The organism is Leptothoe sp. ISB3NOV94-8A (assembly GCF_043421595.1).
GTDB classification, from domain to species: Bacteria; Cyanobacteriota; Cyanobacteriia; order Phormidesmidales; family Phormidesmidaceae; genus Leptothoe; species Leptothoe turfae.
The window spans coordinates 5766783-5882125 of the sequence record NZ_JAXSQW010000001.1 but is presented as its reverse complement, the minus strand read 5'-3'; the positions used below and the strand labels follow the sequence as shown (position 1 = coordinate 5882125).

110 protein-coding genes, 1 tRNA gene, 2 pseudogenes and 1 CRISPR repeat array (1 of these 114 only partly in view) are annotated in these 115343 nt (G+C 46.6%); of the genes and pseudogenes, 54 read left to right on the top strand and 59 right to left on the bottom strand.

Annotated elements, in window-relative coordinates; all coding sequences use genetic code 11:
• Window positions 1-416 carry the 3' portion of a VOC family protein gene (locus SPB21_RS25235; protein ID WP_499867978.1) on the top strand. It extends 46 nt beyond the left edge of the window, so 416 of the gene's 462 nt are visible here — the last part of the coding sequence; the start codon falls outside the window, past its left edge; it ends in the stop codon at window positions 414-416.
• Here the strand turns inward: SPB21_RS25235 and SPB21_RS25230 are convergent.
• Complete coding sequence (locus SPB21_RS25230; RefSeq protein ID WP_499867977.1) at window positions 368-1738, bottom strand: MATE family efflux transporter; 1371 nt, start codon at window positions 1736-1738, stop codon at window positions 368-370. The genes SPB21_RS25235 and SPB21_RS25230 overlap by 49 nt on opposite strands.
• Window positions 1739-1849: 111 nt before the next feature.
• On the opposite strand from SPB21_RS25230, the gene SPB21_RS25225 reads away from it, so the two are divergent.
• A complete protein-coding gene (locus tag SPB21_RS25225; RefSeq protein ID WP_499867976.1) occupies window positions 1850-3382 on the top strand; it encodes a tetratricopeptide repeat protein in 1533 nt (510 codons plus the stop codon).
• Window positions 3383-3497: 115 nt separating this feature from the next.
• Entirely contained in the window at window positions 3498-3998 is a 501-nt protein-coding gene (locus SPB21_RS25220) for a DUF3122 domain-containing protein (protein WP_499057116.1), read from the top strand.
• Window positions 3999-4029: 31 nt separating this feature from the next.
• Here SPB21_RS25220 and lipA read toward each other — a convergent pair whose 3' ends face one another.
• Window positions 4030-4941, bottom strand: coding sequence for a lipoyl synthase (lipA, locus tag SPB21_RS25215; protein WP_499867975.1), 912 nt, complete (start codon window positions 4939-4941; stop codon window positions 4030-4032).
• Between the two features lie 295 nt (window positions 4942-5236).
• Here lipA and SPB21_RS25210 point away from each other — a divergent pair, with 295 nt between their 5' ends.
• Window positions 5237-5743, top strand: a complete 507-nt coding sequence (locus tag SPB21_RS25210; RefSeq protein ID WP_499868746.1) for a response regulator — start codon at window positions 5237-5239, stop codon at window positions 5741-5743.
• 36 nt (window positions 5744-5779) lie between these two features.
• On the opposite strand, the gene recR is transcribed toward SPB21_RS25210, so the two are convergent.
• The 4 genes from recR to SPB21_RS25190 all read right to left on the bottom strand — a co-directional run bounded on the left by recR (window position 5780) and on the right by SPB21_RS25190 (window position 8678).
• Window positions 5780-6451, bottom strand: a complete 672-nt coding sequence (recR, locus tag SPB21_RS25205) for a recombination mediator RecR (protein ID WP_499867974.1) — start codon at window positions 6449-6451, stop codon at window positions 5780-5782.
• A 27-nt stretch (window positions 6452-6478) separates the two neighbouring features.
• Window positions 6479-6709, bottom strand: a complete 231-nt coding sequence (locus tag SPB21_RS25200; RefSeq protein ID WP_006517207.1) for a hypothetical protein — start codon at window positions 6707-6709, stop codon at window positions 6479-6481.
• 46 nt (window positions 6710-6755) lie between these two features.
• The gene (locus SPB21_RS25195; protein ID WP_499057120.1) at window positions 6756-7829 is read right to left on the bottom strand and encodes a RuBisCO accumulation factor 1; all 1074 of its coding nucleotides are present in this window, start codon (window positions 7827-7829) and stop codon (window positions 6756-6758) included.
• Between the two features lie 519 nt (window positions 7830-8348).
• Entirely contained in the window at window positions 8349-8678 is a 330-nt protein-coding gene (locus SPB21_RS25190; protein ID WP_499867973.1) for an NfeD family protein, read from the bottom strand.
• 469 nt (window positions 8679-9147) lie between these two features.
• Here SPB21_RS25190 and SPB21_RS25185 point away from each other — a divergent pair, with 469 nt between their 5' ends.
• Window positions 9148-11472 (top strand): NACHT domain-containing protein, encoded by a 2325-nt coding sequence (locus SPB21_RS25185; protein ID WP_499867972.1) that lies wholly within the window; start codon window positions 9148-9150, stop codon window positions 11470-11472.
• A gap of 741 nt (window positions 11473-12213) precedes the next feature.
• Here SPB21_RS25185 and SPB21_RS25180 read toward each other — a convergent pair.
• Window positions 12214-12393: a hypothetical protein gene (locus SPB21_RS25180; RefSeq protein ID WP_163661259.1), complete on the bottom strand. Its 180-nt coding sequence runs from the start codon at window positions 12391-12393 to the stop codon at window positions 12214-12216.
• 656 nt (window positions 12394-13049) lie between these two features.
• On the opposite strand from SPB21_RS25180, the gene SPB21_RS25175 reads away from it, so the two are divergent.
• A tRNA-Ala gene (locus SPB21_RS25175) sits at window positions 13050-13122 on the top strand.
• A gap of 47 nt (window positions 13123-13169) precedes the next feature.
• Here the strand turns inward: SPB21_RS25175 and SPB21_RS25170 are convergent.
• From SPB21_RS25170 to SPB21_RS25160, 3 genes and pseudogenes are all read right to left on the bottom strand, one after another.
• The gene (locus SPB21_RS25170) at window positions 13170-14324 is read right to left on the bottom strand and encodes a tetratricopeptide repeat protein (protein ID WP_499867971.1); all 1155 of its coding nucleotides are present in this window, start codon (window positions 14322-14324) and stop codon (window positions 13170-13172) included.
• Between the two features lie 2118 nt (window positions 14325-16442).
• Window positions 16443-18128 (bottom strand): annotated as a pseudogene (recJ, locus tag SPB21_RS25165) (single-stranded-DNA-specific exonuclease RecJ); the annotation flags it as partial.
• Window positions 18129-18645: 517 nt separating this feature from the next.
• Window positions 18646-20088: a hypothetical protein gene (locus tag SPB21_RS25160; protein ID WP_499867970.1), complete on the bottom strand. Its 1443-nt coding sequence runs from the start codon at window positions 20086-20088 to the stop codon at window positions 18646-18648.
• Between the two features lie 249 nt (window positions 20089-20337).
• Between SPB21_RS25160 and SPB21_RS25155 the strand changes: the two genes are divergently transcribed.
• Complete coding sequence (locus SPB21_RS25155) at window positions 20338-21234, top strand: alpha/beta fold hydrolase (RefSeq protein ID WP_163702540.1); 897 nt, start codon at window positions 20338-20340, stop codon at window positions 21232-21234.
• 22 nt (window positions 21235-21256) lie between these two features.
• Here the strand turns inward: SPB21_RS25155 and SPB21_RS25150 are convergent, their stop codons facing one another.
• Window positions 21257-21403, bottom strand: a complete 147-nt coding sequence (locus SPB21_RS25150; protein WP_499867969.1) for a pentapeptide repeat-containing protein — start codon at window positions 21401-21403, stop codon at window positions 21257-21259.
• A 253-nt stretch (window positions 21404-21656) separates the two neighbouring features.
• Between SPB21_RS25150 and SPB21_RS25145 the strand changes: the two genes are divergently transcribed.
• Complete coding sequence (locus SPB21_RS25145; RefSeq protein ID WP_499867968.1) at window positions 21657-22169, top strand: hypothetical protein; 513 nt, start codon at window positions 21657-21659, stop codon at window positions 22167-22169.
• Window positions 22170-22416: 247 nt separating this feature from the next.
• On the opposite strand, the gene SPB21_RS25140 is transcribed toward SPB21_RS25145, so the two are convergent.
• The gene (locus SPB21_RS25140; RefSeq protein ID WP_499867967.1) at window positions 22417-23019 is read right to left on the bottom strand and encodes a fasciclin domain-containing protein; all 603 of its coding nucleotides are present in this window, start codon (window positions 23017-23019) and stop codon (window positions 22417-22419) included.
• A gap of 240 nt (window positions 23020-23259) precedes the next feature.
• Here SPB21_RS25140 and SPB21_RS25135 point away from each other — a divergent pair, with 240 nt between their 5' ends.
• Window positions 23260-23415: a hypothetical protein gene (locus SPB21_RS25135; protein WP_163661273.1), complete on the top strand. Its 156-nt coding sequence runs from the start codon at window positions 23260-23262 to the stop codon at window positions 23413-23415.
• 256 nt (window positions 23416-23671) lie between these two features.
• Here the strand turns inward: SPB21_RS25135 and SPB21_RS25130 are convergent, their stop codons facing one another.
• A complete protein-coding gene (locus SPB21_RS25130) occupies window positions 23672-23833 on the bottom strand; it encodes a hypothetical protein (RefSeq protein WP_499057135.1) in 162 nt (53 codons plus the stop codon).
• 179 nt (window positions 23834-24012) lie between these two features.
• Here SPB21_RS25130 and SPB21_RS25125 point away from each other — a divergent pair, with 179 nt between their 5' ends.
• A complete protein-coding gene (locus SPB21_RS25125; protein ID WP_499057137.1) occupies window positions 24013-24267 on the top strand; it encodes a hypothetical protein in 255 nt (84 codons plus the stop codon).
• 254 nt (window positions 24268-24521) lie between these two features.
• Here the strand turns inward: SPB21_RS25125 and SPB21_RS25120 are convergent, their stop codons facing one another.
• The 7 genes from SPB21_RS25120 to SPB21_RS25090 all read right to left on the bottom strand — a co-directional run bounded on the left by SPB21_RS25120 (window position 24522) and on the right by SPB21_RS25090 (window position 30874).
• Window positions 24522-24875: a hypothetical protein gene (locus SPB21_RS25120; RefSeq protein ID WP_499867966.1), complete on the bottom strand. Its 354-nt coding sequence runs from the start codon at window positions 24873-24875 to the stop codon at window positions 24522-24524.
• A 146-nt stretch (window positions 24876-25021) separates the two neighbouring features.
• Entirely contained in the window at window positions 25022-25339 is a 318-nt protein-coding gene (locus tag SPB21_RS25115; RefSeq protein ID WP_163661279.1) for a hypothetical protein, read from the bottom strand.
• A gap of 199 nt (window positions 25340-25538) precedes the next feature.
• Window positions 25539-25700: a hypothetical protein gene (locus tag SPB21_RS25110; protein ID WP_163661281.1), complete on the bottom strand. Its 162-nt coding sequence runs from the start codon at window positions 25698-25700 to the stop codon at window positions 25539-25541.
• Between the two features lie 156 nt (window positions 25701-25856).
• Window positions 25857-27965 (bottom strand): PatA/PatG family cyanobactin maturation protease, encoded by a 2109-nt coding sequence (locus tag SPB21_RS25105; protein ID WP_499867965.1) that lies wholly within the window; start codon window positions 27963-27965, stop codon window positions 25857-25859.
• A 274-nt stretch (window positions 27966-28239) separates the two neighbouring features.
• Window positions 28240-29232: a hypothetical protein gene (locus SPB21_RS25100; RefSeq protein ID WP_499867964.1), complete on the bottom strand. Its 993-nt coding sequence runs from the start codon at window positions 29230-29232 to the stop codon at window positions 28240-28242.
• A gap of 54 nt (window positions 29233-29286) precedes the next feature.
• Complete coding sequence (locus SPB21_RS25095) at window positions 29287-29973, bottom strand: hypothetical protein (protein WP_499867963.1); 687 nt, start codon at window positions 29971-29973, stop codon at window positions 29287-29289.
• A 214-nt stretch (window positions 29974-30187) separates the two neighbouring features.
• Window positions 30188-30874 carry a M35 family metallo-endopeptidase gene (locus SPB21_RS25090; protein WP_499057145.1) on the bottom strand — a complete coding sequence of 229 codons (687 nt, stop codon included), beginning with the start codon at window positions 30872-30874 and terminating at the stop codon, window positions 30188-30190.
• 425 nt (window positions 30875-31299) lie between these two features.
• Here SPB21_RS25090 and SPB21_RS25085 point away from each other — a divergent pair, with 425 nt between their 5' ends.
• Window positions 31300-32115, top strand: coding sequence for a lysozyme (locus SPB21_RS25085; protein ID WP_499867962.1), 816 nt, complete (start codon window positions 31300-31302; stop codon window positions 32113-32115).
• Between the two features lie 94 nt (window positions 32116-32209).
• On the opposite strand, the gene SPB21_RS25080 is transcribed toward SPB21_RS25085, so the two are convergent.
• From SPB21_RS25080 to SPB21_RS25065, 4 genes are all read right to left on the bottom strand, one after another.
• A complete protein-coding gene (locus SPB21_RS25080) occupies window positions 32210-33487 on the bottom strand; it encodes a ligand-gated ion channel (protein WP_499867961.1) in 1278 nt (425 codons plus the stop codon).
• A 296-nt stretch (window positions 33488-33783) separates the two neighbouring features.
• A complete protein-coding gene (locus tag SPB21_RS25075; RefSeq protein WP_163661292.1) occupies window positions 33784-34569 on the bottom strand; it encodes a hypothetical protein in 786 nt (261 codons plus the stop codon).
• A gap of 77 nt (window positions 34570-34646) precedes the next feature.
• Entirely contained in the window at window positions 34647-35072 is a 426-nt protein-coding gene (locus SPB21_RS25070; protein WP_163661294.1) for a tetratricopeptide repeat protein, read from the bottom strand.
• Window positions 35069-35824, bottom strand: a complete 756-nt coding sequence (locus tag SPB21_RS25065; RefSeq protein ID WP_163702548.1) for an RNA polymerase sigma factor — start codon at window positions 35822-35824, stop codon at window positions 35069-35071. The genes SPB21_RS25070 and SPB21_RS25065 overlap by 4 nt, the downstream gene beginning before the upstream one ends.
• Window positions 35825-36064: 240 nt before the next feature.
• On the opposite strand from SPB21_RS25065, the gene SPB21_RS25060 reads away from it, so the two are divergent.
• The gene (locus SPB21_RS25060) at window positions 36065-36625 is read left to right on the top strand and encodes a C39 family peptidase (RefSeq protein ID WP_163661299.1); all 561 of its coding nucleotides are present in this window, start codon (window positions 36065-36067) and stop codon (window positions 36623-36625) included.
• Window positions 36626-37383: 758 nt separating this feature from the next.
• Window positions 37384-37632, top strand: coding sequence for a hypothetical protein (locus SPB21_RS25055; RefSeq protein WP_499867960.1), 249 nt, complete (start codon window positions 37384-37386; stop codon window positions 37630-37632).
• 239 nt (window positions 37633-37871) lie between these two features.
• Here SPB21_RS25055 and SPB21_RS25050 read toward each other — a convergent pair whose 3' ends face one another.
• Window positions 37872-38414 carry a CAP domain-containing protein gene (locus tag SPB21_RS25050; RefSeq protein WP_499057154.1) on the bottom strand — a complete coding sequence of 181 codons (543 nt, stop codon included), beginning with the start codon at window positions 38412-38414 and terminating at the stop codon, window positions 37872-37874.
• 496 nt (window positions 38415-38910) lie between these two features.
• Between SPB21_RS25050 and SPB21_RS25045 the strand changes: the two genes are divergently transcribed.
• Window positions 38911-41019 (top strand): NACHT domain-containing protein, encoded by a 2109-nt coding sequence (locus SPB21_RS25045; RefSeq protein ID WP_499867959.1) that lies wholly within the window; start codon window positions 38911-38913, stop codon window positions 41017-41019.
• Between the two features lie 7 nt (window positions 41020-41026).
• Here the strand turns inward: SPB21_RS25045 and SPB21_RS25040 are convergent, their stop codons facing one another.
• From SPB21_RS25040 to psb34, 4 genes are all read right to left on the bottom strand, one after another.
• The gene (locus tag SPB21_RS25040) at window positions 41027-41371 is read right to left on the bottom strand and encodes a hypothetical protein (protein ID WP_499867958.1); all 345 of its coding nucleotides are present in this window, start codon (window positions 41369-41371) and stop codon (window positions 41027-41029) included.
• Between the two features lie 30 nt (window positions 41372-41401).
• Complete coding sequence (locus SPB21_RS25035) at window positions 41402-41830, bottom strand: hypothetical protein (protein WP_163702551.1); 429 nt, start codon at window positions 41828-41830, stop codon at window positions 41402-41404.
• A gap of 331 nt (window positions 41831-42161) precedes the next feature.
• Complete coding sequence (locus tag SPB21_RS25030; RefSeq protein WP_163661309.1) at window positions 42162-42392, bottom strand: photosystem II protein, Psb35-related; 231 nt, start codon at window positions 42390-42392, stop codon at window positions 42162-42164.
• 53 nt (window positions 42393-42445) lie between these two features.
• On the bottom strand, window positions 42446-42616 hold the full coding sequence (gene psb34, locus SPB21_RS25025; protein WP_163661311.1) for a photosystem II assembly protein Psb34: 171 nt from the start codon (window positions 42614-42616) through the stop codon (window positions 42446-42448).
• A 1026-nt stretch (window positions 42617-43642) separates the two neighbouring features.
• Between psb34 and SPB21_RS25020 the strand changes: the two genes are divergently transcribed.
• Both SPB21_RS25020 and SPB21_RS25015 read left to right on the top strand, forming a co-directional pair.
• On the top strand, window positions 43643-44155 hold the full coding sequence (locus tag SPB21_RS25020; protein WP_499867957.1) for a hypothetical protein: 513 nt from the start codon (window positions 43643-43645) through the stop codon (window positions 44153-44155).
• Window positions 44156-44505: 350 nt separating this feature from the next.
• Window positions 44506-44796, top strand: a complete 291-nt coding sequence (locus SPB21_RS25015; protein WP_163661315.1) for a Calvin cycle protein CP12 — start codon at window positions 44506-44508, stop codon at window positions 44794-44796.
• 45 nt (window positions 44797-44841) lie between these two features.
• Here the strand turns inward: SPB21_RS25015 and SPB21_RS25010 are convergent, their stop codons facing one another.
• The gene (locus tag SPB21_RS25010; protein WP_163661317.1) at window positions 44842-45075 is read right to left on the bottom strand and encodes a hypothetical protein; all 234 of its coding nucleotides are present in this window, start codon (window positions 45073-45075) and stop codon (window positions 44842-44844) included.
• Window positions 45076-45732: 657 nt separating this feature from the next.
• Here SPB21_RS25010 and SPB21_RS25005 point away from each other — a divergent pair.
• From SPB21_RS25005 to SPB21_RS24985, 5 genes and pseudogenes are all read left to right on the top strand, one after another.
• Entirely contained in the window at window positions 45733-45888 is a 156-nt protein-coding gene (locus SPB21_RS25005; protein WP_499867956.1) for a hypothetical protein, read from the top strand.
• 28 nt (window positions 45889-45916) lie between these two features.
• Window positions 45917-46066 (top strand): annotated as a pseudogene (locus tag SPB21_RS25000) (ISL3 family transposase); the annotation flags it as partial.
• Window positions 46067-46410: 344 nt separating this feature from the next.
• Complete coding sequence (locus SPB21_RS24995) at window positions 46411-47370, top strand: trypsin-like serine peptidase (RefSeq protein ID WP_163702555.1); 960 nt, start codon at window positions 46411-46413, stop codon at window positions 47368-47370.
• A gap of 123 nt (window positions 47371-47493) precedes the next feature.
• Window positions 47494-47913: a hypothetical protein gene (locus SPB21_RS24990; protein WP_499867955.1), complete on the top strand. Its 420-nt coding sequence runs from the start codon at window positions 47494-47496 to the stop codon at window positions 47911-47913.
• Window positions 47914-48404: 491 nt separating this feature from the next.
• Window positions 48405-48617, top strand: coding sequence for a hypothetical protein (locus SPB21_RS24985; protein ID WP_499867954.1), 213 nt, complete (start codon window positions 48405-48407; stop codon window positions 48615-48617).
• Window positions 48618-48644: 27 nt separating this feature from the next.
• Here the strand turns inward: SPB21_RS24985 and SPB21_RS24980 are convergent, their stop codons facing one another.
• Both SPB21_RS24980 and SPB21_RS24975 read right to left on the bottom strand, forming a co-directional pair.
• Window positions 48645-49292 (bottom strand): response regulator, encoded by a 648-nt coding sequence (locus SPB21_RS24980; RefSeq protein WP_163702558.1) that lies wholly within the window; start codon window positions 49290-49292, stop codon window positions 48645-48647.
• Window positions 49289-50566: a sensor histidine kinase gene (locus SPB21_RS24975; protein ID WP_499867953.1), complete on the bottom strand. Its 1278-nt coding sequence runs from the start codon at window positions 50564-50566 to the stop codon at window positions 49289-49291. Before SPB21_RS24975 ends, SPB21_RS24980 begins: the two co-directional genes overlap by 4 nt.
• A gap of 235 nt (window positions 50567-50801) precedes the next feature.
• Between SPB21_RS24975 and SPB21_RS24970 the strand changes: the two genes are divergently transcribed.
• Genes SPB21_RS24970 through SPB21_RS24960 form a run of 3 tightly spaced genes read left to right on the top strand, consistent with a single transcriptional unit; the run spans window position 50802 to window position 54051 of the window.
• Complete coding sequence (locus SPB21_RS24970; RefSeq protein ID WP_163661329.1) at window positions 50802-52127, top strand: efflux RND transporter periplasmic adaptor subunit; 1326 nt, start codon at window positions 50802-50804, stop codon at window positions 52125-52127.
• A 2-nt stretch (window positions 52128-52129) separates the two neighbouring features.
• Entirely contained in the window at window positions 52130-53329 is a 1200-nt protein-coding gene (locus SPB21_RS24965) for an ABC transporter permease (RefSeq protein ID WP_163661331.1), read from the top strand.
• An 8-nt stretch (window positions 53330-53337) separates the two neighbouring features.
• Window positions 53338-54051: an ABC transporter ATP-binding protein gene (locus tag SPB21_RS24960; protein ID WP_499867952.1), complete on the top strand. Its 714-nt coding sequence runs from the start codon at window positions 53338-53340 to the stop codon at window positions 54049-54051.
• 99 nt (window positions 54052-54150) lie between these two features.
• Here SPB21_RS24960 and SPB21_RS24955 read toward each other — a convergent pair whose 3' ends face one another.
• Window positions 54151-54363 (bottom strand): hypothetical protein, encoded by a 213-nt coding sequence (locus SPB21_RS24955; RefSeq protein WP_163661335.1) that lies wholly within the window; start codon window positions 54361-54363, stop codon window positions 54151-54153.
• Between the two features lie 232 nt (window positions 54364-54595).
• Window positions 54596-55258, bottom strand: coding sequence for a helix-turn-helix transcriptional regulator (locus SPB21_RS24950; RefSeq protein WP_499867951.1), 663 nt, complete (start codon window positions 55256-55258; stop codon window positions 54596-54598).
• Between the two features lie 313 nt (window positions 55259-55571).
• On the opposite strand from SPB21_RS24950, the gene SPB21_RS24945 reads away from it, so the two are divergent.
• Entirely contained in the window at window positions 55572-56621 is a 1050-nt protein-coding gene (locus SPB21_RS24945) for a hypothetical protein (protein ID WP_163703134.1), read from the top strand.
• 102 nt (window positions 56622-56723) lie between these two features.
• Window positions 56724-56948 carry a hypothetical protein gene (locus tag SPB21_RS24940; protein ID WP_163661341.1) on the top strand — a complete coding sequence of 75 codons (225 nt, stop codon included), beginning with the start codon at window positions 56724-56726 and terminating at the stop codon, window positions 56946-56948.
• A gap of 159 nt (window positions 56949-57107) precedes the next feature.
• Here the strand turns inward: SPB21_RS24940 and acs are convergent, their stop codons facing one another.
• A complete protein-coding gene (gene acs / locus SPB21_RS24935; RefSeq protein ID WP_499867950.1) occupies window positions 57108-59093 on the bottom strand; it encodes an acetate--CoA ligase in 1986 nt (661 codons plus the stop codon).
• A gap of 695 nt (window positions 59094-59788) precedes the next feature.
• Between acs and SPB21_RS24930 the strand changes: the two genes are divergently transcribed.
• The 3 genes from SPB21_RS24930 (at window position 59789) to SPB21_RS24920 (ending at window position 61506) form a co-directional block, all read left to right on the top strand.
• Window positions 59789-60448, top strand: a complete 660-nt coding sequence (locus SPB21_RS24930) for an alternative oxidase (protein WP_163703136.1) — start codon at window positions 59789-59791, stop codon at window positions 60446-60448.
• Between the two features lie 9 nt (window positions 60449-60457).
• Window positions 60458-60823 carry an Alr5209 family pentapeptide repeat protein gene (locus SPB21_RS24925; RefSeq protein ID WP_490795796.1) on the top strand — a complete coding sequence of 122 codons (366 nt, stop codon included), beginning with the start codon at window positions 60458-60460 and terminating at the stop codon, window positions 60821-60823.
• 521 nt (window positions 60824-61344) lie between these two features.
• Window positions 61345-61506 carry a hypothetical protein gene (locus SPB21_RS24920; protein WP_499867949.1) on the top strand — a complete coding sequence of 54 codons (162 nt, stop codon included), beginning with the start codon at window positions 61345-61347 and terminating at the stop codon, window positions 61504-61506.
• A 257-nt stretch (window positions 61507-61763) separates the two neighbouring features.
• Here SPB21_RS24920 and pgr5 read toward each other — a convergent pair whose 3' ends face one another.
• Complete coding sequence (pgr5, locus tag SPB21_RS24915) at window positions 61764-61961, bottom strand: cyclic electron transport protein PGR5 (protein ID WP_163661349.1); 198 nt, start codon at window positions 61959-61961, stop codon at window positions 61764-61766.
• Between the two features lie 785 nt (window positions 61962-62746).
• Here pgr5 and SPB21_RS24910 point away from each other — a divergent pair.
• On the top strand, window positions 62747-62896 hold the full coding sequence (locus tag SPB21_RS24910) for a hypothetical protein (RefSeq protein WP_163661351.1): 150 nt from the start codon (window positions 62747-62749) through the stop codon (window positions 62894-62896).
• A gap of 39 nt (window positions 62897-62935) precedes the next feature.
• Here the strand turns inward: SPB21_RS24910 and SPB21_RS24905 are convergent, their stop codons facing one another.
• From SPB21_RS24905 to SPB21_RS24875, 7 genes are all read right to left on the bottom strand, one after another.
• Window positions 62936-64516: a TolC family protein gene (locus SPB21_RS24905; protein ID WP_499867948.1), complete on the bottom strand. Its 1581-nt coding sequence runs from the start codon at window positions 64514-64516 to the stop codon at window positions 62936-62938.
• Window positions 64516-65700, bottom strand: a complete 1185-nt coding sequence (locus tag SPB21_RS24900; RefSeq protein WP_499057183.1) for an ABC transporter permease — start codon at window positions 65698-65700, stop codon at window positions 64516-64518. Before SPB21_RS24900 ends, SPB21_RS24905 begins: the two co-directional genes overlap by 1 nt.
• 5 nt (window positions 65701-65705) lie before the next feature.
• On the bottom strand, window positions 65706-67013 hold the full coding sequence (locus tag SPB21_RS24895; RefSeq protein ID WP_499867947.1) for an efflux RND transporter periplasmic adaptor subunit: 1308 nt from the start codon (window positions 67011-67013) through the stop codon (window positions 65706-65708).
• Window positions 67014-67300: 287 nt separating this feature from the next.
• Window positions 67301-68059: a flavodoxin family protein gene (locus SPB21_RS24890; protein ID WP_163661359.1), complete on the bottom strand. Its 759-nt coding sequence runs from the start codon at window positions 68057-68059 to the stop codon at window positions 67301-67303.
• Between the two features lie 54 nt (window positions 68060-68113).
• Window positions 68114-70066 (bottom strand): thiamine pyrophosphate-binding protein, encoded by a 1953-nt coding sequence (locus tag SPB21_RS24885; RefSeq protein ID WP_499867946.1) that lies wholly within the window; start codon window positions 70064-70066, stop codon window positions 68114-68116.
• Between the two features lie 58 nt (window positions 70067-70124).
• On the bottom strand, window positions 70125-70856 hold the full coding sequence (locus tag SPB21_RS24880) for a hypothetical protein (protein WP_499867945.1): 732 nt from the start codon (window positions 70854-70856) through the stop codon (window positions 70125-70127).
• Window positions 70857-71009: 153 nt separating this feature from the next.
• Window positions 71010-71126, bottom strand: coding sequence for an NAD(P)H-hydrate epimerase (locus SPB21_RS24875; protein WP_499868744.1), 117 nt, complete (start codon window positions 71124-71126; stop codon window positions 71010-71012).
• Between the two features lie 541 nt (window positions 71127-71667).
• Here SPB21_RS24875 and SPB21_RS24870 point away from each other — a divergent pair.
• Entirely contained in the window at window positions 71668-72228 is a 561-nt protein-coding gene (locus tag SPB21_RS24870; RefSeq protein WP_499867944.1) for a hypothetical protein, read from the top strand.
• A gap of 214 nt (window positions 72229-72442) precedes the next feature.
• Window positions 72443-73039: a hypothetical protein gene (locus tag SPB21_RS24865; protein ID WP_163661367.1), complete on the top strand. Its 597-nt coding sequence runs from the start codon at window positions 72443-72445 to the stop codon at window positions 73037-73039.
• Between the two features lie 39 nt (window positions 73040-73078).
• Here SPB21_RS24865 and yccX read toward each other — a convergent pair whose 3' ends face one another.
• The 3 genes from yccX to SPB21_RS24850 all read right to left on the bottom strand — a co-directional run bounded on the left by yccX (window position 73079) and on the right by SPB21_RS24850 (window position 76262).
• Window positions 73079-73351: an acylphosphatase gene (gene yccX / locus SPB21_RS24860; RefSeq protein ID WP_499867943.1), complete on the bottom strand. Its 273-nt coding sequence runs from the start codon at window positions 73349-73351 to the stop codon at window positions 73079-73081.
• A 119-nt stretch (window positions 73352-73470) separates the two neighbouring features.
• Window positions 73471-74496 carry a tRNA dihydrouridine(20/20a) synthase DusA gene (dusA, locus tag SPB21_RS24855; protein ID WP_499057198.1) on the bottom strand — a complete coding sequence of 342 codons (1026 nt, stop codon included), beginning with the start codon at window positions 74494-74496 and terminating at the stop codon, window positions 73471-73473.
• The gene (locus SPB21_RS24850; RefSeq protein ID WP_499867942.1) at window positions 74496-76262 is read right to left on the bottom strand and encodes an Rqc2 family fibronectin-binding protein; all 1767 of its coding nucleotides are present in this window, start codon (window positions 76260-76262) and stop codon (window positions 74496-74498) included. Before SPB21_RS24850 ends, dusA begins: the two co-directional genes overlap by 1 nt.
• A gap of 283 nt (window positions 76263-76545) precedes the next feature.
• On the opposite strand from SPB21_RS24850, the gene remA reads away from it, so the two are divergent.
• Window positions 76546-76803, top strand: coding sequence for an extracellular matrix/biofilm regulator RemA (gene remA / locus SPB21_RS24845; RefSeq protein ID WP_006517162.1), 258 nt, complete (start codon window positions 76546-76548; stop codon window positions 76801-76803).
• Between the two features lie 111 nt (window positions 76804-76914).
• Window positions 76915-77346, top strand: a complete 432-nt coding sequence (locus tag SPB21_RS24840) for a SufE family protein (RefSeq protein WP_163701286.1) — start codon at window positions 76915-76917, stop codon at window positions 77344-77346.
• Window positions 77347-77384: 38 nt separating this feature from the next.
• Here SPB21_RS24840 and SPB21_RS24835 read toward each other — a convergent pair whose 3' ends face one another.
• Window positions 77385-77897 carry a MarR family winged helix-turn-helix transcriptional regulator gene (locus tag SPB21_RS24835; protein WP_499867941.1) on the bottom strand — a complete coding sequence of 171 codons (513 nt, stop codon included), beginning with the start codon at window positions 77895-77897 and terminating at the stop codon, window positions 77385-77387.
• 162 nt (window positions 77898-78059) lie between these two features.
• On the opposite strand from SPB21_RS24835, the gene SPB21_RS24830 reads away from it, so the two are divergent.
• Window positions 78060-78794 carry a sulfite exporter TauE/SafE family protein gene (locus SPB21_RS24830; protein WP_163701280.1) on the top strand — a complete coding sequence of 245 codons (735 nt, stop codon included), beginning with the start codon at window positions 78060-78062 and terminating at the stop codon, window positions 78792-78794.
• On the opposite strand, the gene SPB21_RS24825 is transcribed toward SPB21_RS24830, so the two are convergent.
• Window positions 78791-80284, bottom strand: a complete 1494-nt coding sequence (locus SPB21_RS24825; protein WP_499867940.1) for a tetratricopeptide repeat protein — start codon at window positions 80282-80284, stop codon at window positions 78791-78793. The two genes, SPB21_RS24830 and SPB21_RS24825, sit on opposite strands and share 4 nt — an antisense overlap.
• Window positions 80285-80415: 131 nt before the next feature.
• Between SPB21_RS24825 and hemC the strand changes: the two genes are divergently transcribed.
• Window positions 80416-81372: a hydroxymethylbilane synthase gene (gene hemC, locus SPB21_RS24820; protein WP_163661382.1), complete on the top strand. Its 957-nt coding sequence runs from the start codon at window positions 80416-80418 to the stop codon at window positions 81370-81372.
• 177 nt (window positions 81373-81549) lie between these two features.
• A complete protein-coding gene (glgA, locus tag SPB21_RS24815; RefSeq protein WP_499057209.1) occupies window positions 81550-82980 on the top strand; it encodes a glycogen synthase GlgA in 1431 nt (476 codons plus the stop codon).
• Between the two features lie 177 nt (window positions 82981-83157).
• Here glgA and SPB21_RS24810 read toward each other — a convergent pair whose 3' ends face one another.
• Both SPB21_RS24810 and SPB21_RS24805 read right to left on the bottom strand, forming a co-directional pair.
• Window positions 83158-83697, bottom strand: coding sequence for a phosphate-starvation-inducible PsiE family protein (locus SPB21_RS24810; protein WP_163661386.1), 540 nt, complete (start codon window positions 83695-83697; stop codon window positions 83158-83160).
• A 315-nt stretch (window positions 83698-84012) separates the two neighbouring features.
• A complete protein-coding gene (locus SPB21_RS24805) occupies window positions 84013-85311 on the bottom strand; it encodes a Caspase domain-containing protein (RefSeq protein WP_499867939.1) in 1299 nt (432 codons plus the stop codon).
• On the opposite strand from SPB21_RS24805, the gene SPB21_RS24800 reads away from it, so the two are divergent.
• Complete coding sequence (locus SPB21_RS24800) at window positions 85301-86506, top strand: tetratricopeptide repeat protein (protein ID WP_490793784.1); 1206 nt, start codon at window positions 85301-85303, stop codon at window positions 86504-86506. The two genes, SPB21_RS24805 and SPB21_RS24800, sit on opposite strands and share 11 nt — an antisense overlap.
• On the opposite strand, the gene SPB21_RS24795 is transcribed toward SPB21_RS24800, so the two are convergent.
• Window positions 86484-87677: a DUF4336 domain-containing protein gene (locus tag SPB21_RS24795; RefSeq protein ID WP_499867938.1), complete on the bottom strand. Its 1194-nt coding sequence runs from the start codon at window positions 87675-87677 to the stop codon at window positions 86484-86486. The genes SPB21_RS24800 and SPB21_RS24795 overlap by 23 nt on opposite strands.
• Window positions 87678-87948: 271 nt before the next feature.
• On the opposite strand from SPB21_RS24795, the gene SPB21_RS24790 reads away from it, so the two are divergent.
• Window positions 87949-88239, top strand: coding sequence for a Calvin cycle protein CP12 (locus SPB21_RS24790; protein ID WP_163661392.1), 291 nt, complete (start codon window positions 87949-87951; stop codon window positions 88237-88239).
• A gap of 1109 nt (window positions 88240-89348) precedes the next feature.
• Here SPB21_RS24790 and rbp read toward each other — a convergent pair.
• Together rbp and SPB21_RS24780 are read right to left on the bottom strand one after the other, a co-directional pair.
• On the bottom strand, window positions 89349-89621 hold the full coding sequence (gene rbp, locus SPB21_RS24785) for an RNA-binding regulator (protein WP_163661394.1): 273 nt from the start codon (window positions 89619-89621) through the stop codon (window positions 89349-89351).
• Between the two features lie 1659 nt (window positions 89622-91280).
• Complete coding sequence (locus SPB21_RS24780; protein WP_163661396.1) at window positions 91281-91607, bottom strand: winged helix-turn-helix transcriptional regulator; 327 nt, start codon at window positions 91605-91607, stop codon at window positions 91281-91283.
• Between the two features lie 149 nt (window positions 91608-91756).
• Here SPB21_RS24780 and SPB21_RS24775 point away from each other — a divergent pair, with 149 nt between their 5' ends.
• The 3 genes from SPB21_RS24775 (at window position 91757) to SPB21_RS24765 (ending at window position 94037) form a co-directional block, all read left to right on the top strand.
• Window positions 91757-91993: a thioredoxin family protein gene (locus tag SPB21_RS24775; protein ID WP_006517148.1), complete on the top strand. Its 237-nt coding sequence runs from the start codon at window positions 91757-91759 to the stop codon at window positions 91991-91993.
• 303 nt (window positions 91994-92296) lie between these two features.
• Window positions 92297-93232 carry a diiron oxygenase gene (locus SPB21_RS24770; protein ID WP_499868743.1) on the top strand — a complete coding sequence of 312 codons (936 nt, stop codon included), beginning with the start codon at window positions 92297-92299 and terminating at the stop codon, window positions 93230-93232.
• A 64-nt stretch (window positions 93233-93296) separates the two neighbouring features.
• Window positions 93297-94037 carry a glutamine amidotransferase gene (locus SPB21_RS24765; RefSeq protein WP_499867937.1) on the top strand — a complete coding sequence of 247 codons (741 nt, stop codon included), beginning with the start codon at window positions 93297-93299 and terminating at the stop codon, window positions 94035-94037.
• 1281 nt (window positions 94038-95318) lie between these two features.
• Window positions 95319-96153: a CRISPR direct-repeat array (repeat unit 37 nt; unit sequence GTTTCAATCCCCGTGAGGGGAAGTGGTTGATTGTGAC).
• Between the two features lie 289 nt (window positions 96154-96442).
• On the opposite strand, the gene SPB21_RS24760 is transcribed toward SPB21_RS24765, so the two are convergent.
• Window positions 96443-97867, bottom strand: a complete 1425-nt coding sequence (locus SPB21_RS24760) for a TIGR03985 family CRISPR-associated protein (protein ID WP_499867936.1) — start codon at window positions 97865-97867, stop codon at window positions 96443-96445.
• Window positions 97868-98045: 178 nt separating this feature from the next.
• Here SPB21_RS24760 and crn3 point away from each other — a divergent pair, with 178 nt between their 5' ends.
• The 10 genes from crn3 to SPB21_RS24710 are packed head-to-tail and all read left to right on the top strand — an operon-like array spanning window position 98046 to window position 109618.
• On the top strand, window positions 98046-98963 hold the full coding sequence (gene crn3 / locus SPB21_RS24755) for a CRISPR-associated ring nuclease Crn3/Csx3 (RefSeq protein ID WP_499867935.1): 918 nt from the start codon (window positions 98046-98048) through the stop codon (window positions 98961-98963).
• A 55-nt stretch (window positions 98964-99018) separates the two neighbouring features.
• Window positions 99019-101472 carry a type III-A CRISPR-associated protein Cas10/Csm1 gene (gene cas10, locus SPB21_RS24750; RefSeq protein WP_499867934.1) on the top strand — a complete coding sequence of 818 codons (2454 nt, stop codon included), beginning with the start codon at window positions 99019-99021 and terminating at the stop codon, window positions 101470-101472.
• Window positions 101473-101475: 3 nt separating this feature from the next.
• Complete coding sequence (gene csm2 / locus SPB21_RS24745; protein WP_499867933.1) at window positions 101476-101913, top strand: type III-A CRISPR-associated protein Csm2; 438 nt, start codon at window positions 101476-101478, stop codon at window positions 101911-101913.
• A 1-nt stretch (window position 101914) separates the two neighbouring features.
• Window positions 101915-102886 (top strand): type III-A CRISPR-associated RAMP protein Csm3, encoded by a 972-nt coding sequence (gene csm3, locus SPB21_RS24740; protein WP_499867932.1) that lies wholly within the window; start codon window positions 101915-101917, stop codon window positions 102884-102886.
• Between the two features lie 3 nt (window positions 102887-102889).
• Window positions 102890-103996: a type III-A CRISPR-associated RAMP protein Csm4 gene (gene csm4, locus SPB21_RS24735; RefSeq protein ID WP_499867931.1), complete on the top strand. Its 1107-nt coding sequence runs from the start codon at window positions 102890-102892 to the stop codon at window positions 103994-103996.
• Window positions 103997-104033: 37 nt separating this feature from the next.
• Entirely contained in the window at window positions 104034-105317 is a 1284-nt protein-coding gene (gene csm5, locus SPB21_RS24730; RefSeq protein WP_499867930.1) for a type III-A CRISPR-associated RAMP protein Csm5, read from the top strand.
• Between the two features lie 28 nt (window positions 105318-105345).
• A complete protein-coding gene (locus SPB21_RS24725; RefSeq protein WP_499867929.1) occupies window positions 105346-106788 on the top strand; it encodes an AAA family ATPase in 1443 nt (480 codons plus the stop codon).
• 8 nt (window positions 106789-106796) lie between these two features.
• Window positions 106797-107828 (top strand): hypothetical protein, encoded by a 1032-nt coding sequence (locus SPB21_RS24720; protein WP_499867928.1) that lies wholly within the window; start codon window positions 106797-106799, stop codon window positions 107826-107828.
• Window positions 107829-107837: 9 nt separating this feature from the next.
• The gene (cas6, locus tag SPB21_RS24715; protein WP_499867927.1) at window positions 107838-108623 is read left to right on the top strand and encodes a CRISPR system precrRNA processing endoribonuclease RAMP protein Cas6; all 786 of its coding nucleotides are present in this window, start codon (window positions 107838-107840) and stop codon (window positions 108621-108623) included.
• Between the two features lie 11 nt (window positions 108624-108634).
• Window positions 108635-109618 (top strand): hypothetical protein, encoded by a 984-nt coding sequence (locus tag SPB21_RS24710; protein WP_499867926.1) that lies wholly within the window; start codon window positions 108635-108637, stop codon window positions 109616-109618.
• Between the two features lie 15 nt (window positions 109619-109633).
• Here the strand turns inward: SPB21_RS24710 and SPB21_RS24705 are convergent, their stop codons facing one another.
• Entirely contained in the window at window positions 109634-110347 is a 714-nt protein-coding gene (locus tag SPB21_RS24705) for a CRISPR-associated protein (protein ID WP_163701238.1), read from the bottom strand.
• A gap of 479 nt (window positions 110348-110826) precedes the next feature.
• Here SPB21_RS24705 and SPB21_RS24700 point away from each other — a divergent pair, with 479 nt between their 5' ends.
• The gene (locus SPB21_RS24700; RefSeq protein WP_499057246.1) at window positions 110827-111120 is read left to right on the top strand and encodes a Calvin cycle protein CP12; all 294 of its coding nucleotides are present in this window, start codon (window positions 110827-110829) and stop codon (window positions 111118-111120) included.
• A 190-nt stretch (window positions 111121-111310) separates the two neighbouring features.
• Here SPB21_RS24700 and SPB21_RS24695 read toward each other — a convergent pair whose 3' ends face one another.
• The 3 genes from SPB21_RS24695 to SPB21_RS24685 form a co-directional block, all read right to left on the bottom strand.
• A complete protein-coding gene (locus tag SPB21_RS24695; RefSeq protein WP_499867925.1) occupies window positions 111311-112465 on the bottom strand; it encodes an ATP-grasp domain-containing protein in 1155 nt (384 codons plus the stop codon).
• Window positions 112466-112625: 160 nt separating this feature from the next.
• On the bottom strand, window positions 112626-113234 hold the full coding sequence (locus tag SPB21_RS24690) for a hypothetical protein (RefSeq protein ID WP_499867924.1): 609 nt from the start codon (window positions 113232-113234) through the stop codon (window positions 112626-112628).
• Between the two features lie 464 nt (window positions 113235-113698).
• A complete protein-coding gene (locus SPB21_RS24685; protein ID WP_499867923.1) occupies window positions 113699-113827 on the bottom strand; it encodes a hypothetical protein in 129 nt (42 codons plus the stop codon).
• Window positions 113828-114415: 588 nt separating this feature from the next.
• Between SPB21_RS24685 and SPB21_RS24680 the strand changes: the two genes are divergently transcribed.
• Window positions 114416-114652, top strand: a complete 237-nt coding sequence (locus SPB21_RS24680; protein WP_163666158.1) for a DUF2811 domain-containing protein — start codon at window positions 114416-114418, stop codon at window positions 114650-114652.
• 260 nt (window positions 114653-114912) lie between these two features.
• Here SPB21_RS24680 and SPB21_RS24675 read toward each other — a convergent pair whose 3' ends face one another.
• Window positions 114913-115293 carry a hypothetical protein gene (locus SPB21_RS24675; protein ID WP_163666156.1) on the bottom strand — a complete coding sequence of 127 codons (381 nt, stop codon included), beginning with the start codon at window positions 115291-115293 and terminating at the stop codon, window positions 114913-114915.
• Window positions 115294-115343: the final 50 nt, after the last annotated feature.

The following is a 115343-nucleotide window of genomic DNA, read 5'->3' as shown; positions in this document are numbered from 1 at the left end:
CCCTCCGAGGGGTCCATCACATTGCCCTGAACGTCAAAGACATGGCTGCATCCCGTCATTTTTATGGTTCAATCCTAGGGCTACATGAGCTCACAGGCGATGAGGTGCCTGAGACCCTGGTAACACTTGTTGCCCAGGGTAAAGTGGCTAACTTTCGTCTACCCGATGGCACTATCCTGGATCTCTTCGGTGAACCGGACTTAGAACCTCCCAATCCGGATCCAACTCAGCAATTTACTCGGGCCAATCATATGGCGTTTGATATCGCCCCTGAGCTGTTTAATCAAGCCGTTGAGCTGCTCCAACAGAATCAGGTCGCGATCGACCATGGCCCTGTGAGTAGACCCACTGGGCGCGGCATTTATTTTTACGACCCAGATGGTTTTTTATTGGAAATTCGCTGCGAGCCTAAATAGGGTGACGCTTCGGCTCTAGGCTGCCAACTACCAGGCACCGCCCAGGCTAAGGTCATGGCTCTGATTGCCATAAAAGAGGCCATAGCTAGCCATAGGCAATGGGGACTGTTCTGCCAATAGGCGATTAACGCCCATGGTAGAAAGCCACAGAACGTTGCCAAAACAGTGGACTTTCGCAGAATAGTGCCAGAGGTTAGGCCTAAAAAATAGCCGTCTAACATAAAGGCAATGGCTCCAAAGCCATACACGGGCAGCAGCCAAATAACATAGTGATTTAGTTGGGCTAATACGGTTTGGTGATCGGTCAGCAGACCAAAGAGAACTTGAGGAAAGGTGATGAATGCGATCGCAATTCCCACCCCCAATCCCACACTGATACCGCTCCCAATCTTAGCCAAAGCCCTGAGTTCAGACGATTTTCCCTGACCATGAAACTGGCCAGCATAGGCCTCAGTTGCAAACGCAATCCCATCTAGAAAGTAGGTGACGAGCATGAGCGACTGTAGCAGCAGCGTATTGACTGCAAGGGTATCCGTACCCATCACTCCGCTGAGATTTGTAAACAGGCTAAAACTCAGCAGCAATGCCCAGGTACGCACCATAATGTCGCGATTTAGGCGAAATAACGCTGAAATAGCATGACGACTCCATAGACTCAGACGCTGCTGCCAAATTTGAGCCCAGGGTAATGACCGCAATAGCACTATGCCGCCCACCAGCAGCATGGCGTACTGACTCAAAGCCGTGGCCAGCCCAGCCCCATGACTCTCCCAACCCAAACGCACAATCATCCAATAGTCGAGCAGGATATTAGCCCCATTACCCACCACAGCCAGGGCTAAAACTCGCCGCCCCTGGCCCAACCCCAGCAACCAACCCAGCAACACATAGTTCATGAGCACCGCTGGTGCCCCCCAGATGCGCCCCTGATAAAAGGCCAAACCAGCATCCAGCACATCCGCATCGGCCTGGAGAATAGCAAACCCTAGCACCCGCAGTGGAGTTTGCAAAAGCAGCATCAACAAGCCCATGGTTAAGGCCACCATCAGCGCCCTTAGACCCACTCGCCATTGCTCTGTGCGATCACCTCGCCCCGCCGCTTGAGCAATGAGGCCAGTGGTGCCCATGCGCAAAAAGCCAAAACTCCAGTAGATAACGTTAAACAGCACCGTTGCCAGGGCCACACCCGCTAGATGGCGAATGTCGGCCAAGTGTCCGAGAAATGCAGTGTCGATCAACCCGGCGAGGGGGACCATCAGATTCGATGTGATGTTGGCGATCGCAAGTTTGCTAAAGCCCCCTAACCAAAAAGGTTTTCCCAACTTTCAATACCCCCATTCATATCAACAATTATTGGTTAAGTAGAAACTCTAGTCCCGACTCTGGGTAAGTTTTAGTAAACGCATGCAGATACGGGGTTAAGAGACATGATTATGAACCGATTTGCTCTGCTCCTTCTGAGCACATTTGCTTTCTTCGGTAGTACTACGGCCGCGGGCATAGCTCAATCCGTTGCCACCACCGAAGCTGAAACATTTGAAGAAGAAACGCTCTTTCAAGATACTGACGCCGAGGCTCCAGCTGAAGTCCAACCAGCGTTTATAGAGCCTGTTTTACCAGAAGAAGATATTCTCCCAGATCAGGAAGCTGCTGAGGACGAACCAGCGGCAGAAGAGCCCGTCACTGAAAATTACCTAGACCTCTTTAATGAAGGATTAGAAGACTATCAAGATGGCAATGATGAGGCCGCCATCGAAGAATTCAACGCAGCTATCAATCTAAAACCTGATTTTGCACCTTCCTATCTATTTCGGGGTGCTGCCTTCGCCCGCTTAGAAAATACAGAAGCTGCCCTCAATGACTATAACCAGGCGATCTCAATTGATGCTAATTACAGCACAGCCTATCTCAATCGCGGCATCCTTTACTACGACCTGGGCCGTACGGATCTGGCAACTACAGATTTTGAGCGCACGATTGCAACAGATCCTGAATCGGCCAATGCTTACATTTATCTTGGCCTGATCGCGTCTGAACAAGGGAATCAGCAAATTGCTTTGGAATACCTAAATGACGCGGTTCGACTCGATCCCAGCAATGCATCGGCTTACTTCCATCGAGGCTTAGTTTTCAAAGCACTGAACAGTCCAGAAAGTGCCATTAGTGATTTCACGCAATCCATTGAGCTGGATGATAATAACGCAGCCACCTTCATCAATCGCGGTGCTACCTACTACACCATTGGTGACACCAGAGAAGCACTACAGGATTTCAACGAAGCCATCGACATTGATGAAGACAATGTCGAAGCATACTACAACCGCAGCTTCGCCCTCATTTCTGAGGCTCGCCCCCAAGCAGCAGTTGCAGATCTCAATCAAGTGCTGACCTTAGAACCTGGCAATGCTGATGCTTACCTGGTTCGTGGGCAAGTTTTTGCATCATCAAATAATACAGCAGATGCCATTAACGACTTTTCGAAGGTATTAGCACTATCTCCTGACTCTGCTGAAGCCTACTATAGAAGAGGTAATGCATATTTAGAGGCTGGAGAGCAACAGGCTGCCATTAGCGACTATACAGCAGCTCTGGCTCTGGAGCCTGAGCATGCACCTTCCTATAAGTATCGTGGTGACGCCTTTGCTGATTTAGGTGACAGCTTTAGCGCCTTGAGCGATTACAGCACTGCTATCAATCTGAATAGTGCCTATTGGAGTGCCTATGCTAGCCGTGGGCGCATGCATTATGACTCAGGCGACTACCAGAGCGCATACACTGACTTCTCAGCAGTGATTGCAGCGAATGTCTTAGACGCAGATGTGTTTTATTACCGTGGCATTACCAATGCTCGGATGGGTAACAGACGCGCGGCAGTTACTGACCTAGAGAAAGCAGGCAGCCTTTACCTGACCAATAATGAAGCCAACCGCTATCGGCTAGTGTTAGATGCCTTAAACAAACTATAGAAACCATAGGCAAAATCATTGTCGGGAGGTTCCATGGAACCTCCCGACAATGATTAATCAATTCTGCACCCAAATGAATTCGACTTATCCTAAAAGGGATATTTCACGACATTCTATGGTTCGGCAGCTGATTGGTATTTTCATTTGTCTCTGCTTGCAGTTTCTTCTGCTTGCACCTCCAGCCTTAGCCTCGGTACATGTGTATCACGAGCGCCCTGGCCAAACCACATTGAGATCGCAACAAAGCCTTCGCGATCGCAACGACCACTCATGGCAGGCGATTTTGTTCAAGCGCTATCGTCCCGATGGTTTAGACGGCCTATATTTGCGTCTGGTGGGCTTCCCTGGTGTTGCCGATGTCGACCCCAAAAAACCGTTGACCATCAACACGGGCACTGCCTTGGAGTGGCAGGCCACCCCTAAGCTTGATCCGCCGACACCCGCTTTACCCGACAACACCAATCAGTACGATTTCACCCCTGTAATGGACAACTTGCAAAAGGCAATTCCGTTAACCTTAGCGGTGCCGTTACAGGGAAAAGCTCCTAGCGAAATAATTGTGCCGCCCTATGCAGTTAAAGAATGGCGGGAATTGGCGGCGCAAACAATCGAATAAACCGGAGGGTGGGCAATGCCCATCTTCCGGTTTATTCTTCACCGGCATGGTAGGAACTGCGCACCAATGGACCGGAGCGAACCTGGGAAAAGCCCAGGTCATGGGCAATTGTGCCCAAGTGGTCAAATTCATCGGGGGTCCAATAGCGTTGAACGGGTAAATGAGCTAGGGATGGGCGCATGTATTGGCCGAGGGTGATGCGATCGCAGCCCACAGCTCGCAAATCCTTCATCGTCTGTACCAGCTCATCTTCGGTTTCGCCATGGCCCAGCATAAGACCAGACTTAGTGGGAATAGACGCATCCAGTTCCTTCACATAACGCAGAACCTCTAGCGATCGACGATACTTAGCACCCCGTCGCACCGGATCCTGCAAACGCTCGACAGTTTCCACATTGTGATTAAAGCAAGCGGGCCTAGCGTCCACAACCATCGCTAGCCGTTGCCGCTGATTCTCAGCAGAGTTAGGCCCACCCCAAAAGTCAGGTGTTAGCAACTCAATTTGGGTATCTGGGCTCACTGAACGAATAGCCGTCATAGTTGCCACAAACCAGCCCGCACCTTGGTCAGGCAAATCATCCCGCGCCACCGATGTCAGCACCACATATTTGAGACCTAGTAATTTAATCGATTCGGCCACTTTTTGAGGCTCTTCAGGGTCGAGGGGCATGGGAGCATGACCTTTATCAACCTGACAAAATGCACAGGAACGAGTGCATGTAGGCCCCATTAACAAAAATGAGGCTGTTTTATTTGCGTAGCACTCACTGCGATTAGGACATCGCCCCTCCTCACAAATCGTATGGATCTGTCTCTGTTTAATAATTTTTTGAACCGTCGACAGTTCGCTAGCCCGACCGATTGGTCGCATTAACCAATCAGGCATCTGAACAATCTCAGGCCTAGCAGTACCGCTGGAACGCATTTGAGATAAACTTTCCATGACACAATCAGCTTGTCTAAGTAGACTTGGGTATCCTCGGCATTACGTGAGCATAGACACGATGGTGACTTAATAGCAGCGTTCTATAGCCTTTTTGATCCTATATGATTCTTAGAAACTAGTCAGGATCAGACTTACATCGTTGCCGACCTGGGCAACATTGCTTTATACCGTTGCTGAGTCAGAAGCGTATCAGCAACGTCCCCTACCTAAACTGTAGCTATCTATTTATTAGGAGTTAGTCGTGGCAGCAAGTCATAAGATTTTAGTTATCGATGATAGCAGAGTGATCCGCATGCGCGTCCGGGATATGTTGCCCCAGGGCAACTTCGAGGTGATTGAAGCCACTGATGGCGTTGAAGGGTTAGAAGCCATTCGCAACCAAAAGCCTAACCTGATCATGCTCGATTTCTTACTGCCACGGATGAGTGGATGGGAAGTATTCCAAGAAATCCAAGCTTCTCCAGAGCTACAAAAGATCCCCCTCGTACTGATGTCAGGGCGTCGGGAAGAAGTTACCGAAAAAATTCAAGGCCCTTTCGAATATTTTGAATTTATTCAGAAGCCTTTTGAGCAAAAAGAACTCATTGAAGCCATCAAAGCTTCCATGGTAAAAGCGCGTAAGGCACGCCCAATAAGTACTGCCGCTGCTGCGCCTGCCGCCGCTGCCGCTGCCAGTGGCGAAAGTGCTGCTGAAATCGCTGCATTGAAACAGCAGGTCGCCACCCTACAAAAGGAAGTCGCTACGCTCAAAAATCAGACTGCCAAGATTTTGGCCTTCATCAAGCAGAAGCTGCGGTAAAAAACATGCCACCTGGCCAAGTGGGCGATACCTGCCCTAACCTAAAGCCTGGCGTCCTTCTAACGCTCGGGCTAGGGTTACTTCATCTGCATATTCCAAATCGCCCCCCATGGGCAAACCAAAGGCGATACGAGTCACTTTCGTAAATGACTTGAGCAACTGTCCCACATACAGCGTTGTGGTATCTCCCTCAATGCTAGGGCTGATGGCCAAAATCACTTCTCCAATATCGTCTTTGTTGACCCGGTGTACCAGTTGACCAATGTTTAGCTGCTCTGGACCAATGCCATCCATCGGTGAAATGAGACCGCCCAGCACATGGTATTTGCCCTTAAATTCTCTGGTGCGCTCAATGGCAATGACATCGCGGGAATCTGCCACAACACAAAGAGTCTGATTGTCCCGACGTGTAGAGCGACAGATGTCACACACGGGGTCCGCCGATAGATGAAAGCAAATTGAGCACTGACCCACCTGTTGTTTGGCATCTACTAGCGCCTGGGCTAGGGCTCGGACTTCGGCTTCAGGGCGTTTAAGAATATGCAACGCCAGACGCTGGGCAGTTTTAGGCCCCACACCTGGCAATCGCTGAAATTCTTCAATTAATTTAGCTAACGGACGGGTATAGATAGATCTAGCTCCTTTTTGGTTTTGTTTTCTGCTTTGGGGTATCAATTTAGGCCATGGAGGTAGGCTTATGGAAAACATCCCGCATGACGCTGTCACCCCAAAGAGTTATTCTTCGGTTGTATTGATAACGTCTTCCGACTCAGCCACCTCTTCACTCTTACCGCGCACTGGGGGCAGTTTTTCCACCAGGCCCATGGTGAATGCAACATCTGGTAAGTCCCCAGTAATGTATTTACCGGGTTCAAAGACACGACCTGGGGTAAAGCAAATTTGCCGCAATTCCACTAGCTCAGTTGCCTCAAACATTGCCCGTGATAGTCGACGTTCTAGAGCCATAATTCCTCCTAAGTCATCGGCGTTTATGCCTTCAAGTTAGCAGTAGCTATTCGTCAATTTGCCAAAGTTCTTGGGTATAGGCTTCGTCTAGAACTTTCTTGGGTCGTACGATAACGATGACTCGACCCAATAGGGGCATACCAGGGTCTGTATCAAACCAGCGTATAGCTAGCTGACCACTATCGTCACTGACCAGAAAATAGCTGCTATCATCCCAAGCTTGCTGTTGGCGATCCACAAGGATCAATACTGTCTCTGAGACCGTACTATCGGCCTGATTGGGCAGTTCATTGAAAGGCATGAGGAATGCGATCGCATCCTGCGCTGTCAACACCACCTGCCACCCTGGCACCGGCACCCAAGCCTGTTCACCCGCAGATTTCACCACACCAAACGCACCTTCTGGTTCCATCTTGGGCACAGCCTGAAAAACATCAGCTGACATCGGCCACTGCCCGACCATTGGCACCACAAAGGGCACATCAGTATCTGTCTCTATGCGAAATAGAGGTAGTCGAGGTGCAGTCTTAGCCTTGACTACCGCAAAATCAGTGAGTAGTTTCTCAATGGCTTCACGAGCACCCAAACTGTGGGCAAACCGTAACCCCTGTGCAATCAACCGTGATCGAGCCTGCAAATCAGACGTCTGCCGAGCAAACCCCCAGTAGGAAAATGCCACCGCATCTCCTGGATGATTGGTAAAACCAGGTGGCAGGTCATGACGGTAAGAAAACTCCTTCAGGGCCTTAGCCACATCACGCACTTGCTCAGAATCTAGCCCCTGGTCATAGATAAACTGAACCGCCTGAGCTCGATCATCCTTAGATAAAATCCGCAGTTCATAGAGCGAGTCACTCCCTCGGGCAGTGAAGTGCTCTAGCACGGGTTCTGCAACAGCACCGCCAAGAATGGACTGATATACCTGCCCCGCCACCATAATTTGATTCTGCTGAATTGGCTCAAACCCAGTCCCTTCAAAAATCGCTTGGGGCGACATGCCAGACTTCTGTAAAGTCTGGCAAGCCATTGCCCAGTCAACCCAATTGCCTTGCTTACGCCGCAATTGCAGAATTAGAGCTTCCGTATCAGCAGAGGATGAATTAGGAGCAGGGGTGGTCATCGTAGTCGTTAGACGAAAAGTGTCTCTCGACTTTATCGCGGATAGCTAACCACAACACAAGAGTCACTAATTTTTTTTACGGTACATAATGGGTTTACTTTTACTCAATTAAGCTTTCACTACAGTAAAGTGTCCACCTTGTCGCTCAGTAATCGCAAAACACTAATCAAAGCAGCATTATTGCCAGAGGATCCAAAGCCAGAATCTCTGCTTAGTGCGTCAAAATCGAAACACAAGTAACAAAAGACAAACATTAACATTTAGATTAGCAAGAGAAGCATCAACCAACCCATCAATCCAAAAACAAATGTAGTGAAATTATTATGGGTCTCAGAAGTCTGCTCTTTCTGAGACTTACAATCAACACATTGATATAGATCAGGGCCTATTTTCACCAAAGACGTTTTTGAACATTTTGGACAAGTATAAACAATGTCAGAAATGTCAGAAATCACCAGTACTTTCTCTTTCATAAATGCCACCTGATTGAGATAACTATTAAAATGAACAGAATTTTTCTCAGCCGTACTGAGATAGTTCAACCAGCAAGGTATGACTCTGGCGACTTGTAACACGGACTTTCTGACCAGGATAAATAGTCATATTGCTATTGGATAAGGCTGACCACCAGGAACCATTGAGCCTAACCCGACCTCGCTTGCAGGGGGTAATCTCAGTATCCGCCGTACCAACACCTTCTAAGTAGCTGTTTGTAGGAGAAGGGTGAGATTGTCGCAACCTTTTAAACCACGTTTCTAAAAGAACCTTAATAAGAAGATTCAGTACTACGATTTCTCGATGTGACAAAGGAGTCGCATCACATCGGTATTCTTTTGTTAAGGAGAGCATAATTCGAGCCTGATCAATCGATAACAGTTGACAGCACAAAAAGGAATAACTGCTCTAGCCACTTAAATTTTCGACACGATTTAAGATCTGACAACAAACAGTCTGAACAAATACACTCTTATGCGGCTATATGAAATGTTCAGACTTCAGGAACTCATTTAGGATTAGCATGGCACATCGCCTGATTACTTAGCGATCAACTATTCCGCTTACATACTTACATACCTAAGCAGAGATCCTGAAAAGCATTCAGACGCCATCAATTGGCGAATATCTATCATGTCTTTGTTCAACATGGGTCAGTAGAACGTTTCCGGCATAATTATTTGACAAAAAAAGGAATCCTCTGAACTGGAGGCATCACAATAAAGTTAGACTTCCATCTAAGATTTTCAGCCTTAAGAAGGAAGTCACTTTATCTCGTAGAGGGAGGTGCTATAACCGAAGATAGCCATGTTGGTTCCTGAATATGCTTTCAATACCACGCTCTTATCTTGAGTTCATTGCCAACCAAAACCATCTCACAGAATTACAAAAAGAAGCTTTTGTAGAACGCTTAGCAGACATTGAGCTGTCAGACTTAGTGGTCGCTAAGATCTTAAACATATCGAGAGAAAGATACAGTTCTCGAATGACAAAGGTTTATAAGAAATTCAATATCTCTTCTGGAAATACTCCTGGAAAATCAAAGTTACTTTTCTTTAAAGTTCTGGATATGTATCAAAATGCATATCCTTCTGACAAGCAAGTCTATGAAATAGTCAACAATGCGATCGAAATTCTAGTACAGGAAATCCAGAGCAAAACCCGAGCACTCATCAATGAGAAATGTGGATTCATGCAAATTCTTGACATGAGCAAACCCATTGAAGTGGAAGACATTTTTACAGAGGTCAAGATTACCAAACAAATCTTATCCAAAAGACGTATAGAACTATCAGACTTAGTAAAAATAGTTCAACAGCGTCATCAAACTAATGACCTCAAATTCAACATCTCCAGATTATTTGAAGGTGTCAAATTTTCAGGGCTTGAGCTCGTTGAAAATTACTCGAAACTTATTCTACTTGGAAGACCAGGAGCTGGAAAAACAACCTTCTTAAAATATGTTGCTGTCTTTGCAAATAAATCAGAAATACTACCTGGTTATGTTCCAATATTTATTTCTTTAAAGGATTTTCAGAACCAAGATCACCAAATAGGCTTAAAAGAGTATATAGAGAATGAGTTACTTAGTTGTGAAGTCAACAAAGAAAGTTTTGAGCTACTTTTAAGAGAGGCAAAAATTCTATTTTTATTTGATGGACTAGACGAAGTTCGAAAAGAAAATTTTAATCGAGTCATCAGACTAATCAAGGAAATATCACAGACATATAGCAAAAATAGATTTATAATTACATGCCGCTTGGCTGCAAGTGAATATAAATTTGAAAACTTTCTGGAGGCTGAAGTTTGCGAATTCACCAAAGAGCAGATCAGTATGTTTTCAAAAAACTGGTTTGCCACAAAAAAATCTCCTCAAAAAACAGAGAAGTTCATTAACCGAATTAGCAAAGACGAAGAGATTAGTGAGCTGGCGACCAATCCTTTACTGCTAACCTTACTATGCATGGTTTTTGAGGATTCAGAGGAATTCCCCAAAAATCAGGCTGAATTATATCAAGAAGGTCTCGATGTCTTATTGAGGAAATGGGATGTTAGCAGAGCGGTAGAACGGCCTGAAACTTACAGAAAGCTGTCTAAGAACAAGAAAGAAGATTTACTTAGCAAAATAGCATATGCCACTTTTGAAAAAGATGAAGGATTATTCAAAAGAAAAACAATAGATTATCAAATTAGAGAATATATTTATAATTTACCACGCTCCATTAGTTCACCTGAAGATGTAGAGCTAGATTGCAATTCTGTATTAGATTCCATGATTGCTCAGCATGGTTTGATTACTGAGGTAGCAAAAGATATATTTTCATTCTCCCACAGAACATTTCATGAGTATTTTGTCAGTCTTAAAATCGTTAAGACATTGGATCCTGAAGAACAAAAAAAGGTCCTAGAATCACTGGCTATTCATATTACTGATTACAGATGGCAAGAGGTATTTTCGCTTGTCTCATGTATGCTCCCTAATGCAGACTACTTGATTAGACTTATAAAGCATGAAATTGACAAAATAGTTCAAGAAAACAAGAAAATAGATTCATTTCTTGATTGGCTAAATGAAAAGTCTTCTTCAGTTAAAAGCAGTAAGAGTATTGGCAATCTAAAAGCTATCAGCCAAGTCTTTTATTTTAATTTAGTGATAAGAAAGAGAACGATCAAAACACAAACAGAAAGCGAAGATTTTATTCTAGATTCAGAGTTAGTCACCACATTGAATGTTAGTACATCTATGCACAATACTCCCCTAAAAGAAGCTGATACCCTTTTAAAGTGGCACAAAGATATCTTGTCACTAATGCGTCAATGTATTGAACACAATGCAAGTGCAGAACTAAAAGAGGAGTTAATTAAATTAAAGGAAAAACTTCCTAGCAAAACTGTAGACTCCCGTGAATGGTGGGCTCACAATGGTTTAGATTGGAGCACTAAATTTAGAGATGTAATCATACAGTATCGAAATATAGGCCATGACTGGGGTTTTGTAGAAAGTGAAATAAAAGCCCTTAAGGAATACTATGATGTTAATAAGTTATTATCTATCTGTCTTCATGGAGACTGTTATGTGAGCCGTGAAGTTCGTCAAGAGATTAATGCCAGCACCCTTCTACCTATTGAGAAATATGACGATGGATAGCCGGTTATTGGGTTGTGATGGCCTTTGACCTTGACCAGGCTACATAACCCAAAATCGAAAGCGCGATCGCAGATTTGGCATGCATATTCCCCATTATCAATCGCCTGTATTGTACTGGGTGATTCAGAACCCTTCATTAATGCACCCTTGAGTGATATGTATTGCTTAGCAAGGACGAACACGTGCGCGACTGACGAAAACCACTGCAAGGCTCCCCCAAACACATGCATAGAACGACCCCCATACTCATACAGGCTACAGCTAAAATATCTCGGGAAAGATTTGGTGTAGGGAGTTCTGCACAATAAACAGTTCTGTTGTCTTGGTTATGGGTCTGCATTTCGACAATATTTAACAAACGAATAGCAACAAGATCAGCTACCTGTGCTCTTCTCAAACAACATCTGGGCAGTTAGTGCCTCATCCTTATCCAGACATGAATCACCGAAGGGAGCCTAGATTGGAATGCAGTGCGGCAACTCTTGTTAAAATCAATAATATATAAAGAAATGTAAAGCAAATCATCTTTCCTTGACATTTATTGACCTCTTTAAAATTTCTCCAATGAAAGTAGCCTCTATAAGCCTTGTAAAGCAAAGATTTCAGGGATTGCAGCGATTATTTTGTAGTGGTCAAATTTATATACCCCAAGAGGGCACCACAACACTCCAAAAAAAAGCCCCTGACAAAACTGCCGGAGGCTCTATGACGTCTACTCTACTGGATTCAACGATGAAAAAACTATGCGTTGTAGCGAACGTTGCGATAGGTGAGGCTACCGATGGAAGACTTAGGAAGACACTCTTTTAGGGTTCTCATTTTAAAAGCAAAGTCTCTAAAGCAAAGCTGGATGTCAGTTTCGATGGTTGCGACAGTTGGTGCAGCAGGAGTGTAAGGTGCACCGATATCAGCGAGTTGCATAGGTGATTCCTGACGGGCTAATGGCGAGCAAGGCAAACATGGGAGGCTTTAGAGAACGTGCTGACGATTGGGCAAGACCCAACAGAACAGTGGAGCCAGAATCACCATGGACAGTGCAAAACAGAGGCAAACTTGAAGACCTTCGATTTGAGAGGGTGTCATGGTGAGGAGCTCCACAATAGTGATAGGTGAGAACGTGTTTTGTTTGTTCTATATATAGAAACGGTCTACTCCCCGTTCATTCCGATGTAATGCTTGTGATCCTCATTCTTTTTTGGTGTGTTGTTGATCACTACACAAAGAAGTCCACCATACTTGGCAGAACCTGAAAACGATGTAGGCTAAGAAATCCTGACGATAGCGCCCGGTATCGCAGGGCATCCACAAGGGAGTGCCCCTACAGGATTGGGTATTGGTAATCGGATTGAATGAATGTGGATTGGGTATGACTTATCTCAACGAGCGACTGAATGCGATTTGACTGATGCCGAAAGGCGACTTCAGGCATGTCTGAAGTAAACTAGGGACACCAGGTGAGATAACTGTCATATACGTTTTCTAAACCGTGCTGGCCAATAATGCGCAGGAGCGATCGCAAAAGCCTAATAAAATCCCTTGACGGTAAGCTCCTGGCAAGAGATTATTAATAAACGCGAGGGGCTATAGCTCAGCTGGTAGAGCACCTGCATGGCATGCAGGGGGTCAGCGGTTCGAGCCCGCTTAGCTCCATTCAAAAAACCATGTGGGGACGTTCTATGGAACGTCCCCACATGGTTTTAATGGGAATCAAGGGCAATCAGTTCTATTTCCTTTAAATCTTCGCCGCTATCATCCTCTTCCATATCTTGCACAATGGCCTGAAGCAACGGATCAGCATAAGCGCGTTCTGAATAGATTTGGGGGTCTAGGGACATGGCTCGCCGCACATGCTCTAACGCCCACATATCTTGACCTAAGCGAGCGTGGCAACGGGCTTGGTTATAAAATGCAAAGGCCTGATCAGGCTCAATGGCTAAAGATTTATCGTAGGCTTCAATGGCGCGACTAAAATCCCCCATCTTTTGCAATGTCCATGCCATCGCCAGCCATGCTTGATAGTTGTAGGCCTGTAGTTTCAGGGATGTGGTAAAACTTTCTTCGGCGGCAGTTAGCCGATTCATCTCTAAAAGCACCAGACCTCGCAGATGCCAAAATCGCGACTTCTCTGGCTCTAAGATCACAGACTTGTCAAGACTGGTCAGTGCATCTTCGAAATACCCCTGAGCCTTGAGTGCTGCCGCGTGATAACTCCACACACTGCCATTGTCGGGGTCAAGATGAATGGAATGGTTCAGGGCCCTTAAGGCCTCTTGGGGGTTGTGCACCTGTAAGAGCGTGCGTCCCAGCACCAACCATAGCTTGCTATCGCCATCATAGAGTTCCACAGCTTTATTAAAGCTGGCAATGGCTTGGTCAATACGATCGAGCTGTAGTAGTGCTTTGCCGCGATAGTACCAAAGCTTATAAGAATCAGGTCGTAACTGTATTGCTTGTTCGTAACTCACAATAGCTTCGCCGTATAAGGCCCTTCGATGCAGGTTTTTGCTTTTTCGATACTGGGCTTTGAAATAGAACGGAGCCTGCTTCAGGGCGTGACCGTAGCATTTTGCGGCTTCGTCTAATGCTTCCAGTTTTTCAAGAACAGAACCATAATTACACCATACGCGATGTTCCGTTGCCTTCAAAGATAGAGTGTGACGGTAGCTTTCAGCGGCTGCTTCATATTGACCAATGCTGGCTAATAAGTAACTGCGATAGTTCCAAGCCTGATAGTGATAGGGATAGCGCTGAATGATGCGATCGCAAATATTAATCTCCAGCCTGTAGCGCTCATCCTGTTCACTTGATTGGCCACTGACACTGGCGATATCAATAACTTGACTACTCATCATAAGTATCTATGTATTTATACGGCAGATGCGCGCAGGGCAGTATCACTTAGTTATACAAATCTTAAGGATAGATGCCGGAAATGATACTGGTATTGATGAAAATCACAGCCAACAAAAATCGGGATTTGAGTTGACTTGCCGCATACATTGCCTATGTATATGTCAACACAAAATCATGTGTAGATCGACACACAGGTTCAGGGTCCCCATTTTCGATAGCCATCATTACACAGCTCAATATTTAATTCCCTGAGATTTCCGGATTATTAGTGCGTAACTGCGAAAAGTATAGATTTAGCAAAGCTTGACGTAAATCTTTATAGGCAGGTTATATCTGATCTCAATTCCTTAATTATGTTTAGGCATACGGAGAAATTTTTTCTGCGCCTCATTACGGATAGCCCGATTGAATTATCAGACCTGTGGAAAACCTTCACAGTCTGTGGAAAACTCTGTGGAAAACATGTGGAAAATTCTGGAAAAAGTTAAATTTTTGCCATTATCGTTCGCAATTTATAGTAAACAGACTAAATTATTTAGAGAGCTAGAAGTGCTCAATGCATTGGGATGACAAAATTTCAGCTGTCTTTATATTTCAACTAAAATCAATCTAACTAGCTTCTGAGCTATGTTTGAAGTTATCCACAGGTTTGGACAAGATGTGCCTCTAATGGCATCTTAACCCCCATAAATCTGCCGAAACAAACCGCGTCGATTTGATCCTCCGACTACGAGTTGACGTAGCAATATATAGTGCCATTCGTACAAAAAACTTTCCCCATGGGCCGCAATATTCCGCAAACGGCTAATTTGATCGAGGCTAGCTGCCGCTTGCTTCCCTTTTTGGCCCAAACAAGCTGTCATAGGGTGCTCCCATTGCTCAAAAAACTCCGCCAGCAACTCACGATCTCGCTGACTTAAGCCCTGTGAGTTTTTAAACGTACGATAGAGCTGTTTCTCAGGTACCTTGTTCTGCTGGGTCAATGCATCTCGCTTTAAAGTGCGCCATTGAGCTGCAAGCAAGGAGGGCATCATACCTAGGGTATATCTTTGGTGAGGGCCTAACGCAATACCTCCAATCTCTGTCAACCCTTCCAGTCGGACAAAATCGTAAAGGTCACCAAAGAACGGCTGCATCACCTCACGCTCTACTGCAAAACTCAGACGAATCCCTGCTTCGGAATAGTCAGCAATGTCAGGATCAGCCCCCTCAGACTGCAGCATGTGGTAAGTGCGGTAGGCCGCACACAAATCTTTTTGAGAGTCTGCCTGAATACAGAACCAAACGCTGTCGCCTAAAGCTTTGCGCACCTCTTGTTTAATGACGTTGGCATCTGGGGGTGGTAACGTTCTTTGTGGTCGCTCAGTTTGGAGCTGTACGATGTGGGCTTCTTTATTTGCGATCGCAGCCTGCTGCTGTTGGAGCTCGGTTTGCAACTCCTGGAAAGCCGTCTGCTTTGCCTCAGAGAGCTGAGTCAGCTTATCTTCTAAGATTTGAACTTGCTGGTTCAATGTGGCAATCTGGCTATCCTTCTCCTTAAGCAGCTCATCTTTTTCTGCCAGCAACTCGTCTTTATAAATTAGCAAGCTTGTCTTTTGCTTTAGCTCTAAAGCATTCAACCCCGCCCGCAATAAATTGAAATAATAAGTATCTGAAAGATCCACCACTTCAGGAGGCTCGCCAGGCACATATAAAACCCCACGTCGCTGGGGCAGTTGCACGATCAACAACCGCCCCTCCCAATTACGAATCTGCAGTTCTTGGGTATTTGCGTGCTCAATGGTACTCACATAGCGGCGTTTGCCATAGAAAAATTCAGCATGGGTAGCGGCCACGGGTAAACTATCAATCGCCTTAGGAGGAGGCAGCGAACTAGACCCATTAATCGACCGAGATTCTGCTACTTTTGGGCTCTGCTCCTTGACTGGGGGAAGCTCCAAAGACCCAGGGGGACGTTTTGGAGTGACGGCTAACTGATTAGCCATTGTTGTTGTTGGAGGAGACCCCGTAGCTAACTTATGCTTTACTCCTGGAGTATCAACAATCGGAGATTCATTTAAACGTTTTGACTCGTCAGACCAGGGAGGAATCGAACCTGTTGCTAAATCGGGATGGGCTAGCTTGATGCCCAATAGTTCTAACTCAACAGATTGTCGTCCCTGCCAATCATTGAGACGAATTTTGTAAGCAATATCAACCTGATGGGGCAAAGGATGATACTCAGCCCAGCGCCATGCGATCGCTTTGATGGAGGTTACTTGACCTGTCTCTGGATGGGTGTGAGCCAGCGTTAACTTAAGATGTTTACGATCCTTACCGACAATCTGTTGGTCAATTATATTGACCAGGGATGTCCAAAAAACTGGCTCATTGTTTTGAATCCCACAGGGATGGAGAAAATCAATTTGCTCGTAAAGAGCCAGAGTAATATCGGCGAAATTAGCCTTTACATCGACATTAACCAAGGGTTTTAAATACTCTGGCTGTAGATGTTGACAAGCAAAATGACTCAGTCGTGACGTCACCTGTCGTAGTTTTTTCGCCGCAAAGGTGAAGCCACCCGCAGCCCGGTGCCCACCATATTTATCCAACAGATCATCACAGGACTGAAGGGCTTCAAACACATTAAATTCAGGAATCCCTCGGGCAGAACCGCGAATCTCTTTTTTCTCTTTGTCTTCGTAGGTGCCGATAAAAACAGGCACACCATAGCGTTCTACCAAGCGGGATGCCACAATACCAATTACCCCGTGATGCCACTCGGGCTGCACAACCACCAACACACGCTCTTGTTGTAAATTGAGCTTGCCATGGGCCTGTTGTTCTTCACACCACTCTACCGCCTGGGTCTCAATCAGCTCACACATACGCTGCCGCAGCGCATTCGTCTCTTCACACTGCATCGCTCGCTGCAACGCAATACCCACATCCTCAGTCGTGAGCATATCGATAACAATCTGCGGATCGGCAATGCGGCCTACCGCATTGATCCGTGGACCTAGGCGAAAGCCAATGGCCTCAGGCTTAAGCGCTTTTTTGCCCTGATCTAACCCAGCCACTTCAATCAGCGCTTGAATGCCAGGAATACGCGACTTTGGCAATAGCTGTAACCCCCGACGTACCCAGCGACGATTCACACCCACTAAAGGCGCAAGATCGGCAATTGTGCCTAACGTAAATAGTTCTAACGACGAAGCTGTGAGATCTTGGCTACGATGAAGCGCTTGGGCCAGGCAAACCGCGAGAATGTAAGCCACACCAACACCAGCCACACCATAGTAAGGAGAACTTGTGGACAATAGTTTGGGATTAAGGATGGCCTGGGCTGGCGGCAGCTGTTCTGGCAGATCGTGATGGTCGGTGATAATGACGGTGAGACCTAGATCAACCGCATGGGCAATAGGTTCATAGGCCGCAATGCCATTATCGACAGTGAGAATTAACCTCACCCCTTCTGCATGGAAATCGTCCACAATGCGACGGTTGATACCATAGCCCTCTTGCATACGACTCGGAATAGCATAGTGAGCATCGGCCCCCAAATGCCACAAAGCCCGTAACAGCAAAGCTGTACTGGTCATCCCATCGGCATCGTAGTCACCACAGATGGCAATTTTTTGCCCTTGTTCAATGGCGGTTGCTAACAAATCAACGCTCCGCAGCAAATCTGGAAACTCATCCAGAGGCGATGGTAGCTGCTGCGTCTCTGGATCCAGGTATAGCCATGCCTGCTCCGGAGTTTGCACGCCTCGATTAATCAAGACTTGAGCCAGCAGAGGTGATAGCTGTGTCACCGTTGCCATCCGCTGCGCCTGCTGTACCTGAGGCGGAAAAATTTGCCACCGCTGTCGAGGGATTTTAACAGCAGCAGATTCTTGCGTAGCGATTGACGTGGTGACGGGTTCGGTCAAGGAAGTGGATTGGGTACGAAAAAGAAAGTAGTCCTAGGTTAAGACAAATACTAGAAATCGCAAGTTTAGGTAGGCTGGCGTCAGCCCTGTGATAGCCGCCGACATCTCTCCCCTCCTGGGCTACGGTGTATACACATCTAGAAAATAATGTCCCAAAAGATAGGCCTGGCCTTGAATTGGCCCTCATCCTAAATCCTTCTCCCTGGGGGAGAAGGACTTTGAGGCCAGGCCCCCCTTCTCCCTCAGGGAGTAAGGGGTTGGGGGATGAGGGCTCGAAATCTAGAGATAGCTCTCCGACTTATGTATACACGGTAGCTCCTCCTGGGAAGGGCTCCCTTACTTCACAGAATTTGCCCCTGAATTATGCTCCTAATATATAGTGCATTTGATCTAATGATAATCCTGATTACTATTTAACTAATTTTGCCGGGGTAGGGCGTGCTTTTTGCGTTGTCCCATAGAGACGATAGGTATTGGCCCGACGCGTTTCAACATCATCAACGGCAATGCGCTCCACATAGTTGACCTTCAATTCTTCCAGAAAAGCATCGATCAATTCTTGCAACTCTTGGAGAGTATTGCCCTGCTGAATTTCGTCTCGTAAATGCTGACCAAAGCTCTCAACCAACTTGCCCATGAGGTCAGAACCTCTATCATCTGCCAACGCTTGCTTGAGGCTGCTGTATAGGTTTTTAGAGACCTCCGCTGAGATTTGCTGGGTGATCTGCTCAGAAACATTGGTAAACCCCGGCAAAAGCTTTAGGCCTTGATAGGCAGGAGCTTGGGAGATTGCCCCCGTCACCGTATGGCTTAAGACAGCATCAACTTCTGGCTTAATTTCCGGTAAAACCTTATGCACCACGATGTCTGTAAGCCGCTGGGCAATCGTTTGCACCTCGTCCACATCGTTGAGGTCAATGTAGTTTTCCTTACCGCCGGTGAGTTCAAAAAACCAACGGCTAATTTGCCCTGCTTTGACCATGTTTTGCGTTTGGTCAATCATGCGCAGGAAAACCACCTCAGTCAGTTCAACGGCAAACTGGCTAATTAAGATGCGATTGATGCGTCCTTGAATGGGATCGAGATGGGATAGTTCGGCCTGGTTAGACCGCACCACCACAGGTACTACCCGTAGCCAGCGCCAGAACGGGAGAAACAAGGGTACATCATAAATACGCCACAGCATGGCATCCATCCAGGTGGTGTTTTCATGACGACGGCTTAAGAAGTACGTACGCAGTAAAAATTCGAAGCCAAACAGGGCTGCAAAGGGGAGATCAATGATCCAAAAGCGATCGATGGGTAATCCGTTAAAGCCAATGCCTCGCCAATAGTTGGTTTCAATCCGGGGTCGGATGTGGTCATCGAAAAACTCTAATTCTTTGGACCAGCCTCGCTCTAGATAGGACTGGCTCCAAAAGGTGCGGAATGCTTCTTTAGAGGAGTTCTCCTGCCCGGTGCGATCGCGCATTTCCTTTTTAATCCGTTCCAATGTTCCAGACTTATTCGCCACGGCAAACGGATTTTCATCAATCAGATCCACACTGCTCCGGCGTAGATTCGCTAACTGACGATTGGCGGTTGGTGAATCTAGCCCTTCATTTTCTAGGGTTTCTTGTAGGGTATCGACTTTCCTGAGATAGGCTGCGGTGACTCGATGTTCTTCAATCCCTTTGAAGGTTTCGCCATACCAGTTGGTGGGGCCAGGCAAAGTTTTGAAATAGACGTCGCGGAAGCGGATGTAGCTGAGGTCAAAGAAAACGAGCAGGAGGTTGGCAGTTGCGATCGCAACCATCCCTCGCTCAAACCACAGCTGAAACGTACGACGACGGGAGGATCTCGAAAAAGCCATAGGCAGGGGGCATCACAGCACACATACACCACATCCAAATTGAGATCTACAGGCATTCTGTAGAAAACCCTCAGTTCTGGACATGAACAAGGTCATACCCAGCCTAGCGGCCTGCCGCAGCAAGGATGTGTAACCCACGATAGACTTAAACAAGTAACGAAATATTACTTAACAAACACCTTTCCTGTAGAGGCAGTGCCTTGTGCCTGATCTACCCCAGGGAAAACATTTCACCTTCTATATCTACCTATGACCATCGCAGCTGCACCCGCTATCGGCAATACCTGGACCTGGCGCGACTTTACCGTCTACTACGTCCGCGCAGGGGAACCGCGCACCGATCGACCACCGCTGCTGCTGGTACACGGGTTTGGTGCATCTACCGACCACTGGACCAAAAACATTGCCGAGCTACAGCAGGACTTTGAGGTGTGGGCCATCGACCTGATTGGCTTTGGACACTCGTCTAAACCATCAAGCGGCTATAGTTCAGACCTATGGCGCGATCAGCTCAGCGACTTTATCGAGCAAATTATCGGTCGCCCGGCAGTGATTGCAGGTAACTCCATCGGTGGTTATAGCTGCTTATTTACGGCAGCGACTCGGCCCCAGTGGGTAAAAGGTGCCGTATTACTCAATGGCGTGGGTTCGTTTAAGGAGCAGATGCCAACACAGGAACCCAGCCCATTTAAGCAGGCGATTGGTGAGCTAATCAAAAATATTATTCTCAGTCCGATTCCCAGCTGGTTTGTTTTTCAATTTGTTCGCAACAAGTCCTACATTCGCAAGACGCTCAAGCAGGTGTATGTGAACCAGGATGCGGTGACTGAAGAACTGATTGAGAATATTTATCGTCCAGCAACAGAACGGGATGCACCGGCAGCGTTTGCAGCGTTATTTAAAGCTCCGAGGGGTGAGCGAGTGGATGTATTGTTGTCGAAATTAGAGCGGCCTTTGTTGTTGTTGTGGGGCACAAAGGATCCTTGGATGAACTGTGAGCAGCGCAGTGAGTTATTTAGAAAATATTACAGCGACATTGAAGAACATTTTTTAGAAGCAGGCCATTGCCCCCATGATGATCGCCCTGAGTTAGTAAATCCCTTAATCAGGGATTGGATGTTCAATATCGTTATGCAAAAGCGATAATCCGTAGGATAGGTAACTACGGTTACACGCAAGCGGGGTCCGCACTACTCAAATTAGCCTCCTGGAGATTGGCGTTATCCAGGGTTACGCCCTCTAAATTGGCGTCTACCAGACTGACGTTCCAAGGAAACTTGATGATTGTATAAACCAGATCAACCGAAACATCCATGAGCCTGAGTGTCCATGGGGGTTTCTTATATGGAATCGACGCTGGACAGGGGCAAGACTCCGCTGTAGCGGCTCCGCCAACGCAACCCCACAACCACCCCTTGTGACCCCCATCACCAACATTCCTCAGCCAATCTCAGAAACCCCTTAAGCAACTTTCAGTTACCCGTCACATAGCGTTCAGGTAGCCCCGGCATTCTTGTAATCAATGAAGCGAATCAAACACTTCACTGATACACAAAGGAGCTTTAACCATGAAACGTACACTTCTTTCCGCCTTAACCGTTCTCGTTGCATCCGCTGCCATTGCACCCGTCGCATCCGCTGCTGAGCCCGCTAGCTTCAATATTCAATCCGCTCGCCTCGAAGCGCTAGACGCCCGTACTAAAAATTCAGTCCATAAACTACGCCTTGAGCACCTCAACAATCAAACCAAGGCCATCGAAGATATCCAAGCCACTCGACTAGACGCCCTAGACGCCCGCACTAAAGCTATCGATAACATTCAGGAAGCCCGCTTAGACGCCCTAGACGCTCGTAGCAAAGCCGTTGAAAACATCCAAGAGACTCGCCTGGATGCTCTGGATGCTCGCACCAAGAACGGCGTTCACAAGCTACGTCTGGAGCACCTCAATAACCAGACTAAAGCCATTGAGGATATTCAAGCCGCTCGGCTAGACGCCTTGGATGCTCGTACTAAAACAGTAGATAACATCCAGGAAGCACGCCTAGATGCGCTAGATGCTCGTACGAAGTCAATCCGCTAACAGATTGCTGAGCTGTTGCGGTACCCAAGCTTGGGTGCCCGGTGCAGACTCCGTTAATCTGTGAAATGCTTCATTCTCAGGGCACCCTTTTCTACTCAGACTCCCCACACACGCCAAGCCTCTGCCGATTGGCAGAGGCTTGCACTGGTATACGATTAGAACCTAAGGAAAATGCATTGACTAACTTAAAGTCCTACAAGGGCGACTCTCCCGCCCAGCCATAACGCTCAGACAGAAGAGAGCGATTCTATTCCAAAGCAGAAAGATCCAACGATGGCGGCAACAGTACCGTATCAATCACATGAATGATACCGTTACTCGCTTCCACGTCAGGAGTGACAACAGTGGCCCCACCTACGGTAACGCCGCTTTCGTCAGCAACAATTTCCAGTTCCTCATCGGCAACGGTTGCAACTGCTCCAGTAGTGACCTCACCAGAAGGTACCTCTCCGGAAAGAACGTGATAGGTCAAAATTTGAGCGAGGGTTGCCTGGTTTTCAGGCAGCAGCAATGTATCTAAAGTGCCCTCAGGAAGCGCCGCAAATGCTTCATCGGTAGGGGCAAATACGGTAAATGGCCCTTCACCGCTAAGAGTCTCGACTAGGTCTGCAGCTTGCACAGCTGCGACCAGTGTGTCAAAAGAACCGTTTGCAATCGCAACATCAACAATCGTATCGCCAGAAGACTCAGCAGCCACCTCTGGCTCAGCCGCAATCTGTTCTTCAGCATCAGGTGTGACTTCTGCCGTTGGCTCCGATGGGCTTTGGCAGCTAGCTATGGCAGGAACCACCATCAGGGCAGCAAGCAGACTCATCAGTCTGATGAAAAAGGGAGGAGAAAAAAGTTTCATAGTGTGTCTTTTGTAAAGAGATAACAGAGTTTTAGGTAGTGCTGAACCCATTTCAGCCCACAAGGCTAGTTCTAAACTTTAGCTACTTTGCTTGGTAGAGCCTTCCTCCTATCCTAAGGTAATAAATTTTAACAAAAATATCAGATATCTTGAGCGTCCCATCTGGTCCCACGCTTTCCACCGCTGCCGCTGATGAACTGCAAATGCTCTAAATCGGAGTGTAGCCTTAGACAGAATCGGATGAAGTCGCCCTATCAGGGAAGAATTACAGACAGCGCTCTAGAGCATGCTGGGCAGCAAGAAGTCGTCAATACGGCTGCGATTGAAATTGCCATACTGCAGCGGCTGGATAACGGAGGCTGTAAGCTTGACTTGACGCGTTGCTTTGACGGGTAACCTTGAGCGGCGATGGTGGTGGTGGTAATTCCATTGGCAACGCGCAGGTCTACAGACGATGCACATACAACTTTGTAACGAGCGTTCAACCTGGCTCAACGCCTCATGCTACAAGCAATGCGCATTAGGGCGCAGCCGCCCAGCAAAAAGCCCCAGCGCTGGCCAGGGCTAAGTTAGTACTAATTTACTGATTTTAGCAGCAGACTACATTGTATTCCAACAGTATTTATGCGTTGCGATCGCAACCATTACTTACCTACCAAGGCAACCATTTTCGCGTCGGCTTAGACTGCTCACTATCGAAGTTTCCAGGCTGCAAAACAACACCCCCTTTCCAGGTGTTGAGGGCTTCCCATACTTGGCGGGTATGTCGTTTTAGCTCTGGCAGTTTCATCATCATTGGGGATGCTCTACCCATAGGTTAACTCGCTCCTAGCCGCCTGAGTTACTGAATTTAAGACCTGTTGCGGTTTTACTCGCAAACTGAATCACAATTATTGACCTCCGCTCATCCGACGCTGCTTCAGCTGACCATAGGTGTCCATCTCTGCCTGCAGCTCCAAGCTGCCCAAACGTCGAGCCGACAGTCCAGTGGACATGAGCCAGGTTCAATCATCAGAACTGGCGATGACGGCTCAAAACACTGCCTTCGACTTCGAGAAATTACTCAGTAAACTACGGGGCTTACAAGAACTAGCGGACCAAAACTGGTGGCTCAGCAGTAGTCAGCTGGCCAATGTTTTAGACCTAGAGGCACTCCCCTCAGAGGACACATTTGAATTCCACGAATTCCGATTTAGCAAAGCAGGCAACCATGGAACTGAAACCGCCTGGAAAGTCGAAAAGCTATGACTAGTACTCCTGGCTTTAAATGAAAGGCTTGATCGCGTATGCCTCCAGTCTCCGTTACGCCCACATAGTTAACGCTGCCTGTATCGATACAGACGTTTTTGAGTATCCACCCAAAAAGCAAAAGCCTCACCCACGGTTCTACAGCTCCGTCGGAGAGGCAATACTCTAGATTTTTATAACCATGGCCACCAATGCTAGGGAAACCATCGTGCAATTTAACAGGTCATTTCAATTCCAGAGCGAGAAACGCCAACTTAATGCCAAATACATCCCCTTAAATCCGAGAACGCAGCCTCATCAAAACATTGTTTGACTTCCCTGTTAGATTGCCACTGAGCTTGAATTCCAGTAGCCATTAAAGAAGATGAACTACTAGTCGACTGCTCTTTCAGGTTATCAATAAAAGATCCCTTCAATTCAACACTTGGCATTTCCTTTTGGATCTCACTAACCGCATCTTTAGACGCTTCCACATGATCTTTAATATTCAGATCTGAGCTGGACCCTTGAGTTGGGTTTTCAAGTAGCCCCTGAGGAATAGCACTCGCTTGCTCAATGGCTTGTTTCACATTTTCTGGCGTTTCGGTAGAGAGCGTATCTTGTTGCATAGGGACTGCCAGTTTCTCTGAGCCATTATCTCCTTGATTGTTTTTACTCGGCGTATTGTTAGGCGTGGCCATGGTACTAATTTCTCTTATCTAGTATAAAACGCGATGAAATAGCTAGGATGCAATAGGCAGGTTAAAATCTCTATTTAAAAGAGACCTCCGGCGGCCAGGCATGAAGCCATTGCAGTAGGACTAGAGCCCATCTGGCGGTTAGAGAAAAGATGACACCCCTGATTGCCGATGGCACCGCCGTAACAGCCCGGATCGTTATAATTAGCACCATGGAGCAGCTGAATTTGCACTTTGACATATCCAGCAAATTCACCTGTAGTCTTTGATGTTGGTGGTTCACCTGGGTATTCAGGCTTGAGATTAACACATGTATATGCCTTAATGACCCTACCCGGCTTAGTAAAAGAAAGCCTTTGCACAGGCTGTACTTGAGGAGGAGAAGGAATTTGCATTGCGGTTCTTTGGTATCTAACGATGATGTTTAACAGTTTTTGTGGGGTTGCCAGCAGATAACTACTGGCAACCGAGTTACCTAATAACAGAGCCAAAACTCGGTCTTAAGATTAGCTATTTCCAGAAACCTTGCAGGCCATGGTTTGCTAAAAAGAGCTGCCAAAAAAGTAAGTATTGACACTATAGTCAGATAAAGAATTAGCCAAGAGCATTCAAAGCACCACCAGCTGCGCCTTTCAGGATATCGAAAAACCCATTTGCTTCAACACCACCACCAGAAGTAGCAGCCGTAGAAACGGTATGACGAATCACAGGAGAAGCCTGCTTGGGAAGCTTGTTGAATTTAGATTGTGTATTCATGATTGTCTCCATTAATTGTGGATTTGTTACGTAACCGAACCTATACCCTGATCAATTTCGGGGTACATGTCCGGCCTGGATGGGAACTACCATTGCCATGCCTCCTGAATTGAATGAGTTTGCAAAAGTACTGTATTAAGGTCAAACGCTAAGATTTTATGACGCTTCTTTCCATGTTCTGACTTCACCCATGGTGACAGGAATAACATCACTAACGTCTATGGTGAACCGGAAGACTTTTCTAGCTGCCCGGTCATTGATCGGGTTAAAGAACACCATCTTCACATCCCAACAGTCAGAATCCATACGGCAAAAGGGACTGCGCTCAACAGAAATGTTAGAAAGTTGATAAGAGCCGCCCCCCTCTTCAGCTTTAAGGGCATCTACAAATATCTGAGTCGCTTGAAATGCGTTCGTAGCAGCAAAATTGAGCGCACGATCTTGGGATGTGTCACCCAAGTTACGGAAATCATAGTAAATCCGGTTAAGGAAGAATTTCAAAGATTCTCTTAGTTTCTCTTCGTCTACCTCATCATCTTCATCTGCCGTACCCAATGCTTGATCAATGGCAGCTTGAATCAGTTGGTTAATGCGCCAACCGTACATGCCTCGAACGTTCTTCATCTCAATCACAGGCACTACCTGCCCAGAAAAGAGCCGTACAGAACGACCACTCAGGTTGCCAGGGATCGAAATTCGCTGAATAAATCCACTAGAATCACCATCAAGCACCTGACCCGCCAAGAAACCAATGAGAAGTTCATAGATATCTCGGGCAAATTCACCGATGGGCTCGATGGCATAGATAGGAGTCAGCTCCAAATTGAGGGTCCAAATCAGAGATCGTGCTTCGGACAAGTTACCCTCAGTCGATAGGTAGGAGACCATCTGTCTAGCATCATAGGGGTTGGGCGGTACCTCAGTCTCGCTGTCTTCAGCTCTAAAACTTGGCATTAACTGCTTAAAGGTATCTCGACGGGCCTCTGTACCAAAGTCATAGCCAAGCTCTCCAAGGGCATAAACCTTAGACAACACAGTATTACTGGGCAGAACGGAGGAAGAAGAAACACTGGTAGGACAGTCACACCCCGATGGCATTACCTGGGCTGGCAGGGCATTGGGAGCCATCCCAGTCAGGGGAATAGCAACACTAGGGGACGATTCTGCAGGCATAGTGGCCACAGAAGGCACCGGTTGAGCATTGGACTCTACTGAGGCTGATGGTTGAATACTAGGTGGTGAAGCCGTATCCGCAGGCGCACTATCATTGGAAGGAACAACACTGGGCAGAATAGATTCTCCATTGGTTTGGTCTAAAGCTTGGGCTGGGGTATCTGACATAGTTTCTACTCCGTTAGAAATTAAGGCATAAGCGCCTGGAACATTGAGAATTCCTGCTAGATAGCGACGACAATCTGCGCCCGTCTCGGGGTGACATGGCCGTGCACTCTTGAGCAGGGCAGCCCTCACAGCATGGGCATTGCCGTCCTCACCTTGTTGCCTTTGCAGGCTAAGGAGGAGGGCCACAATGCCCGCTACGATGGGGGCAGCAAAACTGGTGCCGCTCAGGGATGCAACCCTGGCCCCTGGCATGGCACCAACGATGTCTTGGCCAGGGGCCAGAATGCCTTGGGTTTGATAGGCTTTTCCCCAGTTACTAGAATCAAGAGGGAATCCTTGGGGATCCATGGCACCGACAGCAAGCACTGCTGGCAACGCAGCAGGTACATGCAAACAGTCACAACCGTTGTTGCCAGCGGCAGCGACAATAAGAACACCGTTGTCGTTACAGTTGCGAATGGCATTTGCCAAAATAGGGTCTGCTTCTCCGGAGTTAGCAAGTTCGCCACCGCTGATGTTGATGATGTGGGCTCCGTGCTCAACGGCCTGGTTAATAGCCCTAGCAAGGTCCATTTGAGAGAGCCGACGCTGGCGGTTATCAGAGAATATGGGTAGTATTAGGCCCCGGCAGTTGGGGGCAATGCCTTGAATAGGACTGTTGTGCTGTCCAAAAAGAATACTGGTAATGTGGGTGCCGTGACCGGACATGGCACCACTGCTGGCTGATTCGGTGACCAGGGTGGGAAGTCGGGTAAGGTTCGCGCCCTCAAAGCATGGATGGGTCTGGTCTACAGGGCCATCAAGAACGGCAATACAAATACTGGGGTCGCCGAGGGTTTGGCTCCAGAGGGAAGCGAGACCGGGTAGATTCAAGGTGTTAGTAAGAGGTGTGGTCGAGGAAACTTGAGCAGTGGGCAGCACCATAGGAAAATCTGTTGCGAATGGGCTGAAGCGATAAAAAAGAAGAAAAGATCAATACGGCTCGGTTCAACAGGTGACGGATCAACAGGAATTTAAGGAGAGTTGTAAACACGTGAGACTAAGCGTGTGTAAACTATTAAACTGAACCGCATTGACCGTAAGAGGATCTGTTGCTTGGAATACAGAGGGGTTTCACTTTGTATCCCGCCTCATCTTTAAGACAATCTTTGGAGAGATTTCTGATTTTTTTGAGTTGAGGATACGTGAAGAATGCAGATTAAATAGACTGTTCTGGATATATAAAAATCTGACCGGACTTTCCACCAAACAGCTTCTCCTCAATTCCTTTTGAGAAGTCGATTTTTATTGTCTTCTCTGGAATAATATTTTGATAAGCAGATTTGACTTTCTTAATTAGTTGACTGTGGAATCCTGGAAAACCAGAATCAACCTTATCATTCTTGCCAGGATCCCATATATAAGGATTAAGTCCATCACAGTTAAAGACATAGCCACCATCTTCGACAACAATGCTATTTTTTTTAATTGTCATGCCAGCAGAGGGAATCAACTGAACTTTAATACCATGATTACTATTTTTTACAGCTTTTTTGAGTCGTTCTGCAAGATGATCTAAGCAAATTTCAACTCCAACTTTAATGGGAATACTATGAAGCTGAAAAATAGAGTTACCATCGTATCCCTTACTATTTAGCTCCGACTCTAAACTGCTAGATTTCATTGCCTGTAGATGTTCGTAAGGATTCTTTTTCCACTCCACAAAATCTATGTCTGATTTAAATTCTTTCTGAACTAAATGTGCTGACTTATAAGCCTTTGATGGATCATCAAAGCTTCCTTCCTGAATTAAGGAACAATTATAAACATAGGTGGTATTCTTTTCGGCTTTCCACCCATAAACTGCAGTCCCAAAGATAACCACCCAATTCTCTAAATGGCTATTTAACATGCTCGATTGCAGCATTTTAACCAGATATTCCGGGTATGTTTGGTTAGTATTTCCTACTTTTAGAGTGATTTTATCTATTGGGTAGTATCCCTTTTGTCCTCGCCAGAAGAACTCTGGAATCATCAAAATTTTTGTTGTATTCTTATCTTTTACTTTTGGATCAGATTTAATTTGGGCGATTACTCTATCTAAATGCGTCAGTCTTCCATTGATGTCATCTAAATAGTTATCCAAGGCTGGGTATTTCTTAAATTGATGATCAAGGTTGACACAGTACGAAATAAATTGGACTTGAGACATGGTATTTCTCCTAAAGTAATTTATCAGAAAAGAGCTTTATACTCTATGAACTTGCTAGAGCGTCTGCAGATACAGTCGGTAGTCAATGCCGTCGTGGAGCACCTCCAGGCTTGCCAGGTTGCTATCTGGAGGCATCCCTTCTAGGGTGAAAATATTGTAGGTATCGCTGTCACCATAGTCGTCTTCGGGGCTATGCCAGCTACCTTCGTAAATCTCATGGTTGCTGCCGAGTTTAGCTGCATAGAGATGATAGGTAGTGCCGCCACTATTGAGGATGGACCAACGATGCCAATCGGTATCAGGAGGGAATCCAGGGATTTGGAGTTGAAATCTTTTGCCAGAACAGGGCATATAAGCCATGGCAGCCACGTTCCATTCAAATTGGTATAGCTGGGTGGGGTGACCAAACTGACGCAGGTAAAGGCGATAATTGTCTTCACCATAGGTGACGGAAAAACTTCTGGTGTCAGCGTCTTGGGGAATATCCTGGATCGTCAGTTGAGGAACTGACTTATGACCATATTGCAAGGCTTGACCAGTCCAACCAAATTGGTAGAGGGTGTCAGGGCTACTGTCTTTGAAGGTGTAAAGACGGTAGTCAACACCATCGTGGAGCATAGCCCAGCGCTGCCAGTCGGTATCAGCAGGCGCATCGCTAATGGGTAGGGTCAGGCCTTTGGGTGGGCCAAATTTGTAGGTATTGGTGCCTGTAATGTGAATGGCTTGATGGACAGAGACCATTGGGATTGCTCATGATTGTAAGACCAGGGAAGAAGCTTTGGGAAAGCAAGTTGAGTCGAACTGTATTGAAATTAGAGACTCTTATTGTCGAAATAAGGAGAGATTTTATTTTTGATCTCTCCTTATTCACGTTCCAGGACAATGGTATAGAAGCAGGCTGAGTAAATCTCAACCTAGTAGCCTTAGTTCGTGTGCATTGGTAAGTTTGTTATTTTCATACATTTGCTGGTTGATACATCCTCGCCATGAACCATCCATATGAGTCTGCATTTGCTATCGCTTCTTCTGGTGTGTATCTCTGATCTTGGAGTGGGGGAATACACATGCCGTTATGCCCTTGCTCTAAGGCATTCTCATCCCATAACACTTCCTGGTCGTACTTGAAATCTTCGGTTCCTGAGCATATGTGTGATAGCTCATGGACTAAGGTAAGATATCGATTATTGAGTTCATGTTCTATTTCGTGAATGAACATATTATTCGTATAGATTATAATCACAGGTGGCTGAATTTGCCTTCCATCGACCCAAACGTGTGCATATTCATGCGGATTATGTCTTGCAGCATGGGTTATAGTTACAGAGCCATGAGATGCAAGAATGTTGGCCATTTCACTTAAAACCTGTCTCACCATGTTGATTACTTGCTCGTCATGTTGACCAAAGAATCGATCAAGATGATTATTTAAATCTGGTGTTGGGTCTAAAAGTCTTTCACACATATCAAAACAATCTGTATGTATCCGCTCAAATTTCTCCTTTACGTCTCTTGCAAAGGAACCTCTTTGCTCAGAATTTATCCCATATTTTGCTGCCAATTGAATTAATTGCGTTCTGTTTGTTCTAAGCATAATCAATCTTTTGAGTGGCGTTTCTAACTGAGCAAGTAGAGCATCGTCCACCAAAAATGTCTCTAATTTTATATCCCAATCGGGTACTTATAGCTTCCAACATTCTATAATCCCTAGATCCACCTGCCATCACGTGTGAACTTCGTCGATCGCTGACTTAGAATTCGTTCGATTAATTTCGTAACCAACGACCAACACATCTACATATCCAACAGTATTCTAGAGAATCGTAGGAAATATCCTCCCTACTTGCTCATACTTAAGACAATTCCAGCAGCTAATCTTTGATTTTCTCAAGTTAGATTTTCTCTGTCGTTGGCAATTTAATTAAATTTAATTGTACAAAGCCAAGTATAGAAGAACAGGCTAACTCTCACATAGCAACAATTATTCTGACCATCGACTCAACTAAAAAAAATCCAAGATCGCACTTACCAAATGTCTTAAAAGACAAAACCTATAGAAACCTCGTGACCATGTCATACCAAATTCGAATCAACTCCGATACTTGGCTCACCCTCAGCCCGACTCCTGCCACTGACCTACCCACCACCCAGAAAGAATTCCTTCAAACCGGCAAAACCATCGAAATCGCTGCCCACCTACTCCAAGGTGATTACCTTAAAATCACCCTTGGCAAAGACGCCAACAATCACCAAATCGCTATCCGAGGCTATAACACCTGGTACATCGACAAAACTACCATTGACCTCCTCGAAAACGGCCAGGTTATTAACCTCGAACCTCAACAATCCACGTCCAGAACCACCATAATCTCGGCTAACATTTCATCGGGAAGCATCCCCAAAACAGGCATTGACCTGATCAAAGAATTTGAAGGCTACGCCGACAAACTCCCTGACGGACGAGCTAAAGCCTATGCCGACCCCATCCATGGCTGGCAAGTGCCTACCATCGGCTACGGCACCACTACCTATCCCAATGGATGCAAAGTCCAACAAGGTGATATCATCACCCACGCCGAAGCTGAAGACTATTTGATTGCCCATATAGAGCACTCTACCCGTGCCGCCATGGAACATATCCCCACCTGGAGCAAGATGAACGATAACCAACGGGGAGCCATTTACAGCTTTGCCTATAACCTGGGTGCTGGCTTTTATGGCGGTGATGGATTCCAGTCAATCACCAGGGTTTGTGACTCCCCAGACCGTTGGACTGATAAGACCTGGATTAAAGAACAATTTGTTAAGTATCGAAACCCAGAGACGGGTGCTGAAGCAGGATTACGACGACGGCGAGAAGCTGAAGCCAACTTATTCTGTAGTTAAGGCTAAAAAAGGGGCAGATGTGGCTAGGGAACACCCTACAAAATCGGAAATCGTACCTGCTCAGTGTTAGACCACATGCTGCCCCATAAGCCTTTTAACTATCTTGTCGCTGAGTAGCCTGCAAACGTTGATCGTTAGACAACACCGTATCGTAAACAACAAGCTGATTCTCCACAGAGTTGTCAGGCTCACTCGGCAATAAGATAAGCGCCGTAATTAATGTGGCACTCCCCAGCAGGAGAGGCCAGTACAGCAGCTTAGGATGAATATTATCCCCTGACCCAATCCAGCTTAAAATAGAATTATTCCCAGTGTTAGGCAAAGAGATAAGATAAGCATTAGCCGATACGGCTAATAACGCCCCATACATCAGTGGGTAAAAATATTCGATATAAACAATATTTGCACCTGCAAACTGTTCACGGATTTGCACCTGGGAAAGTAACACTACAAAAAATAGACTGGAACATACGCCAATAACCCCACTCGGATTCACCCCAAATAAGGATGAGCGTTCTGGATTTTTAGAAACCATTAGCAACATTGAAAATGTCAGACAAGCAATCAGGCTTAAGGGCAAAATATAAATCACAAAAGAATTCAAGAATCGGCGTTTTATGACAATATTAAAATAGAGTTCCGGATGAGAGCCTGTAATAATTGAATCACTCAATCCAAAGTTAGAGTTATAGCTTTTTGTTTGATAATCAAAGAATGTTTCTAATAATTTCCATTGCCCTAAAACAATATCTTCGTCATAACCAAAATCATCATCTATGCCAGTAGCAGCATAGGAGGAAAGATCAGGTACAAGGACAGTTTCTTGCTCAAAGTCATTACTCCAGATACGAATCCATACTGTTTTATGATCAAAAGGGTATTTAGTATATTTAAACTTTTGTTTTAGGGTAGCTTCAAAATACCAACCAAGCACGACCTGGCTGCCCTTATCTCGTATATAAGATAGTTTTGGTTCAATATTATTGCCACTTTCCACAGTTTCAGGCAATACAAAGCCGACACGGATATTCTGAGTAGGAGTGCCTTCAAATTCTGAGCGATCATAGGTTTGCCAAATGTATCCAGAAAAGTTTACCTCACTAGAACTATTGAATTTAAGCGACTGAATAAAGACCCCAGTTGGTATTCTTCTATTGGGCAAATCAGAAAAATTTTCTGATAAAAATTTGTCAACTTCTGCTTTGTTTGTTAATTGTTGAGTATTGGGTTCATAGCGCTTTGTGGTATAAAACCACATAAGGCCAATAAGCCCTAAAAACATACCTGAAACCGCATTAGATATCCTCCACCATTTCTTCTTGTTTAGGTGGTTGGCTTCGGCTAAATTTATATCATACGGATGTTGAGTCATGGAAAACTATCCTTTAATTGTAAACTTCGATTGGGTGCTCCAGGGGTTAATTCCCCTGATAAGACTCCAATGAGGCCCCTTAAATAGGCTATTGAGTCCAGCATTTCCCCCCTCCCTTAGGACAAAATCAGGCTTAGATACCTGATTTTTTTGATATACTTGAGCTGTCTTTACGCCAATTAAAAAGAGCAACGCTCATCTCTCTCCAATGTCTTAAGAGGTCAATTAGGATAGGCCTCAGTGGAGGCTGATGGCTATGCCCTCGTGACGAAGTCGATATATCGTGTATTTAAGACTTAAAAAGGCGGTAGAGGTGGCAGTGGAAATGCATGTTGTGTCTCATCAATGCGCTCAAGTTGCAGCATGGCTTCTTCCCTGATCTCTAGATCAGGATCTTCTTGACTAATGTCTTCTAAAATTTTCTGCACCTGCTCCACACTTTCGGGTTGGCGAGTACTATTGTTGATCGCCAGATCTCCTAAATCACGGATGGATTCCATCCTCGCTGCTGGGCTCTCATCATTGATCTGGATCAACCGTTTATAAGTTTCTATAAGCTCCCTAGTTATAGCGCGATCATTGATGGCACTATCCATTGCAGCCAAGTCATCGATAGATTCATTTATTTCTTCTGTTATGTCCTCTTTTTTTTCTCTTAGTCTCACTAGTTCCTCTTGATAAGTGCGTTCAGCCTGACTCGAAAAGGATTGATGGATAAATTTAGGAATGGTAGGAAAGAATAGACTGAATAGCATGGCACTGGAAACGACGCGCCAGCGATTTTTACCACTAGGCGTACCAATGGTGTAAAAAGTGAAAATAAACCCTGAAATAGCTCCTAAAATCAAGCTAACCAGCAAATAAAGCAAAAAATCGACGCTGAAAACTCCTGGTTTATCGAAAAGGACCGGTAACCAATGATTCTTTGTTGACTCCACCTGGACTTCAGTGAGTTCTGAATCTGCTAGATAAATTCCTCTCAATTCCAGCAAAACACCACCGACTCCACCAATTGAGCCAGGTATGATCACATACTTTAGAATTTCATAAAACTCTTCCCTCTCTTCCATCTGTTGATTCACTTTAGAAGATTCATCCAGATTAGGGCTTAAATTGCGACTCTGATCGTCAATATCGTCTCGTCGTCTCATGGGCATTGCTATATCTCCTCCCTGTGGGGGTTGTCATCGTTTGCAGCCACATCGACGTTTTTCTGACAAGACTCCATGGCCTGTTGCAAGTATTGTCGGCTTGGTTCGTATGTAATTCGATTAAGGGCAGCCTGATAGACAGGCATCGCCTCTGCTGGTCGTTCTAATATTTCCAGCATTTTGGCGAGCTTGAGGCGCACCGATAGCCCCTGAGGTAGATTGGGTTGTCGGGCTAGCACCCAGCGGAAATCTAAAATGGCCTCTTCCCAATGGCCCATTTCATAGCGGAGTTCGGCCAGGGCTAAGCGTTTTTTCCAACCAGATGGATGGCGCTGAACATATTGGGTGAGGGTCTTTAGTTTCTGAGCCTGTCGGATAGGTTTTTTAGGAAGCAACAACCTGACAGTAAGTAAAACACCATCAGCGCGTTTCACTTGTACGATCCAGGGCACTGGGAAATCAGACATGTGGCAAGAATGGTATGGTCAATTGTTTCGTGGGAGGATGGAATAGATTGGGGAATGAGAGAACGCCAATCAGGATCAGTATTGGTGGCGACAGGGACTGTAGTCAGGCAACTGTGTCCGGCTAAATATTGCTGTACCTGGGGCCGAAGAGTATCTCGGGCAATTTGTAACCGTTTATAAACAGTGGCCAGAGATATCTGCTGCTGTTGGGCAATGGCAGTACAGCTAAGGCCTTGATAGTAATGCAGTAAGAGGGGTGCACGCAGTTGAGGCGTCAGACCTTTAATCAGCTTGAGCAGATAGTTGCAAATCTCACGTCGGAGTAGGACACCTTCAGGTGACTCTAGACTGCTAACCACAGGCAAAGCATTAATATCCGATGCAGAGTTTTCTATATTCCCTAAGGGAATAGCCTGGCACTGTCGTTTTACTTGCTGATTAACGCAAAGGTTATGGGTTAGCTTGGTCAACCAGGCCTTAGGGTTTTCTAAACAAGCTGCATAGCGAGGAATTTGCTCCCAGGCACGATACATAGCCAGGCTGAGGATATCTTCGGCATCGCTATAGTTCCCCCCTGTCCAATGGAGACAACGGGATGACAAATAAGATTGGTATATAAGCCATAGATCCCAAAATGCGGCCAGATTTCCTGCTTGAATGCTTGTGAGGAGTTGTTGTTCAGATAGATTAGAGGTTGGAGGCAGTGCCAGTTTAGACATTTGAGTGTATTGACCGGGAAGATTTGACAGCAAATTATGCCTTTGCCAAGAGACAATGTCTCGGCAAAGATGGTTGGACATTCTCTTGGCAGTCACAGCTCTGTTACAGGCCAATCAAAATGTGGACATAAATCGAAAAAGTCCAAAAAAACGCGTAAGGAATGTCTTTTAGAAAGCAATCACTATGTCCTGCCATACATTCATGGCAGAAATTGCTCATCCTTAGATTAAGAGGGAGCTATGCTTCAACGCATTGTAGATAAGCCTGGCAATATTGACTTAGATGTCACCTACTTTTCTCAAATAGATAACCAATTCAACCCCCATGGCAGCTGTAATGTAACCAGCATTGCCATGTGTCTCTGGTCTTTGGGTATCCGAGGGAATGGCAGCCAACCCCAATTAGAAGATCAGCTTTACCAAGCCTGTGAATATAAAGGTCTGGATCGCCATAGTGCTCAGGATCTCAAAAAATTAGTTGAACTGTTTCCAGACTGTCACGACGATTTCACGGAACACGGAACATTAGATGATATTCGTATGGCCATTAGCGCTGGAAAACCTTGTATCGTTCATGGTTATTTCACGCGGTCAGGGCATATCATTGTCATTCGAGGATTTGATAAAACGGGATTTATCGTCAATGATCCCTACGGCGAATACTTTGCCAAAGGCTATGACACATGTGTTTCAGGAAAAAGATTACACTACTCCACTGACCTAATCGCAAGAGTTTGCTCTCCCGAATCAGTGAACAATCCTAAACATATTTGGTTACACCGAATTTGGCGTAACCAGTAGTTCCTTGAGATAAAAGAGGTCAATAATGCGACATCCATTTGCACTCAAGAGTAACAACGTTTCCCGATTTCATATGTAACGGTGCTGCATCCATCGAGGAAGTAACCTATTTCCAGGATTATCTTTCTCACCCGTCTTTAGAGGTCATCAAAAACCGCCTGCTAATTTTTGACTACCCATTGTCCACAGCCTCTCTATCCTTCAATGAAAAAAGGCTGATCCAGAATAACGTATGCATTCAATCAGCCTTGGCCGTTACTCACTCGACACCTCTTTCTTGGTCGTTGGCACCAAAAGCTAATTATATTTTGAGAAATAGCCATCTCAAGAAGCCCTCTGCAATATTGGTAGATTTGAGTTTGATTGCACACGACATGTTCTGCACTACGAGCATAACGTTTTTTTTTTTTCACTTGTCAAGCCTTTTTGCATTACGTTTTGTATTTTATTCTAGAGGTAAATAATCGGTTTTAAGGAATACTTTTTAAATACTTGAAATGCTTTATTTGGAAGGTTTACAGCATTTAAAGCGCGGTCTTTAGAGAGGCATTTAGCAGAGATTTTCACGAATCATGTGCATATCTGCAAACACATATCCATATAAATCTTGCCAGCCGTCACGATGAGCTTCATGGGATACATTGTCTCCATAGGTAGGTCCGAATGAATGCGTTAAAGCAGCGCGATCGCAAATCAGCCTTACTGCCGCTGGCGCATCCAATCACGTTCTTATCCCCGTTAAAGGCGTCAACTCCCTGGTGGAAACCCTCGCTTTCCTTGATGAACAAGCCGACAGTGTAGCCGGTGGTAGCGGTGGCGTGATGGTGGAATGCTCCAGGCGTTGCAGCGTTAGGTCTAGTTGTCGGGCCTGGGCTTCTAGGCGAGTGCGATCTCATGGGCGGTCGGCGATCAGCTGGCCAACGGAGATGCGATCGCCGACGGTGACTTTGAGGTCGTCGGTGACAGTGACGGAAACGTTAATGGTGAGGCAGCGGGGGCTTCGTTAGATTGGATGGTGGGTTGTTCTGGGGAAGAGGTGGGAGTGGTGAAGCTGGGCTGCTGGGCGATGGCTACGCCAGCTACAGAGATCGTTGCGATCACATACGGAGATTAAAGCTCGCACAGACTATGAGCATAAGCATCGTCCGAAGAATGCCCAACAGCCATGTCAACGACTTTAAATAGCGTCGTTGGCCTACCCAAAAGTACATAGCCAATAGTGCCCGTACAAACCAACCAATCAGATTTAGCGAGCTGGTTGTCCAAAAACCAAAACCCAATAATGACCATATGTCGTTCCAGGAGCATTGATGTAATAGCCGACCCCCGCTTCAGAAAAGTTAGGGTTCAAAATATTCTCTCGGTGACCACGACTATTCATCCACTGCTCAAACGTATCTTCTGCTGAGGAATAGCCTGCCGCTACATTCTCACCAAGGTATCTATAAGAATAATTTTCTCGTTGCACACGTTCGCTCATCGACGAACCATCCGAGCCAGTATGCGTAGGTCGATTATTATGCGCCACGATATCATCAACATGCGCCTGCGCAGCCCTTTGCAGAGAACTCGAAAACGTCAACGGTGCGAGACCTCGTTCACGCCGAGCGTCATTCATCAGTCTCAGTAATTTAGATTGTTTCTCATTAAGACGTGAGACGCTATCCTTGGAAGGAGCAGTGGTTTGAGGTACTTCGCCACCCACGACAGGTTCCACTGATTGAGCCTTTACTGAGGCAGATAGGAGTAATCCTGTTGTTAACAATGCGACCATTGCAGGCTGGAGCATCTTGTCTTACCTCAAAGATTCATAACAAGCACGCAATATATCAACGCACTTTGGGAAAATTTTAGTGTTCAGCACTACGGCAAATTGTCTCTTTAACTGGGTTCTTGAACTGTCACACTCAATTACAAGTTAGCCATCGGTTCTTGGAGCTTCGATAGCTTTATAGAATAAGGACTTTAATTGTTTATTCAACTACAGGGTAAGGTCAAAGCACTATGCCAATCTCAGATTAGACCACCCAAAATCGGAACGTAGATGCTCAACACAGTTCTAAATGGATTGTGCATTGCTTCAGAAAGGTGACTCAGACATACCTGGTCCGGTCATCGGCCCACACGCCGGTTATATCAGTGTCGATGTCTGGCAGCTAGCTACCCAGGACGGCTGGCGCTAACGGTAACGGTTGGACGGTGCCGAGGAGTCAGGAAGTTGAGATCACAGCGTGAGGATAACTTCCCGTTATCTTATAGTTTGAGCCCACTTGATAAGGTCAGACATGATAGAAAGTGCCATCGGAGGTATTGCTGTTCCACTTTTCGAGCAACTCTGGAAAGCCGGCGTTCATTTAGTCGGGCAGATCCACGAAGCGCGTCAAGACGTCAGGGACATAGAGCAAGTCCTAAAAGCTTCACAGAATTATCACCTAAAGTACGAAAATCGCCACGGACAGGTCAAAGTCATGCCTGGACTGATGAAAGAGCCTGTACCCCTAGCCTCAATTTACACCGCAGTTAAATTTCTCGACGAAGATAGCATTTGTCAATTTGCCAGCCCAGACGATTTAGAACAGCTCTACCGAGACCAGGGTAAGCGAAACTTTCAGACTACTGAAAAACGGCATGATGGCATCACCATTGCCAAAGAAAAACAATATCTGATGGTGCTAGGCGGCCCAGGTGTTGGCAAAAGTACATTTTTGAGAAAACTCGGCTTAGAAGCTCTCAAAGGACAACAAGGGCAACTTCAAAGAGAACAGATTCCAGTCTTTATAGAACTAAAAACCTTTAGACGCAAAACAATTGACCTAGCAGCCGTTATCGCTAAAGAATTCAAAATCTGCGGTTTCCCTAATGCTAGGGATTTTACAAAACTATCCCTCGATCAAGGAAAGCTGTTGATTCTACTCGATGGACTAGATGAAGTCCCCACTGAAAATGTAAATCAGATTATTGATAACATTGAATCCTTTGCGATCCAACATGATAAAAATACCTTTATTGCCTCCTGCCGTACCGCAGCCTATCGTAGTAGCTTCCAACAGTTTACCGATGTCACCATTGCCGACTTTGATGACGAACAAATTGAACAATTCACTCAACGCTGGTTTAACTCTGAGCTAGACCAACAAACTGATACAGCCAACAAATACTGGAAACTGCTACAGCAGTCTAACAACAAAGCAGTTAAAGAACTCGCCCACACACCTCTACTGCTAACATTCCTGTGCCTAGTTTATGAACGAGAACAAACACTACCCAACCGGCGCAGCACTCTCTATGGAAGGGCATTAAGTATTTTACTGAGTGAGTGGTCTGCCCAAAAAAGGTTGGAGCAATCTCCTATCTACGAAGATTTCCATCCAGAGTTAGAAAAAGAACTTCTGAGTGATATCGCCTACAACAGCATTACAGAAGACCGTTTATTCTTTTCAAAGTCGGATATTACCAACCGGATCAGCACATTCTTAGCAGACACCCTTGATGCTCCAGCACATTTAAACGGAGCAGCAGTTTTGCAAGCCATTGAAGTACAGCAAGGAATTATTGTAGAGCGAGCTACCGACACTTATTCATTTTCCCATCTTACATTACAAGAATATCTCACAGCACTCTACATTTTTAATCATCAACTAACATCAGAATTAGTCAGTCAGCATCTAAGCGATCAACGCTGGAGAGAAGTCTTTTTGCTAGTTGTTGGACTGATGGGACGACGAGGGCATGAGCTGCTACACACCATATATCAACAAACCAAAACAGATATTAATGCTCAGCCTAAAATACGGTCTTTAGTCCAGTGGGCAGAGCAAGCTACACAAGGTCCTCCTTCTGAGTATAAGAAATTCGCAAAGATTGCCACCGCTATCGCCACCGCTAGCACCATAGCTAGCATAAGAACCCCAAGCAGAGCTATCGTAAGAATTATCAAAAGAGCCAGAATCATCGCCAGCGACAGAGTCATAGGCAGGACCATCGCTATCGCTAGCGCTATCAAGAGAGCTGTTGATAGTGCTAGCGACAGAGACAGCGCTAATGCTATAAACAGCCTTAGCGCCAGCGTTAGCGCTATTTACTTGAATGACGACAAACTCTTTAATACATCAGAATTCCAAGAGTTACCCAACCAGTTATTAATCCTAAGAGAAAACATGTATCAACTGTCAAAATCATCTGACGAATGGCCCCACCATGCCGATAAACTTGAATCAACTTTTCTCAAGGCATTAGGATTGACAGCTGAGGATGTCTCGTTATCAACAGATGACTGGAAGCGCTTGGACGATTACCTGTATGCCAACGAACTCCTACTCAGCTGTAAGCAATCATCCATTAGCATCTCACGCAAAGCCTGGGAAACCCTCGAAGAGCGTCTGCTGACAGTTTAAACGGACTTCACTGCCCCAACCGCTTCCGCGCACCACGCACCTGCCCTAACGACTTCATCGTCATCCCAGCCACCAGGGCCGTACCACCAAATATATATAGACTTTTATTACGCGTACCCATCCCAATAAACCGTACGATGCCAAACGCCATCAAACAGGCCACCACAATCGGCATCACCACCACATATTGCATATGCTGCGGCCTTACTGACCGATTTAGCCCCAGCCGCTCATTGCGTACCACCTTCCGCGCCAGCATCGGATTACACCCTGCCAACGGTTGCAACGCCGCCAATCGCGACTTACTCAGCTGCAACCCCATTCGCCTGGAATTCCGCAGATGCCTCAGCATAGGGTTCTCTAAAATGCGCCCTGTACTCCTCTAGTTGTAGTTAAGCTCAGAATGCTCAACCCCAAAAGCCGTATCAAACCGGCAGCTCAAAGTTGCACTTTTCAACGCCATGCAGAGGGCTAGGGCATCGCGGTTACCTCTAGAAGCCTGCCATTGCCAGTAGGCGGCCACGGCATCTAACGACATGGCACGAAGCTGAATGCGGCCACGGGTGTGACAACTGGGGGCCAGTTCTATCTGAGAATTATTATCCGCATACCTTTGACCTAACAACGATTTAACGGCCTTTAAGGATAAAAAGTCTGAGGCGTTTTGTGGCCCAAAACCAACGGCTCCCGACGATTGGTTCAGGGACATGCAATAGCTGCCATCTGGCAACATAAAACCGTCTACGATTAGAGTCCCGACTTGGGTCCCGATTTGGATGGTGGCACGGGTGGCGATACTAGATTCACTCATTAGCTGACTCCGGTGGTTTGCAAGCGCGGGAATTGTGCGTCTGTCCTCGGCTTGATTGGAAGCCAGCTCAATAGCAACACCTACGATGACGCTCCTATACTAGGTCACTACTCCTTACGCAGGGGTTGAATAACGACTCTCGTAATAAATCAACGCTCAATACAACATCCTACGGAGCAACCGATGTTAGCAGTTGCACTCGCTCTATGGGGACCCCAGCGTCTCAGTTAGCTCGATTATGGTCTTGCAAAAAAGAAGATCCCCAGGGTCGGAGAGAGAACCGCTAGGGACCGATGAAATAGGTTGTAGATGTTAGGTGAAACGAATGTAGTTAGTTGTTGGCTACGTTGCTGGTGTAAGCGTCACCGCCAAAGGGATATACACGCTCGTTGAAATCAGTCTCACGACCGGTGACTAACTTGGCAATCTCCTCAAAACCATCGGAGTTCCAGTTGCGTTCATGGATGGGCTTGGATTGCTCTCCGAAGAAGTAGGCTTGGGTACCAATGATGGAGGCTGCCAACCAACCCACAATAATGACGGCTAATAAGATACCAAACATAGTTGCGTTTCCTTGTGTTGAAGTGTGGTGTGACGTGAATAGACGTTGATGAACTAGCTAACGGAAAGTGCAGTCAGCATCAGTGCGCTGATGAGGAGCGTAGCCAGACCACCCTGGAACAAATAACGACGCTGTTGCTCAGGTGCAGGGTAGGAAGCGAAATACATTTCGGGCTCTGTGGCGTAATTATTGAGCTGCCCGGTTTCGTTAGTAGTGGTGTACATGTTCTGAAGCCTTTTTCTTATGTGTGCGTTCTTATGTAAACCAATGTAACGAAAAATATAACGAATTGCAAATAAACTTGACAGAAAAAGATTTATGCTATCCATAAGCTAAAGCTATGGGTCGGCGCATCGGTGCTTACCCTACGATTGAAATGCCTGATTCTAAACGGATAGCCTTGCCGCTCGTAGTGGCATCAACCACAGAATCCCATAGAGTTATCTCACTGATCGGCAAGGATAACAGAGACAAATAACAACGTTACCGTTTGTATCAACTGATATTTCTTCTTACTGGCACTAGAGAGCCCTGTTGATAGTCGGTTTTCCTGATATACAACAACTCTGAGAAGTCTTGTTTACCTTAGAAGAGTTCCTTGGTCGATTGTTCTGGGTGCTGTTGTGTTTTAAAGCTGTGATCGCAGACACAAGCCGAGCAAACTTGATAGTTGTGTGAGGAGACGATGGAATTGCCCGGTAACGGATCCGATGTGACTCTTTCCGACCTAGAGTGGACTCATAGAAGAACGATTTATTGAATACCACTCTATATCTAAACTGAAGCCTCCATGAACCTAGCGTCCGTGGGGGCTTCTTATTGGTCTCTCTGTTGACTTTATGATCCGGCACACCCACTCATTGAGGTACGCAAAAAGGAGCCTAAAGCCTTTTCAGATAAGTAAAGCTGCAGGCCATGATCGGGTAGCTGATGGTGTTTGTTATGACTCATTTGAGCACTCGCAAGAAGGTTATTATTTAAAATAGTATTTATGTACTGCTAAATCCAGATCTGTATGAAAAAGGTCCTTAAATCAAAGACGTTTTGAGTTGCGATGCTCCGCTGGAGCGGCTCCGCCAACGCAACTCAAAACCACCCTTGTGACCCCCATCACCAAACTTCCTCAGCCAAATTCAGAAACCCCTTAAGCAACCTTCAGTTTACGGTCAGATAGCGTTCAGGTAGCCCCGGCATTCTTGTAATCAATGAAGCGAATCAAACACTTCACAAATTAACAAGGAGCTTTAACCATGAAACGCACACTTCTTTCCGCTTTAACTGTTCTCGTTGCCTCCGCTGCGATCGCACCCGTTGCTGCCGCCGTCGAGCCCGCTAGCTTCAATATTCAGTCCGCTCGCCTCGAAGCGCTAGACAGCCGCACTAAGAATTCCGTCCATAAACTACGCATTGAGCACCTCAACAACCAGTCCAAGGCCATCGAAGATATCCAAGCCACTCGACTAGATGCCCTCGATGCCCGCACTAAGGCTGTCGATAACATTCAAGCTGCTCGCTTAGATGCGTTAGACGCTCGTACTAAAGCAATTGACAACATACAAGAGACTCGTCTTGATGCATTGGATGCTCGCACCAAGAACAGCGTCCACAAGCTACGTCTAGAGCACCTGAATAACCAAACCAAAGCCGTTGAGAATATTCAATCCGCTCGTTTGAATGCGCTAGATGCCCGCACTAAAGCAGTCGATAACATCCAGGAAGCTCGCCTTGATGCACTGGATGCTCGTACTAAGTCCGTCCGCTAACAGATCGCTGAGCTGTTGCGGTACCCAAGCTTGGGTGCCCGGGGCCGAAAGGTTTCGGTACTCTGGCTGACAGTTTTGGGTGCCCAGTGCAGACTCCGTAATCTGTGAAAGCTTCATTCCCAGGGCACCCTTTTCGACTCAGACTCTCCAACACACACTCTAAGCCTCTACCAATTGGTAGAGGCTTTTCCTTAGGTGAAGCGATCATATAACCACAACTGAGTGCCACCTCAACGCAAATAGGTAAAGAAAGCTAATGAATCATAGATGTAACTTATATATTTTTGACCTTTATATTTACCAGGATTATGTATAAGCTATGAACAGTTCACAACAAACCAGTTCTCACCATGGCTTACACCACAATTGCATCGTCTACAGTTTCTCCAATCTCTACGCCGTCACAGAAGCCTTTGTCTAAAGCAACGTTTGAAACTCGGCTAAAAGCTGCCTTAGAACATGCTCGTCGACTAACTGAGATGCATGGCCCCAGAAGTATTGATGCCGCGATTGCCTGGGAAACTGTTGAAGAACTACAAACAGCTAAGGCCCGCCAGCAACAGGTAAGTCCAACCACGGCCTTTGCCCGCTACTGTGCCGAAAATCCCCACGCCCCTGAATCTCGCATGTATGACGTTTAAGCCCTTGGACGCTGTTCAAACTCTCTCTTTCCTGCAACAGACACCTTAAGCCTCTATCGATTTGGTAGAGGCTTTTTTATGACTCAAAAGGGGACCGAAGCCCCACGCCGCTAGTAAGCCGACGGCGGATGAATCAGCACTCGGCCACGTAGCCACTAAGGACCGCAGCAGCGTGGGTTCCGTTGTCAAGCGCAACGGAACCACCACATCCCGCAACAAAATAAACCACAGTACCAGCCTCGGCCACCGAGCCATCAGCAAACGCGGCTCATTCACCATCAACACACCTCATACTTTGGTTTTAGTCTAGAGGATGCGTTGCCATCACAAACCCATTTCTACCCTGTCGCTCCATAGACTTATCTCACTACTTGGCAGCAACAGCAGTGACAAATAACAAGTTAACGTTTGTATCACCCAAGAGATATCTCAGCACCACTGGAATATGCTGTACACATGGGTTGAAAAGCTCATAGTCACAACAAAAGGAGGTCTAACGATAGATAGCTTGATAGAATCGTTCAACGTTTCAAAAACAGTGCCCAAACACATCACTGATATTCCTTCTTGATTGCACTAGAGAGCCCTGTTTATAGTAGGTTCGCCTGATATACAACAACTCTTAAAAGTTTTGTTTACCTTAGAAGAGTTCCTCGGTCGAGTGTTCTGGGTGCTGTTGTGTTTTAAAGCTTTCCTAGACTAATTGCCCAACGCTACAACGTATGGGGCCACAGCAAACAACCATGCGTTGAATCATCTAGGCAAGGCCTCATCAGCTCACGCCACAGTGCTCGCAGGCACGATCACAAAAAACGGTGTGGGATACTCCTGGAATCGCCTGAATTCTCATACAACAGAGAACTCATTAGCTCTCCTATCTCTCAAATCCACTTAAAGCACAGCAAACCCCTGACCGTTCTTCGCCAGGGGATTTTTTTGGCTTTATATACTCCACGGGCCGAGGCTTTGGATGCTGGCTTAAGGATGGGGTGCGATCGCAACCCATCCTTAAGGATTAAGGCTCTTCTAGAACTGCCGTGGTTGATTACGATATCTAGTGTTACGGACGAGAGCATGTCCTTTGTGGGATGATTACGGTGGTGAATCCTCTGGAGGCACTATGGATAACTCCATTCGAATTCCGCTTGATCTAACGGACATTCGCGTCCTTAATGTCTCAAAAACAGATCCGGGAGCCTGGCTGATTCGTATTGAAAGCACCCTGAACGGCACCCACTGTCATCAATGTAGTGCTGATGTGAATTACCTGACACTTACCAGCATGCTAGGGTGCACTGAGTCTAATCTGGACATTCTCTGGAAAGTCTTAAGCCATGTCTGAAATTCGCTGAGACAATTCAGTGACAATGATCACAGAAGGGTCGTCCTAGATATTCTCATTTATTGAGGATGTCATTAATTGAGAAAGATAATCCTCCCTTCCATATCTCACAAATCACAAAAGAAAGAAATCACCCATCGGGGTGATTCTCATTGAACTACTGTTTGAGCCATTATCGAGGCATCGTAAAAAATCCATGAATCAAGAGGCTGCCACCAATGAGGCAGCCCTAGTTTCTGCAAAAACACACTTACCCTTAAGGAGTATTTGTCATGACTCAACATCAAGCTGTCTCTTCAGAAGAGACGCCAAATCCATCTACCAAGCCCACTGACGAGAGTTTACACGAATCAGTATCGAGCGAAAGCACAGCTCCAACAGAAGAGACAGAATTAGTCTCTGAGAGTTTTGATGGCACTGAAGCTGTAGGAGAGCTTGAATCCGTTTTAGGATTTGACTATACCTACGCTCAAAACGAAGGCACTCTAGGTGAACAAATTACCATTACAGAGGAATTTGAGAATTTACCTGAAGCTGGTGCCCTAGAGTTTGACGACGAACCTGAATCTGTCTGCGGTGTTGATAATCGAGCTCGTATTTCGCCTGCCAATCGATATCCTTGGCGAGCCATTTGTAAGCTCATCATCACTCGGGCCGATGGCCGCACAAGCGGGTGTACGGGCTGGTTTATAGGCCCCCGCACTGTGATGACGGCTGGTCACTGTGTTTATAGCCACGCTGCGGGGGGCTGGGCTCGACGCATTGAGGTTATTCCAGGAATGGATGCGGCGAATCGACCCTATGGATCTCAGGTCGGAACGTCCTTCCGAAGCGTCACCGGTTGGACTCGCGATCGCAGTCCCGAATATGACTATGGAGCCGTCATTCTGCCCAACAATACCTTGGGAAACCGAGTCGGTTGGTTTGGCTTTACCAGCTTATCGAGCAGTTCACTCAACAACTTACTGGTAAACAACTCCGGTTATCCAGGTGACAAGCCCTTTGGTACACAGTGGTTTAACGCTGGTCGGATCACTCGAGTCACCAATCGTCGTCTGTACTACATGCTAGATACCGCTGGTGGACAGAGTGGCAGTCCTGTCTGGCGTTACCGTGATGGTCAGCGCCATGCTGTGGGTATCCACGCTTATGGTGGGTGTCCTAACAAGTCAACACGGATTACTCGTCCTGTTTTTGACCGCATGCTGGAATGGAAGAATCTGGGACTGTAAGGGCTGTACCCAAAATCGTCAGCCCCATTCGTTGTCTAAACTAAGTTTAGATGAGAACACACATCGATTGACACGTGCCCAGAGTGTTACGTGTCAATCGACTTTATTCTGGGAGGACAACCCATGATATTTTCGCTACCCTTGTCAGTAAAGGGAGCTGTAACAACGGTTTGTTTACTGAGCTTAATTATCTCTCTGTTGGGTTGCCAGACTGCGTCTACCAACGATTCTTCACCCGAAGTAGCCGTTTCTGAATCTCCCAGTCCCGTCGCCACTGATTCCGCCATGACTACTCAAGCTATCCAACTCAATGGCAAGATTACTGAAGTGATGGAAAGTTGGCCGCTTCAATTGGTTGTTGAAACAGCTGACAACCAAAAATATTATGTGCAGTTACTAGAAGAGACGCAGGTCACCGCAGGCTCTAATTCCCCTGATGCCAACCAACTGAGTCCAGGCCAAAACGTTCAAATCAATGGCACTGTAGCTAGTCAACCAACTGGAGTCATTGCTGAATCTATTGAAATTCAGTCAGATATTTAGGGTTGCTTAGACATTGAGCCTTTATCACGCATCCATGATGTCCTTTAACTCAGATCTCGCACTAAGGTCGGTTGTGAAGCTCAAACCCACGTTGGGTTTTGAACCCAACGCTAATTGAGGGCTGTCCACTCAAGGGACAAGATTGGCTGGGCAGCTCTAAATATAAGCTTTTAGGAATTCTTTAACCGCTTGAGCGGTTTTGAGCCAGTTAGCCTTGCGACGTTGAGTCCAAGGCGGGTTAATGCTTCCTTACCAGGTGCAAGATCTCAGTTTAACGATCAGGGAAGTACATGAAATGGGATTTAAGGGTAATTCTCTAAAATCAAGCAGGCCAAAATTTTGTCGAATCTTCAGATAGTAGCCAGTGTAAGCTTGATCGGCAACTCAAACAGAGATGGCGTTAACATGCTACGGTTGTACCGTAAATCCAATAGCTGGGTAGCATGCTGTTAGTTTGAGCGCAAGGGCGTATGCTACCTGGGTGGTTACCCATGCTTCTAGTAAAGGTAACCATGGCAGATACTAAGTCAACATTTGAACAAGCTGTAGCCGCCTACAAGGAAAAGTGCGATCGCAACAGCCTCACGTTTCACCAACCCAGTGAAGAGCACTCAAACATGATCCACGATGTTATGTATCTACGGGTTAGCCCAGCCAGTTACGTAGCCAGATACGATATCCGACGACAGCGGGTTCTAGCTTAGAAAGACAAATGCTATAGGGCCAGTGCTCTATAGTAAAAACTTACTGGCTAGTAGCGCAACTTGGGTGCGATCTCGAAGTTGTAAGTGCCCCAAAATACTACTCACATGGTTTTTTACCGTTCGCTCTGAAATAGTTAGAGCCGCAGCAATTTCGCGATTATTGGCCCCAGTAGCAATCAGTTTTAACACCTCTTTCTCTCTGGGGGAGAGGGTTAACACCTCTGGCGGAACCTCTCTAGTTGCCCGTTGCATCATCGCTTGGGTTTTCGCAAATAACCCCGGCCCCAGATAGGTATATCCCTTGTGAATAGACCGAATCGCCTCTGCCAGCTCTTCTGAAGGCGTATCTTTCAGAAGATAGCCCTTCGCGCCATAGCGCATCGCATCGGTAACATAGGCATCATCATCAAACGTACTTAGAATTAACACGTTAATATCTGCCCATCGCTCACAGATCTGCTGCGTTGTCGCTACACCATCCATCACCGGCATACGCACATCCATCAAAATCAGATGCGGTTGGTCTGGCGTACCCACTAACGACTCAATTAACTCCAACGCCACCTGGCCATTCTGCGCTTCGCCCACCACCCGTAAATCGGGCTTAGTCTGTAACAAACTGCTTAACCCCTGACGAATCAACGCCTGGTCATCCACAATCACTAGCTGAATCACGCCATCACCTCAACTAACGGCAATTGCGCCCTAAGCAGGCAGCCTTCACCAGGGGCTGTAATGAATTGTAAGTGCCCACCCATCGCTGCCGTACGCTCTTTCATGCTACTGAGACCAAAACCTGCCGTATTTTTGGCAGGGTCAAAGCCGATGCCATTATCTTCTAATATTAGCCACAGGTAGCCTGATTCTGTTTTCACCTGCAGCTTAATGCGATCAGCATGGCTGTGACGAGCCACATTAGTCATAGCTTCTTGCAGCAGCCGATAGACGGTGGCGCTAGTTTCTGTTGGCAACGGACGAAGAACATCAAGGGTATAAACAAATTCGCCGTTCATATGTTGTTGAAAGTCTAAGCACAGCTGTTCTAAAACTGTTATGAGCGATTTACCCTGGAGCGGATCAGATTGTAGCGTAGAAACAGACTGGCGAATTTCACTGAGGGCCTTAGCAGCTAGCTGTTGTGCTACTTTCAGGTGATCCTCTGTTTTATGGGTATCAGAGTGAGAAAACAATCGTGCATTCTCTAGTTGAATACGTAGGGCAGTAAGGCTGTGGCCCACGGCATCGTGAATCTCTCGGGCAATACGATTACGCTCTTGCAAAGCTGCCTGATCTTGAATGCGAAGCGCATATTGTCGTAGCCGATGGTGGGCAACCGTTAACTGTTGTCGGCTGGCACGTTCCGCCAGTAGGGCATTAACCAGCAGCAGCACAAAGGCCGATACTAGGCCACAAAGCACAATGCCGTAGAGGCCGATCACCATACTGATGGTTCTAACCTTGTCAGTCGTCAACGGCAGAGGTTCATTAAAGGCCGACTGTAGTCTTGGAATATCTAGCAGGGGAATAGCCAGAGATGAGATCGCAATCCCAAATGTTAGCGCTGCCAGCACCCAGCGCTCCCGATGGCTAAAAATCAAGTACCCACGAATCATAACCACAAGGTAAGGCATCAAAAACGGAGATTGCCAATTGGCCAAGGACGTTGCCACTAAAATCAGTCCAATTTGGACAGCCGTATATCCCCACTTGCTGACGGCTGACCCTATGGGTAAACGCCGCCCCAGCAGCCCCAGCAACAACAGGCACATTAGACTCCAGAGCCAGGCAAACGGTATGGGCTCCGTCTCCGCCAGTGAGCTGCCCATAAGATCAGACAAATAGGGCAGACTTTCCCACGGCAGTTCTGATACGGCAATACCCAGCAAAATCCACTCAATGATGTGTAGCACCCGAAAAGGATGGGCTTGGGACTTAGGCCAATGTTTCACGAGTCTAGGCAGATAGGTGAATGGGCAGGGACAATATCTGTCTTCACTACCCATGCTAAACCGCTCTTTCAAGAAAGCACTAGGATCTTCTGACCCTAATCTATAGCCTGTCCAATAGTCCTAAAGTCCTAGAGAGAAATCGATCCTCAGCACTAGTGGTTCAGGTGCCTGGGCCGATGGCATATAGCCCAGAGATTTTCTAGGATGCAACCATGAGTGACATGCTAACCCAACTATGAAAGCGCAAACATTAACTCGCTTAAAACCAATTCCACCGTGGTCAGTGGGGATAGTGGCTGTGGGTCTGGTGGGTGCGATCGCATTTACCTACATCCAACAACGCCAGCCCCCAATTGCAGAACAACAAACTGTATTCGTTAAAAAACAGGATTTAAACTCACAAATCCAGGCCAGTGGTGTCGTACAAGCCGAGCGTGTTATTAATCTAAGTCCTGAGGATTCAGGTAAAATCGCGGAACTTTTTATTCAAGAAGGTGATTTTATTACCCAGGGCCAGATTATTGCTCGTATGACCAGCCGCCGCAGTCAGGCTGAGGTTGAACAATATCGAGCGGTGCTCGCCGAGACCCAAGCAACCCTAGAGCAACAAAAGGCAGGGCCACGTTCAGAGGAGATTGCCGAAGCCCGTGCCCGTGTTGCGATGACAGAGGCATCGATTAAAGCAGCTCAGACACGATTGCAGCAGGCCCAACAACAGCTAGCCCGTTTTGATGGCTTGGCAAAGCAAGGGGCGATTTCAGCCGACGAACTTGACAGTTACCAAACCACTGCAGAAGAGGCGAGCGCTAACTTAGTAGCGGAGGAACAACAACTACAGGAAGCACAGGCAGTGCTCATGAGATTGCAAAATGGCACCCGACCAGAAGAGATTGCCCAGGCAGAAGCCGCTGTTGCTCAAGCCCAAGCTCAGCTCACCGCAGTCCAAGTAAGGCTAGATGAAACAGTTGTTCGGGCTCCTTTTGATGGCATCATTACCCGTCGCTTTGCCGAGGCTGGTGACTTTGTATCGCCTGCCACAGCAGCTTCGTCAACGGATGGTGCAGCATCCACGTCTATTGCTGAACTCTCCAGCGGTTTAGAAATTGAGGCTAAAGTCCCAGAAGCGAGCATTGCCAAACTAGCCGTGGGGCAAACCGTAGAAGTTCGCAGCAGTGCTTATCCCAATGAAGTCTTTTCAGGAGAAGTCAAACTCATTGCCCCTCGGGCAATTCGCGATAACCAGGTCACTGTTTTCCAGGTCAAGGTCCTGCTTAAAAGCGGCCAGGAGCAGCTGAAATCTGGCATGAATGTACGGCTAATATTTATCGGCCAACCCATTAGTGATGCACTGGTCATTCCCTTAGCAGCCGTCGTCACTGAGACCGATGGCACAACGGGGGTTTATGCCCAACAAGAGGACGGTCCCACATTAAAACCAGTGCAACTGGGGCCAACAGCCGGAACGCAGGTGCAAGTCATGGAAGGTCTGGACCCCGGAGACGAGATTTTAATTGAACCTCCCGCAGACCAAAGAATTGACGGCGTTGATAATCCCTTCTAGCTATGCAATTCATCGAAAATATTCAAATGGCGGCCAAAAATTTGAACGCCAATCGACTCAGAAGTTTGCTCACGATGTTAGGCATCATCATTGGCAATGCTTCTGTTATTACCATGGTGGCCTTAGGCGAAGGAGCCAAACAGTTTACTCAAGATCAGCTAGAATCCTTTGGCCCTAACCAGCTGACTATTTTTGCCAGTGACGAAGATTTAGGCCCCAACGATGACGCCGCAGAAATCACCCTGGCAGATGTGGATGCGATCGCATCCCAAGCCCCCGCTGTCTTAGAAATAGCACCTCAAATCAATGCCCAGCTACAGTTTACCTATGGATCTCGGTCCCGCAGTGGCAGCGTCATCGGCACCACCCCAGGTATTGGCTACGTGCGCAGTCTCACACTGGCTAAAGGACGTTTTTTAACCTCCACTGATCTAGAGCAACATGCCCCCGTCATTGTCTTAGGCTCTGCGTTAGAAAAGCGTCTCTTTGGTGAAGCCTCTGCCCTAGGCAAAATGGTGCAGGTCGGGGACTTCAACTTTCAGGTGATGGGAGTGATGACTAGCAAAGGCACACTGTTTGGCGTCAATTACGACGAAACAGCCTACGTGCCCATCACCACCATGGCCTATCAGCTCTCTGGTCGCCAATCCCCCAATGGCATCCCCATCGATTTTCTCGAAATCTCAGCACAAGATTCAGAAAGCATCAGGGCTGCAGCTTTTCAGATTAGTAATATTCTCACCCGTCGCCACGGCAAAAAGAACTTTTCAGTATGGGCCAATAAGTCATTCCAGGACATGGTGGCCAAAATCACCGCAGGATTGAGCTTAATGCTGGCGGCGATCGCCAGCATCTCTCTTTTAGTCGGCGGCATCGGTGTGATGAACATCATGCTGGTATCTGTAACCGAACGCACCCATGAGATTGGTCTACGCAAGGCGATCGGAGCAACCCAGCGGGTAATTCTCACTCAGTTTTTGATTGAGGCGATTATTCTATCGGTTGCGGGAGGGGTGATTGGTATTGGTTTAGGGACAAGTGGGGCTGTGATGGTAGCAGCTTTTAGCCCACTGAAACCAGGAATTACAGTGAATTCAATTCTGCTTGCCACTGGGGTTTCGGGGACTATTGGCCTCATTTTTGGCGTTGTCCCTGCCAGGCAAGCAGCGCGGTTAGACCCCATTGTTGCACTGAGAAGTTAACGTCGATCATGGCTCTCATTCAAGTTTCAAATATTACCAAAACCTACAACATGGGAGATGTCCAGGTTCATGCCCTAGCAGGTGTCAGCTTTGCCATCGACCCAGGCGATTACTGCTCAATCATGGGAGCATCTGGCTCCGGTAAATCCACGCTGATGAATATCATCGGCTGCCTGGATCGCCCCACCACTGGCCAATACCATCTGGACAAAGTAGAAGTCGATCAGCTGAGTGACGACGAACTCGCCCATATCCGCAATCGCAAAATTGGGTTTGTCTTTCAACAGTTTCATTTGCTACCCCAATTAACAGCGCTAGATAACGTCATGCTGCCCATGGTCTATGGCGGAGTTGCCTATGGTGAACGACAACGGCGAGCAGAAGAAGCCCTGGTTAAAGTGGGTCTGGGTGACCGATTACAAAATCAACCACGGCAGTTATCGGGGGGACAACAGCAACGGGTTGCGATCGCACGCGCCATTGTCAATCAGCCAGTCCTACTATTAGCCGATGAACCAACCGGTGCCCTGGATACTCAAACCACTGAAGAAATTTTGCTCATTTTTGAGCAACTCAATGCCAGCGGCATGACCGTAGTCATGGTTACCCATGAAGTAGAAGTAGCCCGTAACACCCGTCGAATAATTTGGTTTCGAGATGGTCAGATTTTGCATCAAAATTTAGATGCCCAACAGTTGCATGAAGTCGTCGCTGCCACATAGAAAACTACAGTGTGACAACACCACCACTATCTAATAACCAATAACCAAAGCAGCCCCCAACAACCAGACGGCACCTTAATCATCCACAAAGCAAAACCACTAAGCCGATCCACCACAAGCCGACGTATCCCGTACCCATGGAGAAGGAAACGATGCCACAAGCACGCCCAATAGCTGACCTTCTTCCAAAATCCATCGAGCAATGGGCTGAGGAGCCTCAGGTTGAGCCACGTGGCACATTGAAGACAAAATTTCCACAACGTCCGGGGGATGGCTATTGGCAGGTTTAATCACTGGAAAAGTGGAGCGCATGAGTGTGTTGTTCTCTGGCAGCTAAACATGTGCTGCACTTGTTCTAAGTTAAGGAAACACCTTTAGCTTAAACACTTACAGACTAATCTGAGTGATCATGGCTGCTTGACAGTGTGTTTTATATCACTTAGCACGTGGAATATATATGTTTTCGTAAATTACATAATGACGGTTTCTAAGTATCTCCAGCCATTATGTAACTTTCCAGCTACGTGTAAAATTAGGCACACCGCTATACCAGGTGTCGACAGCGACATTCAATGCTGCATTTGCAGAAAATGCTCTTCATGTGCTTTTTAACCGTGTTCAGGGTAATCATCAATTCCTTGCAGATTCGACGGTAGGAAAGCCCTTGCAGATAAAGCTCCCAGACCTCAGCTTCACGGCTGGTCAAACCATGGCGATAGGCATCACACACCGCTCGATCATGGGCAATCTTGGTCAGATCATCAATGGTCACCAAAATGCATTTCGTTGGCTGATCTGCCAGATCAATCCATTCCGCATTGAGATGGAGACGAATGCCCCCCGGCAGACATACAGTGTCATACAACTGCAGCGTATGGTCTGGAAAATCTACACAGCTCTCCATCAGAAAGTCACGGAGCGCCAGCACCTGGTCGGGCAATGTTGAAAGCTGAGGCATACCAAACGCTTGGCCCGGTAAACTTTTATGCAGCAGGACACAAAATTCATCTGCCTTTGTTGTGCTCCGCAGTAGCTTGCCAGTTGCATCAAACAGAATAAAACCGCGAAACGGGAAAACCTGGCCTAGCAGCAGTTCAAAAATCAGGTCAAGCTTATCAGAGCTAAGAGTTTTTTCAATTGGGCCATGGGCCATGGGCTCAGATACCTCACCCAGGGGTAAGGGGAGGTCGGTCACGGTATATAGCATAGGTCTGCTTAAAAGTTGGGGGACGTGATCAGCCGTCGTCAAACCTAGAATTCCTTGGGGCAGAAATCAGATTTTCTTGCTTCGCCTGATCACACTCCTAACCTACGCAATGTGGCGGAACAGCGCCTACGAGGGAGATGCCGCCGCCTTAACCCTGCAGAAGTCATGGTTAAGGACATGTTTTTTGATCAAGAATAGGGTGGCACCCCAGAGGAGCATGAGCTAGCATCAAGCAGGGTGAAGCAGGGGTGAAGCAAGGTTACAACATCCCATGCCCCGTAGGACATTCATGGCTTATAGGAGCGGCATCACCATGGATCAGGAGCTAAAACCAAACAATGTTGAGGATTGGTTCCCCCTTGATATACAAACCCAATACATCGAACACATCGTGCATCAGCCAGGTTTAAAAATAACCTTGAGGCAAGCAACCTATTTTGTGCGGCTGTGGGGCTACGGCTATCTGCAACAACGGGGCATGGACTATGCGCCCATAAGCACCCTCAACCGTCAGATTAGTAGTTTTTACTGCTCCCACAGTGATGCAGCAGATTTGTTTTATACCCAAAACCAGGGAACACCGCGAGCTGCTGGACAAATGTTAGACAAGCTCGCTTCTAAAAATCTTCTGAGACGGGGCGAATCCGACGGTGTTGCTACACGACTGAGCTTAAATATTCCTCAAAGTTTTGAGCTACCGGAGGAGAAAGCAGATGACACATTCTATCCGGATGCTTTTGATCCTCGCAATGATGCCACCCTTGTTGCCAATATTCTAGAACAGGTCTATAGCTATGATCCTGAAAGACCTGAATCAATGTTGCACAATATCAAGAAAGGCATACGCCAATGGTCTCGGCAATATCCTGATGGCCTGCGGGTCTTACGACGGATGTCTACCAAAGAACCGGTAGGGTTCGCCGCATTCTTACCGGCCCATCCCGATTCAGAAGAGAAGTTTGATCTCTCTCCTAGTCGCAGCTTACACCTGAGTCGGCTGGATATGAGAGAAGACGATCCCATCACAGTGGCAACCAAAGGCGATCCTGATTGCTACACAGTGTTTGTGCGTAGCTGGCAAATTGAGATAGATGTGTGGACCTATGAGACGGCCTGTGAATTTATTAAAGACTCTCAAATCACCTTACGCAAAATTCGCGATGATTTTCCCAATCTGAGTGACATTTACACCATTGCCATTCACCCCCTGTCAGAAGACTTTGCCCTCACCCTCGGTTTCCGCATGACTAAAGGAGATCCAGATTCTTCGTTACGCTGGCTTTACATGCCTTTAGACCGATTTTTGGAACTAGATTACGAAGATGTTTTACTCAATTTTAATTACAGTCATCGCTACAATTAAACGGCTGACATCGCCTAAAGTACGGTTTTTAAGGTGGTTAACCACACTACACCACAGAAAAGCCCCTTTAGAATGGAATCATTCTTACGTACGTCAGCATTTATGGATCGTCCCAAACCACAGCCTGCTCGCCCAGTGCTGGATCAACGCCCCAAGGTACAGAGAACAGCCGACAGGTTGAAGTCCTTTCGTCCCTTGCCTTATCACATCGCCCTGAGTCAAGCAGCCCGATTAGAGGCTTGGACCCAGGCCATAGAAGACATTGGCGGACCCGCAGAAGCGATGGATAGCAGCGATTTTGATCCGCGACTGATGGAACGAGAGTAAATAATTGGCATGGCCTCACGGCTTTAGATGCACGGCTTCAGATGCACAGCTTTAGAGTCATAGTAAACAGGCAGCGGAGCGACATTCAGCCTAGATCCACTGCCTGTTTATCTTGTTTATCTATAGTGAAGGATGAAAAACACCCATTCAGCGCTTGGTTTATGCTCCAGTCCGCAGCTTCTCTAGGACGCCTTGGTCTTCCATGGTGGTGGCATCACCGACTAGATCTTCGCCACTGGCCAGGTTACGCAGGAAGCGACGGATGATTTTACCGGAGCGGGTCTTGGGTAACCCGTCTGCAAATCGAATTTCGCCGGGTCTTGCGATCGCACCGATCTCCTTCACCACATGCTGCTTCAGCTCAGCCTTCAACTCATCACTGGCACTGTGTGTGCCTTCCAAAATCACAAAGGCAAAGACATCTTCACCTTTGATCTCATCCCTGCGACCCACCACAGCGGCTTCTGCCACAGCGGGGTGAGAGACTAGCGCCGACTCAATTTCCATGGTGCCCAGGCGGTGTCCCGACACATTGAGTACATCATCGGTACGACCCATGATCCAGAAATAACCATCTTCATCCTTACGGGCACCGTCACCAGCAAAATAGACATACTTACCATCCTTGGGGGGAATGTGCTCCCAGTAGGTGCGGCGGAAGCGGGCATCATCTCCGTAAACCGTACGCATCATGCTAGGCCAGGGATGCTTGACCACTAAGTATCCCCCTGCGTTGGCACCAACAGGGTTGCCTTCGGCATCAACAATATCGGCCAAAATACCGGGGAACGGCTTGGTGGCTGAACCGGGCTTGGTTGCGATCGCGCCAGGCAACGGCGTAATCATAAAGCCACCGGTCTCAGTCTGCCACCAGGTATCAATAATTGGGCACTTCTCACCGCCAATGACCCTGTGGTACCACATCCACGCTTCTGGGTTGATGGGCTCACCCACAGTCCCAAGAATCCGTAGAGAAGATAGGTCACGAGCATTGGGGTGTTGGTCCCCCATCTTAAGAAAGGCACGAATAGCCGTGGGAGCTGTGTAGAAAATAGTCACTTTATACTTCTGCACCACATCCCAGAAACAACCTGGATTAGACGCACGGGGTGCACCTTCATACATCACACTGGTGGCACCGTTGGACAGAGGACCGTACACAATGTAGCTATGGCCTGTAATCCAGCCCACATCAGCCGTACACCAGTAGACATCATCCTCCTTGATGTCAAAGGCCCACTTAAAGGTCATGTGGGTGTAAAGGTTGTAGCCCCCCGTCGTGTGCACCACCCCCTTAGGCTTACCCGTGGTACCGCTGGTGTAGAGAATAAACAACAGATCCTCACTGTCCATCGGCTCGGCAACACACTCAGTGGCAGCACCGGGCTTCACATCGTGCCACCACACATCGCGGCCGTCAGTCCAATCCACAGCCTGCTTTGTGCGCTGCACCACCAGCACGTTGGTTACGGTGGGCACAGCGTTCTCTGCTAAAGCTGCGTCTACAGCAGGCTTCAGCGGCATTGCCTTATCTTTGCGGAAACCACCGTCAGCAGTAATGACGACCTTGGCCTCAGCATCATTGAGACGATCCCGTAGGGCTTCAGAACTAAAGCCACCAAAGACAACGGTGTGAGCAGCACCAATACGGGCACAGGCTAGCATGGCCACAGCTGCCTCAGGAATCATTGGTATATAAATGCCCACCCGGTCCCCCTTGGCTACACCCATGCCTTTGAGCACATTAGCCATTTGGCACACTTCAACGTGGAGCTCAGCATAGGTGAGGGTACGAGAATCGCCAGGTTCCCCTTCCCATACAATGGCTGGCTTATCCCGGCGATGGGTATCGAGATGTCGATCTAGACAGTTATAGGAAATATTGATTTTGCCACCGACAAACCACTTGGCAAAGGGGGGCTGCCAGTCAAGAACGGTATCCCATTTCTGGAACCAATTCAGTTCCTGCTCAGCGAGTTCAGCCCAGAATGCAGCAGGATCAGCCGCCGCCTTATCGTAGAGAGCTTGATACTGATCAGCGCCAGAAACAGTTGCCGCTGCCGCAAACTCAGCGGGCGGCTCAAACAGTCGCTGCTCGTGCAAAATTGATTCGATAGCAGGCTGTGAGTTAGGGGATTGTGCCATAGGTCGTCTTAACTAGCGTTTCTATATGCGGTTCTTTGAAGGCTATAGGTTGCAGACGCAGCCAGGCCAAAACCGTCTATGTTTCTCAATATTTTTCGATGTAATGGCACGCAGAATTCATTTTGGTTGGAAAATGTAAATTATCCGTAACGAAGTCTACGGCAAGCATCACATTCAAGATGTTGGCGAAAGGGATATAGCGTATGTAGCTTCAGTAGTCAAGTAGCACTGATTGACTCAAACGGCTCCCCGGCTGTACACCCATCTGATGGAGAGGACTCATACCAAGCAACCCCAGGAGGGTTTTTAGGGAAGCAGCATCCATCCCAACAATTCGGACTGCATAAAACACCTGTCAGCAGGCATCACACCAGCAACATTCAACAGACAAATTCTCTCCCCCTTCAAAAACAAGGCAATTAGATTGCAAACTACTTCAGTATTTTAACAACATGTTTAACAACTTAACAACATGTTTAACAACCTCATAACACGTTTAACAACATGTTTAACAACACATATGTTGTCTATTACTAGATATCAAGAAACACCACCATTAACCCTAGAAATCGCTAGATTATTTGAGACAGAAGTAAGTTTGCAGCCTGCCTAATTCACGGCAACTGATGCACCTCACCTCAACCAATCAGGTACCAACAACAAAGTTCTTTCTCTAACCTCTTGGAGAACACCTCATGATTAAAGCTCTAGTAGGCATTCTTGTTTTTGTTATCAACACAGTCTACAAAAATCGACCCTACCCACGCTTTTACGTTTTAGAAACCGTTGCCCGTGTTCCCTATTTTTCCTACCTATCTGTCCTGCATCTTTATGAAACCTTAGGCTGGTGGCGGAAAGTCGACTGGCTAAAAGTCCACTTTGCTGAATCTTGGAATGAGCTGCATCACCTGCTCATCATGGAAGAGCTGGGTGGCAGCCAACAATGGGTTGATCGTTTTCTGGCTCGCCATGTAGCCCTGCTCTATTACTGGATTATTGTTGCCATCTACGCCATTAATCCGCGTGCGGCTTATCACTTCATGGAATTAGTCGAAGAGCATGCCTATGCTAGCTATGACAAGTTCCTACAGTCGAATGAAGCTACTCTCAAGCAAGAACCCGCTCCTCAAGTAGCCATCAGCTACTATCGTGATGGGGATCTCTACATGTTCGATGAGTTCCAAACTTCTCATCCCCCTACAGAGCGCCGTCCCCAAATTAAAAATCTTTACGATGTGTTCGTCGCCATCCGTGACGATGAAATGGAGCATGTCAAAACAATGGCCGCTTGCCAGCAGCCCGATGCTCAGCTAACACTTCAGAGCCCTCATACTCCAGTCTTTGCAGCTAAATAGGTGTGCATTATGTCTCAAGCTACTGCCTTACTTCAAAACTACAGTCGCGGCCAAAGAGCGTTCTCAGGTCTATCTCTGGCTAATGTGAATCTTAGCCAAGTGGACCTCAAGGGTTCGGATCTTAGCTACAGCGACTTGAGCAACGTTGACCTCAGTCAAGCCAATCTGCGCGGTGTTGACCTTAGCTATGCCACCCTCAGCAAGGTCGATTTGCACAATGCCGACTTACGCGGTGCTATGCTGATAGGCACCGATCTTAGGGAAGCCAGATTAGACAAGGCTAATCTCAAAGATGCAGACTATATAGCAGGAACCACACAATTTCCTAGCAACTTTGACCCCACAGGAGCACAAATGTCTTCAGTGGAATCCTGAGGAAACGTAGCCTAGCGCTTATAGCTCTCTCTTACCCCCACTCTGTTGTCCCTTGAGAAGGAAACAGCGGAGTGGGGGTACTGTTGTTGGCATCATATGAAGAGAATGAAAGATGGTTTGATTCCGTCGAATATGGTCAGCCTGCATCAAACAAGTCACGGTTATGGATAGAGAACACACAAACCAAAAGGTAAATGTTACGTATCTTTAACGGAAAAGTACCCATAAGGGTAACGCAAGGATAGGTGCGAAAACATACAATGCTTTTGTAAGCAATACGGACTCAGTCATAAATTTTCCGTATTTTTGATTAAATATCTAGGCCAATCAAACAACTGTCTGCTAAGTAATCATCACTTTTGACTGCGTACTACATCAGGTATCACAGGGAGTGAAAATCAACACCTTCATTTTTTCTCTAGAGTAATTGAACCCATGATATGCGCCTGCTCAGGGTGCCATTACCCTGATGCTTCAGATTACTGTCTCATGTCTGCCAATGTTTTTTAGGAGATAACGTAATGTCCCCGATTCTCTTCATTTCATTGCCATTCGTATTACTGTTCCTCATGGCTCAAGGTGCTGGCGCTGGCAAATCCTCTAAGAAAAAGGGTTCAAAAGATTTTGAATATCAGGATGGTGACATCATCATCATTCGCAAACAATCTAATAGAAAGTCTTAGCATCTTTTTTCTAGAACAGCATACTTTTCTCAAAAAGACTGCTCAGAAGTCACCTTCTTAGGACATAAACAGCCCCTGGCATCAATGTCAGGGGCTGTTAGCTATGGTGTACCGAACGGTTAAACTCTCTAACGATGAAAAGCCTCTACCATAAACGATAGAGGCCAGACTGTATTGTATCTCTGGAGAGAGGAAAGATAATATATGCAGTCAGCCACTAGTCAGGAAACAGGCTGAATGCCATGAAATTCAAGTTCTTACGCCAAAAATCCAAGTCTCTTACCATTGTCGCGTGCTACACGAATCAGATTCTGACGCTCTGTGCGATCAATACCGAACCAATTACAAACCGTTGTAATCACTTTCGAATGTAGGGCAATGACCTTTCCGCGCATTTGATTAAATTCACGCTTGCCAAACTGATTACGAAGCAGAATTACGATAGGTGCAAACATGATGGGCTCCTCGAAACTAAGTGTGTGAGAAGGGTCTGAAAAGCATTACCCGAAGAGATTGGACAATGCTGATTAGCAGTAACGCTTTGCAACCCTTGTAAACAATAGTAACGCAATGTAACAATAACGTTACAAACTATTGCATTTATTTTTCTTATCTGAGTTATTCCAGAGCTATAAGTCTTAACGTCAGCACATAGCCAGCCGCCCAAAAGGCTTGCCTAAGATGTACTGAGAAATTCCATAGGGAAACTCCATTGATGTGCCATTAACGAAGCATGACTAGCACCATAAGCTGCATCTTGGCAGGTAGTTACCTTTACTGCACCATCCGGACTTTGACGAAGGCTCTTGGGCTTAAAGCAACCGACATCCGACCAGCGGACGCTCACTCCTCCTCTAATAAGGGTGGTGGCACTAAGCCAAACCACGGGGCAAAATCGTAGAGTGTGATTACTGGCTATGGGTCGCATGGCCTATGGGCCAACCAGAGAATCTACTACTGCAAATTATTGAAAATCAAAACGTAACATTCTCTTAATAGTTTTAAGCATCCAGTCCATTGCTTTTGTTTCAAGGCCGAGGATGGGTCAAAGGACAGCCTTTATTACATTTGTTTACATTTGTTTATGCAATACTAATATTTAGAAACATTTCCTGAAATATTAGTCTGATGCACCTTTAGGGCTTTCCATATCATTGGCTCATTTCAGGGTTTCTAATAATCGGTATTGCCCGCCATGCAATTAGGGCAACCAGTTCCTAACGACTCAAGGAAAATCAAGATGCGTAATTATCATCAAGACCACGTTAAAGTCGCTGTGTATTCTGCCAAGATGGATGCTTCTGAGCAGCAACGCAGTCAGGATATGGTGTTGGCAATCCTGATGATTCTGAGTGCTGTGACTGTTATGGGTTTGCGTATGCTGTTCTAAGCAGCTCAGTTTAGACGCGATCGCAACCTAGACATCTCTCTATTCATCTTCATCAGACTCTAAGCTCTCTGGCACCATTAGCAACTTACTCTCCTCAACTTGCACAGACCAGACATCAAGGGTGGTGCCAAGGGATTGATTGAGGGATGCGATCGCATCTGCAAAGTCAATGGCAGCAGTGACCTCACTGTTTTGCGCCTCGACCAGATCATTTTGCAGCTCCAATACTTCAAAAATGTCCCGAGTGCGACCCCGGCGTGCTCGGGCACGGGCATTTTCTAAACGCTGCTCAGCCAGCTCCCGAGCTAGACGTGTTACCTCAATGCGATTGCGGGCAGATTCTACATCTCGTAGCTGGTCTGCAACATCAAGTTGAATATCAGACTCAAGTCGATCCAGATCATTTTGTAACTGTTGTTGCGATACCCGGTTACGCAGCAAAGCGGTTTCCGTTGATTCATCTTCCAACAGTCGCGTCAATACTAACTCTGTTGATGCTTCCGAAAATTCTCTTGTGCTGGCATTGGCGCGTAAATCTAAATTCCAGCGGCGATTGTCAGTAGCTACCACACCATTGATCTCAGCAATTTCTAAATCTAGCTGAGCCTGGCGATAGTCTGGTCGATTCCCGTAAGCAATCTCCACCAGCTCCTCTAAGGACGGAACCTCAGAGTCTTCAGCAACCGTGCTCAATGTGGCCAAAGCTTCTTCTGGAATTGTAATTTCCAGCGAGTCGTCCAAATCTAGCAGATTTAAGAGATCCGATTTCGCCTGTTGTAGCGCATTTTCAGCTTCTAAAACATTAGTTTCAGTAGCTGCCAGGTTGGCATCAATTTCCACTAACTCAAATCGGGCTCTCCGTCCTGCTTCTACCAATGCCTCGATTGAACGGCGCTGTTGTTGCTGAGTCTCAAAAGATAGCTGTTGAATCTGTAGACTGGCTTGGGCGCGAATTAACGCATGGTAAGTGTTGATGCCGCCAGTAATATCCGTAATTAGTCGCTGTTGCAGATTAAGCTGATTACTAGTTTCTTGTAAACGGGCAATTTTTACAGAGGATGTGTTAACCGCTCGCCCAGCCCCCCGCAACAGCGGCTGAGTCACCGATAAATCCACCTCTTGATCCTCAATCAAATCAACCGTTACCTCCAGCGTCGTTCCCAAGGGGGTCAGCAGCTCTCCCCCCAGACGAGCTTCACGGGTAATTTCGGTTGTATCAGCCGTACGATCGCTCAGGCCCAGGCTTAAGGTTGGAGTTAAATCTGGGGTAAAGATACTCTCCGCTTCTCGTAGATCTTGTTGTTGGGCAATCCGCTCTAAGGCAGCATTTCTCAGTTCACGATTGTTTTGCAGTAACAGCGTAACAACGTCTGACTGGGTTAATGCCAAAGTCTGGGCAGGGTTATTCTGCGTCTCAGAGGGGGCTAATAATGGGGCCGAGGGAGACTCAGTACTCGGCTCAATACTCGGAGATGAGTCAGATTCCCGTTCAGACTGGGAATTTGGTGTGGGCGGTAGCTCAGGCAGTTGCGTAACCGGTTGCGCAACTGCTGGCTGAAGCATTGATGTTGCCAAAGCACTGGCCATTAAAAAGATATGTAGCTGATTTTGAAATCGCATCAGTCACTCCGCAGGGCTTTAACAATATCAACTTGGGTAGCGCGCAAAGCCGGGATAAAGCTAGCGCCCACACCAACGACCACCGCTGCCCCCATGGATAAGGCAGCATTACGAGATGAGAATCGATAGGGAGCCTCTATGACAATCGTTGTGGCCGCTTGGGTCAGACCGTGGACCGTGGCAACAGCTACCGCCCCCCCCAGCAGGCTTAATATCACCGCCTCTAAAATGAACTGACTCATCACCTCTAACTTAGATGCACCAATGGCTCGACGAATACCAATTTCTTTGGTCCGCTCTAGCACGGCAGCAACTGTAATATTGGCAATGCCCACGCCGCCAATGACCAGGGCAATTAGACCCACTGCAGTGAGGGCAGCTGAGGCAATTTTTTGCACTTCTAAGTCTTCTAACAAATCATCCGCATTACTCCAAACATGAACCTCGGCCTGGGGAAAACTCTGTTGCAAAAAAGCTTCGACCGCTTCGCTAAGGTCGCCAATTTGAGTCAAGGAGTGGGAGCTAATTTGCAATGAATCCCAACGATATCCCCCAGACAAAACAGTTGCAAAGGTCTCAGTCATCCACAACTCCCCCCCTGTGCCCCATTCAGAGTTAGATTTGGACTCCATCACACCAATCACGATAAAGCGATTACCATTGGCATAAACAGCCTTATTTAAAGGTGATTTCTCCTGAAATAGGCCCACTGCCAACTGTTCGTCGATGATGGCCACAGGGCGATACTGTTCCACATCTCCTGGATCAAAAAACCGTCCCTGCAACATCTGTCGCCCTGTGGTATCTAAATAGTTAAGGGACACACTGCGGGCATCCACTTCGGCTTCATTGGCTTCGTATTGAACATTGTTAATGTTGTAAACGTTGCTAATAGAGCTAACGGAGCGAATTTCAGTAATTGAGTTGGTAAGCGCCTTTTGAAAGGCTTCATCCAACTCAGGTTGGGGGCCATTCCTGGCATAGACCCAGGGACTAACAAATGGTCGATCACGCTGGGCTAGTTTAAGATCAATTTGTTCACGGGTAATGGTTTGAATGTTGAGGGTGGCACTGACCGCACCTACCCCCATAAACACGCCAAATGTCGTCAGACCAGAGCGCAGCCACTGATTGGTCAGGGAGCGCCAGGTCATAAACAGTAGATCTGGTAAGGGAAGTCCCATGACAATTATTGGTTAAATTCTTCAGGGATAGGGAGTGCAGGAGACTCACTGAGGGGCATGCCAGGCGTAACGGTCATGGTAGGGGGGACCAGGGCAATCTGATCGCCTACGCTCAACCCCTCTGTTACCGCCACTAAATCTAGCCCCTGTAGCCCCAGTTCAATGGGTTGTTGGGCCGCATTACCCCGCTGATTTCTAATCCAAACAAATGGCTCGCCCTGATCGCGCTGGATCGCTTCAGGGGGAACAACCAGCACATCTTTTTGTTGCTCTGTAATGATGTCAACACTGACAAAACTGCCAGGAATCAATGACTGACTGGCACTGTCTAGTTTTACTTTGGCGGTCACCCTGGCTTGCCCTTCTTGAGAACTACCACCGTTACTCGCCGATAGGGCCTGGGGTGCTAAAGCCACGACCCGTCCGTCAAAGTCTTGCGCATCCGGGCCAATGGCACGAATTCTAGCAGGTTGATTAAGGCTAACTTTGGCGGCATCCAAGGTGGATAGCTGTAGGTTAACAATCTCTTGAGCGGGGTCCCCCAGCGTCAGCAGACTCTTATCAGTGGCAATGGCTTCACCTGCACTCACTTGCACTTCAAGCACAACCCCATCAATCGGTGACGTAATCACTCGATCATTAAACTGCTGTTCTAGCAAATCCAGGGTTTCAGCAGCTGTCTTGAGGTCTAACTCAGACTTAATGACAGTCAGTTGGGCATCTTTGAGTTCGGAACGGACTCGATCTAAGGCGTTTTCATCTTCGCGCACCTCATCTTCTGAAATAAATCCTTGAGCTGCTAACTCCTGAGACTCTTGGTATTGCTCTATCGCAGCAGTGACTCGCTGCTCGACTTCGGCTACTTTTTCTTGATTACGATTCAGGTCCAGCTGGATTTTTTGGATTTCGACCTGTTGCGATCGCACCTCTCGCTCGTTGCTGCGATCGCGCAAAATAAGCAACGGCTGACCAGCTTCCACCAGGGTGCGCACCTCCACCAGCACCTGCTCAACGGTCGCTTCATTTTGCGGCGATTTCAGCGTTTGCTGCCCTCCCAAAGCCAGGGTGCCACCAGAGGTGACCGTTAGCTCCACCATCGAACGCTCCACCGTATGCAGGGGAACAGCAACCGGCTCTGAGCTGGGAGTCCGATAACGCATATAGCCCCAGGTAACTGCCCCCGCTAAGGCAGCAAAGCCTAACAACCAGATTGAGATCGCACGATACCTTAACGAACGAGGATTAACGCTCAACGGCTCTACCACCGTGAGCAACGTTTCCCCAGACTGCTCTGGAGATTTAGCATCTGTCATAGTTCCTGATACCCAAACGGCAAATGCCCATGATGTCTCTTGCATCAAATCTTACAAAGATTGACCGTGAAGTGTCCATTGATGAGCAGAGTTTCAGAAACATACAGGGTATTAACGTAGGTTGGGTTACCCCACACCAAAAGCTCTCAGACTATTTAAAACCCCTTATGAACCCAACATTACCGACCACCCAACGCCCACAAAAAACGAGAACAATGGGTGCTGGCATTGTTGGGTTCATAAAGAATTGGTTCAGAGGCAAGGGTTTCGGCGTATGACAACCCAACCTACACCTTGTGCTCGGGGTTCTTAAAGTCCGTCTTACATCCAGCATCCCAAGCATCAGGCTGATTTCCATGGCCTGGAATCCCGCCATGATCCTTAAGCATGCGTGCCAGGTGCATACAGTTCCAGGCCAAAAACGTGGTGTTCCGATTCGTAAAATCGTTATTGGGGCCGCCGGAACCTGGATCTAAATACGACGGTCCAGGCCCCACTTCACCGAGCCAACCAGCATCAGCCTGGGGAGGAATTGTATAGCCAATGTGAGACAGTGAGAACAGAATATTCATCGCACAGTGTTTTACACCATCCTCATTGCCTGTGATCAATGTGGCCCCCACTTTGCCATAGTCACGGTACTGGCCTTTCCCATTCAGCAGGTGAGTGTAGCCATACATCCGTTCCAAAACACGGTTACACACAGAGCTTTTTTCTCCTAGCCACACTGAAGTACACAACACCAAAATATCAGTCTCATCGATCTGTTTTTGCAACTGAGGCCAGTCATCTTTATCCCATTCGGGGGTCTCAGACATATCTAAGCCTAAACCCGCCGGAATCTCGTAATCAACGGGACGAATCACTTTGGTTTGCACACCATTGGCTTCAAAAATCTCTTTGGCAATGTTAATCACCCCGCGAGTGTGGGAAAGCACTGGCGTACGATTGAGGGTGCAATTTAGGAATAAAGCCTTCAGGTCATCATACTTTGCAGGTGCATTTTCACATTGATGCTGGGTAATTTTAGAAAGTTGTTCTGTCATGGTTTAAAGTAGCGATTGGACATCTAGGGTAGGCATAGTGTTGTCTCTATTGCCCTAAATCAATTCAGGGTCAGCCATAATCTCCACCAGGGCGGGTCCCTGATAGGCAAGGGCGCGAGTAATTGCCTCATCCAGTTCCTCCTTTTGAGTGATCCGAATACCCAAACCACCACAGTTTTCGGCATATTTTGAAAAATCAGGATTATGGAGTGACGTTTGCCACACATCCCACTCTCCAGCACGCTGTTCTTTAGAGATTTTGCCAAGCTGAGAATTGTTGAGCAAAATGTGAGTAATGTTCATGCCATATTTCACAGCGGTGGTGAACTCAGCGAGATATTGACCTAAACCACCATCGCCAGAGACTGACACAATCGGTCGCTCCTGACCTGCGGCTGCCCAAGCCCCCATGGCTGCCGGGAAGGCAAACCCAATCGAGCCGAGATAGCCAGACATCAAGACGGACTGGGCCTGACATTCAAAATAACGGCCAAAGGAATAGGTGTTGTTGCCCACATCCACGGCAATGACAGCATTGGCGGGCACATGGCGGGTCATGGCAGCAAAAACACTGGCAGAATCAACTCCTTGTCCACGGTCGTCGGCTTCGCGGCGGGCTTTTTCGGCTCGCCAGATGGCCCAGCGGTCTGCAATTTGCGATCGCTGATCCTCCGTGGCCACGTTTCCGGCCAACGCCGCCTGCAACTGCGCCACAACAACACTAATTTCACCCCATACAGGCACCTCCACCGCATGGAACTTACCCAGGGCCAGTGGGTCAAAATCCACCTGAATAATGGGCTTACCAGGATAGATACCCGTATGATTTGAGAACGAGGCTCCCAAGACAAGCAGAACATCCGCTTCATTCATAAACCAGCTGGCAATGGGGGTTCCACTACGTCCCAAAACACCACAACCTAAAGGATGGTGATCGGAAATTAATCCTTTGCCTTTGAACGTGGTCAGAATTGGAGCCCCTAACGTTTCTGCTAACTCAATGACCGCAGCCATATTAAAACGGGCACCGTGGCCAACAATAATCACCGGTCGACGAGATTTTTGCAATGTATCCATGGCCTTTTGCAACGACTCCGGTGGTGGCGCAATGTGTAACGGAGTCATCCGACCAATGGGATCTGAGGCAGGCACATCGACCGCTGTCTGCACCTGAATCTCATCAGGGAAAATCAGATGGGAGACATCTCGCTTGAGCAGAGCATGCTTAATGGCCAGGGTCATCAGCTCAGCGTGTCTGCTATTGCTTAGAACTGTATGACTCCAGGCCGCAACGCCACTAAAAGCCGCTGATAGATCACACTCCTGAAAATTGCCAGTGCCCAACACTTGGGTATTGACCTGCCCGGTTAGGGCCAATACGGGCGCACGATCAACCTTGGCATCCCACATACCCGTCAGTAAATTTGTTGCACCAGGACCCGCAATGGTTAAACAGGCGGCAGGTTTGCCCGTTAGTTTGGCATAGGCCGAAGCTGCAAACGCCGCTGCCCCTTCATGGCGAATACCGATATAACTGAGATTTCCCTGAGTTTCTTGGCGACGCATGGCATCTGCCAGACCCAAATTAGAATGGCCCACCATGCCAAACACATGGGTCACGCCCCAGTTCACCATGGTTTCTACCATTACATCGCTAACGGTACGAATGTGGGGCTGTTCAATGTCTAACCCCACATACACACCATCTGAACGCACATCTACGGGAAAGGTTGCTAAGGCATCATCCACTTCCAAAGCGCCAGGTGGTGCCCCCGTTAACGGGCAATAGTCCCAGCCATGCCAGGGACAACGCAACAGACCATTCTCAATGGAGCCTTCACCCAGTGGACCACCCTGGTGAGGACAGCGGTTGTCTAAAGCACCATATTGGCCCTGGTAGTGGGTAAGGGCCAGGCTTTTATGACCAGCTACCACGGTTTTAACTCGGCCTTCAGGTAACTCATCTAGATCTAGAACGCGATACCACTGTGTTGTGACATCAGGCATGGTCGTTCTCCTAAAATCTTCGAGCAGGGAGATTATTGCAAGTGTTTATGAGAACTCCCTAAACAAGCAACAATAAAGTTGTGTAAAGCGCTGTCCCCGTGGCAAAGGAAAAGAAACAGCTTTGTTTTTCGTCGGGCAGCTCTCGTTTCAAAATGTTGAGAATGATGCTGCCAGCCAGGAAGGACCAAACAGCTAGAATTCCGGCTTCACTGAGGTGGAGGGAGCGGCCTGAGATCGCACCCACCATAATTGCAGCTGTCAGCAGCCAACGACCATATTTGTCATAAGGAGCCTGATGATGCTCCCGTAAGCCATGGTCAATAATATAAAAGTGCAGGGCGATGGCGGCAAAAAATAATAGACATTGCAGCAGTGTGTGGTTAGCCAGTTCTTGCAGTAAGTAACCAACAACCATATTGAGGATTGCAAACGCCGCAATGTGAATCCAGAAAACAGGATTCTGGGTGCTGTCCTGGTTGTTCTTAGTTTTGTTATGCAGGCGAGATTTAAGCGCCAAAATATCTAACCCATAAAACACCAACAAACCCAACAGCGCCAGTATATAAACATGATTTTCCACATACGCAACCCATGGAATATTAGAGTGCGTTATCGTCTCTTGAGCATGACTTAACTCGGGAAAAACCTCCAAAAAGACATAGCCAATAGATACTCCGCCCGCAAAGGACATCCAGCGAAATTCAGGAATGAAGGAAAAAATATTTAATTTAGAAACAAACGCATGAATAAATGCTAGGCCAACCGCTAACGCAAACCCTGGTCCAGTCATAATAGGTCTCTAACTCTAAAAAATGAGCGTTCTTTTGACAATAGTGATACAAAGGGCAGCACTGGCATGACATTACTTACCTAAATTTACTTTTAGACACATGAATTGCTAGCCATCAGGCAAATACAACAAGGCTCCTCAAATGGAGAGACATTATGTCCCATGGCTTCCCCGACTAGCTAAATGCCTGGCGGCACAAATGCCATCATCACCATTTCCACCCCTACCCACTAAAACAACAATCTGGGTCTGTCGCCATTGTTCTTTCAGACATGAAATCGCCTATGGAGAAAGGTTTCAACCTGCATTTTTCATCATTGACAACAGATTAGAATCCGTTTCTTCAATAGCCATGGGATCAACTGCAATCATTTTTTCTGTTGTAACAGCAGGCACCTCTAAGCCTCTATCTATAAAAATTTCAGCCCCATGGTGAACATCTCCATTGGTATGGTGCAATCTCCCATCTCTGAAACTGGCTGATTCATGATTCTAAAATCGCTAGCCCACGAATAACGTGATGACCAAATCTTACAAAGGCTTATTTCTACCTGCAAGCTGTTTTTATCCTTCAATTCCATAGACAGCTTCTATAGAACGCCCTAATTAAAAGTCGGCTCTGTCGCTATTGGGTATAGTGCAACCTTGCCCTGGGTTCCATACGTCCTGCCCTTAACAGCCAACACCCTTGATTAATTCTTAAGGTCGTTAGATGACGTGGAAATCATTGATACCTTTATCCAGTAACCTCGTCGGACTGTAGCGTAATCCACGGTGTGGATATCTTCTATCTTCAGTCGAACTTGCTCCCATGGAAGATTTTTACCGCTATGACTTGTCTAGACAAGACTTAAATGTACGGGCGGCCCACTCATTATGTAGAGCAGGATGGATGCTAGTTGAAATCAACGGCGTCCTCAAAAATGGTTGTATCAGTGTGGAAAATTTTCAGAGAATTCAGGAGCAAGCAACTACGTTAGAAAAGCTACAGCGTAAATTTGGTCCCCCACCTAAATTGAGCCGGTCAACCGAAATTAACGTTACAAAAATCAATATTCACCAGAGGCCAACTCTGCTGGTAATGAACCGAGGTGTGGAAGAAGCCGCTTCTATTTTGAGTCACCATGGTTGGCATCTTGAGCAGATTCGCAGTGTGCTAAAACCCGCAATCCCCCCCTTAGACGACATCGGTTTTGCCCTCCTCCACGACATCCAGGTCGAAAATCACCGTAGTCATCGCCCACGGCTCACCCCGGCCCACCCGTCCCCCCGTAGAAACGCTGCGGCGACCACACTCAAAGCCTTCACCCTCTTGGTTTGGCTGGGAGGACTAATTTTTATAGGAGTTTCATTAATCCTTCACGTGCTATGAAGTTTCTCAAAGGTCATTTTAGGTGGAACTACTGTTCTCTGAACCAGTCATTTATATGTAGTCATAGGGAGGCATATTTAAAACCTGATTAGTTTGAGGTTTGGATATAGCTACCCTGCTAATTAACCCATAGCAGGCATACACCGTCGAAGAAGGGCTCTCGACTCAGACCAGCGTATCTACCTAGCTATGTAGCTGAAGAATCTAGGGGTATATGAAACACGTTCAGCATGATGCCTTAGAGCAAGCAATCGATATTAGAGCCGCTCGTACATTGTGTAGAGACGGCTGGTCCTGTGAGCAGATCAATGCAGTCTTAAAGAACATTGACATCAGCCACCAGCAATTTGAAACGATCCAAGCCCAATCCAGGGAACTGGACGAGCTACAACAGGTGTTTGGGCCACCGATTAACTCTTTGCGTTCTGAGCATGCTGAACCGAGTCAATCGGATCTGGATTTTTTAAATCGTGGTCCCGATGCGGCGGCCTCAGTCCTGCGGGAGAAAGGCTGGAACAGTTACGAAATTGACCTGGTTATCCGAGAATCCATGTTTGTGCCGTTAGAGGAGTCCAAACTGGCCCCTCAACAGCCTGCCTATGTTAGCTACCCGACCACCATACCGGTGTTTCCAACCCAGAATCCGAATGGCTATGCCCTTGGATATCCTGATGGTGGCATTGCTGCTGCAGCCACTCTCAGCGATCGCAGTCACTTTCACAGAACTAGCAGTGGTACCTTGAGACGTGACATTTTTATCCTGACCTTCATGGCAACCATCGGCCTAGTCATGGTATTCACGCTGCTGTAACCGCTAAGAAGCAGTCAAGACGTTACCGAGCACTTCCTATCAAGACTCGATAACAAATTCATCAAAACGATTGATGGGCAAACATTCTTCCACTTCAAGCTGCCTGACGCTAGCTCGTTCAGGCCCTTTTTTTGCCCATTCAATCAAGGACTTTAACTGCTCATCAGAACCATCAGCCACAATTTCTACCGTATGGTCAGGCTTATTGGTGACATAGCCTGTCAACTTTAATTCTTGTGCTTTTTGGCGTGTGTGATAACGAAAGCCCACACCTTGCACCCGTCCATAAACCGTAATCTTTACTCGTGACATCTAAGGGGTGAACTAATTTCTGCCCCCATTTTGTATCAAATCGTAATACTTTTTTAAGATTTATTAAGAGCTAAAATTTTTGTCACCAAGGTATTTGTTTTTGTCTATATCTAGGACATTTACGTTGACAAAAGCATGGTGTTATAGGTATTTTTACTCATTGCTTCTACAACTTGCGCAGCGGCTTCTTTGACCACATCCACACCTGCACCAGCACGACAGCTATGGTCAGTTAAGTGTCGTTTCCAAGCCCGACTTCCTGGTTGACCATGGAAGAGCTGTAGCATATGGCGGGTAATGGAATGTAGCTTTGTGCCCTGTTCAGTCCAGCGAGCAATATAGGGCAGCATGGCAGTCACTATTTGATGGCGAGTCAAGGGAGCATTGGCTGCATAAATATCTCGATCGGCAACGGCAAATAGGTAAGGGGTATCGTAGGCAGCGCGACCAATCATCACAGCATCCACTTGCTGTAGATGGGTGTCAGCCTCTTCTAGGGTTTTGATACCGCCATTGATTTCAATCCACAATTCGGGATGCTCTTGCTTAAGACGGTAAACATCGTCATAGCGTAGGGGGGGAATCGTGCGGTTGTCTTTGGGGCTCAGTCCCTGGAGCCATGCTTTACGGGCATGGACAGTAAAGCGATGACAGCCTGCTGCCATTACGGTGGTCACAAATCTGACCATGTCTTCGTAGCGATCGCAATCATCAATGCCAATGCGGTGCTTCACCGTCACCGGAATATCGACCACAGCCTGCATCGCCGCGACACAATCCGCCACCAACTCTGGCTGCGACATTAAACAGGCCCCAAAGTTACCACTTTGCACCCGATTGCTAGGGCAGCCCACATTCAGGTTGACCTCGTCATACCCCAGATCTTCAGCAATCTGCGCACACTTGGCCAAAAGCTGAGGGTCATCGCCCCCAATCTGCAAAGCAAGGGGTTTTTCGAGGGGATCGAACCCCAGAAGCTTGGTGCGATCGCCATGGAGAATCGCCTGAGCCGTAATCATCTCGGTATATAGCAGCGTTTTTTGCGTAATCTGCCGCATGAAATAGCGAAAATGACGATCCGTGCGGTCCATCATGGGAGCCACACTAAGAGGGTGCAGACGTTGGGACGGTGGGTCAAAACTCATCACTCATCTCCCTGCTTTTCCAAATACGCTTTTGCCTTTTGCGGCTGGCCCCAAAGCACGTGTTCATGCTTATAAATCACCATGCCTGGGCGAGCGCCTTTAGGTTTATAAACATGTTTGGGTTTGGTGTAAACCACCGGCACCTGCTCCGACTGACGGGCTCGACTAAACCAGGCCGCAATATTGGCTGCCATGCCCAGGTCTTCATCACTGGCTTCAGCACCAGGCTCTAAACGCAGCAACACATGGCTACCCGGAATCTCTTGAGTATGTAGCCATAGATCATAGTCATTGGCCGCTTTAAATGACAAAGCCTCATTTTGGTTATTGTTGCGTCCCACCCATATTTCAGTCCCGCTAGGAGTTTGGCATCTATAGAAATTGGGCAGTTTCTCTTCCCGTCCCCGTCCCTGTTGTTTCCATTGGCGTTGGTGCGGATCGGCTATATAGTCCTGTTGCACTAGCTCATCTCGAATTTCTTCAAGGGCGGCGAGATCGTCAGTCATGGTGTATCGAGGGGTTTGACTGAGGGCGGCTTCTACCTGTTCAAGATAATGCAGCTCCGTTTCTACCTCTGCGAGCAAAGGCATGACGGCCTGACGGGTGCGCTTTAATTTTTGATGTCGCTTATATAATGCTTGGGCATTTTGCACCGCATTTTTTTCGGGGTTTAGTGCCAGAATAACGGGTTTGCCCGAGTCAAAATCCTGAAGTTGGATTGATTTCATGCCCGGTCGCCACTCATGCAGATAAGCCATCAGCAAATCTGCCTGCACACGATGGCCCTCGGCCTGGTCAGAATCATCTAGCCGCTGATGGAAATTAGCCGCTTTCTGCCGCAGTTTTTTCGTCAGACCTTTTATCTTTTGAGTGAGTTGGTGATGGACTTGCGTAAATGTCTGCTGGTTGAGCTGCGTCGTGTAGTAATCATCTAACAGCTGTTGGATAGAACCAGAAAACCCTGGTGATGATTGCGTCCAGCCCAACACCGTGTACCCCTGATCGGTATGGGCTGGTTGAAAGTCATTTTTCCCTAGACATTGAAGCCAGCGTTGCCATTGCAAATAGAGTTGCTGCCAATCATCAGTTGTCAAACTATCGGTGGTTTGATTTGGGTCTAGACCAGCTGCTCGGCTTAGTTGTTTTGCTAACGCTGTACTTAGACCGCTATAGCTTTTCACCATCATTTTGCTGAGATTGCCAGGCACCAGGCCAATCCGTTCTTGCCAGTCAGTGCATGGCTCGTCTAAACGGGGCAACGTCCCCACAATGGCCGGCGGTGGCTTGTATCGCCCCCCTGTGCGGATAGTGCGAACACTTGATTGCTGCTCATTCACCTGGTGTGCAGCGGTCACAATTTCCTGATGGGCATTGGTCAACAAAACATTGCTGTACTTACCCATAATTTCCACATAGAGATGCCATTCTGCAGGCTCATCAGGACGCCGAGCGAATTGCAGATCAACAGCACGCTCCCAAGGGGCAAGAAAATTAATCTTCGTTAAGGCAAGTCCACTGAACTGATGTTTCAGTTGCTGACTAAAGGTAAAGGTGTCAGGCCGTTTTGGAGGAGCCATCCCAATGTGGATACGCGCCGCCTGAGGATGCCAAGAAATTGTCAGCCATCCACGTCGATTAAATGTCCGCAGTCCAAGACAAACAGTATTACGATCTCGTTGCACAACTTGTTCACAGCGAGCAGGCAACCATTCGGAAGACAATTCACTACAAATGGCTCTAAGGGTTGTTATATCAACCGGTTGCACTCTTTATCCTCTGTTATCAGCAAATTTGGATATTTTTGAAAGATTTACCCGTTTTTTATTCAAGCTCCTTAAGAAGCGAGCACACTGGAGGTCAGTAAATCCATGAAGAATTCGTCATTCTCAATCATTAGGCCTCATTTTTCTCATGTTTAATTCCTATTTTTTTAGTTAACATTTCGGTACTAGGATTTAGTCATTTACGCACTTAAACGAGCGCATTATTAAGCATGGTAGCTGTTGCTGCTTTTGCAATTTTGTGCTCTAGATGCTTGCTTTTGAACTTATGGATATTAAGCTTATCAACATTGGCTTTGGCAATATCGTATCTGCCAATCGGGTAGTTGCCATCGTTAGCCCCGAATCTGCACCGATCAAACGATTGATTGGCGATGCCCGCGACACAGGACAACTGGTTGACGCCACCTACGGCAGGCGTACACGGGCCGTGATCGTCACCGACTCAGACCATGTGATTTTGTCAGCGCTACAGCCTGAGACTGTTGCCAATCGTTTCATGATTAACAAGGAAAACGGCGATTGATAGGCAAATGGCGACTAATAATCCTACCTTATTGAGCAATAAAGCCTTGATAGAGACTTGAGCGGTTTACACTAGAGACATTCGTAATGGCAAAAAAATCGCATTTTGCAGATGTCCGTTAATTCCGCTCGTCCTCCCGCCTTAGACAAAATTGTCAAACGTTTTCAACGGATTCAAGACCCGCGACGTCGCTACGAGCAGTTGTTGTGGTACGCCAAACGTCTAGAGGGTTTTCCTGAAGATGCTAAGACACCTGAAAATAAGGTAAAAGGCTGCGTCTCACAGGTTTACATTCTTGCCAATGCTGATGAAGAGGGCAATGTTTGTTTTCAAGGTGATTCAGATGCACAAATTACGAAGGGTCTGGTCGCCTTATTGATTGAGGGTCTCAAGGGAATACCACCTCACGACATCGTGCAGTTGGAACCCGATTTTATAAAAGAGACCCAACTGGATGTGAGCCTCACGCCATCGCGAGCCAATGGGTTCTACAACATCTTTAAAACAATGCAGCAGAAGGCGATGGCACTAGCGAATGAATAACCTACTGTAGGGGCGTTCCATGGAACGCCCCTACAGTATTAAGAATAGAAATCCGTAGCAAATTCATCGCTGTAGAAGTCATCTGGATCTTCTTGTTGGTTTTCCTCAGTTTTAGGTGCTGTAAGGCCAAATGCAGCCAGTACTCCTGCATTTTCAGCGGTGGAGTCTAGCACATTGGCCTGAAGCTCATGCCATATCGGAACTGCTGTGAGTAACAGTCGCCGACCTTGGGGCGTGGCCTTGAGGAACTGACTCCGTTTGTCTTTGCCAGGCCCAATCTCAATCCAACCATGTTTCTGCATGCGGTCAATGGTGCGGCTAATGGTGGACTTTTCCATGCCGAGCATTTGCCCTAGCTGGCCAGGGGCAATTGGCCCCCGACTAATAATTGTGGCTAAGATGTTGAGCTGATTAACGGTTAAGCCTAAGGGGCGCAAAGCCTCGTCATAGAGACGCGTAACCATACGATTGATTTGTCGTAATCGCATGGCAATACAGTGATTGGTCATCTGACGAGCAATTTCTTTAGGGGTACCGTAGGTTGCCGCCATGGTTAAGTCACACTTCACTAGTTGTATATTCAACCATTTAGCACTTAAACTCGTAAATTACATCAGTAGCCAGCACATTAGGCTGAAAAGCTAAGATTTACATCACAACATTTTTCTTAATAATCAGTAAGATTTAGAAGTACGTAATCATGGCGGGACCCTATGGACATCCTCAATGCGAGTATGGCTGACAGTCTCTGGATTGGTTTAATTGTGGGGCTGGCGTCTCTAGTGCAGAGCCTGACAGGGTTTGGGTTTGCCCTGGTAGCAGTCTCATTGCTGCCATTTTTTATGGACCTACAGCTGGCGGTGACTTTAGTGATCGCCGTGGGGCTGATTGGCAACGTCGTCCTCTGGTGGTACTACCGGGATAATTTTGAATGGTCCCGGATCATACATTTATCGGTGGCTGCCCTGGTGACAATTCCAGTGGGCGTTATGGGCCTGCATTATGTCCCAGAGCATTTGGCGCTACAGGCGCTCGGTGTTCTGGTTTTGGCCTATGTTGGTTACTCATGGCTACAGCTATCGCTACCAGAACTGACCGGACGCCCCTGGGCCTATGCCTTTGGTGCAGCCTCGGGCGTCTTGACAGGGGCCTTTAATATTGGTGGGCCGCCGATTGTGATCTATGGCAACTGCAATCAGTGGAGCCCTGAGCAGTTTAAGGGCAACTTACCGGGGGTGTTTTGTGTGCTGTCGTTGGTTGCGATCGCAACCCACATCTGGCAAGGCGATTTCAGCGCCGCCCTACTCACCCAGGTAGAATATGCAGCACCGTTCTTTGTCGCAGGTTTAGGCCTCGGGATTTGGCTATCTAAATATATTGATGCCGCTAACTTTCGGCAGATTGTCCTCGTGCTACTGGGGGCAATTGGCTTAAAACTACTGATTTAATTATCTGACCCTGGTGCTGGTGGAGCCTCAGGTGTAGGCTCCTCGGGCGTAACATCAATGGTTTCGTCGGTGATCACTTCCACCTCAGGTAGTTCCTCAGGGATTGCATCCTCCGTGAGATCTTCTTCACTTAGCTCGCCATCGTCGGGGGGCTCAATTTCCACCGGAGCAACATCAAAAGGAGGATTATCCTTGAGTTCCTCCCTTAAAGAGTCCCCCAGGGTGGGCTCAGTCTCTTCAGCCTCAGCAGTGTCCTCTGGGGTACGGTCTAAACTGAGCTTGGCCACCTCACCTCTAAAGTAGGCTTCACGGTATTGAAGGGACTCCGAAAACGCCAGCCCTGCACGAAAAGCAACCAAAGCATTGTCGCGATCATCAATGCTCAGGTATAGCTGTCCCAGGCGGTCATAGGCCTCTAAAATGCCGTGCTGGTTATACGCTTGCTGCTCAGCCCTGACCAGCAGGTTATACATGGTGAGCGCTTCATTGGTCAGGCCTTGCTCGGCATACAAATCGCCCAAGTCTTTCAGCACAGTACTCACATGACCATACAGCTGTAGGCTCTGGGCCGTCACGTAGGCCAGGTTGTAATACTGCAGCGCCTGGGGATAAACCCCAATGGCTCGAAAATTACGAGCCATATCAATTTCTAGGGGGGGTTCGCGATCATTTTGAGCCGTCGTTCTATACAGTCTTAGCAACTCGGTTTGCACCGGCAGTGCTTGGGCATAGTCTTTGGCTTGCTGATAGCTATAAATCAGATCCTTTAAATATTGCGTATGCTCCAGGGTGTTGCCTTGGATGTCAGCCCTGTCAATTAACTGGGTATATAGCTGAGCCGCATTGTCAAAATCAAACCACTGTAAATAGTGGGCCGCCAGCACCACCACCCACCCCTGCTGAGTCAGCGTATCCGCTGCGGTCATGTCGATCAGTTGCTGATAGATCTCCGTGGACGTGTCCCGCATCCGCAACGTCTGAGCAATCGTCGCAATGGTTTCCACCCGTTCTAAGGTGGCCGATTCCTTTTCTGCTTCCCAAATCCGCTCCAGCCGCACCGACATTAAACGGACCTCTTGCGATCGCTGCGAATTCCAAGCCTGCTGACCAATACGGCTCAACGCTTCCAATTCTGCTTCAAGGCCAAATACACGACGTAGTTGCACCTCACGCATCCAGAGTTCAAACGCTTCATCAGGCTGTTCCGCCAGCAGCAGTGCCCGCGCTTCAGCATCCAGTTGAAATAGCGCCAGTTCCAGAGCGTAAAGTTCTAGAGGACTCAGGGGACGATCCACCACCGCCGTCGGTAGCAATGGATCCCGTGGTTCCTCCTCCAACGGATCACTCAGAAATGCATCCAGCAGCACCGGGTCTAAACGCTGACCATAGGCTGGCAACGACATTAATGTAAGGACAGCTAAACTACCCGCTAGTCGCTGGCCCAAGCATCGAAACCAATGCCGCTTTCGTAAACTAAAATAAACACTCATTTACAGAACTTTGTACTTACGCTGCTTTGCAACCGTGAGCGGTCGTCCGTGCTGTAACCTTAAGATCTTGTGTAAATCTTTTGTCAGCAGGCCTTTGCTGGCTGTCTAACCATAAAACAAATCTGTTAACTATGTCCCCAAATGTAGCAACCCGCACTATTCGGATTGGTTCTCGTAAAAGTCAGCTTGCCCTAGTGCAAACCCACTGGGTGCAGGGTGAGCTACAAAAACGCTTTCCTGAGATTAACTTCGAAGTTAAAACTATGGAAACCCAAGGGGACAAAATTCTCGATGTCTCCCTTTCTAAAATTGGCGACAAGGGCCTCTTTACCCAAGAACTTGAGGACGACATGCTCAACGGCACCGTTGATTGTGCCGTTCATTCTCTGAAAGACTTACCCACTCGCCTACCCGAAGGACTAATGCTAGGCTGCGTGACCGAGCGAGAAAACCCCGCCGATGCCATGGTTGCCCACGAGAAGCATGCGGGTAAAAACCTGGATCAGCTACCTGAAGGCGCTGTCATTGGGACGTCTTCCTTACGTCGTCTCGCCCAGTTGCGTCATCACTACCCGTCTTTCCAATTTAAAGATATTCGCGGCAACTTAAATACCCGTCTACGTAAACTCGATGAAGGCCAGTACGATGCCATTATCTTGGCTGTCGCGGGCTTAAAGCGTCTGGACATGGCTGATCGCATTCAGCAAGTGGTTCCTGCCGATGTTTCTCTGCATGCTGTGGGCCAGGGTGCCCTGGGTATCGAGTGCCGCAGCGGTGACGACGATATTCTGGCGGTTATTAAAACACTGGAGCATTTACCCACTGCCCAGCGTTGCTACGCAGAGCGCGCATTCCTGCGGGAGCTAGAAGGTGGCTGTCAGGTCCCCATTGGTGTGAACACCGTGATTGAGGGAGATACTCTCACACTGACCGGTATCGTCGCTAGCCTGGATGGTCAGACAGTGGTGAAGGATGAAATCTCAGGTCCTGTGACGACAGCGGATGAAATGGGAACTACTTTGGCTAAGCGAGCTAGAGATGCCGGTGCCCAAGCAATTTTGGATACGATCAACGCTGAAAACCGTTAATTGCGCATTCGTCCATAGTCGAGCGGTCTACATTCTTAGGGGCGTTGCCTGCAACGCCCCTAAGAATTGTTTGGTTTACTTGCCCTTCCGTAGGCTTAAACACTATGCACAAATCCAATCCCCCTCTAGACTTGATCCCGTGGAAGATGGGTTTTTCATCGGGGCAATAGGAACGCGATGCGAATTTTATTTGTGGCAGCAGAGGCCGCACCTTTAGCAAAGGTCGGTGGCATGGGAGATGTGGTCGGCACATTACCCAAAACACTGCGCGCCATGGGGCACGACGTGCGCATATTTATGCCCTATTACGGCTTTATGGGAGACAAGGTAGGGATCCCCGACGAGCCCACCTGGTGGGGGTATGCCATGTTCAATGCCTTTGCAGTGTACGAAACCACACTGCCAAAATCAGAAGTTCCGCTATACCTATTTGGTCATCCTGCCTTTGATGGCAATGAAATTTACGGCACTCCAGACGAAGATTGGCGCTTTACCTTCTTTGCCAACGGTGCTGCCGAATTTTGCTGGAACCATTGGAAACCCGATATCATTCACTGCCATGACTGGCACACGGGCATGATTCCAGTCTGGATGCATCAATCCCCTGAAATTTCCACTGTATTTACCATTCACAATCTGGCTTATCAAGGCCCCTGGCGCTGGAAACTCGACAAAATCACCTGGTGTCCCTGGTACATGAAGGGTGACAGCACCATGGCAGCCGCCCTACTATATGCCGACCGGGTGAATGCCGTTTCTCCCACCTATGCTCAACAAATCCAAACCAAAGAATACGGCGAGAAACTAGAAGGACTGCTGTCCTATGTCAGTGAGAAACTGAGCGGCATCGTCAACGGTATTGACCTCGATGAGTTCAACCCTGAAACCGATGCGCAAATTACCCAGACCTATACAGCAGAAACCTTAGAAAAACGCGCGCTCAACAAAGAAGCCCTCCAGAAAGAAATGGGCTTAGAAGTTAACGACGGGCGTTTTCTCATTGGTCTGGTTAGCCGGTTAGTCGAGCAAAAGGGTATCGACCTAATTTTGCAGACGATGGATCGATTTTTGGCCTATACCGATGCACAGCTCGTACTTTTGGGCTCTGGAAACCGCCATTACGAAACACAGCTTTGGGAATTATCCAACCGTTTCCCCGGTCGCGTCTCAGTTTATTTGATGTACAGTAGCCAGCTAGCCCAAAAAATCTATTCTGGCGCTGATGCCTTCCTAATGCCATCAAAATTTGAGCCCTGCGGCATCAGTCAAATGATTGCGATGCGCTATGGCTGTGTACCGATTGTGCGGCGTACAGGTGGCCTTGTAGATACCGTTAGCCATCACGACCCCGTCACTGGCACTGGTACCGGCTACTGTTTTGACCGCTATGAGCCGTTAGATTTGTTTACCTGTATGGTACGTGCCTGGGAAGGCTTCCAGTACAAGCCGTTCTGGAAAAAACTACAGCAGCGGGCCATGGCAGAAAACTTTAGTTGGGAAAACTCTGCCCTGGAATACATCAAACTCTATAGCGAGATCAAGGGAATAGCTGCTGAAAGTCAAATCCCCACTGAGTATGGCGGCCAGTTGGCAATCAAGCACAACTAAGCCGCCGATTTGGTTATGGCTGCTCCGAGCATTAGTACCCATATCCATCAAGCTGGAGCAGTGTTGTTGATAAATGTCTAAAAACACTAAACATCGTCGCGAACTATATCAGTGCTTGTTGTCGAATCCAGGCAGCTCTCGACAAGATTGAGCTGCCAATCTCTCGCATCTGCCCAGTTAAGACTGTCGTAATTCAGCATCCAGTTTGTTTTCCATTTCAGCTAATTTTTTGGCAAAGCGTATCCGATGACGACGAGACACCTGCTGCTCAGGGTCAATGCCATCAAATGTGGGCGGAATCCAGGCACGGACCACCAATAAAGTCCCCAACACGAGCAGAAAAGAACAGGCAGCCATGACCTGCACCCACGGGGTTTCCAAAATGCCCCGCACAATGATTTCCCGCAACACTGACACAATCGAGACTTCCACCGCTACACCAATAGAAACACGGTGCTCTTTCAAGTAGATAATCAACAACCGAAACAGTTCTACCAGGATCAGCAGGAACAATATATCGGCGGTGACCTGAGGGAAATTCAAAGGGGGTAACAGTGACAAAAACATCTCTCGTAGCTGCATCACCATAAAGCTAAACAAACCAATGCAGAGAGAAATCACAATCAAGTCTTGTATCAGCTCTAAGAAGCGTACAACGTGGGTGCCACTGAACCAGCTACTCCAGCGAGGGGACTTTGATGCCGATAAGGATTCCATAATAGTTAGAAGGTAAATGGTCAGGCGAGCGAAGCAGTCTTAATCCCAGATATAACGACAGATTGCCGGGAACCGTTGGATCAGTACTGCGAACTGTCGCGTAAACGCCCAGATTCTTGAAAGGATGAGTACCAACCAGTCAGCTTAACCACAGGAGCTATCTGCTGGAATGGTTGATAGGTTAATTCCTATGATTAGCGGTTTATCATGATTTGTAAAATGTCAATCTTAAAATCAATTGATAATATTTTCTTATAAAAAGATATCTAGACTATTTGCCAGACAAATACTTCAAACGGATAAGCCCCAGCGCCCCTACGACTGTGGTGTGGCAATACTGCTGTTTTCACAGTTCGTAATTTGTTCTAACACTAGTTTTAAGTCATCTTGATCGCCCTGCTGAATCTGTTGCATCATTGAGATGTTGACCAGTTCCATGCCTAAACGCACCCAGTAGGCACCGGTAACAGATTCAAAATCAATCGGGGGCATTTGACTAGAATAGGACTGTTTTAGATCCAGAGAAAGCTTCTCACTCAGCGCACGAATTACATGCTGGCGATGGGGTTCAGCCTGGTTCAGAATGTCATCCATAGGCCGGGCCAAAACCTCAGCAATCTTGTCTTTGCTGGCTTGTTTTTGCAACCACACTTCTAAGGTAGATACGGGCCAGTCAGTGGTCTCTTCATCCACTTTTGCAAAGGCGTGGGCTTCAGCATAGGAGACTGTTCCGTCGATATTATAGTCAGCCGATGCCACTGGCTGGCCTACACGGTCAACACCGCTTAATCCAGCAAAAAAGCTAGAGCTGTAATCACGATAATCGGCCTCATTTACTGCGGGCGTGCAGCCCACCGATGGCCGCTCAGCGACGGTGGCAAAGAAACCACAGCGAGTTTGTAAAGCAACAGGATTTTCAGGATTACCCTGTTCATAAATGAGATTAGCAAAGGATCCTGAAAAACACTGGGCCATCATTGCCACAAAGGGTTGATCGGATGATAGCTGATCGAGCCAACCGCCCAGTTGTTGCACTGAAACCAATTTCTCTTCCCAGAGAATCATCGCATTGTTATCAGGATTCTCGCTGTTATAAGCACCATGGCCAGTGAAATAGAAAAATGCTGGGCATGGTGAAGACTTATTGGCTAAATCGTCAAACCATTTTTGAGCATTATCAACGGTGGCAGCACCATCCAGGCTGTCAATTTCTGGAGGCTTAAACTGCTCTTGCCCGACAAGGTTGATGTAGCGAACGGTGGGCTGACCATCATTGCCGTTAGCAAAATATTGGCGAACACTGCTGATGTCAATTTTGAGGGTATTGAGAGTGCGTTGAAAGTAACGTACGTTTTTCTCCAGGGCAATTTCGTTGTAGTAAGCAGCCCCACCCCCAGCTAACACCAAAAATTCCATGGGCACAACGACTGCCTGCGCAACCGATGGGGCATTCTCTGTATATGCCTGTTTTCTCCAGCCCACCACCAAACCAATGGCAATACCCATGAGGCTGGTCGTTAACAGCTGAGTCAGAAACGGGAATTTGCGCATGGGGAATGCCAATGTACCTTGCCTTATTTTAGACAAGGTTTCTGCATCATTGGTGGCATTCACAAGCCATTATCCTGAACCAGGCACTCCTCAGGGGGATGCTCCTACCGATTTCCATGATTACAATGGGAAAGATTTTTGGCTCATTTGCCGTCGCAACCGCCAACCTATGCATCAACTTGTCACTACAGCCCTTGAAGCCCAGGATTATCGTCGTGCCAGTCAATTGCTTAAGCAGTGGCGTAAGGCGGCTCCTAAAGATCCGTTTATGTTGCTATCGATCGGGCGATTGCACGAAGGCACACTACAGTGGGATGCGGCGGAGAAAACCTATCTCACCTTTCTCAAACGGGTGAATAATCCTAAGCTCATGGGACAGGCTCGTGCCGGATTAAAGCGTGTGCAGCAAGCACGGGAGGCTAGCCGTCAAGCAGCTCTCAATGAAGCAAAGGCGGTGCTGGGCAGTGATGAGCCAGGGGTACTGGTGATTACACCACCGCAGGATGCTAAGCAAGCGGCCATGGGACTCGCCGACGTTTTACGCATTGACCCGTATATGGCAAGACTGCAGCTACCTAAGCGGGGCATGCGATTGCAGCGCAGCGGCCCCATTGGAGAAATGCAATATTACGGTGAGGCGTTGCAGGCGGTAGGTGTGCCAACGTTATGGTCAACCATTGACGATCTAAAAACTGTGCAGGTGTTTCAGATTAAGCATTTTCGCGAGATCGCACCGGAACCAGTGATTGTATGCCAGAGTCCAACTGGTCAGATGGGCTCAATGCAGTTTGACTGGTCTGAGGTCACTCAAATTATTCGGGCTCAGCTGCCAGTCTTTGAGCGCGTTACGGAAAAGGGACCTTGGGGTAAAACCAAGGACAAAGTGCAGGTTCAGGACTATGTCCAGGTGATGGATTTGCATGTACATGGGCGGAAGAGTATTTTGCGGATTTGCGATCGCACCTACGAATTCCGCAATAGCGTTGCCCTAGTGCCTGACCAAACGAATCTCACATCCACCCGCATTCGTTGGAATGGCCTCATGCAGCAAATCACCAGTACAACTGAATGCCCGGTGTGGGAAGACTTTAGCAACTTTGGCCAGGGCGCTTTAGAAGTGGTGCCCTTACTGCCCTATATGCCAGTTTATCTGGATCTACAGCGGCGTAAGCCTAGCGACTGGGATACCGCGTTTCAAATCTATACCGCCCTGATTTTCCGCCAGAAACCGGGGGCTACGGCCCAGGCGGAGGCATAACGCGGATACGTTCTAGCTGCTGGCTGATACGATTCAACAAATCAAAATCTGCTTCTGGCAAATCACCCCCTCGTCCAGCCCGGTTCTCTGCCTCCAAAAATGAGAATGCCTGGCGGAATGTGTGCCCATCCGCCTTAATCAGTGCATTCAAATGGCAAGGAATTATCTGCTCAAACGACAGCTGGGAGACTTCATCAGCCCAAGTTAAAACCGCTTTTGCACACCGGTTAAAAATCAAAGACTGCAAAACCGGCGCAACCATCAATCTGCCATTCCCCCGCAGGCGTTCAAATGATCGCTGCCAGTGGGGGTGCCAATCAAAGGGATATAAACCAAAATAAGCCCGCTTAGACCGATCAGATGCCGTTTTAGCCGCCCGTAAAACCCGCCACCATTGAGGATCTTTAAGCGCATCGGGGCGAAAGTAGAAGGCAAACAAAACAATACGTTGCCAACCCTTGCGGCGATTTTCAGCCGTATCTGCCAGGTGATCAGCAGCACTATCCTTGGCATGAAACAGCAGCGGATAGCTATCTAGCTGCACAATTGCTGGCGGTTCCGCTGGAATTGAAACCACCGAATCAGTCACTAGCAATGTTTTAGACGCCCGATGCAGCAGGGCTACTTCTGAAAAGGGACCAACCCCTAAATTGACGGGACCGAGCACACGGTAATCGAACTCATCACCAAAGGGAGCATCAGCAGGACTCTCAGGTAGCCAATGGGTACGGCCCATGGGAAAGCCTAGCCAGCTGAGGGGTAAATTCAGCGGAAAGCTCCACTGATGTTTCGCAACATATACCTGAGCTGAAGGAAACTTGCGGGCAAAGGGTCCTACAAATACCTTGTGCTCTAACCCAGTGACAGTGGGCAAAATAATGTACTTTACATCGCCATGCTCAGCCACAAGCTCATGGACCAGACGAATACATTCGGGGGTAGGAGCAACGGGCGCATAGACTAGCAAACCTCCGGCAGCCAGCCGGATCACCGTCATGCGAATGGGCACCACCACATACAAGATGCCCTGCATTTGGTCAAAGGTCCAAACCTGGTTAGCGATTACCTCACGGCGCAGTGTGCGTCGCTGACCATAGGGATATAACGGCACCAGCGGCCACCATGGCCACGACCAGTCGGCGGAACGTTCAATTGCCCGCGAGTCAGACACACCCTCTCCTCCAGATTTAACGCTCAAGTTTTAGTATTTTACGACCCTGGCCGATCTAAGGTGATGAGAAAATCCTAAACTTGTTGACGGATAGTGGATTAAAGGGATTGTGATCCCCTGAGATCGGTAAAGAAAGTTAGTAGGTAAAGAAAGTTAGCCAATTAGAGATGAAACTTATATGTGGGTGGATTTACAGTCGCTAAAATGACAGGCAGTGTGCGAGCTACCAACAGTCCATCACCAACGTAGTTCTTAAAACGTAGTTCTTACCATGGCTAACACCACTATTACACCCACAACAGCTTCTACAACCTCTACACCACTAAAGGCACCATCATCAAAATCAGCATTTGAAACACAACTCCAAGCCGCACTCGAACATGCCCGTCGCCTCACTGAGATGCAAGGCCCCGAGAGCATTGAGGTAGCTCTTGCCTGGGAAACCGTCGAAGAACTGCAAACGGCGAAAGCGGGTCACCAAAAGGTCAATCCCACCATAGCCTTTGTTCGCTACTGTGCCGAGAATCCTGGCGCTGCTGAAGCTCGCGTGTATGACGTCTAAGGCATTAGACACCCGCACTCAGGCATTGCCTCTCTTCTAAATACGTACACTTTAAGTCCCTGCCCTATCGGTAGGGGCTTTTTATTATCCCCAACTTGAACATAACGCCTCCATAGAGTTATCTCACTGATTGACAAGAATAACAGTGACAAAAACAACGTTAACGTTTGTATCAGAGAAGAGATTTTCAAACATCGCCGGAATATTCTAAGGACATGGGTTGAGAAGCCCTAGTCATAACGAAAGGAGGTCTAATAATAGATATCTCAACAGAATCGTTTGACGGATCAAAGACAGCACCCAAACAACTCACTGATTCTCTTCTTACTGGTACTAGAGAGCTCTGTTTATAGTAGGCTCACCTGTTATAAAACAACTCTAAAAAGTCTTGTTAGATTTAGAAGAACTCTTCAGTTGATTGTTATGGGTGCTGTAGCACTTTAAATCTTTACTAGAGAATCATCCGATAGCCTCAGTCGTCGGACAGTAGCAACAAATATCCCTGGAATCCTTTAGTGAACACCTCATCTGATCGTGCCACAGTGATCTAAGACACCAATCAGAAAAAATTGATAGTTATATAAGGAGACGGTGGGGGTATCCTGCAAAGGAGGGCATATGCTACATCTCGGCATATAGTGAACTCACAGGCAAAGCAAACTATGGAGTAACGTCCTATAGCGAACCCTATATCTAAGTAGACAGAACACTGTACTACTTAACCCTTTATATCTAACCCGAGGCCTCCATGAACCTTAGTGTTCGTGGGGGCTTCTTATATGGAAGTATAGGCAAGCTGCTCGATTAGTACGTTGTGGCTTAGGTTTGCCCAGGATCAAAGGGGGATGGGGGGATGGGAGGCTCATACTAAGGCTATCGATAACCTCCAGAAATTTTTGCCTTGATGCGCGTAATAAGTCCATTGTCCGCTGATGGAGCAGGGGGCTAGTCAGGGTTAACCCAGATTGGGTGCTGAGTGCATCCCGTACAACTGATACATAAAAGGGTTCAGGTACTTCTACCTGAACCCTTTTAGTTAGAGCTAACCTTTACAACCAAACAGCTACGAATGACTGGACGTCATATATTCAATAGCCATGGGAAAGTTTTTACCAACTTTTGCGACCGCCACCGCGATTTTCACGGGGCTTAGCTTTATTAACCTTTAGATCACGCCCCATCCACTCTGCACCATCTAGTGCTTCGATGGCAGCTTCTTCTTCAGAATCTGTACTCATCTCGACAAAACCGAAGCCGCGCATGCGACCGGTTTCACGATCAGTGGGCAGGTGAACACTCTTGACTGTTCCATAGGCTGCAAATGCAGTCGTTAGATCAGCATCTGTAACGTCATAGGACAGATTGCCTACATAGATTGACATGGATTTTCTCCAAAACTTAGGGGATATGTAGAGGGAAGTTTCGAGAAGGGAAATGTCAATGGAAAAACGATAAAACTCGTTAATACTAAAAACAAAAGCTACCAACCGATCTTTAATCTCTGGGTCAATTATAGGCCATGGGACAGCACCTTGGATGGGTAAGGGACTGCGGCGGGTCAAAATCACTACTATCCTTGGCCTACATTACGCTCCCCACCTGCATTCACGCCTTAAACTGGGCTATCTGACTGAGCGCTACATGACACGACCAGGGCCGAAAATCCTTTGGTTTGCCAGTGGCATTTCACCATTTAGGCAACGGAGCTGCCCTTGACTCGTCATTTGTATTTTGATTGGAGCGTGGATTCTTAATCTGCGACGGAGTTATCTATTTCTAGACAGATAAACTCAAAATGAGCACTAGTTGATGCTACATCACACCATAGACCGAGTTCACTAACCAGAAACAAAAAACAACAACATTAACGTTTATATCCCAGAAGAGACATAAACCTCTCCTGGGAATATGCTGTATACATGAGCTGAAAAGCTTATATCCACAACAAAGGAGGTCAACAATCGATATCTCAATAGAATCGTTTGAAGGATCAATACCAGCATCCAAACAGGTCACTGATATTTCTTCTTGCTTGCGCTAGAGAGTCTTATTGATAGTGAAGATAGCTCTTCAAATAATACTCTAGAAAGTCTTGTTAAATGTAGAAGAATTCCTCAGGTAGATCGTTCTGGGTGCTGTTGTGTTTTAAAGCGTTGCTAGACCAATCGCCCAACGCTACACCTCACTGGGCAATGGCACAAAACAGGCGCTGAATCCTATAGTTAATACCCAATCAGTTTCATCCACAGTGATCACAGACACAAACCAAGGAAACTTGATGGTTGTGTAAACAGACGATGGGGTTATTCTGCCAAGGGATGGGTAGGTGCCATCTCGGCATACAGTGAAGTCACAGGCAAAGCACTGTATGCCATAACCTCCTATAGCGAACCCCATATCTAAGTAGACAGACTACTGTACTACTTAACCCTTTATATCTAACTCGAAGCCTCCATGGGCCTTAGTGTTCGTGGAGGCTTCTATAGTAGCCGCGCAATCGTCAGTGCTATATGTTAATGCGTATAATTCAGCAGCAAGCTCCTGATCAAATTGAGTCATTATCATATTTTATTTTTTAATTGAAGTGGGCCTGATTCATGGATCACGCCCACTTTCTACTGATAAGCCTCTAACGCATGCCCGCGGACTGACTAGTCACTGAACACAAGTGCGGTGACGACTGTTTAGCACTCCATAAGTTGCATCAGCAACCCTGATAATTCAATGTGTGTGTCAGCGGCCCCACTGAGGCTGTGAGCCGAGACTGCCATGATGTCCCATGGTAATTCATAGCTTTTATCGCAGAACAAGTGAGTTATTTTTGATGAGGCAACTTACAACTTACTACAATATGTAGCAATTTGCACTACACAAGGGCAGACACAAAAGAAAAAGGCTTCAAAGTTGGTATTTGACTAGTCGCCATTAGTGTGGGCTTGGTTACCGCATCCATTCTGGGTAACCAGGTCTATTACTTAGGTAAGCAGTCCTAGCCACGAGCCTGGTAGAGCAGGTGGTTAACATACTGTCTAGCTCTAGCATCAATCATTCTCTCTTATACCCTTAATAATTTCCTCCTCAAGTTCTGTATTGAGAGACTGAATTTGTTGGATAACATCAATGAGCTTTTGGCCTAATGGCGTTATGGAATATTCCGTACGGGGTGGTACTTCAGGAAACGAGTGTTTTTTTAAAAGGCCATATGCCCTTAACTTTCGCAAACGCTCTGCTAGGACTTTTTTCGAAATACCGTTGATATGCTTTTCCAGAGCCCCTGGCCGAATAACACCACTGCTCACTGCAAGCAAGACAGGTACGGACCATTTGCAGCCAAGAACATTTTCAAGTTTTCGAGCGCTACTTTGCATCTGTTATCTAATTTTTCTCTAGATAGTTCAATGAATTAAACCAAAAAGTGCCTACCCCACCAAAAAGTGCCCCCTTTCCTAGATGGTTTGCCTACGTTTAGCCTAAGCAATAGGCGCACATCGCCCAATACTTAACCTAGGAAAGAATCATGAGTAAGACAGCTACTTTTTATCATGCTGGTTGTTCAGTTTGTATTGCTGCTGAAAATAATCTGGCAACAGCAATAGATACGTCTCGCTACAATGTGGAGAGCGTACATCTCGGCAATGATCAATCCCGTATTGCTGAAGCCGAATCAGCGGGCGTCAAATCTGTACCCGCATTGGTGATAGACGGTGAAGCATTCCATATCAATTTTGGCGCTAGTTTGTCTGATTTGAAATAGCTAAAACGGGTATCTGCTTCAAGCACAATATTCTCTCCAAGAAAGTAGTTTAAAACACTTGAGTTTTCCAGTTCCCATTGGCTTTTATAACTATCAACAACAAGTAATAAATATCTACTCACCTCAGCGTGCAGTGGAAACAACACTTGAAGTTGATTATACCTGCCGATTAATCCCTTGGCTAGATAATCCCTCGGCTAGAAACGTAAGCTTATCAGTGGAATCGCTATGAATTCAGTAATTGAACCCTCAAAAACACAAACTGTCAAGCCCGACTCTTCAGCTGATATCTCTCACTCTCGGATGCTATTGGAGAAAATGGCCCATAATTGGCACCTTAGGTCCCAGGTTAGCCAAGTTAAAAAGAAAGTAGCATATGAGTCATCATCCGAGATGGCCTTCAACCCAAATCGAGAAGATTTTCGTTTAGATTTGCTACCATTTAAAGATCACCCGGATTTTTTAGCTGCACCTTCAGAAATTAGACAAAAAGTCCTTTCCTGTGGCTGGATTGCCTATAACGAAAAAACAATTGATATTGAATCCAAGGTAATTGCCCCAGCATGTAATCATATTCTCTATCGGGAAGTTCCAGGGGTAGATGATGAGACAAGCCAATTGATCGCTAGCGATACCTTAGTCGATGAAGCTTATCACATTCAACTGGTTGTGCATGCTTGCAATATCACCCGTGAACATCGTCAATTACAACACTTAAAATTACCAAGTTTTACCTTGGTAAGAAAGATGACGCAAGAAAAAGAACGCTATTCAGAACCATGGAAAAAGCTTCTTGTTCAGATGGCTACAGCTATTGTTTCAGAGGTTTTTGTTAGCGATTATTTGTCGCTGCTTGCGTATGATAAGGAGATCCAGCCTTTGAACCAGCTGACTGTTCATACCCACCTACGTGACGAGAAGGCTCACCATAGTATTTTTCTAGAGTTGGCCAAGTGTATGTATGCTAATTTGTCACTAGAGCAACAGATGTTCTTTGCCCAGATATTGCCCAAGCCTGTCCGCTGGTTTGCCGATGCAGAACTAGATGTATGGGGGGCTATGCTACAGCAAATCAATTTTCCTAATGCCAGAACAATCATCCAAGACACAGCGACAAATGCAGACGTTGATCTGCTGAGAATTGACTATTCCGATGTCATTCAACTGGCTAAGGAATTAGGAGTGCTAGATTCTGCAGCAGGGGCAGACAGCTTTGCACAAGCAGGTTTATGTGACTAAGACAACACCTTGCTTCTTGATAGACACACACCCAAAACGCGTAAAAATTTTCAACAAAGGAACCATGAAGACAGCCATTGCAATTCGACATATTGCCTTTGAAGACGTAGGTAGCCTTGCCCCTGTCTTAGAAGATCAGCGATATTCCCTTCAGTATTTAGACGCAGGGGCCGATAATTTAGCTAACCTTGACCCAGCTAGCCCCGATTTGCTGATTATTTTAGGTGGACCGATTGGAGCCTATGATGAGCAAGATTATCCGTTTCTAAAGGATGAGCTGCGGATATTAAAGCACCGACTTGAGGCTGATTTGCCCACCCTAGGAATTTGTTTAGGTGCCCAGCTAATAGCGCGTGTTCTGGGGGCCAAGGTTTACCCTGGAAACGCAGGGAAAGAGATTGGTTGGTCCCCCATTAACTTAAGTGAAGCAGGCCATCAGTCTGTCTTACAGCCCCTCGCGACTGCCGATGCTGTTTTACATTGGCATGGCGATACCTTTACATTACCCGATGGTTGCGATCGCTTAGCCTCAAGTGCTAAGTATGAAAATCAAGCATTTTCCTACAAGCAAACGATCTTAGCCCTACAGTTTCATCCAGAAGTAATCACCCAAACAGTGGGAAAATGGTTTATTGGCCATGCTTGTGAGATTGGCTCGACCACAGATGTGACAGTTGCAGCCTTGCGCCAAGATACACAGAAATATGGGAAAACGTTGCAGCACTTAGCCAGTCTCTGTTGGCGGCAATGGTTAACCCAAATTGAGCAAGCAACTCATCTACGTAATCAGCCCGTCAATGTTTAGCGCATAACCTTGACAAGGTGTCTTACTTTCATCGAACGTACGCAAACGTCGAGAGTGATTCGGCGTTTGCGTATCTCGGTATCCAAAAAGAAAGTATCCGCTAAGCTGATCGAATCAAAATGTCCCAATCATCTATCACACCATAGAGTTATCTCACTGTTTTACAAGAAAAACAATGACGAATAACAACATTAACGTTTGTATCAGAGAAGAGACATTCAAGCATTATCGGAATATCCTAAGGACATGAGCTGAAAGGCTTATGGCCATAACGAAAGGAGGTCTGACAATAGATATCTCAGTAGAATCATTTGACGGATCAAAGACAGCACCCAAACAACTCACTGATATCTCTTCTTACTGGCACTAGAGAGCCCTGTTTATAGTAAGGTTGCCTTATTAAAACAACTCTAAAAAGTCTTGTTGAACTTAGGAGAACTTTTCAGTTGATTGTTTTGGGTGCTGTTGTTTTTAAAGCTTCACTAGACTAATCGTCCGACGCTACAATTCTCTGGGCAAACAGTGCACAACCACGTCAGAACCCTTTAGTTAATATCCTATCTGCTCATCCCACAGTGATCTCTGACACATGCTAGGAAAAATTGATAGTTGTGTAAGCAGACGATAGGCTTGTGCGGCAAAGGTATGTATGTAAACCATTTCGGCATACAGTGAATTCACAGGCAAAGCACTGTATGGAATAACTTCCTAGCACGAACCCTATATCTAAGTAGACGGAATACTGTACTACTTAACCCTTTATATCTAACCCGAAGCCTCCATGAGCCTTAGTGTTTGTGGGGGCTTCTTATATGAAATGTCTGGTTGCCTGATTCTGATATCGTAGTGAGCGTGTAGATACGCTTTGCCTATTTCACCTCGTGAGGCTACGGTGTACACACATCTCGAAAGGGAGTTCACAATTCTGCATTATTCCCCTTAATCCCCCCTTGGTAAGGGGTGAAGCTCCAGTCCTCCCCCTTACCAAGGCTACCGTGTATACATAAGTCGAAGAGTAGCTCCAAGTATCGAGCCCTCATCCCCCAACCCCTTACTCCCTGAGGGAGAAGGGGGGCCTGACCTCAAAGTCCTTCTCCCCCAGGGAGAAGGATTTAGGATGAGGGCCAATTCAAGGCCAAGGCTACCTTTTAGGGCATTATCTTTCGAGATGTGTGTACACGATAGCCTTATCCAAGGGGAACCCTAAGCAGGGTATTTGAAACTACTGAATCTTCAGGGGGTTTGGCCATTCTCTCTGACTTATGTATACACCGTTGTGTACACGGTAGCCCCGTGAGGGGAAGTGGTTGATTGTGACGAAATCCTGGAACTATTCAGATATAGCGACATAATGTTTCAATCCCCGTGAGGGGAAGTGGTTGATTGTGACTATCAAGGCAACTACTTTGGTGAGGCCCTAGGCGATGTTTCAATCCCCGTGAGGGGAAGTGGTTGATTGTGACATGAGAGTAGGGGGCCGTTGGACAAACGGAAACTGTTTCAATCCCCGTGAGGGGAAGTGGTTGATTGTGACCTAAGGCGATGAAACCTATAACGAGTTAGATGTCTAAGTTTCAATCCCCGTGAGGGGAAGTGGTTGATTGTGACTTCTTAGTTGATCCGCAACCGGCAACCACAACTGTGTTTCAATCCCCGTGAGGGGAAGTGGTTGATTGTGACCCGCAGCTTCCCTATTCGGTACGGGAGCTGTAAACAAGTTTCAATCCCCGTGAGGGGAAGTGGTTGATTGTGACTTCTGATTGCTGTTGCTTCTCTCAACAAAGAAAAGATGTTTCAATCCCCGTGAGGGGAAGTGGTTGATTGTGACGCTTTTGTCATAGGCCAGTGCACCGAATATACTCAGTTTCAATCCCCGTGAGGGGAAGTGGTTGATTGTGACTCCTTCGCTAACTGAGAGAGCCCATTTAGCATATAGTTTCAATCCCCGTGAGGGGAAGTGGTTGATTGTGACGTTGTGATTGAATGCGTTGCAGGGTAGGTGCATTATGTTTCAATCCCCGTGAGGGGAAGTGGTTGATTGTGACACTCCCTCTGCTCCTCTTGCTTGCAAGAAGACTGGTTTCAATCCCCGTGAGGGGAAGTGGTTGATTGTGACGGCAGCCCATTGAAACGTTGGCTGCATTTAGTTTTCAAGGTACCTTTGCGCGAATCTACCCCATTATAGTTCTCAGCCCAGTAAATGTGCACTTCTTCAAGTTACCTTAATCCTACGAAACATTTAACTGATAAGCCTTCCAGCCCTTGCGCGGATCCAAAAGACAAGCAAAAAGCCACTAATCCGCTCTGACAAAGCTTTTCACCCCCTTTATTCAGCCTGCCACAGAACACAGCCCCACAGTCGCGCAGCCGATGGCAGCACCAGACATTAAATTAGTTTAGCCCCATCAACCCTGATAATGCCTCAACTCAGCATCCGCCTCTGCCTGCATCCGCTGACGTAATACCAGAGGGGCAATCACCTCACCTTTAGGCCGCCAATCCCGGAGCCGCATCACAATATTAATATCCCCCAGGCGTATCCAAGCCCGATAATAAGCATCCTGCGGATTGCGCCGAGCTAAAATATCCAGCACTGTTGCCTGCTCGTCACTATCCCCGATCGCCTGTTTTATTAACCCTGGCAATGCTTGATAGTCAACCGCCTGAAAAGTAGAATGTCGCTCAGTCTGCTCAACATACCACCGAGCAAACTCAGACAGAAAACGCATAATTAACAACCGACGAGGTAAATAAAAATTAAACCCCCAGGCCTGGTCCAAAGCCGCACTCACATTTTCTGACGTTGGTAATTGGCCCATGCGCCGCATCGCCCGTAGCGATTCTGGGACCTGGGGGTCACCCCAGACAAACACCGTCAATCGAGATGATGTAATTCGATCTAACCGGTAATTATGCCAACCGAATACACCGGTTGGATCATCACCATAGGCACTGAGATATTTAGCCCGTCGAGAATAATGCAAACACACCGGATAAACCGTAATCGGTACAGTGTCCTCCGGGCTACGCCAATAGTTAAACTGAATAACACCGCCGCCACTGCGCCATAGCTGTTCGATTTGTTCTTGCAGTGTATCCACCTGCTCCTGCATCGCCTCCGACAGGATGTAATCTAGATGGATAAAGATACGCCGATCTGGCTCTACAGTGGTCACTGACTGTTGACTGGTCAGCTGTTCCCACAGAGATTGCACAATTACATTTAGATTGGGCTGCACAAACGAAATCGACTCTAGCGATCGCAATACCTCCCAGGTCTGTGCTACCGACAAGTTACCCAATGGCATGGGTGCCTGCATCTGTAGCTGCGGCCAATGATGGGGCTCAAGGGTACGAAACCGTCCCTTGCTCTCCCCAGCCAGCCAGCCCAGATCGGCCAAATGGGATAAGTCATTTCGAATCGAACGATGCACGGTCGCGAATGGACAGGCGGCCAAAGCGGTATCCATGGCCGCTTGTGTCAGATGGCTCAAACCCATAATTTGTTGCTGCCACTCTATTAATGAAAAGGCAGGATCACTGTCCATTAACCAGGTTGCTAGGGAACGCTGACAACAACAATCAAGGTCGCAATGGGCAGTTAGCTCTGGTACCTTCGCTGTTTCACTACGGCCATGGCTTGGTGCAAAGAGAAGAGTGCGCAAATCCCTATAGCGAAATGGCTGCGGTAGCTGCTGTGCCCAAGCATCAGGTCCATATAGCTGATGCAGCAATACCCACAGGCGTACTGCCCGTAACAGTCGATCTGCTAATCGTCCCTTGGCTAATTCATGTAACAGTTCAGGTGTAGGTAAGTAGTTAAATGCCATCACAACTTTAGCGAAAGCTGATTTTGAAGCCCCCTCTTCTAAAGTGTATGCATAATTGGCAAGAGGAAACCATATAACGGGATTAGTGGTGAAAAGAATCCACAATGCATCTGCTACATCTCAATGACATTAAAGTGTTGTGTTTCTATATCTAATGTTTGCCTTTGGAGAATGATCTGTGGCCGATGCTTCGATTCAACTGACGCTGAGCCATCATCAAACGACTCAGGGATTGGCGTATCAGTTGGTAACTATTGAGTTGGTGAGTCGCGATCGCATTATTGAACCGCAAGAGTTAGCAACATTGCGTTTACCGGCGGGTCTAGATCCGCGCAAGGGTGTGGTGCTCTCTGGGCGGGCTCCGGTCTGGCTCTATGCATATCTGGTGCATGAATGTCATCCGACGGTGTGGGTTGCTTGTTTTGACCCACGTTTGGGGGCGGTTGTGACGACAACTCATTCTAAACTTGTCAGTGTTGGGCAGGTGCTCCCGCTTGAGGATTTAAATTTGGGAGTACCGTCTATTCAACCTGATAAGCTGGGGCCTGCTCTATTGGTGGTGGGGCCGCCGGACAGTGGCAAGAGTGTTTTGTCTCACCAGTTATTTGTAACTTTGGTTAAAGATTATCCGGATGTGTATTTGCAACGCGCTCAATGGGATGGTGAGGGTAATTGGACATTAGAGCTGTCGGAAAATGCATCCGAGCGAGAGGCATTTAAGTTGGCTAACAAAGGCACTCTGACAGAGCGATTTTTTCCTTATCAGGGGCAGGCGATTCGTAACCTGCGGCAACAAAAGTCGTTGGTGATTGTGGATGCTGGGGGAATGGTGCAACCGGAAAAGCAATCGATTCTGGATGCTTGTACTCATTATTTGATTATTAGCTCAAAGCCTGAAGAGATTGAGCCCTGGCATGATTTTTGTAGGGATCAGGGAGGATTGAAACCAGTTGCTGTTATTCACAGTACTTTGCAAGCTATGGTTGAAGTTTTGCAGCATGAGCCTTTTTTGGAGCTACGCTGTGGTCCTTGGGTGCAGGGAGAGGCAGCACAGCTTCCTGACGCGTTGTTAGAGAGGTTGCGGTTAATTCTGTAGAAGACCATGGGATGTCACCAATGTAAAAGATCGGCAATTTTAGACTAATTGAACAATGTCCGAACTAATGTCAAACCCTCTTGATAAGTCAGTAGATACTGAGAAGATTGCCTGTAATGTATATCAGAAAGCGATCATAGCTCTTTTGAACTGGGCTGAAATTCCACGTCCTGATGATTGCCAAATTGCACCCTGTAATGTTGTCGAAAAAGCTCAGCAACGTTTTGGCTGGCATCAGGCGTCAATTGATTTTCTAAGACTAATTTTTGATCAGATTCAACTAGAAGATGGAACCTCGTCTGTCCATTACGTTCCGCTTAAAAAAATTGAGTGTGATGCCTCAACGTCTTATCCTATAATTCCTTACCCTGTAACAACAGATCCAAACAAGTCGGATATTACAGCATTTAAACAGGCTATCCAGCAAAATATACTACCTCAGCTTAAAGCCAATTGGAATAACTTTTCATGGCTCTCCATAGTTTTAGAGAAATATGGAGGGTGTGTGAGTTACGGAGACTCTAGTGTTGCACTAGTTGACTCAACTCGAATCGTCGCAGCGGTTGCAGTCGCAATGTCAAATACTTCAGAATCTAAACTATGTTTAATAGCAGGCGATTTGTCTGGCATCCAAAATTTTATCTATACAATTACTTCTGATGGTGCGCTTAAATCTCTTCGTGCCCGTAGTTTTTATCTAGAGCTGGTTACAGAAGAGGTTGTTCAACAACTTATCCATAAGTTAGCAATTCCGAGAAGTAGTGTGATTTATGCAGGTGGTGGCAACTTATACTTACTGGCACCTTTTGGTTCTGAGAAAAGGGCAATTCAAGCAGCAAACCTGATTAATAATTGGCTCAAACGAGACTTTCAGGGTAAAGTGTTTCTATCATTGGCCTGTCAGGACTGTGATGTTCAAGATGTTGCTAGTAGTCAATTTGCTAAAATCTGGAATAAGGCTATTGAGAAAGTAAATAGTCGAAAAACTCAAAAATTTTCGCAACAGCTTAATCAACTACTACAGCCTCGCTATAGCTATACGCCGTGCAAAGTTTGTCACCGAGACGATCAAAAAAAATTATATCCACTGAATCGACAAGAAGTAGATTCTCCTGATGCTTGTACAGTGTGTCAGCGGATGTTTCGTCTAGGGGGACAATTATTTAAGGTCAAAGCAGTTATTCGTTCGTTATCACCACGCCTACCAAATGCGCTTGATCGTCTCCCACTGCATATTCCTGGTCAAGCTGTCTATTATCATCTGTACGAAGATCTTCCTAATACCGTCGAGAAACAAGATGCCGTATTTCTGGTCAATAACTGGCACCTGTCAGACTATGCTGACTTAGAAGCAACGCCGCTAATTTTAGGTAATTATGGTGCCCGTGGCAGTGATGGGTTTATGACCGCTCAAGAGTTTGCTGAAAAGGCGAAGTCTAAGGGTAAGGAAGAAGCCAAGTCTGAGGATCGTGAACAAGCGAGGTTTGGGAGCCGTATAGCCCGTGTTGGCTACTTACGTATGGATGTTGATAACTTAGGAAAGATGTTTGCCAAGGGGCTAGAGAAAAATGGTTATTCGCTACCCAGGCTAGCAAGCCTATCACGGCAAATGAGTTACTTTTTCAAGGTCTATTTAAATAGTCTGGCGTGCGATCGCAAAGAAAATTTCCTCAAGTATCTCAACGACTCAGACCAAAAACAAAAGGAGAGAACTTCTCCAAAAACAGCCTATAAGTTTAGGGCACTTACAGAAAATACTCGTCAAGACCTCCTATTTATCTATGCAGGTGGTGACGATCTGTTTGTTAGTGGTGCTTGGAATCAGATAGCTGAGTTTGCGTTTGATGTTTATCAAACCTTTCGAGCTTACACTGGTAATCATCCCGATATTACATTATCAGGGGGAGTGACCCTGGAAGTTCCCAAGTTTCCACTTTATCAAGCAGCGAGTTCTGCTGGAGATGCTGAAGATCTGGCAAAAAGCAATGACCGTGATAGCCTAAGCCTGTTTGGCATAGTCTTCAAATGGCATGAATGGTTGGGAAATGGCTCTCTAGAAAACCTAGAAGATTCTACCAAAACCTATTTTTCGACTAGCAACTCGCCCAAGAAGCCACCCTATTTAGGTGTTTGGGACTTTGTAAAAGTGCTAGAAACTAATCTTTCACAGAAATACAAGTCTAGTTTTATTAGAAATCTCCTCCTAACTGCTCAAGTTCAAGAACAACACATAAAGGAAAAGATGCAAAAAATTGAACAACGTCGAAGATCTTTGTCTGCACATATGAACTATAAAAATGACTCAACCATACAAGCGTTGGAAAATGAGGTGCGCGATATTCGTTATTATTTACATCTGCCTAAAATTGCCTATACCCTAGCCAGATTACCCGATGATTTACGTCGACATGAAAAATTCAAACCCATGAGAATCTCTTTGCTAAGCCCCTACAATGCTCCTTACTTTAGAGCTGTCGCCACCTGGATTGAACTACTGAATCGCAAGTAATCTATGAACTATAAATCCCCTAATCGAAACCGAACGTCTCCTGCTGAGGAAATCAGTAAAGAGATTGAGAAGTATATAGAGTCAAAGTCTCTCAAATCTTTGAAAGAATACCCTGTGCGAGACTTGGTTAAACATGCAGAAAAGCTTGGCCCCGTATTGCGACAGCAGCGTCTAGAAACAAATCAAATTCGTAAATTTTTAGACGCTATTAATCAATTAAAGGCGAGGCTTATTACCAGTAGCTTCAACGAGATTGAAGCAGACATTATCTTACTCAAACCTAAGCTAGCTTACGCAGCCACTCGCCAAAATGCGGTTGAGCCATTAAAAAGGGTTATGACAGCTGCCATTGAGAAAACTCGTGATGAACATGACTTTAAGCGATTAGTGCAATTAATTGAATCTATCATTGCGTACCACAAAGCTGCCGGAGGTAAATAATATGTCATACGCATTAGCTCAAACTCCCCTGCTAGGAAAGATTCGACTCAACAGCACCATTCATGTAAAGACCGGACTGCACATTGGCGGCGGTGGTGAAACCTTAGATATTGGCGGCATTGATAAACCCGTCATCCGTGATCCCATCACCCGTCAACCCTACCTACCGGGTTCTTCGATCAAAGGTAAGCTGCGGGCTATTTTAGAACGACTACGAGATAAACCGTTAAATCGAAAAGGAAGTCGAGATACCTTTCGATATGAAAGCGATGATATAGCCCATGGCTTTACGGATATATCTGGGAAACCAGTTATTCCATTTACAGGAGCTAGTTCCTGTGAGGTCAGCCGTTTGTTTGGTTCGACAGGTGTGCGTTGTTGGCTTCCTTCTACCGTTGCTGAGGCAGATAACCTAGATAAGGTATCTGGAGAAATCGTTTCGAAACAACACCCACTGCTGGAAGGAACCCAGAATTTTGTTAAAGTGATCGGTCGTAACTCACCTGCCAGGTTGATTGTGAGAGATAGCCATTTAAACCCTGCTTCAGCCGAAGAACTCAAGCGGATTGACACGGGGCTTTATATGACTGAGTGGAAGTTTGAAAACGGTCTTGACCGCGTAACTGCAGCAGCTAATCCTCGTCAGTTGGAACGGGTGCCAGCAGGCTCAAAGTTTGACTTTGAGCTAGTTTACACCGTTGAAAATACAGAACAAGCTCGAAAAGATCTTGAGAATATTATTCTTACCCTCGCCATCTTAAAAGATGATGCCGTGGGGGGGCATGGCTCCCGTGGTTACGGCAAGATTGAGTTTGAAAATTTTCAGTTTTCTTATCATGATTATCGCAATCTATCTCAAACCTCCGAGGATGGCCTTAAGATTAGTCAAACAACACAATCTATCGAGGGAACAATTGACAATTTATTAGCGAGTTTTGGCCAAGTGGTCACCCTTCTGCCTGGAGGTGCATAGTCTATGAGCCGCTGGAAATTAGTGCGTCTTAAATTTGGCCGCAATGTGGCCCACTTTGGTGAACGCGGCATTGGTATCGAAGAAACAAGTGAGCGGATTCGGTCTGACACATTGTTTAGTGCTTGGATGAGTGCCTATGCTCGTTTAGTCTCAAGTCACGCCGTAGAGGACCTCATCACCAAATTTCCACAAATTGACGAGCAAAATAGTCTGATTAACGTTCCTCCTTTATTTCGGTTAAGTTCAACATTTATCTACCAAAAAATAGATGGACGGTTTGTGGATTACCTGCCTCGTCCGCTGACATTTCCCACCCATTATCCTGTTGGGGGCGACTTTGACATTATCAAGAGTTTCAAAAAATTAAAACATTTGCCCTTAAATATTTGGAAACGTTGGTATCAGAATGAGCAGTTTGGGTCAGACACCATTCAGGAACTGACTGAGGCTACCCGTAAACAAACTACAGGTCTGTTAGCCCGTTCAGGCACCTTCGATTATCCAAGAGCATATTGCATCCAAAAGCTTCCTAAAGTAGCCATTGATCGAACCACTCGGGCCACTAATTTTTATTATACAGGGGTTGTCGGCTACCGCTGGGAAGCAGAGCAAGAAACCATTGAAAATATATCAGGACTCTACTTTTTGGTAGAATTTCCCACTAAAGAAACAGAATTTGATAGAACATTTTTTACCGTATTGGATTTTTTAGCCAGTGAAGGCATTGGAGGCGAACGGTCTAGTGGCGCGGGTCAATTTGAAACAGACGTGTTTGATCTTAACTCTGACTGGAAACAACTTATTCAGTTTAAGAAAGGAACACAGCACAGCCTGATTAGCCTGCTGTGGGAACCCAAGATGTCTCCGGAGACACTGACTCAGGCAAGTTATGAAACAAAAGAACGAGGAGGATGGGTTACTTCACCCAAGGCAGATGTGCAGAAACGAAGGCAATCTGTACAGATGTTTACTGAAGGTTCGACTTTTCCCGTAGAGCCTGAAGGTAAACTGGCAGATGTCACTCCACGTAACTTTAAGGCACATCGCGTCTATCGTAGTGGTATTGCCATCAGTTTGCCAATTAAGGTTAAACGCAGTGAGTCAACGTAGTGCTAGTCAGAGATTCTAACAAGAAATTGTGATAAAGATGGTAACTAATAATGTTCTTGTTAAGCCACCGGGCTATGAAACAGTCCAAATTCAGCTAACGAGTCCTCTATTACATATAGGCTCAGCTGTATCCTGGCTAAATCCCTTTGAATATGTACAAACCTCCCAAAAAGTTTACTTACCCAATCAAGATGCACTAGCTCGAATTCTAAATCAGCGGGGAAATCAGCGGGAATATCTAAACAAATATATTCGTCGGATTGAAGATCGACAAGAGATTACAAGTTTGCTAAGAGAAGCAATTGATGAAGACTGGCAAACAGCGGTGAGCGATCGCAACGAACCCGTTTTCCCTCAAGCCATGAGTAGTCAAAAATGGGTAGATGGACGTATTACCGATCTACGTCCTATGATTCGTAACGGCATGGGGCAGTTCTATATTCCAGGTACATCCATTAAAGGCGCTATTCGCACAGCAATTGTATACCACATGCTTAAACACAGTCATCGCTATAAGCTTCCTAAAGAACAGCGGGTTAGTGAGATTGAGCATCGGTTACGCAGAAATATAGGAGACCTTAAACGAAAGGCCAAGTTTACAGACGATAGTTTGTTTATGAATCGGCTATTTTGCAGCTTTAATCTGACTTATCAAGGCAAAGCCGTACCCGCAAGAGAAGGCCCAAATACAGACTTTATGAGGGCCGTGAAAGTTACAGACAGTACGCCCCTGGTTGAAAGAAAATTCACTAGACCCAATGGAAAACCAGGCGTTCTCAATTTGTCCATTGTGCCAGAAGTAATTATATCAAGTTATTTTCTAGATAACCGGGCTAAGTATCGTGCTTCAATTTACGCAGAGATGGTGCGCGCAGTCAAAACATCATTTTCCATTTGCCTGGACACAGAAATGCTGAGCTGGTTCAGGGGAGAGCAAGGGCTAAAGATTCCATTTAAGTCGGTTAGTGAATTACTGGAAATCTGTCAGGAATTTGCCCAAGACCAATGGAACGCTGAATATGACTATTGGCACAATACGAAGGATAATTCTGACGCGCGAGGTAAAAACCTAGATTTTAGTCATATTCGCCATTTTTATAAACCCAAGCAATGTCCGTTTAGCCTTAGACTTGGCTGGGGGAGTGGGTTGCTGGGAACAACCATTGGCTTATTGCTTAAAGATGAACTGCGGGCAGAAATCCGGGACATTTGCGGTATTCGCGCTCCTAACTTCGAAGCCCCTAAATCTCGCAGGACAGTCGTTAACAGATCTAGTGAAATTAGATTTGTGCCTGGATGGTCAAGACTAAAATCGGTATAATCTTTAAGCTATTGGCGCATATAAACATATGGCAAAAGTAAGCTTACCAGACTCAACTCAAAACTATATCAAGCAGATTGAAATTATTGGTCTTTTTAATCGCTTTGATTTGCTAATAGAAGATTTAAAGCCAGATTTTAATACCTTTTATGGCACTAATGGATCTGGTAAAACGACAGTTTTACACGCGATAGCCAATGCGCTCAATGGTGACTATGAGCGTTTTTTAAGTCTTGACTTCAATAGGATTGAAATTATATTCAACGATGACTCTTATATAAAACTCCTTCGACCAGAAGGTGAGGATGTGACTTTGATTCGCAGCGATCAAAGACGAGAGCTACCAATTAGAAAATACAACATAGAAGAAGATAATGATTCTCCAGATTTTGAGAGGCAGAGAAATGATTTAGTTAGTTTTCGACAATCTAATCCATTTCCAAAGACCAGTTATTTTCCAGCCTTTCGTAGCATCATAGAAGCATGGAATGCATTAGGGAAATTGGATGAACAAGATAAGCTATCGCGACAGCTATTTGGCAATTTTGTTCCCTCATTAAAGTATTTATCAATTCATCAAATAGAAAAGGAGCTTCGAGATAATTTTTCCGCTTTCAAGAAAGCTGTTAATAACCGTAATCAGGAAGTATTGTCCCAAAGCTTTGGAGACATTTTACTCTCATTCTCAAAAGTAGATGCACATGTGGATTCTGATTTTGATGCAATACTTCAAGAGATAGAGGCACTTTCTAAAGAAGTTTCAGCTCACCCCCTGCAGTCAGATGTAAATTTTCTGACTGGACTCATGGAAAAAGCACAAAGTATTTCTGAATTTACCCATACTAATTCAGACCTGTCTGTGAACTTACCTAGACAGGTATTAACCACTTACAGAGATGCGTTACAAAATATAGTCAATTTTCAAATTGATATATTTAAGCCTATCTCTAACTACATAGACAGTGTAAATACCTGGCTTCAGCAAAAACAGATAACTATCAATCCAGAGGTATTCAATACAAATCAGCCATTTTTGGGCTTAGTTGATAACAATGGCATAGTCTTTGGTGACATTCAATTATTTTCATCAGGAGAGCGCCAGATTTTTACACTTATGTATGCAGTACATTCAGTTACGCAATCAAATGCAAATACTATCGTACTCATTGATGAACCAGAGATTTCACTTCATATTAATGGTCAAACCAGATTAGTCGATAATCTCTTTGAGCGTTTGCAAGATAAGCAAATCATTATCTCTACCCATTCCCAAAGAATGGCGGGTATGCGCAGGGGTGCACTTAAGGAAATTAAATTAACCCAAACAAATAAACAAAAATGGCTTGATAGTCCGGCACCGGTAAGGGATCAAGATTTAGAAAAAACTGACGATCTTGGCTTAGTAGAGAAGCATACGCCCTATGACGATCCCAAAGCTGGAATTTCTTTGAACGAAGCAGAAGAGGAGTAAATAACCCGATGGAGCTGAAAGAAAATCTGGATGATTATTTTGCATCCTTGGAGATGAGAGGCAGCGAAAGATATTTATTGATTGAGGGGCCTACTGATAAAGAAATCTTTGAAAATTTTTTGAATAGACGACCCTCCTCTGACATTGGAAATAGTCATGATGTGAAAATTGATTTGGTAGAGAATATTGATCTATCAGATGAGCCGGAACGGCCTTGCGGAAATCGTGAGAAGGTTGAATACGTTGCAAAAAAGGTATTGGTCGATCAACAACTGCGTGCTAAAGGAATTATATTTGCTGGATTTGCAGACAGAGAATTCGACGACTTTGATCTTAATCAAATTCAAGATTTGCGAATGGATCACCGTGTGGATGGATATTTAGTATGGTCCCGTGGACATTCTGTTGAGAACTATCTCTTCGAAGAATCACTCTTTTATGAACTACTTTATGATGTGTTAAAAATAAGTTGGAAGAACCAAGTAGTCTTAAGGTTCAGATCAGTCTTTATTAAAACAGTTATGGCTGCATGTGCTCTGGGGCTAGCAGCCCATCAGTTGCAAAGATTAACAAAAATCAGAGATTTTATTAATTTTAACCATCTAGACCTTAACGAGAATACAGTAGCTATCGATTTCGACGCATTAGAATTATCTTTAAGTAAGAAAAGCTCTCTAGATTTCGACTTAGCAAAGTTAAAAGATGGATATAAATCCTACTATAAACAGCTTTTAGATATTGATCAAACAGTTATAAAGTGGCTATGTGATGGTCATCTAGGACTTAGTTTGCTCTTGTTTGCTTGTTGCAAATGTGTTGAAGAAAAATATCCAGGTAATGATAGAGGTTCAGGCAAATCTTCTGTCCAACAGTTCATCAATTCAGTGCTTGGGCTGCAACCAGGAAAGTCAAAATTTTATTTGTGTGGAAACTGGTGGGCCAGAAAAGCAGAGACAAAACATTGTGAATATCCTAAAGAGCTATTGAAACTTCTGGGTCTTCCTAACAGAACAGATTCATCTTTAAACATGTATTTCTAAATTTAGCCTATGTTGATAAGGTCTACTTGGACGCTTAAGACTTCAAAAGAGCTGACGTTGCCACGAGCTTACCGACTGGAGCTAAGTAAACAGCTTCACACTCAGGTAGGTATAGAGCTGGGCAGCGAAGCAGTGCCTTCCACCACATTTTCTGGTTTATTGGGTGAAGCCCAGACCGCAGACGGGTTTGTTACCTTTAGCTCAGGTGAGTTTTATCAGCTGTCGATGAGTGGGCTGCAAGAGCCTGCTTCAAAAGCAGTTGCTAGTCTGAGTCTAGGCGAGACGTTAGAGTTTCTAGGTGCAGAGTTTAGCATTGTGGGCCGTGAGGATGAAACCACTAGCTACGAAGCGCTTTACCATCAATATGTGGCAAACGAACCTGAACCTGAGCGTCAGCTAGCATTTTCGTTTCTTTCCCCCACGGCATTTTCTCAAAATCGTACGTATTTGCCGCTGCCAGTTCCGACGTTGTTGTTCCGCAGCTGGCTAGAGCGCTGGAATCACTTTTCATCGGTTTATTTAGGTGGTGATGAACTGATTAGCTATCTAGGGGAAGCCGTAGCCCTATCTCGTCATCGCATTCAAACCCAGTCTTTTCCTATTTACAAAGGTAATGTGAGTGGCTTTGTTGGGACAGCTACTTTGAGTATTTTGTATCGAAGCGATCCGCTGCTAGCTCAGGTGGCGAACTTATTAGTTCACTATGGCCAGTTTGCAGGCAGTGGAATGAAAACAAGACTGGGAATGGGACACAGTCAGATATTAACTTCAGCAAACAGTATTGCAAGGAGCTAACAACGAATATCATGGGCGTTTTTCATCTCATGGGTCTGGGTAAATCACCGGGTGTAATTTCAGCTCCCATATCGTATTTGTCCCATCGCTACAAACGATGGGATGAAAGTGATCGACAGTTTTTTGCATATTCTGGTGAAGTGGAACATCGCGAAGAAAATAGAAAAGTGGGCGATGTTCAAGGTATTGTTATTTTCTCAACAGTTGAGGTGATCTCTGGCAAGAAGCTTGATGGATCTCCCTTTAATAGTTTTGATTATCTAGACAATCGACCAGGAGAAACTCAGGGGAAATTTTGTCAGGGAAGGTCGATTAAGAGTATCGTTTCTGATTTGCTCCCCAATTTACATTGCAAAGATATTTTTGGTAATCGCTCTGCAGTATCTATTTTCTGGTGCCATATTGATCGTCGAGATGTCAAGCTGACCTATGACCGTATTATTCAGACTGTTGCTTCGCTAGCATCAGTCGGTGGTCAAGGAAAAGAAATGTGGGTAAATCTGACTGGCGGCAGTAATCCGGTTAACTTTGCGTTGCAACTGGCAACAACATTGTCTGGTAGCAATGCCCGCATGTATTATGTGCAGGCTCAAAACGCCGCTGCAGAAAAGTGTGTGCATTTCACAGCTGAGGAGAACTATTGGCTAGAATTGCCAATTTTACCATTAGCGCTTGGTGATTTAAGTCAAGCTGTTTTAAGCCTATTGGAGAAGAAAGAACTCAGCCTATTATCTCTCTATGAGCAACTTCAAGGTGATTACTGGAAACTAATGCAGGGGTATACTTCCGATATTTTTCGGGAAGAAGTTCTCAAACCCCTATGGAAACGGATGTTGATCGTGGGCAGTGAAGCTGGTTACTCAATTGGTCCGCAATGGTCAATCATCAAACCCTATAGGGAACGATGGAATGAGGTTCAGGAGTCTGCGATCGCAATAGAAACGTTAGCAAAACAAGTACCCTGGCTCGAACACCAAACTCTGTTGCTGCAGTAATGCTTAGGAAGCCTTTTAGCGCTTTGCTGATTTCACACTAGATCTAAGAGCAATCTCGATTGGTGTCATGGACTCATTCGAGCGATTTGGATTGACCGGCGTATATTGCAAAGGAGCCTTCGGTGACAGGCTAGCCAGCACCATGCCGACCGAACCATGGGCCGTCATGCCAGTGTAATCAGCCATCACCTGCTGTGGCAACCAGCCAATGGGCAGCTGGTCATAAATGCGACGAATATGCTGAAAAAACTCCATCGGGTCATAGATATCATTCACATGAATCAGTTTGAAACTCATGCGATTACCAGAATACGTATCAGCAATTGCAACTGCCATGGCTTTAGTCTGGTCTGAATGCAGCAGCCAACAACGCTCTAAGCGATCAGCATGATGCTGGATAGCAACGCGACAAGGTTCCTCTCGACTGACCAGCAAAATCAAACCACGATGCTTGATGGGAGTGCGAGCATCAGCCAGCGTCTCAGGCTCCAGCTGTTTTAGACCTCTAGCAAATAACAGCACCGACAAGAGAAATATTAACAGGGAGCCGATCGCCAACTGGACAGCGGCAGCTAGCGCATTATTATCATTAAGGTCAGTAACCAGGGAAAACAAAACCTCCCAAACAGCACTTCCCAACACCGCTAGAAAAATAGACCCAATTAGAAAGGGCAACAAAGTTTCAGGATTAAAGAAAATAGACGCAGCTTTGGAAAAGGGCGATCGCATAGAATTATCTGACCAAACGATATCAGTAGGTGAACTCAAGCCTTGATAAGAGTTAAACAGGTTGTTCAACTGCCTAGAGCTTGCCCATGCAGCTGAGCTAACCAAAGCCCAACTCCCTAATTTTGGGGCCTTTGAATCTAGTTTCCCCAAAATTGGGTGACAGAAGGAGCCTGGATATCTTATAGCTAATTGAGACCATCTACTGACCCAGTCTACTCTCAGCTTGGAAGAGGGTTCTTCCAAGCCGATGGCTGACTAGAAGAGAGGGGGGCATCCCAGTTTTGCGACAAACACAATTATCCCTTGCATTGTAGCCAGTCCCATTAAGCAAGCTGAGCCAACGATTCTTTGTTTCCCGCCAATGCTGATAGGTAAAGAAAGCTAATGAGACATAGATGAAACTTATATGATTTTCGCCTACTCATTTACAGAGTTTATAGATAAGCTATAAACAGTTCACGATACACCCGGTTTTTACCATGTCTTACACGACTATCGCGACGACAACAGCGCCTTTAATCCCTATCTCTCTACAGCAACCATCTTCTGATAGTTCAGCGTTTGCAACCCGCCTCAAAGCCGCATTGGAACATGCCCGTCGCCTAACAGAGATGCATGGCCCAAGAAGCATTGACGCGGCCATTGCTTGGGAAGCCGTAGAAGAACTACAAACGGCAAAGGCGCGCCAGCCACGGGTGAGTGCCAACGAGGCCTTTGCACGTTACTGCGACGAAAATCCCCATGCCCTTGAATCTCGAATTTATGACATTTAGGTGATTCGACGTTCACGCTCAATTCGTATCTCGCTTTGCTAGCGCAAAACCTCTCAGTCCCTATCGATCGGTAGGGACTTTTTTTGTCTAAAAAAGGAACACAGTATTTGCAAAAGGTAAAGAACAGAAAAAAGCCCCGGCAGTCACCAGAGCTTTAGTTTACCTACTGAATTCAACAAAAATAGCCAGCTTATCTCTGCAATGCTAACTGTTGGGTTGCCTTGGGTGATGGCTGTGCTGCAAAGTCTCCACTTAATCGGACCTTTAACTCCTGGTCTAGCGCAAACTGTTCCACCAGGGATCCCGCCAAGAGTACACTGATTTCACCAACTTTAATCGTGCCCCAGTTAATCAGAATGACACCTCGGCCTTTGTCTGGATCAAACGTAATATCAGTTAGATCAACATTTTGAAGTGAGCGCAACGGCGTTTTATAGGTAATGCTGCTCCAGCAAGGAATCTCCATTCTATGGGCAACGAGGGTTGGATAAGATGAACCATTAAAGCGTGGATTGCATTCAATCGCTAAATACTGCACCCCATCAGGTGTTGGCACAACGGCAACATCAACAGCAAAGATCCCCTGCATGCCATGTTCACCTAGCCACATTGCTAGGGGCTCCATACTCTCCCAAGGCTCGTGTTGAGACGGGTAACGGTTACCGCGATGGACACAGCCTTCTAAAATCTGCTCTGACACCAGTAAAGGTTGCACACCATCAGCGGTCACTCGATATTGCAAGTTCAAAAAAGCAGAGGCTTGAACTTCGGCTTGAATTTGCAGTGCTGCATCTGGAGCCAGTTGTGTAAATGCTCTTTCTAAAGCAGCTTGATTGGAGCAGCGTGTAATCCCGGCACCATGATCTGAGACAGCAGGCTTAACATAGCAAGGAAATGGAATATCTGTTGCTGCTCTCGCCGCTGATAGATTGGCAAATCGCAACGTCTTAGGAACAGGTACACCTAAAGCTTCTGCTAATTGAATAAAGTTATTTTTAGAATTAATAAATTCAACAACTTCAGACCACTGAGGATTTAGTTGAGTAAAGAACTGACGATATTGATGGTGTGAATTGACCGCATCTCCAAAGAAATAAAATGAGGGCTCATACTCACCATGCCGATTGATTTCGTCTAGAGAACGTGACCAAATAACGTCATGGCTGTGAAACACCCCCACTTGAGCATAGTGATCCACAATAAATGCCCACTCTGACTGGAGATCAGGCGTCATCTGAATTTTGTCTTCTGGATGAGTCAAGGCAAGGACTCGCCCCGAAAAGAGAGCTGTGCCAGCTTCCTGGTCATGGGTACTGAGGGTAATATCATGGTTAAAAATTCTCATAGTTGCTCCTAAAACTTTTTACAACAAAAATCTTTTGAGGTGATCTGCGTTGTACCGAAGAGATTTGCCGACCAAGTATAAGAAACCGGCAATACCCTGTAGAAGAACACACAACTGAGTTTTTGAATCGTTAAAGTACCAGTGTTAACAAACGATGACACTATACACACTGAGTGACTTTACGCTTCTGCACAGTGACATTTAAACGGTGCTGATCAGGCCTGTACCCGGCCACACCTATCGCACGTTCAGGCAGCTGAGCTCCTGAAAATTCAGATACCAAGCGTCGATTAGTCTCTGACAGTAACTGAGACAACACTAAATGAACAGATGGTTCACACGACTGCAATAGCTGGTTTACTGTTTGCAGTGTGAGCGCCTTCAAATTATTCTGACCAGTAAGGTCTAACGCCCGATTGAGCCCAATTATTAAGGAATAGGGCGTCATTTCATTTAAGCTTTGTTGAGCCAACATCGGGATGTTTTGCTCAACAAAAAGCTCTTTCCTACACAGAATTTTAAGTAACGGCAAAACAATTGCACTACCAAATTTAGGGAATAGCTGAGAGAGTTGTTGGCGAGTCCCTGGAGATTGAGTAGTAATAAACAAATAAACTGATAGCCCTAGAAAGTCTTCAAAATCATAGGCAGCAAGGCGTTCACCGACACCTTCATCATATGCGAGGGCATAAACTGCCAACCAGTCAGCATGTTGGAGTGTGTGTTGACTATGCAGTGCAACAAAGCCTGAACCAATCAAAATAGACATGGACAGAAGGCTAGCTAGGCGCTAGTTTGAGTTTTGCCAGATAGTAAGCAGTAAAAAAACAAGTCAGACCATACACGATACAAACGCTGTTTGTATCGCAAAGATGGGCTACCAACTCAAGAACCGAAGCGTTTGTCTAAGCAGTCAGAAAGATCGAACAGATAAAACGTGATACCTCGCCATAAAACTTGAGGCAATTAAGTGTTGAGCGATACGCTTTTTAAGCTACTTAAGTTTTACAACCTATCAAATCGTATTGCAAGCTACAGAATCAAAAAAATTGGCTAATCCGTCGTGATTTCCTGACATTTGAGATGGGGCTCCCATGGCTGAATAGATACGACAACAACGCCCAACAGAAAGCTCCAGTCTCAATCGAGTCTAGTTAGTACTGACTCATTTAGTCTTGAACATTACGATCGCAGATGCAGCAAAGTCGATGACCCAGGCAACCACATGCGCGTCTACTTCACCTGCTTTCTAACAGTGGACACAAGATACATGGACTCATCTGCGATCGCAGTGTTAACACCCAATACCCGTTTGCAGCTGCCCTGGAGTTCGATAATCGACTCAAAATGGTACGGGGGCAAATTGCAGTTCTCCACAGGAACTAACCTGTCAGTTGGTAATTTCTACACCCAGAGATTCATACAATCATTAAGGCGTATTTAAGGGCGAATTATCTTCTGAAAGAGCCTTATGGGCCAGTACCCAGCATCCGGAGCATTTTGATGAAAATCAGCCAATCTAGGTAATTTTATCAAAATACATTTATTCATACTCACAGAAGTTTTCCCCAGGGTTTTCCTTAGTTTTTCCACAGGTTAAGCAGAGTTCTCCCCAGGGTGTTACGACTGATTAGCAGATCTAGCGATTCTGTGGAAAACGGTTAAGTATGGGGATCAATCTCATTTTATAAACGAATGTAACGAAAAAAATGTCTTAACCCTCTTGGTGTCGTTACCCTCAAAATCTCATTAGAAAAATATAAAGAATCGGTGCGCTTGCGAATTACCTCCTCCTCCTGCACAATGAAGCTCCACTGAATTAGGCGACCTAGTGAAGGCCTCCTTGCCCTGTGTCCCCGCTGCTGCTAGCCCCCATTTGCAGCACTTAGGTAAGGGTGATCCACTAGGCCCTGATTTGTTGTGCCCGTTAATTTAAGAGATATTAGATTTATGACTTCAGCTCCTAAAGCTTCAGCAAGTACAACAGCTCCAGTCACTGTCAGCCTGATGATCGAGATTCCTGAAACGCTACACCATTCAATACAAGATTATCTAAGCACCCACGAGCTGTGGAGTCAGGAACGCGTTATGCAGGCAGCACTTTCTCTCTTTCTGATGCAAAATGGTGCGAATCAGCCCCATGTGAATAGACTTTACCTAGACAGCCTATTTGGCTGCACTATATAGGGAGTGATCGACTACGTTGCACAGCTACGAGAAAATCAGCAGTGCCATCTCACCTCAAGATAAAAGCCTCTGTGGCGACCGAGGCTAAGGGGTGAGAACGCAGACTGGGTAACAACTGACAATTAAGCCCCATGGCAAAAGCCTGGCAGCATGCCGGGCTTTTGTGTTGTGGAGCTAACCCGCAACTTCAAGGCTCCATGATGGGAATTTTGATCCTGTTAGCCCTGGGTATGGCAGCCTTCTGCTTGTTTGGAAAAATCTTAATCAATACGATACCGAATCAGGCTACGTACTGTTTCAGGGAGAATGTCCAAATCCTGAGCAATCGCCTGCTCTATTTCGTCATAGTCTGCTAAGGGGTACTTAAATTCCATTTCTTGCAAAGAAGACCCGCCAATCTGTACTGATACCTCAGTTATCTGAAGGTTCTGATCAATTTCTGCATCAATGGCCAGAACTCTCACCATAAAGGCAACATTCACTGTCTGAGCGCCTGTAGTGTCGATCGGAACCACGTCTGAACCACTTTGACCAAAAACCTGCCTCGTTAACCAGCCGCTGCTTAGCCAAAATGCAGCCCCAGTTAGCAGCATCGGTAGTCCAAATCCCAGGCTGATTTTGAGGGTGTTTCCCATTTGCATGGCTGCCGCCTCGGTATCTATTGTGAGTATACGACTCGTCTCCAAAGGAT

Bases quoted from the DNA above. Each gene is read 5' to 3' on its own strand.
- SPB21_RS25225 (WP_499867976.1), top strand. From the start codon at position 1,850: ATGAACCGATTTGCTCTGCTCCTTCTGAGCACATTTGCTTTCTTCGGT.
- SPB21_RS25220 (WP_499057116.1), top strand. From the start codon at position 3,498: ATGGTTCGGCAGCTGATTGGTATTTTCATTTGTCTCTGCTTGCAGTTT.
- lipA (WP_499867975.1), bottom strand. From the start codon at position 4,941: ATGGAAAGTTTATCTCAAATGCGTTCCAGCGGTACTGCTAGGCCTGAG.
- SPB21_RS25210 (WP_499868746.1), top strand. From the start codon at position 5,237: ATGCGCGTCCGGGATATGTTGCCCCAGGGCAACTTCGAGGTGATTGAA.
- recR (WP_499867974.1), bottom strand. From the start codon at position 6,451: ATGTTTTCCATAAGCCTACCTCCATGGCCTAAATTGATACCCCAAAGC.
- SPB21_RS25200 (WP_006517207.1), bottom strand. From the start codon at position 6,709: ATGGCTCTAGAACGTCGACTATCACGGGCAATGTTTGAGGCAACTGAG.
- SPB21_RS25195 (WP_499057120.1), bottom strand. From the start codon at position 7,829: ATGACCACCCCTGCTCCTAATTCATCCTCTGCTGATACGGAAGCTCTA.
- SPB21_RS25190 (WP_499867973.1), bottom strand. From the start codon at position 8,678: ATGCTCTCCTTAACAAAAGAATACCGATGTGATGCGACTCCTTTGTCA.
- SPB21_RS25185 (WP_499867972.1), top strand. From the start codon at position 9,148: ATGCTTTCAATACCACGCTCTTATCTTGAGTTCATTGCCAACCAAAAC.
- SPB21_RS25180 (WP_163661259.1), bottom strand. From the start codon at position 12,393: ATGCAACTCGCTGATATCGGTGCACCTTACACTCCTGCTGCACCAACT.
- SPB21_RS25170 (WP_499867971.1), bottom strand. From the start codon at position 14,324: ATGATGAGTAGTCAAGTTATTGATATCGCCAGTGTCAGTGGCCAATCA.
- SPB21_RS25160 (WP_499867970.1), bottom strand. From the start codon at position 20,088: ATGGCTTTTTCGAGATCCTCCCGTCGTCGTACGTTTCAGCTGTGGTTT.
- SPB21_RS25155 (WP_163702540.1), top strand. From the start codon at position 20,338: ATGACCATCGCAGCTGCACCCGCTATCGGCAATACCTGGACCTGGCGC.
- SPB21_RS25150 (WP_499867969.1), bottom strand. From the start codon at position 21,403: ATGGATGTTTCGGTTGATCTGGTTTATACAATCATCAAGTTTCCTTGG.
- SPB21_RS25145 (WP_499867968.1), top strand. From the start codon at position 21,657: ATGAAACGTACACTTCTTTCCGCCTTAACCGTTCTCGTTGCATCCGCT.
- SPB21_RS25140 (WP_499867967.1), bottom strand. From the start codon at position 23,019: ATGAAACTTTTTTCTCCTCCCTTTTTCATCAGACTGATGAGTCTGCTT.
- SPB21_RS25135 (WP_163661273.1), top strand. From the start codon at position 23,260: ATGAAGTCGCCCTATCAGGGAAGAATTACAGACAGCGCTCTAGAGCAT.
- SPB21_RS25130 (WP_499057135.1), bottom strand. From the start codon at position 23,833: ATGGGTAGAGCATCCCCAATGATGATGAAACTGCCAGAGCTAAAACGA.
- SPB21_RS25125 (WP_499057137.1), top strand. From the start codon at position 24,013: ATGAGCCAGGTTCAATCATCAGAACTGGCGATGACGGCTCAAAACACT.
- SPB21_RS25120 (WP_499867966.1), bottom strand. From the start codon at position 24,875: ATGCAACAAGATACGCTCTCTACCGAAACGCCAGAAAATGTGAAACAA.
- SPB21_RS25115 (WP_163661279.1), bottom strand. From the start codon at position 25,339: ATGCAAATTCCTTCTCCTCCTCAAGTACAGCCTGTGCAAAGGCTTTCT.
- SPB21_RS25110 (WP_163661281.1), bottom strand. From the start codon at position 25,700: ATGAATACACAATCTAAATTCAACAAGCTTCCCAAGCAGGCTTCTCCT.
- SPB21_RS25105 (WP_499867965.1), bottom strand. From the start codon at position 27,965: ATGGTGCTGCCCACTGCTCAAGTTTCCTCGACCACACCTCTTACTAAC.
- SPB21_RS25100 (WP_499867964.1), bottom strand. From the start codon at position 29,232: ATGTCTCAAGTCCAATTTATTTCGTACTGTGTCAACCTTGATCATCAA.
- SPB21_RS25095 (WP_499867963.1), bottom strand. From the start codon at position 29,973: ATGGTCTCTGTCCATCAAGCCATTCACATTACAGGCACCAATACCTAC.
- SPB21_RS25085 (WP_499867962.1), top strand. From the start codon at position 31,300: ATGTCATACCAAATTCGAATCAACTCCGATACTTGGCTCACCCTCAGC.
- SPB21_RS25080 (WP_499867961.1), bottom strand. From the start codon at position 33,487: ATGACTCAACATCCGTATGATATAAATTTAGCCGAAGCCAACCACCTA.
- SPB21_RS25065 (WP_163702548.1), bottom strand. From the start codon at position 35,824: ATGTCTAAACTGGCACTGCCTCCAACCTCTAATCTATCTGAACAACAA.
- SPB21_RS25060 (WP_163661299.1), top strand. From the start codon at position 36,065: ATGCTTCAACGCATTGTAGATAAGCCTGGCAATATTGACTTAGATGTC.
- SPB21_RS25050 (WP_499057154.1), bottom strand. From the start codon at position 38,414: ATGCTCCAGCCTGCAATGGTCGCATTGTTAACAACAGGATTACTCCTA.
- SPB21_RS25045 (WP_499867959.1), top strand. From the start codon at position 38,911: ATGATAGAAAGTGCCATCGGAGGTATTGCTGTTCCACTTTTCGAGCAA.
- SPB21_RS25040 (WP_499867958.1), bottom strand. From the start codon at position 41,371: ATGCTGAGGCATCTGCGGAATTCCAGGCGAATGGGGTTGCAGCTGAGT.
- SPB21_RS25035 (WP_163702551.1), bottom strand. From the start codon at position 41,830: ATGAGTGAATCTAGTATCGCCACCCGTGCCACCATCCAAATCGGGACC.
- SPB21_RS25030 (WP_163661309.1), bottom strand. From the start codon at position 42,392: ATGTTTGGTATCTTATTAGCCGTCATTATTGTGGGTTGGTTGGCAGCC.
- psb34 (WP_163661311.1), bottom strand. From the start codon at position 42,616: ATGTACACCACTACTAACGAAACCGGGCAGCTCAATAATTACGCCACA.
- SPB21_RS25020 (WP_499867957.1), top strand. From the start codon at position 43,643: ATGAAACGCACACTTCTTTCCGCTTTAACTGTTCTCGTTGCCTCCGCT.
- SPB21_RS25015 (WP_163661315.1), top strand. From the start codon at position 44,506: ATGGCTTACACCACAATTGCATCGTCTACAGTTTCTCCAATCTCTACG.
- SPB21_RS25010 (WP_163661317.1), bottom strand. From the start codon at position 45,075: ATGGTGAATGAGCCGCGTTTGCTGATGGCTCGGTGGCCGAGGCTGGTA.
- SPB21_RS24995 (WP_163702555.1), top strand. From the start codon at position 46,411: ATGACTCAACATCAAGCTGTCTCTTCAGAAGAGACGCCAAATCCATCT.
- SPB21_RS24990 (WP_499867955.1), top strand. From the start codon at position 47,494: ATGATATTTTCGCTACCCTTGTCAGTAAAGGGAGCTGTAACAACGGTT.
- SPB21_RS24985 (WP_499867954.1), top strand. From the start codon at position 48,405: ATGCTTCTAGTAAAGGTAACCATGGCAGATACTAAGTCAACATTTGAA.
- SPB21_RS24970 (WP_163661329.1), top strand. From the start codon at position 50,802: ATGAAAGCGCAAACATTAACTCGCTTAAAACCAATTCCACCGTGGTCA.
- SPB21_RS24965 (WP_163661331.1), top strand. From the start codon at position 52,130: ATGCAATTCATCGAAAATATTCAAATGGCGGCCAAAAATTTGAACGCC.
- SPB21_RS24960 (WP_499867952.1), top strand. From the start codon at position 53,338: ATGGCTCTCATTCAAGTTTCAAATATTACCAAAACCTACAACATGGGA.
- SPB21_RS24955 (WP_163661335.1), bottom strand. From the start codon at position 54,363: ATGCGCTCCACTTTTCCAGTGATTAAACCTGCCAATAGCCATCCCCCG.
- SPB21_RS24950 (WP_499867951.1), bottom strand. From the start codon at position 55,258: ATGCTATATACCGTGACCGACCTCCCCTTACCCCTGGGTGAGGTATCT.
- SPB21_RS24945 (WP_163703134.1), top strand. From the start codon at position 55,572: ATGGATCAGGAGCTAAAACCAAACAATGTTGAGGATTGGTTCCCCCTT.
- SPB21_RS24940 (WP_163661341.1), top strand. From the start codon at position 56,724: ATGGATCGTCCCAAACCACAGCCTGCTCGCCCAGTGCTGGATCAACGC.
- acs (WP_499867950.1), bottom strand. From the start codon at position 59,093: ATGGCACAATCCCCTAACTCACAGCCTGCTATCGAATCAATTTTGCAC.
- SPB21_RS24930 (WP_163703136.1), top strand. From the start codon at position 59,789: ATGATTAAAGCTCTAGTAGGCATTCTTGTTTTTGTTATCAACACAGTC.
- SPB21_RS24925 (WP_490795796.1), top strand. From the start codon at position 60,458: ATGTCTCAAGCTACTGCCTTACTTCAAAACTACAGTCGCGGCCAAAGA.
- SPB21_RS24920 (WP_499867949.1), top strand. From the start codon at position 61,345: ATGTCCCCGATTCTCTTCATTTCATTGCCATTCGTATTACTGTTCCTC.
- pgr5 (WP_163661349.1), bottom strand. From the start codon at position 61,961: ATGTTTGCACCTATCGTAATTCTGCTTCGTAATCAGTTTGGCAAGCGT.
- SPB21_RS24910 (WP_163661351.1), top strand. From the start codon at position 62,747: ATGCGTAATTATCATCAAGACCACGTTAAAGTCGCTGTGTATTCTGCC.
- SPB21_RS24905 (WP_499867948.1), bottom strand. From the start codon at position 64,516: ATGCGATTTCAAAATCAGCTACATATCTTTTTAATGGCCAGTGCTTTG.
- SPB21_RS24900 (WP_499057183.1), bottom strand. From the start codon at position 65,700: ATGGGACTTCCCTTACCAGATCTACTGTTTATGACCTGGCGCTCCCTG.
- SPB21_RS24895 (WP_499867947.1), bottom strand. From the start codon at position 67,013: ATGACAGATGCTAAATCTCCAGAGCAGTCTGGGGAAACGTTGCTCACG.
- SPB21_RS24890 (WP_163661359.1), bottom strand. From the start codon at position 68,059: ATGACAGAACAACTTTCTAAAATTACCCAGCATCAATGTGAAAATGCA.
- SPB21_RS24885 (WP_499867946.1), bottom strand. From the start codon at position 70,066: ATGCCTGATGTCACAACACAGTGGTATCGCGTTCTAGATCTAGATGAG.
- SPB21_RS24880 (WP_499867945.1), bottom strand. From the start codon at position 70,856: ATGACTGGACCAGGGTTTGCGTTAGCGGTTGGCCTAGCATTTATTCAT.
- SPB21_RS24870 (WP_499867944.1), top strand. From the start codon at position 71,668: ATGGAAGATTTTTACCGCTATGACTTGTCTAGACAAGACTTAAATGTA.
- SPB21_RS24865 (WP_163661367.1), top strand. From the start codon at position 72,443: ATGAAACACGTTCAGCATGATGCCTTAGAGCAAGCAATCGATATTAGA.
- yccX (WP_499867943.1), bottom strand. From the start codon at position 73,351: ATGTCACGAGTAAAGATTACGGTTTATGGACGGGTGCAAGGTGTGGGC.
- dusA (WP_499057198.1), bottom strand. From the start codon at position 74,496: ATGAGTTTTGACCCACCGTCCCAACGTCTGCACCCTCTTAGTGTGGCT.
- remA (WP_006517162.1), top strand. From the start codon at position 76,546: ATGGATATTAAGCTTATCAACATTGGCTTTGGCAATATCGTATCTGCC.
- SPB21_RS24840 (WP_163701286.1), top strand. From the start codon at position 76,915: ATGTCCGTTAATTCCGCTCGTCCTCCCGCCTTAGACAAAATTGTCAAA.
- SPB21_RS24835 (WP_499867941.1), bottom strand. From the start codon at position 77,897: ATGGCGGCAACCTACGGTACCCCTAAAGAAATTGCTCGTCAGATGACC.
- SPB21_RS24830 (WP_163701280.1), top strand. From the start codon at position 78,060: ATGGACATCCTCAATGCGAGTATGGCTGACAGTCTCTGGATTGGTTTA.
- SPB21_RS24825 (WP_499867940.1), bottom strand. From the start codon at position 80,284: ATGAGTGTTTATTTTAGTTTACGAAAGCGGCATTGGTTTCGATGCTTG.
- hemC (WP_163661382.1), top strand. From the start codon at position 80,416: ATGTCCCCAAATGTAGCAACCCGCACTATTCGGATTGGTTCTCGTAAA.
- glgA (WP_499057209.1), top strand. From the start codon at position 81,550: ATGCGAATTTTATTTGTGGCAGCAGAGGCCGCACCTTTAGCAAAGGTC.
- SPB21_RS24810 (WP_163661386.1), bottom strand. From the start codon at position 83,697: ATGGAATCCTTATCGGCATCAAAGTCCCCTCGCTGGAGTAGCTGGTTC.
- SPB21_RS24790 (WP_163661392.1), top strand. From the start codon at position 87,949: ATGGCTAACACCACTATTACACCCACAACAGCTTCTACAACCTCTACA.
- rbp (WP_163661394.1), bottom strand. From the start codon at position 89,621: ATGTCAATCTATGTAGGCAATCTGTCCTATGACGTTACAGATGCTGAT.
- SPB21_RS24780 (WP_163661396.1), bottom strand. From the start codon at position 91,607: ATGCAAAGTAGCGCTCGAAAACTTGAAAATGTTCTTGGCTGCAAATGG.
- SPB21_RS24775 (WP_006517148.1), top strand. From the start codon at position 91,757: ATGAGTAAGACAGCTACTTTTTATCATGCTGGTTGTTCAGTTTGTATT.
- SPB21_RS24770 (WP_499868743.1), top strand. From the start codon at position 92,297: ATGCTATTGGAGAAAATGGCCCATAATTGGCACCTTAGGTCCCAGGTT.
- SPB21_RS24765 (WP_499867937.1), top strand. From the start codon at position 93,297: ATGAAGACAGCCATTGCAATTCGACATATTGCCTTTGAAGACGTAGGT.
- SPB21_RS24760 (WP_499867936.1), bottom strand. From the start codon at position 97,867: ATGGCATTTAACTACTTACCTACACCTGAACTGTTACATGAATTAGCC.
- cas10 (WP_499867934.1), top strand. From the start codon at position 99,019: ATGTCCGAACTAATGTCAAACCCTCTTGATAAGTCAGTAGATACTGAG.
- csm2 (WP_499867933.1), top strand. From the start codon at position 101,476: ATGAACTATAAATCCCCTAATCGAAACCGAACGTCTCCTGCTGAGGAA.
- csm3 (WP_499867932.1), top strand. From the start codon at position 101,915: ATGTCATACGCATTAGCTCAAACTCCCCTGCTAGGAAAGATTCGACTC.
- csm4 (WP_499867931.1), top strand. From the start codon at position 102,890: ATGAGCCGCTGGAAATTAGTGCGTCTTAAATTTGGCCGCAATGTGGCC.
- csm5 (WP_499867930.1), top strand. From the start codon at position 104,034: ATGGTAACTAATAATGTTCTTGTTAAGCCACCGGGCTATGAAACAGTC.
- SPB21_RS24725 (WP_499867929.1), top strand. From the start codon at position 105,346: ATGGCAAAAGTAAGCTTACCAGACTCAACTCAAAACTATATCAAGCAG.
- SPB21_RS24720 (WP_499867928.1), top strand. From the start codon at position 106,797: ATGGAGCTGAAAGAAAATCTGGATGATTATTTTGCATCCTTGGAGATG.
- cas6 (WP_499867927.1), top strand. From the start codon at position 107,838: ATGTTGATAAGGTCTACTTGGACGCTTAAGACTTCAAAAGAGCTGACG.
- SPB21_RS24710 (WP_499867926.1), top strand. From the start codon at position 108,635: ATGGGCGTTTTTCATCTCATGGGTCTGGGTAAATCACCGGGTGTAATT.
- SPB21_RS24705 (WP_163701238.1), bottom strand. From the start codon at position 110,347: ATGCGATCGCCCTTTTCCAAAGCTGCGTCTATTTTCTTTAATCCTGAA.
- SPB21_RS24700 (WP_499057246.1), top strand. From the start codon at position 110,827: ATGTCTTACACGACTATCGCGACGACAACAGCGCCTTTAATCCCTATC.
- SPB21_RS24695 (WP_499867925.1), bottom strand. From the start codon at position 112,465: ATGAGAATTTTTAACCATGATATTACCCTCAGTACCCATGACCAGGAA.
- SPB21_RS24690 (WP_499867924.1), bottom strand. From the start codon at position 113,234: ATGTCTATTTTGATTGGTTCAGGCTTTGTTGCACTGCATAGTCAACAC.
- SPB21_RS24680 (WP_163666158.1), top strand. From the start codon at position 114,416: ATGACTTCAGCTCCTAAAGCTTCAGCAAGTACAACAGCTCCAGTCACT.
- SPB21_RS24675 (WP_163666156.1), bottom strand. From the start codon at position 115,293: ATGCAAATGGGAAACACCCTCAAAATCAGCCTGGGATTTGGACTACCG.